Annotated in this window: 118 protein-coding genes, 4 tRNA genes and 1 pseudogene (1 of these 123 running past the window's edge); 55 read left to right on the forward strand and 68 right to left on the reverse strand. The window is 68.2% G+C overall.

Annotation, left to right across the window (positions count from 1 at the left end):
* On the forward strand, positions 1-837 hold the 3' portion of the coding sequence (locus tag HZS55_RS19825) for an NAD(P)/FAD-dependent oxidoreductase (protein ID WP_179909275.1). The gene continues 441 nt to the left of window position 1, outside the view; the window shows 837 of its 1,278 coding nt (coding positions 442-1,278); the start codon falls outside the window, past its left edge; its stop codon occupies positions 835-837.
* Between the two features lie 26 nt (positions 838-863).
* Here HZS55_RS19825 and HZS55_RS19830 read toward each other — a convergent pair whose 3' ends face one another.
* The 3 genes from HZS55_RS19830 to HZS55_RS19840 all read right to left on the reverse strand — a co-directional run bounded on the left by HZS55_RS19830 (position 864) and on the right by HZS55_RS19840 (position 2,859).
* Entirely contained in the window at positions 864-1,313 is a 450-nt protein-coding gene (locus tag HZS55_RS19830; RefSeq protein ID WP_179909276.1) for a CBS domain-containing protein, read from the reverse strand.
* A gap of 160 nt (positions 1,314-1,473) precedes the next feature.
* On the reverse strand, positions 1,474-2,175 hold the full coding sequence (locus HZS55_RS19835) for a metallophosphoesterase family protein (protein ID WP_179909277.1): 702 nt from the start codon (positions 2,173-2,175) through the stop codon (positions 1,474-1,476).
* Positions 2,176-2,238: 63 nt separating this feature from the next.
* Entirely contained in the window at positions 2,239-2,859 is a 621-nt protein-coding gene (locus HZS55_RS19840; protein ID WP_179909278.1) for a GNAT family N-acetyltransferase, read from the reverse strand.
* A 124-nt stretch (positions 2,860-2,983) separates the two neighbouring features.
* Here HZS55_RS19840 and HZS55_RS19845 point away from each other — a divergent pair, with 124 nt between their 5' ends.
* The 3 genes from HZS55_RS19845 to HZS55_RS19855 all read left to right on the forward strand — a co-directional run bounded on the left by HZS55_RS19845 (position 2,984) and on the right by HZS55_RS19855 (position 5,174).
* Entirely contained in the window at positions 2,984-3,775 is a 792-nt protein-coding gene (locus tag HZS55_RS19845; protein ID WP_179909279.1) for a DUF7839 domain-containing protein, read from the forward strand.
* Positions 3,775-3,933 (forward strand): hypothetical protein, encoded by a 159-nt coding sequence (locus tag HZS55_RS19850; protein WP_179909280.1) that lies wholly within the window; start codon positions 3,775-3,777, stop codon positions 3,931-3,933. The genes HZS55_RS19845 and HZS55_RS19850 overlap by 1 nt, the downstream gene beginning before the upstream one ends.
* 77 nt (positions 3,934-4,010) lie before the next feature.
* Positions 4,011-5,174 carry a thiolase family protein gene (locus HZS55_RS19855; RefSeq protein ID WP_179909281.1) on the forward strand — a complete coding sequence of 388 codons (1,164 nt, stop codon included), beginning with the start codon at positions 4,011-4,013 and terminating at the stop codon, positions 5,172-5,174.
* Here HZS55_RS19855 and HZS55_RS19860 read toward each other — a convergent pair.
* From HZS55_RS19860 to HZS55_RS19885, 6 genes are all read right to left on the reverse strand, one after another.
* Positions 5,111-5,398 carry a hypothetical protein gene (locus tag HZS55_RS19860; protein WP_179909282.1) on the reverse strand — a complete coding sequence of 96 codons (288 nt, stop codon included), beginning with the start codon at positions 5,396-5,398 and terminating at the stop codon, positions 5,111-5,113. The genes HZS55_RS19855 and HZS55_RS19860 overlap by 64 nt on opposite strands.
* A complete protein-coding gene (locus tag HZS55_RS19865; protein ID WP_179909283.1) occupies positions 5,383-5,700 on the reverse strand; it encodes an RPA12/RPB9/RPC11 RNA polymerase family protein in 318 nt (105 codons plus the stop codon). The genes HZS55_RS19860 and HZS55_RS19865 overlap by 16 nt, the downstream gene beginning before the upstream one ends.
* A gap of 242 nt (positions 5,701-5,942) precedes the next feature.
* The gene (locus tag HZS55_RS19870; protein ID WP_179909284.1) at positions 5,943-6,746 is read right to left on the reverse strand and encodes an ATPase; all 804 of its coding nucleotides are present in this window, start codon (positions 6,744-6,746) and stop codon (positions 5,943-5,945) included.
* A gap of 46 nt (positions 6,747-6,792) precedes the next feature.
* Positions 6,793-7,089 carry a DUF5827 family protein gene (locus tag HZS55_RS19875; protein ID WP_179909285.1) on the reverse strand — a complete coding sequence of 99 codons (297 nt, stop codon included), beginning with the start codon at positions 7,087-7,089 and terminating at the stop codon, positions 6,793-6,795.
* Between the two features lie 241 nt (positions 7,090-7,330).
* Positions 7,331-7,942, reverse strand: a complete 612-nt coding sequence (gene sod / locus HZS55_RS19880; RefSeq protein WP_179909286.1) for a superoxide dismutase — start codon at positions 7,940-7,942, stop codon at positions 7,331-7,333.
* Positions 7,943-8,130: 188 nt separating this feature from the next.
* Positions 8,131-9,567, reverse strand: a complete 1,437-nt coding sequence (locus tag HZS55_RS19885) for a cryptochrome/photolyase family protein (RefSeq protein WP_179909287.1) — start codon at positions 9,565-9,567, stop codon at positions 8,131-8,133.
* Positions 9,568-9,694: 127 nt separating this feature from the next.
* Here HZS55_RS19885 and HZS55_RS19890 point away from each other — a divergent pair, with 127 nt between their 5' ends.
* Positions 9,695-10,537 (forward strand): enoyl-CoA hydratase/isomerase family protein, encoded by an 843-nt coding sequence (locus tag HZS55_RS19890; protein WP_179909288.1) that lies wholly within the window; start codon positions 9,695-9,697, stop codon positions 10,535-10,537.
* A gap of 27 nt (positions 10,538-10,564) precedes the next feature.
* Here HZS55_RS19890 and HZS55_RS19895 read toward each other — a convergent pair whose 3' ends face one another.
* Complete coding sequence (locus HZS55_RS19895; protein WP_179909289.1) at positions 10,565-11,635, reverse strand: DMT family transporter; 1,071 nt, start codon at positions 11,633-11,635, stop codon at positions 10,565-10,567.
* Between the two features lie 237 nt (positions 11,636-11,872).
* On the opposite strand from HZS55_RS19895, the gene HZS55_RS19900 reads away from it, so the two are divergent.
* The 10 genes from HZS55_RS19900 (at position 11,873) to HZS55_RS19945 (ending at position 20,891) form a co-directional block, all read left to right on the forward strand.
* The gene (locus HZS55_RS19900; RefSeq protein WP_179909290.1) at positions 11,873-12,673 is read left to right on the forward strand and encodes a helix-turn-helix transcriptional regulator; all 801 of its coding nucleotides are present in this window, start codon (positions 11,873-11,875) and stop codon (positions 12,671-12,673) included.
* Positions 12,674-12,839: 166 nt separating this feature from the next.
* On the forward strand, positions 12,840-13,619 hold the full coding sequence (locus tag HZS55_RS19905) for a TMEM165/GDT1 family protein (protein ID WP_179909291.1): 780 nt from the start codon (positions 12,840-12,842) through the stop codon (positions 13,617-13,619).
* A gap of 74 nt (positions 13,620-13,693) precedes the next feature.
* Positions 13,694-14,620, forward strand: coding sequence for an HhH-GPD family protein (locus HZS55_RS19910; RefSeq protein WP_179909292.1), 927 nt, complete (start codon positions 13,694-13,696; stop codon positions 14,618-14,620).
* Positions 14,621-14,727: 107 nt separating this feature from the next.
* Positions 14,728-15,306 carry an NADPH-dependent FMN reductase gene (locus HZS55_RS19915; protein WP_179911931.1) on the forward strand — a complete coding sequence of 193 codons (579 nt, stop codon included), beginning with the start codon at positions 14,728-14,730 and terminating at the stop codon, positions 15,304-15,306.
* A gap of 87 nt (positions 15,307-15,393) precedes the next feature.
* Positions 15,394-16,866 (forward strand): ATP-binding protein, encoded by a 1,473-nt coding sequence (locus HZS55_RS19920; RefSeq protein WP_179909293.1) that lies wholly within the window; start codon positions 15,394-15,396, stop codon positions 16,864-16,866.
* 56 nt (positions 16,867-16,922) lie between these two features.
* A tRNA-Leu gene (locus tag HZS55_RS19925) sits at positions 16,923-17,006 on the forward strand.
* Between the two features lie 339 nt (positions 17,007-17,345).
* Positions 17,346-18,059 (forward strand): TIGR00266 family protein, encoded by a 714-nt coding sequence (locus HZS55_RS19930; RefSeq protein WP_179909294.1) that lies wholly within the window; start codon positions 17,346-17,348, stop codon positions 18,057-18,059.
* Between the two features lie 111 nt (positions 18,060-18,170).
* Positions 18,171-19,175, forward strand: a complete 1,005-nt coding sequence (locus tag HZS55_RS19935; protein ID WP_179909295.1) for a nicotinate-nucleotide--dimethylbenzimidazole phosphoribosyltransferase — start codon at positions 18,171-18,173, stop codon at positions 19,173-19,175.
* Positions 19,176-19,299: 124 nt separating this feature from the next.
* Positions 19,300-20,103, forward strand: a complete 804-nt coding sequence (dacZ, locus tag HZS55_RS19940) for a diadenylate cyclase DacZ (RefSeq protein ID WP_179909296.1) — start codon at positions 19,300-19,302, stop codon at positions 20,101-20,103.
* Positions 20,103-20,891 carry a mechanosensitive ion channel family protein gene (locus tag HZS55_RS19945; RefSeq protein WP_179909297.1) on the forward strand — a complete coding sequence of 263 codons (789 nt, stop codon included), beginning with the start codon at positions 20,103-20,105 and terminating at the stop codon, positions 20,889-20,891. The genes dacZ and HZS55_RS19945 overlap by 1 nt, the downstream gene beginning before the upstream one ends.
* A gap of 62 nt (positions 20,892-20,953) precedes the next feature.
* Here HZS55_RS19945 and HZS55_RS19950 read toward each other — a convergent pair whose 3' ends face one another.
* The gene (locus HZS55_RS19950) at positions 20,954-21,427 is read right to left on the reverse strand and encodes an acyltransferase (protein WP_179911932.1); all 474 of its coding nucleotides are present in this window, start codon (positions 21,425-21,427) and stop codon (positions 20,954-20,956) included.
* Positions 21,428-21,623: 196 nt separating this feature from the next.
* The gene (locus tag HZS55_RS19955; RefSeq protein WP_246308308.1) at positions 21,624-23,120 is read right to left on the reverse strand and encodes a DUF4397 domain-containing protein; all 1,497 of its coding nucleotides are present in this window, start codon (positions 23,118-23,120) and stop codon (positions 21,624-21,626) included.
* Positions 23,121-23,970: 850 nt separating this feature from the next.
* On the opposite strand from HZS55_RS19955, the gene HZS55_RS19960 reads away from it, so the two are divergent.
* Positions 23,971-24,168, forward strand: a complete 198-nt coding sequence (locus HZS55_RS19960; RefSeq protein ID WP_218927243.1) for a hypothetical protein — start codon at positions 23,971-23,973, stop codon at positions 24,166-24,168.
* A complete protein-coding gene (locus HZS55_RS19965; protein WP_179909299.1) occupies positions 24,165-24,509 on the forward strand; it encodes a hypothetical protein in 345 nt (114 codons plus the stop codon). The genes HZS55_RS19960 and HZS55_RS19965 overlap by 4 nt, the downstream gene beginning before the upstream one ends.
* A gap of 135 nt (positions 24,510-24,644) precedes the next feature.
* Here HZS55_RS19965 and HZS55_RS22460 read toward each other — a convergent pair whose 3' ends face one another.
* From HZS55_RS22460 to glmS, 10 genes and pseudogenes are all read right to left on the reverse strand, one after another.
* The gene (locus tag HZS55_RS22460) at positions 24,645-25,001 is read right to left on the reverse strand and encodes a hypothetical protein (protein ID WP_246308309.1); all 357 of its coding nucleotides are present in this window, start codon (positions 24,999-25,001) and stop codon (positions 24,645-24,647) included.
* A gap of 9 nt (positions 25,002-25,010) precedes the next feature.
* Positions 25,011-25,055, reverse strand: a pseudogene (locus HZS55_RS23070) (hypothetical protein); the annotation flags it as partial.
* Positions 25,055-25,336: a hypothetical protein gene (locus tag HZS55_RS22465; RefSeq protein ID WP_218927244.1), complete on the reverse strand. Its 282-nt coding sequence runs from the start codon at positions 25,334-25,336 to the stop codon at positions 25,055-25,057. The gene HZS55_RS22465 and the pseudogene HZS55_RS23070, both read right to left, overlap by 1 nt.
* Positions 25,308-25,760, reverse strand: coding sequence for a hypothetical protein (locus HZS55_RS19975; protein WP_179909300.1), 453 nt, complete (start codon positions 25,758-25,760; stop codon positions 25,308-25,310). The genes HZS55_RS22465 and HZS55_RS19975 overlap by 29 nt, the downstream gene beginning before the upstream one ends.
* A gap of 138 nt (positions 25,761-25,898) precedes the next feature.
* Positions 25,899-25,969 (reverse strand) — tRNA-Gly (locus HZS55_RS19980).
* Positions 25,970-26,095: 126 nt separating this feature from the next.
* The gene (citE, locus tag HZS55_RS19985) at positions 26,096-27,136 is read right to left on the reverse strand and encodes an L-malyl-CoA/beta-methylmalyl-CoA lyase (RefSeq protein WP_179909301.1); all 1,041 of its coding nucleotides are present in this window, start codon (positions 27,134-27,136) and stop codon (positions 26,096-26,098) included.
* Positions 27,133-28,266, reverse strand: a complete 1,134-nt coding sequence (gene mch / locus HZS55_RS19990) for a 2-methylfumaryl-CoA hydratase (protein WP_179909302.1) — start codon at positions 28,264-28,266, stop codon at positions 27,133-27,135. The genes citE and mch overlap by 4 nt, the downstream gene beginning before the upstream one ends.
* Positions 28,263-29,558, reverse strand: coding sequence for a methylaspartate ammonia-lyase (locus tag HZS55_RS19995; RefSeq protein ID WP_179909303.1), 1,296 nt, complete (start codon positions 29,556-29,558; stop codon positions 28,263-28,265). The genes mch and HZS55_RS19995 overlap by 4 nt, the downstream gene beginning before the upstream one ends.
* Positions 29,548-31,038 carry a methylaspartate mutase subunit E gene (locus HZS55_RS20000; protein ID WP_179909304.1) on the reverse strand — a complete coding sequence of 497 codons (1,491 nt, stop codon included), beginning with the start codon at positions 31,036-31,038 and terminating at the stop codon, positions 29,548-29,550. Before HZS55_RS20000 ends, HZS55_RS19995 begins: the two co-directional genes overlap by 11 nt.
* Positions 31,039-31,485 (reverse strand): methylaspartate mutase subunit S, encoded by a 447-nt coding sequence (gene glmS, locus HZS55_RS20005; RefSeq protein ID WP_179909305.1) that lies wholly within the window; start codon positions 31,483-31,485, stop codon positions 31,039-31,041.
* A gap of 154 nt (positions 31,486-31,639) precedes the next feature.
* On the opposite strand from glmS, the gene mct reads away from it, so the two are divergent.
* Positions 31,640-32,833: a succinyl-CoA:mesaconate CoA-transferase gene (gene mct, locus HZS55_RS20010; RefSeq protein ID WP_179909306.1), complete on the forward strand. Its 1,194-nt coding sequence runs from the start codon at positions 31,640-31,642 to the stop codon at positions 32,831-32,833.
* A 403-nt stretch (positions 32,834-33,236) separates the two neighbouring features.
* Here mct and HZS55_RS20015 read toward each other — a convergent pair whose 3' ends face one another.
* The 3 genes from HZS55_RS20015 to HZS55_RS20025 all read right to left on the reverse strand — a co-directional run bounded on the left by HZS55_RS20015 (position 33,237) and on the right by HZS55_RS20025 (position 35,710).
* Positions 33,237-33,899: a class I SAM-dependent methyltransferase gene (locus HZS55_RS20015; protein WP_179909307.1), complete on the reverse strand. Its 663-nt coding sequence runs from the start codon at positions 33,897-33,899 to the stop codon at positions 33,237-33,239.
* A 3-nt stretch (positions 33,900-33,902) separates the two neighbouring features.
* Positions 33,903-34,937, reverse strand: a complete 1,035-nt coding sequence (locus tag HZS55_RS20020) for a tyrosine--tRNA ligase (protein ID WP_179909308.1) — start codon at positions 34,935-34,937, stop codon at positions 33,903-33,905.
* A 137-nt stretch (positions 34,938-35,074) separates the two neighbouring features.
* Positions 35,075-35,710 (reverse strand): IS6 family transposase, encoded by a 636-nt coding sequence (locus HZS55_RS20025; RefSeq protein WP_179909309.1) that lies wholly within the window; start codon positions 35,708-35,710, stop codon positions 35,075-35,077.
* A 102-nt stretch (positions 35,711-35,812) separates the two neighbouring features.
* On the opposite strand from HZS55_RS20025, the gene HZS55_RS20030 reads away from it, so the two are divergent.
* Positions 35,813-37,267 carry an RAD55 family ATPase gene (locus tag HZS55_RS20030; protein WP_179909310.1) on the forward strand — a complete coding sequence of 485 codons (1,455 nt, stop codon included), beginning with the start codon at positions 35,813-35,815 and terminating at the stop codon, positions 37,265-37,267.
* Between the two features lie 21 nt (positions 37,268-37,288).
* Here the strand turns inward: HZS55_RS20030 and HZS55_RS20035 are convergent, their stop codons facing one another.
* Positions 37,289-37,546: an HAH_0734 family protein gene (locus HZS55_RS20035; RefSeq protein WP_179909311.1), complete on the reverse strand. Its 258-nt coding sequence runs from the start codon at positions 37,544-37,546 to the stop codon at positions 37,289-37,291.
* A gap of 199 nt (positions 37,547-37,745) precedes the next feature.
* Here HZS55_RS20035 and HZS55_RS20040 point away from each other — a divergent pair, with 199 nt between their 5' ends.
* From HZS55_RS20040 to HZS55_RS20070, 7 genes are all read left to right on the forward strand, one after another.
* A complete protein-coding gene (locus tag HZS55_RS20040; RefSeq protein ID WP_179911934.1) occupies positions 37,746-38,468 on the forward strand; it encodes a potassium channel family protein in 723 nt (240 codons plus the stop codon).
* Between the two features lie 139 nt (positions 38,469-38,607).
* Positions 38,608-38,892, forward strand: coding sequence for a 50S ribosomal protein L44e (locus HZS55_RS20045; RefSeq protein ID WP_006883878.1), 285 nt, complete (start codon positions 38,608-38,610; stop codon positions 38,890-38,892).
* Positions 38,893-38,894: 2 nt separating this feature from the next.
* Entirely contained in the window at positions 38,895-39,068 is a 174-nt protein-coding gene (locus HZS55_RS20050) for a 30S ribosomal protein S27e (RefSeq protein WP_179909312.1), read from the forward strand.
* Positions 39,068-39,868: a translation initiation factor IF-2 subunit alpha gene (locus HZS55_RS20055; protein ID WP_179909313.1), complete on the forward strand. Its 801-nt coding sequence runs from the start codon at positions 39,068-39,070 to the stop codon at positions 39,866-39,868. Before HZS55_RS20050 ends, HZS55_RS20055 begins: the two co-directional genes overlap by 1 nt.
* A gap of 41 nt (positions 39,869-39,909) precedes the next feature.
* Positions 39,910-40,092, forward strand: a complete 183-nt coding sequence (locus tag HZS55_RS20060; protein ID WP_179909314.1) for an RNA-protein complex protein Nop10 — start codon at positions 39,910-39,912, stop codon at positions 40,090-40,092.
* Between the two features lie 5 nt (positions 40,093-40,097).
* Positions 40,098-40,853 (forward strand): proteasome assembly chaperone family protein, encoded by a 756-nt coding sequence (locus HZS55_RS20065; RefSeq protein WP_179909315.1) that lies wholly within the window; start codon positions 40,098-40,100, stop codon positions 40,851-40,853.
* A 90-nt stretch (positions 40,854-40,943) separates the two neighbouring features.
* A complete protein-coding gene (locus tag HZS55_RS20070) occupies positions 40,944-41,549 on the forward strand; it encodes a J domain-containing protein (RefSeq protein WP_246308310.1) in 606 nt (201 codons plus the stop codon).
* A gap of 233 nt (positions 41,550-41,782) precedes the next feature.
* Here the strand turns inward: HZS55_RS20070 and dnaK are convergent, their stop codons facing one another.
* Positions 41,783-43,693, reverse strand: coding sequence for a molecular chaperone DnaK (dnaK, locus tag HZS55_RS20075; RefSeq protein ID WP_179909316.1), 1,911 nt, complete (start codon positions 43,691-43,693; stop codon positions 41,783-41,785).
* Positions 43,694-43,895: 202 nt separating this feature from the next.
* A complete protein-coding gene (locus HZS55_RS20080) occupies positions 43,896-44,603 on the reverse strand; it encodes a nucleotide exchange factor GrpE (RefSeq protein WP_179909317.1) in 708 nt (235 codons plus the stop codon).
* Positions 44,604-44,742: 139 nt separating this feature from the next.
* On the opposite strand from HZS55_RS20080, the gene HZS55_RS20085 reads away from it, so the two are divergent.
* Entirely contained in the window at positions 44,743-46,134 is a 1,392-nt protein-coding gene (locus HZS55_RS20085) for a DEAD/DEAH box helicase (protein ID WP_179909318.1), read from the forward strand.
* Positions 46,135-46,194: 60 nt separating this feature from the next.
* On the opposite strand, the gene HZS55_RS20090 is transcribed toward HZS55_RS20085, so the two are convergent.
* Positions 46,195-46,764, reverse strand: coding sequence for a hypothetical protein (locus HZS55_RS20090; protein WP_179909319.1), 570 nt, complete (start codon positions 46,762-46,764; stop codon positions 46,195-46,197).
* A gap of 113 nt (positions 46,765-46,877) precedes the next feature.
* On the opposite strand from HZS55_RS20090, the gene HZS55_RS20095 reads away from it, so the two are divergent.
* Positions 46,878-48,383, forward strand: coding sequence for a DUF790 family protein (locus HZS55_RS20095; protein ID WP_179909320.1), 1,506 nt, complete (start codon positions 46,878-46,880; stop codon positions 48,381-48,383).
* Positions 48,384-48,406: 23 nt separating this feature from the next.
* Here the strand turns inward: HZS55_RS20095 and HZS55_RS20100 are convergent, their stop codons facing one another.
* Complete coding sequence (locus tag HZS55_RS20100; protein ID WP_179909321.1) at positions 48,407-48,937, reverse strand: DUF7122 family protein; 531 nt, start codon at positions 48,935-48,937, stop codon at positions 48,407-48,409.
* Positions 48,934-49,872, reverse strand: coding sequence for an RsmB/NOP family class I SAM-dependent RNA methyltransferase (locus tag HZS55_RS20105; protein WP_179909322.1), 939 nt, complete (start codon positions 49,870-49,872; stop codon positions 48,934-48,936). Before HZS55_RS20105 ends, HZS55_RS20100 begins: the two co-directional genes overlap by 4 nt.
* Positions 49,873-50,001: 129 nt before the next feature.
* Here HZS55_RS20105 and HZS55_RS20110 point away from each other — a divergent pair, with 129 nt between their 5' ends.
* Complete coding sequence (locus HZS55_RS20110) at positions 50,002-50,739, forward strand: proteasome assembly chaperone family protein (RefSeq protein WP_179909323.1); 738 nt, start codon at positions 50,002-50,004, stop codon at positions 50,737-50,739.
* Positions 50,740-50,747: 8 nt separating this feature from the next.
* Positions 50,748-51,518, forward strand: a complete 771-nt coding sequence (locus tag HZS55_RS20115) for a LysE family translocator (protein WP_179909324.1) — start codon at positions 50,748-50,750, stop codon at positions 51,516-51,518.
* A gap of 39 nt (positions 51,519-51,557) precedes the next feature.
* Here the strand turns inward: HZS55_RS20115 and HZS55_RS20120 are convergent, their stop codons facing one another.
* A complete protein-coding gene (locus HZS55_RS20120) occupies positions 51,558-52,265 on the reverse strand; it encodes an HD domain-containing protein (RefSeq protein ID WP_179909325.1) in 708 nt (235 codons plus the stop codon).
* 334 nt (positions 52,266-52,599) lie between these two features.
* Here HZS55_RS20120 and HZS55_RS20125 point away from each other — a divergent pair, with 334 nt between their 5' ends.
* Positions 52,600-53,325, forward strand: a complete 726-nt coding sequence (locus HZS55_RS20125) for a GNAT family N-acetyltransferase (protein ID WP_179909326.1) — start codon at positions 52,600-52,602, stop codon at positions 53,323-53,325.
* An 87-nt stretch (positions 53,326-53,412) separates the two neighbouring features.
* Complete coding sequence (locus HZS55_RS20130; protein ID WP_179909327.1) at positions 53,413-54,450, forward strand: DNA-methyltransferase; 1,038 nt, start codon at positions 53,413-53,415, stop codon at positions 54,448-54,450.
* A 75-nt stretch (positions 54,451-54,525) separates the two neighbouring features.
* Here the strand turns inward: HZS55_RS20130 and HZS55_RS20135 are convergent.
* The 15 genes from HZS55_RS20135 to HZS55_RS20205 form a co-directional block, all read right to left on the reverse strand.
* Positions 54,526-54,631, reverse strand: a tRNA-Gln gene (locus tag HZS55_RS20135).
* Between the two features lie 34 nt (positions 54,632-54,665).
* The gene (locus tag HZS55_RS20140; RefSeq protein WP_179909328.1) at positions 54,666-55,427 is read right to left on the reverse strand and encodes an HNH endonuclease; all 762 of its coding nucleotides are present in this window, start codon (positions 55,425-55,427) and stop codon (positions 54,666-54,668) included.
* A 58-nt stretch (positions 55,428-55,485) separates the two neighbouring features.
* On the reverse strand, positions 55,486-55,917 hold the full coding sequence (locus HZS55_RS20145; RefSeq protein ID WP_179909329.1) for a metal-dependent transcriptional regulator: 432 nt from the start codon (positions 55,915-55,917) through the stop codon (positions 55,486-55,488).
* Between the two features lie 52 nt (positions 55,918-55,969).
* On the reverse strand, positions 55,970-56,452 hold the full coding sequence (locus HZS55_RS20150) for a ferritin-like domain-containing protein (RefSeq protein ID WP_179909330.1): 483 nt from the start codon (positions 56,450-56,452) through the stop codon (positions 55,970-55,972).
* A gap of 128 nt (positions 56,453-56,580) precedes the next feature.
* Positions 56,581-56,781 (reverse strand): hypothetical protein, encoded by a 201-nt coding sequence (locus HZS55_RS20155; protein ID WP_179909331.1) that lies wholly within the window; start codon positions 56,779-56,781, stop codon positions 56,581-56,583.
* A 166-nt stretch (positions 56,782-56,947) separates the two neighbouring features.
* Positions 56,948-58,828 (reverse strand): DUF7827 domain-containing protein, encoded by a 1,881-nt coding sequence (locus tag HZS55_RS20160; protein ID WP_179909332.1) that lies wholly within the window; start codon positions 58,826-58,828, stop codon positions 56,948-56,950.
* A 392-nt stretch (positions 58,829-59,220) separates the two neighbouring features.
* The gene (gene sufD, locus HZS55_RS20165; RefSeq protein ID WP_179909333.1) at positions 59,221-60,435 is read right to left on the reverse strand and encodes a Fe-S cluster assembly protein SufD; all 1,215 of its coding nucleotides are present in this window, start codon (positions 60,433-60,435) and stop codon (positions 59,221-59,223) included.
* A gap of 15 nt (positions 60,436-60,450) precedes the next feature.
* Complete coding sequence (sufB, locus tag HZS55_RS20170; protein ID WP_179909334.1) at positions 60,451-61,881, reverse strand: Fe-S cluster assembly protein SufB; 1,431 nt, start codon at positions 61,879-61,881, stop codon at positions 60,451-60,453.
* A gap of 45 nt (positions 61,882-61,926) precedes the next feature.
* Entirely contained in the window at positions 61,927-62,841 is a 915-nt protein-coding gene (locus HZS55_RS20175; RefSeq protein ID WP_179909335.1) for an ABC transporter ATP-binding protein, read from the reverse strand.
* 160 nt (positions 62,842-63,001) lie between these two features.
* A complete protein-coding gene (locus tag HZS55_RS20180; RefSeq protein ID WP_179909336.1) occupies positions 63,002-67,000 on the reverse strand; it encodes a DNA polymerase domain-containing protein in 3,999 nt (1,332 codons plus the stop codon).
* 129 nt (positions 67,001-67,129) lie between these two features.
* Positions 67,130-67,393 carry a DUF7553 family protein gene (locus HZS55_RS20185; RefSeq protein ID WP_179909337.1) on the reverse strand — a complete coding sequence of 88 codons (264 nt, stop codon included), beginning with the start codon at positions 67,391-67,393 and terminating at the stop codon, positions 67,130-67,132.
* 54 nt (positions 67,394-67,447) lie between these two features.
* Positions 67,448-67,756, reverse strand: a complete 309-nt coding sequence (locus tag HZS55_RS20190; protein ID WP_179909338.1) for a hypothetical protein — start codon at positions 67,754-67,756, stop codon at positions 67,448-67,450.
* A gap of 172 nt (positions 67,757-67,928) precedes the next feature.
* Entirely contained in the window at positions 67,929-68,567 is a 639-nt protein-coding gene (locus tag HZS55_RS20195; RefSeq protein WP_179909339.1) for an NAD(P)-dependent oxidoreductase, read from the reverse strand.
* A gap of 141 nt (positions 68,568-68,708) precedes the next feature.
* Positions 68,709-69,113 carry a universal stress protein gene (locus tag HZS55_RS20200; protein WP_179909340.1) on the reverse strand — a complete coding sequence of 135 codons (405 nt, stop codon included), beginning with the start codon at positions 69,111-69,113 and terminating at the stop codon, positions 68,709-68,711.
* 105 nt (positions 69,114-69,218) lie between these two features.
* On the reverse strand, positions 69,219-69,779 hold the full coding sequence (locus HZS55_RS20205) for an NAD(P)/FAD-dependent oxidoreductase (RefSeq protein WP_179909341.1): 561 nt from the start codon (positions 69,777-69,779) through the stop codon (positions 69,219-69,221).
* A gap of 193 nt (positions 69,780-69,972) precedes the next feature.
* On the opposite strand from HZS55_RS20205, the gene HZS55_RS20210 reads away from it, so the two are divergent.
* From HZS55_RS20210 to HZS55_RS20230, 5 genes are all read left to right on the forward strand, one after another.
* Complete coding sequence (locus tag HZS55_RS20210) at positions 69,973-70,602, forward strand: TetR/AcrR family transcriptional regulator (protein WP_179909342.1); 630 nt, start codon at positions 69,973-69,975, stop codon at positions 70,600-70,602.
* Positions 70,603-70,780: 178 nt separating this feature from the next.
* Positions 70,781-72,640 (forward strand): outer membrane protein assembly factor BamB family protein, encoded by a 1,860-nt coding sequence (locus HZS55_RS20215; RefSeq protein WP_179909343.1) that lies wholly within the window; start codon positions 70,781-70,783, stop codon positions 72,638-72,640.
* Complete coding sequence (locus HZS55_RS20220) at positions 72,637-72,960, forward strand: hypothetical protein (RefSeq protein ID WP_179909344.1); 324 nt, start codon at positions 72,637-72,639, stop codon at positions 72,958-72,960. The genes HZS55_RS20215 and HZS55_RS20220 overlap by 4 nt, the downstream gene beginning before the upstream one ends.
* Entirely contained in the window at positions 72,957-73,862 is a 906-nt protein-coding gene (locus tag HZS55_RS20225; RefSeq protein WP_179909345.1) for a hypothetical protein, read from the forward strand. Before HZS55_RS20220 ends, HZS55_RS20225 begins: the two co-directional genes overlap by 4 nt.
* A gap of 56 nt (positions 73,863-73,918) precedes the next feature.
* On the forward strand, positions 73,919-74,926 hold the full coding sequence (locus tag HZS55_RS20230; RefSeq protein WP_179909346.1) for an alpha/beta hydrolase: 1,008 nt from the start codon (positions 73,919-73,921) through the stop codon (positions 74,924-74,926).
* 9 nt (positions 74,927-74,935) lie between these two features.
* Here HZS55_RS20230 and HZS55_RS20235 read toward each other — a convergent pair whose 3' ends face one another.
* From HZS55_RS20235 to HZS55_RS20245, 3 genes are read right to left on the reverse strand one after another with little or no spacing between them, the layout of a single operon-like run.
* Positions 74,936-75,454, reverse strand: a complete 519-nt coding sequence (locus HZS55_RS20235; protein WP_179909347.1) for a stage II sporulation protein M — start codon at positions 75,452-75,454, stop codon at positions 74,936-74,938.
* A 2-nt stretch (positions 75,455-75,456) separates the two neighbouring features.
* Entirely contained in the window at positions 75,457-75,651 is a 195-nt protein-coding gene (locus HZS55_RS20240; protein WP_179909348.1) for a hypothetical protein, read from the reverse strand.
* A 12-nt stretch (positions 75,652-75,663) separates the two neighbouring features.
* Positions 75,664-75,957, reverse strand: coding sequence for a hypothetical protein (locus HZS55_RS20245; RefSeq protein WP_179909349.1), 294 nt, complete (start codon positions 75,955-75,957; stop codon positions 75,664-75,666).
* A gap of 151 nt (positions 75,958-76,108) precedes the next feature.
* On the opposite strand from HZS55_RS20245, the gene HZS55_RS20250 reads away from it, so the two are divergent.
* Positions 76,109-76,744 carry a Yip1 family protein gene (locus HZS55_RS20250; RefSeq protein WP_179909350.1) on the forward strand — a complete coding sequence of 212 codons (636 nt, stop codon included), beginning with the start codon at positions 76,109-76,111 and terminating at the stop codon, positions 76,742-76,744.
* 26 nt (positions 76,745-76,770) lie between these two features.
* On the opposite strand, the gene HZS55_RS20255 is transcribed toward HZS55_RS20250, so the two are convergent.
* The 3 genes from HZS55_RS20255 to HZS55_RS20265 all read right to left on the reverse strand — a co-directional run bounded on the left by HZS55_RS20255 (position 76,771) and on the right by HZS55_RS20265 (position 78,850).
* The gene (locus tag HZS55_RS20255; RefSeq protein ID WP_179909351.1) at positions 76,771-77,889 is read right to left on the reverse strand and encodes an NADH:flavin oxidoreductase/NADH oxidase; all 1,119 of its coding nucleotides are present in this window, start codon (positions 77,887-77,889) and stop codon (positions 76,771-76,773) included.
* A gap of 94 nt (positions 77,890-77,983) precedes the next feature.
* Entirely contained in the window at positions 77,984-78,514 is a 531-nt protein-coding gene (locus tag HZS55_RS20260; RefSeq protein ID WP_179909352.1) for a GNAT family N-acetyltransferase, read from the reverse strand.
* A 63-nt stretch (positions 78,515-78,577) separates the two neighbouring features.
* Positions 78,578-78,850 (reverse strand): DUF7571 family protein, encoded by a 273-nt coding sequence (locus HZS55_RS20265; protein WP_179909353.1) that lies wholly within the window; start codon positions 78,848-78,850, stop codon positions 78,578-78,580.
* Between the two features lie 142 nt (positions 78,851-78,992).
* Between HZS55_RS20265 and HZS55_RS20270 the strand changes: the two genes are divergently transcribed.
* On the forward strand, positions 78,993-79,649 hold the full coding sequence (locus HZS55_RS20270; protein ID WP_179909354.1) for an HAD family hydrolase: 657 nt from the start codon (positions 78,993-78,995) through the stop codon (positions 79,647-79,649).
* Positions 79,650-79,704: 55 nt separating this feature from the next.
* Here HZS55_RS20270 and cruF read toward each other — a convergent pair whose 3' ends face one another.
* The 3 genes from cruF to HZS55_RS20285 are packed head-to-tail and all read right to left on the reverse strand — an operon-like array spanning position 79,705 to position 83,077.
* On the reverse strand, positions 79,705-80,628 hold the full coding sequence (cruF, locus tag HZS55_RS20275) for a bisanhydrobacterioruberin hydratase (RefSeq protein ID WP_179909355.1): 924 nt from the start codon (positions 80,626-80,628) through the stop codon (positions 79,705-79,707).
* Positions 80,618-81,508, reverse strand: a complete 891-nt coding sequence (locus HZS55_RS20280; protein WP_179909356.1) for a prenyltransferase — start codon at positions 81,506-81,508, stop codon at positions 80,618-80,620. Before HZS55_RS20280 ends, cruF begins: the two co-directional genes overlap by 11 nt.
* A 15-nt stretch (positions 81,509-81,523) precedes the next feature.
* Positions 81,524-83,077, reverse strand: coding sequence for a phytoene desaturase family protein (locus HZS55_RS20285; RefSeq protein WP_179909357.1), 1,554 nt, complete (start codon positions 83,075-83,077; stop codon positions 81,524-81,526).
* Between the two features lie 127 nt (positions 83,078-83,204).
* Here HZS55_RS20285 and HZS55_RS20290 point away from each other — a divergent pair, with 127 nt between their 5' ends.
* Entirely contained in the window at positions 83,205-83,891 is a 687-nt protein-coding gene (locus HZS55_RS20290; RefSeq protein WP_179909358.1) for an SDR family NAD(P)-dependent oxidoreductase, read from the forward strand.
* Between the two features lie 97 nt (positions 83,892-83,988).
* Positions 83,989-84,867, forward strand: coding sequence for a ZIP family metal transporter (locus HZS55_RS20295; RefSeq protein ID WP_179909359.1), 879 nt, complete (start codon positions 83,989-83,991; stop codon positions 84,865-84,867).
* A 326-nt stretch (positions 84,868-85,193) separates the two neighbouring features.
* On the opposite strand, the gene HZS55_RS20300 is transcribed toward HZS55_RS20295, so the two are convergent.
* On the reverse strand, positions 85,194-85,652 hold the full coding sequence (locus HZS55_RS20300) for an SHOCT domain-containing protein (RefSeq protein WP_246308312.1): 459 nt from the start codon (positions 85,650-85,652) through the stop codon (positions 85,194-85,196).
* A 147-nt stretch (positions 85,653-85,799) separates the two neighbouring features.
* On the opposite strand from HZS55_RS20300, the gene HZS55_RS20305 reads away from it, so the two are divergent.
* Positions 85,800-86,060 carry a MarR family transcriptional regulator gene (locus tag HZS55_RS20305; protein ID WP_179909360.1) on the forward strand — a complete coding sequence of 87 codons (261 nt, stop codon included), beginning with the start codon at positions 85,800-85,802 and terminating at the stop codon, positions 86,058-86,060.
* 36 nt (positions 86,061-86,096) lie between these two features.
* Here HZS55_RS20305 and HZS55_RS20310 read toward each other — a convergent pair whose 3' ends face one another.
* The 5 genes from HZS55_RS20310 to HZS55_RS20330 form a co-directional block, all read right to left on the reverse strand.
* Positions 86,097-86,420 (reverse strand): transcription factor S, encoded by a 324-nt coding sequence (locus HZS55_RS20310; RefSeq protein ID WP_179909361.1) that lies wholly within the window; start codon positions 86,418-86,420, stop codon positions 86,097-86,099.
* 96 nt (positions 86,421-86,516) lie between these two features.
* A complete protein-coding gene (locus tag HZS55_RS20315; protein ID WP_179909362.1) occupies positions 86,517-87,197 on the reverse strand; it encodes a hypothetical protein in 681 nt (226 codons plus the stop codon).
* Positions 87,198-87,201: 4 nt separating this feature from the next.
* On the reverse strand, positions 87,202-88,131 hold the full coding sequence (locus HZS55_RS20320) for a hypothetical protein (protein WP_179909363.1): 930 nt from the start codon (positions 88,129-88,131) through the stop codon (positions 87,202-87,204).
* 123 nt (positions 88,132-88,254) lie between these two features.
* A complete protein-coding gene (locus HZS55_RS20325; RefSeq protein ID WP_179909364.1) occupies positions 88,255-89,097 on the reverse strand; it encodes an RAD55 family ATPase in 843 nt (280 codons plus the stop codon).
* Positions 89,098-89,180: 83 nt separating this feature from the next.
* On the reverse strand, positions 89,181-90,149 hold the full coding sequence (locus tag HZS55_RS20330) for a beta-ribofuranosylaminobenzene 5'-phosphate synthase family protein (RefSeq protein WP_179909365.1): 969 nt from the start codon (positions 90,147-90,149) through the stop codon (positions 89,181-89,183).
* A 220-nt stretch (positions 90,150-90,369) separates the two neighbouring features.
* On the opposite strand from HZS55_RS20330, the gene HZS55_RS20335 reads away from it, so the two are divergent.
* Positions 90,370-91,500 (forward strand): hypothetical protein, encoded by a 1,131-nt coding sequence (locus HZS55_RS20335; RefSeq protein ID WP_179909366.1) that lies wholly within the window; start codon positions 90,370-90,372, stop codon positions 91,498-91,500.
* 41 nt (positions 91,501-91,541) lie between these two features.
* Here the strand turns inward: HZS55_RS20335 and HZS55_RS20340 are convergent, their stop codons facing one another.
* Positions 91,542-92,540: a glutathione S-transferase family protein gene (locus tag HZS55_RS20340; RefSeq protein ID WP_179909367.1), complete on the reverse strand. Its 999-nt coding sequence runs from the start codon at positions 92,538-92,540 to the stop codon at positions 91,542-91,544.
* Between the two features lie 134 nt (positions 92,541-92,674).
* On the opposite strand from HZS55_RS20340, the gene HZS55_RS20345 reads away from it, so the two are divergent.
* From HZS55_RS20345 to HZS55_RS20355, 3 genes are all read left to right on the forward strand, one after another.
* Entirely contained in the window at positions 92,675-94,855 is a 2,181-nt protein-coding gene (locus HZS55_RS20345) for a restriction endonuclease (protein ID WP_179909368.1), read from the forward strand.
* Positions 94,856-94,981: 126 nt separating this feature from the next.
* Entirely contained in the window at positions 94,982-95,512 is a 531-nt protein-coding gene (locus tag HZS55_RS20350) for a 50S ribosomal protein L16 (protein WP_179909369.1), read from the forward strand.
* A 166-nt stretch (positions 95,513-95,678) separates the two neighbouring features.
* A complete protein-coding gene (locus HZS55_RS20355; protein WP_179909370.1) occupies positions 95,679-96,542 on the forward strand; it encodes an ATP-grasp domain-containing protein in 864 nt (287 codons plus the stop codon).
* Between the two features lie 6 nt (positions 96,543-96,548).
* Here HZS55_RS20355 and HZS55_RS20360 read toward each other — a convergent pair whose 3' ends face one another.
* Positions 96,549-97,055 (reverse strand): macro domain-containing protein, encoded by a 507-nt coding sequence (locus HZS55_RS20360; RefSeq protein WP_179909371.1) that lies wholly within the window; start codon positions 97,053-97,055, stop codon positions 96,549-96,551.
* A 101-nt stretch (positions 97,056-97,156) separates the two neighbouring features.
* Between HZS55_RS20360 and HZS55_RS20365 the strand changes: the two genes are divergently transcribed.
* The 8 genes from HZS55_RS20365 to HZS55_RS20400 all read left to right on the forward strand — a co-directional run bounded on the left by HZS55_RS20365 (position 97,157) and on the right by HZS55_RS20400 (position 103,582).
* Positions 97,157-97,231: transfer RNA gene (locus HZS55_RS20365), tRNA-Ile, on the forward strand.
* A gap of 172 nt (positions 97,232-97,403) precedes the next feature.
* On the forward strand, positions 97,404-97,640 hold the full coding sequence (locus HZS55_RS20370) for a hypothetical protein (RefSeq protein ID WP_179909372.1): 237 nt from the start codon (positions 97,404-97,406) through the stop codon (positions 97,638-97,640).
* Positions 97,637-97,837 (forward strand): sigma factor-like helix-turn-helix DNA-binding protein, encoded by a 201-nt coding sequence (locus tag HZS55_RS20375; protein WP_179909373.1) that lies wholly within the window; start codon positions 97,637-97,639, stop codon positions 97,835-97,837. Before HZS55_RS20370 ends, HZS55_RS20375 begins: the two co-directional genes overlap by 4 nt.
* 122 nt (positions 97,838-97,959) lie before the next feature.
* A complete protein-coding gene (locus HZS55_RS20380) occupies positions 97,960-98,703 on the forward strand; it encodes a deazapurine DNA modification protein DpdA family protein (RefSeq protein ID WP_179909374.1) in 744 nt (247 codons plus the stop codon).
* 132 nt (positions 98,704-98,835) lie between these two features.
* Positions 98,836-100,476 (forward strand): DUF7845 domain-containing protein, encoded by a 1,641-nt coding sequence (locus HZS55_RS20385; protein WP_179909375.1) that lies wholly within the window; start codon positions 98,836-98,838, stop codon positions 100,474-100,476.
* 314 nt (positions 100,477-100,790) lie between these two features.
* Complete coding sequence (locus HZS55_RS20390) at positions 100,791-101,384, forward strand: hypothetical protein (protein WP_179909376.1); 594 nt, start codon at positions 100,791-100,793, stop codon at positions 101,382-101,384.
* Positions 101,385-101,436: 52 nt separating this feature from the next.
* On the forward strand, positions 101,437-103,104 hold the full coding sequence (locus HZS55_RS20395) for an SMC family protein (protein ID WP_179909377.1): 1,668 nt from the start codon (positions 101,437-101,439) through the stop codon (positions 103,102-103,104).
* Position 103,105: 1 nt separating this feature from the next.
* Positions 103,106-103,582 (forward strand): hypothetical protein, encoded by a 477-nt coding sequence (locus tag HZS55_RS20400; protein WP_179909378.1) that lies wholly within the window; start codon positions 103,106-103,108, stop codon positions 103,580-103,582.
* 741 nt (positions 103,583-104,323) lie between these two features.
* Here the strand turns inward: HZS55_RS20400 and HZS55_RS20405 are convergent.
* Positions 104,324-104,599 carry an ArsR family transcriptional regulator gene (locus tag HZS55_RS20405; protein WP_179911937.1) on the reverse strand — a complete coding sequence of 92 codons (276 nt, stop codon included), beginning with the start codon at positions 104,597-104,599 and terminating at the stop codon, positions 104,324-104,326.
* Positions 104,600-105,237: 638 nt separating this feature from the next.
* Here HZS55_RS20405 and HZS55_RS20410 point away from each other — a divergent pair.
* The gene (locus tag HZS55_RS20410) at positions 105,238-106,215 is read left to right on the forward strand and encodes a tyrosine-type recombinase/integrase (protein WP_179911938.1); all 978 of its coding nucleotides are present in this window, start codon (positions 105,238-105,240) and stop codon (positions 106,213-106,215) included.
* Between the two features lie 258 nt (positions 106,216-106,473).
* Here the strand turns inward: HZS55_RS20410 and HZS55_RS20415 are convergent, their stop codons facing one another.
* The 3 genes from HZS55_RS20415 to gcvT all read right to left on the reverse strand — a co-directional run bounded on the left by HZS55_RS20415 (position 106,474) and on the right by gcvT (position 108,649).
* The gene (locus tag HZS55_RS20415) at positions 106,474-106,836 is read right to left on the reverse strand and encodes a hypothetical protein (protein WP_179909379.1); all 363 of its coding nucleotides are present in this window, start codon (positions 106,834-106,836) and stop codon (positions 106,474-106,476) included.
* Positions 106,837-107,174: 338 nt separating this feature from the next.
* Positions 107,175-107,558 carry a glycine cleavage system protein GcvH gene (gcvH, locus tag HZS55_RS20420; RefSeq protein ID WP_179909380.1) on the reverse strand — a complete coding sequence of 128 codons (384 nt, stop codon included), beginning with the start codon at positions 107,556-107,558 and terminating at the stop codon, positions 107,175-107,177.
* A complete protein-coding gene (gcvT, locus tag HZS55_RS20425; RefSeq protein ID WP_179909381.1) occupies positions 107,555-108,649 on the reverse strand; it encodes a glycine cleavage system aminomethyltransferase GcvT in 1,095 nt (364 codons plus the stop codon). The genes gcvH and gcvT overlap by 4 nt, the downstream gene beginning before the upstream one ends.
* Between the last annotated feature and the right edge of the window lie 272 nt (positions 108,650-108,921).

Raw genomic sequence — 108,921 nt, forward strand, 5'->3', positions numbered from 1 at the left:
GACGGGAAGGGGTTCTCCGAGCGGTTCGTCGAGAACTTCGCCGCGCCGTTCTACGGCGGTATCACCCTCGACCGCTCGCTGTCGACCGATGCCGGCGTCTTCCGCTACACCTTCTCGATGCTCTCGCGCGGGAACACCGCCGTCCCCGCCGACGGCATGGGCGCGATCTCCGACCAGCTCGCCGCCCGCGCTCGCGACGCCGGCGTGTCCGTCGAGACGGGCACCGAGGTCACCGCGGTCGAGGGAGCCGCCAGCGAAGGGGCCGCCGGCGGGGCGACCGTCGAGGCCGGCGGCGAAACCGTCGACGCCGACGCCGTCGTCGTCGCGACCGACCCGAAGCGAGCGCGGGAGTTGACCGGCGTCGGATCGATCCCGACAGACGCACGGGGCTGTGTCACCCAGTACTTCCGGACCCGCGAACACCGCTCGCTCGACACCGGGCATCGGCTCGTCCTCAACGCGGCCGACAGCTGTCCGAACACCGTCGCCCCGCTGTCGACCGTCGCGCCCGAGTACGCGCCGGACGGCCACGCCCTCCTGTCCGCGACGACGCTGGGCGTCCCCGACCGGTCCGACGAGGAACTGGCCACCGCCGTCCGCGACGCGCTGGTCACCTGGTACCCAGAACACCGATTCGACGACCTCGAACTGCTCGCGACCGACCGCATCGAGTTCGCCCAGTTCGACCAGCCGCCGGGCTTCCGCGAGGGCCTCCCCGCGGCCGACGCTCCGGATGGGTCGGTCTTCCTCGCCGGCGACTACACGCAGTGGTCGTCGATCCAGGGCGCGCTGGAGAGCGGCCAGGTCGCGGCCGACGCCGTCTCCGACGGTCTATGAGTCGCTGAACCCGGAGTCGACTCGACTCAGTCGCCCACCGTCACGCCGGTTCCGTTCGTCGCGCCGACGGACAGCGGTTCGTCCGCCCACTCCACGTCGACGTTGTGCCGCGAGCAGTACGGCGCCAGCGACGCGGCCGACACGAGTCCGCAGAACACGCCGTCCTCGACGACCGGCAGGTGCTTCACGCCGACGGTCCGCATTCGCTCGGCGGCCTCGAACACGGTCGCGTCCGGCGTGATCGTCGTCACCGACGCGGACATGATCGCCCGCACCGACGGCCGTTCGTCCGTCTCGGCGACCAGCGCGACGACGTCGCCCTCGGTGACGACGCCGACGACGGTCTCCGATTCGAGGACGACCAGCGCCGACACGTCGGGCGCCCGCAACCGCTCGGCGGCCTCGGTCACCGGCGTCTCGGGGTCGATCGTCCGCGCGGTCGAGGTCGTGACGGTCTCCACGGTCGTCTCGATCATCTGTGTCAATTGGTACCAAACAACGCTACTTAGTTCTCGTGGACATACGTCTTTGAGATCCTAGTATTGCTAGCACAAGTTCGTGATATATACAGCAGAAGGCCATAATTGATCGACTATGGCTCGTGAAATATAACGAATGCGGTCTAAGACGCTACCCTCACAGCATCCGTGAGAACTGGCCGAGCGGGGGGAAGGTGAGCGTCTCCTCGCTCTCGGAGTCGAAGACGACGGGTCGGTACTGCGAGATACCGGTGACGACGGGGGACAGCTCCGGCCGGGACGTGCCGAGGCGTCCGCCGACCGAGAGCCCCTCGACGAGGCGGTTGAACGACGGGAGGACGAGCACGTCCGAGCGGCGGTAGGCGCCGTCGCCGACGAGGAAGCAGGGACGTTTCCGCCCCTCGATCTCGATGGCCGGGTGGTCGTGGCCGACGACGTAGGCGTCGGCCGGAGTCTCGGGTTCCTCGTGGCCGTGGGTCACGACGACGGTCTCTTCGCCGTCCGTGTCGAGTTCGTACTCGTCGCGGAGCTCCCCCGAATAGGCGGCGTCGAGCATCGCGTCGTGGTTGCCCTCGACGACGACGAGACGCGCGCCCGCTTCCCTCACCGCCCGGACGACGCCCGACAGCGCCTCGTCGGCCGAATCCGGGACGTAGTCGAACGAGTGGAACACGTCGCCGGCGAGTACGACTTCGGCGGGCTCGAAGCGGTCGAGCAGCCCCGCCAGACGCTCGACGCAGTCGTCGCCGGCGCCGATGGGGAACTCGACCGTCGAGGCTTCGCCCTTCCCGAAGTGGGTGTCCGCGAGGACGAGCGTGCCGTCGATGTATGCGGCCCGGTCGCGGTACGTCGGGTCCATCGCTCGACTCTCGGCGCCCGGCCGGCAAATGCCTGACGCACCCCACCGGTCCGACCGGCGCCGCTACGCCGAGTCCGGCTCGGCCGTCGCCGCCCGGTACTCCGCGGCGGTGACGGTGAACCGATGCACGTCGGCGACCGTGCCGTCCATGTTCACCTCGAAGTTACGCAGCAGCCCCTCGCGGCGGCCGCCGTGGGCGTCCACGTACCGAGAGACCGCCTTCCGGGACTGCTCGTTGCCCTCGTGGACGCAGACGACGACGGCATCCAAGTCGAGGCGGTCGAAGGCCACGTCCATCAGCGCCGCCGCCCGCTCGCCGGAGTAACCGCGGCCCCAGAACGGCTTGCGGAGCCACGCGCCGAACGTCGCCGTCTTCGCGTCCCAGTCGACGGTGAGGCCGGTGAGACCCGCGAACTCTCCCGCGCCGTCCTCGCCGGGTCTCGGTCGGATCACGTACGTCGCACCCTCGCCGTTCTCGCGTTCTCCCGTGACCTGGTCGAGAAACTCCTCGGTCTCCTTCGGCGTCCGGTGAGGGTCCCAGGTGACGTGCTCGGTGATCTCGTCGACGTGCGGGGCGCTCTCACCGGTGTGTTCGTACAGCTCCAGCGGGTCGACCGACTCGGTCGTCGCCGGGTCGAGGACCAGCCGCTCGGTCTCGACGCGTTCGGGGAAGAGATCCGACATACTCCGACGGCGGCGGGCCAGCGGAAAAGCGCTTTCCCGAGTGTGGGAGTCGGTGACGGACTCGGCGGGCGAGGACCGGGCGCCGGCGGGGAGATTTATACCGGCGGGGTCCCCAGACGGGAGTATGGTCGACGTCCTCGCGAACAAGCGCGCGGCGACGCGGTTCCGCGTCCTCGTGGAGATCGCCGAGCGCCAGCCGGCGGTCAGCCAGGGGGAGATCGCCGAGGCCGTCGGCGTGACCAGCCAGGCGGTCAGCGAGTACATCCGCGACCTCGTCGAGGACGGCCTCGTCGAGAAACAGGGCCGCTCGCGCTATCGCGTCACCACCGAGGGCGTCGACTGGACGCTCCAGGCCGCCGCGGACGTGCGCCGGTTCGCCGAGCACGTCACCGACGACGTGCTGGGCTCCGTCCAGGAGGACGCCGCGATCGCGACCGACGCCATCGCCGAGGGCGACACCGTCTCCCTGTCGATGCGCGACGGGCTCCAGCACGCGTCTCCCGTCACCGCCGACGAGGCGACCGAGACGGCGGCCGCCACCGGCGTCGCCACCACCGACGCCAACGCCGGCGAGGTCGTCGGCGTCACCGGATTCGAGGGCGTCATCGACCTCGACCCCGGCGAGGTGCGCGTCCTCCAGGTCCCGTCGATCCGCTCGGGCCGTCCCGACGACGACCGCCTCGCCGATCTGGCCGACGCCTGCGAGGGCGCGGACCTCGTTGTCGCCTCCGGCGTCGAGGCCGTCGGCGCGCTCCGGTCGCTGGGCGTCGACCCCGCGACGTACTTCGCCGCCGGAGAAGTAGCCGCAGACGCCGCCTCGCGCGGCCTCTCGGTGGTCGTCGTCGCCATGGCCGACGGCGTCGGCCGCGTGACCGACGCCCTCCGCGACACCGGCGTCTCCTACGAGGTGAGATGATGACCGACGAACTTGACACAGCAGTCGAGGACTTTCTCGACAGGACCGACGCAGCGCTCTCCGAATACGACGACGGCTACGCCGACGCCGACGCGACGCTCCGCGTCGTCCGAAACCACCTCGCCGACCTGCGCGAGGCCGCCGAAGACGAGAACTAACGGGCGAGTCGGGCCCGACCGATCTTCACCGGGCCCCGGCACAACACGGATAACGGAGCCACGCGAACCGCTGCCACATGACAGACGTAGTGATAGTCGACGGCTCGCGGACGGCCCACGGCGCGATGCTCGGCTCGCTCTCGGACGTGCGCGCGCCGGACCTGGGCGCGACGGTACTGGAGGACCTGATCGACCGCTCGGGCGTCGAACCCGAGGATCTGGACTGGGTCGGTCTGGGCAACGCCGTCCAGGCGGGCGTCGGCCAGGTCCCCGCCCGGCAGGCGGTCACGCGGGCGGGGCTCCCCGAGGACACGCCGGCGACGACCGTCAACGAGGCGTCGGGGTCTGGACTGCGCGCCATCACCCTCGCCGCGGACCGCATCGCGGCCGGCCGAGCGGACATCGCCGTCGGCGGCGGCATGGAGTCGATGTCCAACGCCCCCTATCTCCTCCGCGACCTCCGCGAGGGTCGCCGCCACGGCGACACCGAACTCGTCGACTCGATGATCTTCGACGCGCTGTGGGACGTGGGCTACGACGCCCACATGGGCGAACTCACCGAGCGGCTGGCCGAGGCCCACGGCATCTCCCGGGAGCAACAGGACCGCTACGCCCTGCGGAGCAACCGTCACGCCGCCGAGTCGATCGAGGAGGGCCGCTTCGACGAGGAACTCGTCCCCGTCGAAGTCGACGACCGACTCGTCACGACCGACGAGGGGCCGCGGGCCGACACCTCGCTGGACCGACTCGGGGGACTCCCGGCGGCGTTTCGCGACGAGGGGACCATCACGCCCGGGAACGCGTCGAAACTCGCCGACGGCGCGGGCGGGGTCGTCCTCGCCAGCGCGGAGGCGGCCCGCGAGCACGGGCTCGGCCCGATGGTCCACGTCGAGGACTACGCCGTCGCCTACCGCGACCCCGCGGAGTTCTCGCAGGCCGTCGGCGACGCGATCGAGGGATTGCTCGACCGGAACGACCTGGCGGTCGACGACGTGGACCACTACGAGGTCAACGAGGCGTTCGCGGCCCAGACCGTCTACGTGCGCGACCGGCTGGCGATTCCGGAGGAACGGCTGAACCCCCTCGGCGGCGCGGTCGCGCTGGGTCACCCCATCGGCGCCAGCGGCGGGATACTGACGACGACGCTCGCTCACGCGATGGTTCGGGAGGACCACGACTACGGGGTGGTGGGGATGAGCGTCGGCGGCGGCGGCGCGGTGATGGCGTTGCTGTCACGGTAGCGGTTGCGTCGAAGGCCGCCGGCGGCGTCGCGAGTGAGCGTCGGCGGCGGCGGCGCGGTGATGGCGTTGCTGTCGCGATAGCGGTCGCGTCGAAGGCCGCCGGCGGCGTCGCGAGTGAGCGTCGGCGGCGGCGGCGCGGTGATGGCGTTGCTGTCGCGGTAGCGGTCGCGTCGAAGGCCGCCGGCGGCGGGGCTCGCGAGATGGGCCGTCAGGACTCGCGCCACTTGTGGCCGCAGTCGACGCAGGTGAACAGCCGAACCTCGTAGGAGCCGCCCGGCTTCGGCAGCATCTCGTAGTAGGCCCGGTCGCTGTCGCAGTCCTCGGCCGGACAGGGCTCCTGCATCGTCTCGGTGGAGCGCTGGGTCACGTCGGCCACGGCGGGTGCCCCGTCGTCTTGCTGTCCATCCTGAGTCGCCATCGCCGCTTCCGCTTGCGAGTCCCGCGGCGCCTCGTTCTCACAGGAGCGACACACCCACGTCTCGCCCTCCGTGTGCATCATCGAACCGCACTCGTCACAGAATCGCATATAAAGTAAGAGGACACGGCTGTCGGATATATGTGTTAACTTTCGATCCGTCGTGGGTCTCAGGTACCTGTTCGTACTGCCTGCACCGAGCTGTCGAAGAGGTAACGGGAGCTATAGTAGAATTTGAGAGCGTTTGCACGGTCGACCGCACGACTGCATGCGGTCATCCGAGCGATGTCTTTCAAATTCTACTGTATTTTCCGCGGTCGATCCGCACACGACACCGGAGGCGAGCCGGCGGGTCACTCGAAGGCGGCGGCGAGGACGGTGTCGTAGGCGTGTTCGTAGGCGTCGGCGACGGCCGCGGGGTCGCCGCGTTCGCCCTTCGACAGCGGCGGGAGTCGGGCATCGGCTTTCGGTTCGATCAGGTCGGTCACGTCGTCGACGCGCTCCTCCAGTTGGCCGGCGTCGGGGCCGCCGCTGGCGATTGCACACCCCTTCGCGTAGCGAGCGCCGTCGTAGACGCGGACCCGGCCCGGCTCGACCACGGCGACGGCGTCGGGGTCGATCTCCCGGAACGGACGGGCCACGTCGGCGTAGGACTCGACGACGGCGCGCTCGGTCGCCTCGATCTCTCCCAGCAGCGACCGCTGTTCGGCGAGATGGCGGTCGGTCATCTCCTCGTTGAACCCCTCGACCGAGGAGACGCGCGGCGCGTCGGCCAGTGGGAGCGACTCCAGGACCGACTCCGGGAGGTCGACCGTGCCGTTGACGACGAACGATTCGCCGACGCGGTCGACGAGGAACTCCCGGTCGTCTTTCCCCAGCAGGCCGGTCCCGCCGCCCGGGCTGGGTCGCCAGAGTCGGTGGACGGCGTTGACGTCCTCGGGCGTCACATCGGCGGGGCTGGCGGCGGCGAGCTTGCGAGCGTCCTTGCCGTAGAGACGGCCGTCGGCGGTCGCGTTCAGGAAGTCGTCGTGGTCGAACCAGTAGTCGTTGCCGGCGCGGGGCTTGAACCCCACGGCGCCGGTCCGGGCGACCAGTCCCACCGAGAAGGTGGTCTTGCCGGCGTCGACGCGCGACCCCCCGGCGACGAGCAGCCTCATCGGTCGCGCTCCCCCTCCCCCTCCCGGTCTCGTCCCCGACCGCGCGTCATTGCTCGGCGGTGCCGTCGGCGTCGACGCCCGGCGCGAGCCCGTAGTAGCCCGGTTCGCCGTCGGCCTCGGGTTCGGCGAAGACGAACTGCTCGCTGTGGCCCATCATCCACGGAATCGCCCAGTCCAGCAGGACGTTCTCCGTCTCGATGTCCAGCTCGGCCTCGGCGTCGAGCCCCTGCAACAGACGGCCGACCTCGTAGATGGTGTAGAGTTGGTCGGCGTCGAGGATCTCCGCCGGTTCGTGGAACTCCAGCGGTCGCAGGTCGTCGAAGTCGGCTTTCGGTTGTGGCATGGACTCGGGTACACCCGGTCGACGCCTAAAGCCCTCGAAACGGGGACGGCGGGTCTCGAGGTCGCTCCCGGCGGAGCGCGGCCCGGCGGCTGGTCGATGGAGCGCGGCCCGGCGGCTGGTCGATGGAGCGCGGCCCGGCGGCTGGTCGATGGAGCGCGGCCCGGCGGCTGGTCGATGGAGCGCGGCCCGGCGGCTGGCCGGTCGGGCGCGAAAAAAACGGTGATGGTGAACTGACTCGTCGTTACTCGAAGTGGCCGACTGCGGTCTCGTACTGGTCTGCGACCTCGTCCCAGTCGACGACCTCGAAGAAGGCGTCGATGAAGCTGCCGCGGTCCGGGCCGTAGTCGTAGTAGTACGAGTGCTCCCAGACGTCCAGAGCCATGATGGGGTGGGAACCCCACAGCGCGCCCTGGTCGTGCTTGTCGACGGCCACGTTGCGCAGCTGCTTGGCGACCGGGTCGTACACGAGCAGCGCCCAGCCGCCGGCGGCGCCGGCGGCGGCCTCGAACTCGCCCTTCCAGCCCTCGTAGGAGCCGAAGTCCTCCTCGATGCGGTCGCGGAGGTCACCCTCCGGCTCGCCGCCGCCGTTCGGGGACATGTTGTCCCAGAACAGCGTGTGCAGGTAGTGGCCGGAGCCGTTGTGGGTGACGTTGCCCAGCGCACCGGCCGAGGAACCGAAGTCGCCGGACTCGCGGTTGTCGGCGAGCGTCTCCTCGGCGGATTCGAGGCCGTTGACGTACCCCTGATGGTGGGTGTCGTGATGCCACGTGAGCACCTGCTCGCTCACGTGCGGTTCGAGCGCGTCGTAGTCGTACGGGAGCGGCGGAAGCTCGGGATCGGAATGTTCTGTCATAGATATCTCCTCCACTCTAGCGGTCGGCTGGATACCTGTTAAAGTTTGAGGAACTGGATGGGAGATCTTGTCACGCACGGTTGACACGGACGGAGCCTGACCCGCGGGACGCGGCCGAATCCGTCGACCCGCCGGGCGTCCGCGACCCCTCGGCGCTGAGAGAGGTCTCGGCGGTGCCGACCGCTCCGTCAGTCGTCGGCCCGCGATCGCTCGAACATGTCGATGGCCTGCTCGCGTCGGCGGCCGTGGTCGACGATCGGCGCGGGATACTCGGGCGCCAGCATCTCGCGGCGACCCTGGTCCAGTTCGTGCCACTCGTGGATCGCGTCGGCGGGCACGTCCGACAGTTCGGGGACGTACTCGCGGATGTACTCGGCGTCGGGGTCGTAACGCTCGCCCTGTGTCATCGGGTTGAACACGCGGAAATAGGGCTGGGCGTCCGTGCCGGTCGAGGCGGCCCACTGCCAGCCGCCGTTGTCGTTGGCGGTGTCGTGGTCGACCAGTTTCTCCCGGAACCAGTCGTAGCCCTCCCGCCAGTCGATCAGGAGATCCTTCGTCAGAAAGGAGGCGACGATCATCCGCACGCGGTTGTGCATGTAGGCTTCCCGCCGCAACTGGCGCATCCCCGCGTCGACGACGGGGTAGCCCGTCTCGCCGTCCTTCCATGCCCGGAGCGCCTCGGGGTCGCGGTTCCACTCGATGGGGCGCTCGTACTCTTTGAAGTTCTCCGTGACGACGCCCGGCTCGTTCCAGAGGACGTGGTGGTAGAACTCCCGCCAGGCGAGCTGTGACTCGAACTCCTCGGCGGAGTCGTAGTCGGCACCCGCGGCCGCGGATTTGGCCTCGCGGACCGCCTCGTGGACCTCGCGGACGCCGATAGTCCCGAACTTCAGGTGGGCCGAGAGCCGGGACGTACACTCGTCGGCGGGGTAGTCCCGGCGGTCGTCGTAGTCGTACACGTCGCCCTCGCAGAAGGCGTCGAGGAGGTCGCGAGCGACGTCGGTGCTCGCCGGGGGCACGTCGGCCTCGGGTTCGTCGAACCCCAGGTCGTCGAGGGTGGGGAGCGGGTCGCCGTGGTCGAGACCGCCCACGTCGAGGTCTGCGAGGTCCCCCTCCTCGGGCGCCGGGGCGGGGGCCTCTTTCTCCCGGTCGCGCCACTTCTTCCAGAAGTAGGTGAACACGGAGTACACCTCCCCCTGGTTGGTTCGGATCGAGCCGGGCTCGTGGAGCAGGGCGTCCTCGACGGAACGACGGGCCACGTCGACGTCGTCGAGCGCCTGCCGGACCGCGGCGTCGCGCTCGCGGCCCAGTCCGGAGACCTCGGCGCCCCAGGTGACGGCGTCGGCGTCGAACGCCTCGGCGACGGCGGGGACGACCTCGCGGGGGTCGCCGTGACGGACCACCAGGTCGCTCCCGCGCTCGCGATACCACGTCCGCAGCGAGTCGAGCGCGTCGAGCATGAACGCGACGCGGGGCGGCCCGGCGTGGGCGAGCACGTCGCGGTCGAAGACGAACAGCGGGACGACCGGTCCGTCGGCGGGCACGTCCGGCAGATCGCCCGCCGCGGCGGCCAGCCCCCGGTTGTCCGCCGTCCGGAGGTCCCGGCGGTGCCAGTGGACTCTCATACGGGGACGACGCCGGGCTCGTACCTCAAAGTACCCCCAAACGAGTGGGGGAGCGACGCCGTGGGAGAGGGACGGCGACTCCCGCGCGCCACGCACGCTTAACCGGGCGGCGGCCCACCGTGAGGCCATGGAACACGTCACGGTCGACGTGGCCGACGGCGTCGCGACAGTCACGCTCGACCACCCGGAGATGCGCAACGCGCTGACCAGCGGCGTCGCCACCGACCTCATCGACGCGATCGAGGCGGTCCCCGAGGAGGCCCGCTGCGTCGTCCTCGCCGGGAACGGCCCCACCTTCTGCGCCGGCGGCGACATCGACGCGATGGTCGACGGGCTGGAGGGCGAGCGAAGCGAGCCCTCCGAACGGTCGGGCGGGGAGCGGAGCGACCCGCGAGAGGGCGAGACGCCCGCCCACGAGCGGGTCGAACGCATCGTCGAGGAGACCGCGGGCGCGGTGCGGGCGGTCGCGACCTGCGACCTCCCGACGGTCGCGAAGATCCACGGGCCCGCCTACGGCGCCGGCGGCGCGCTCGCGATCGCCTGTGACCTCCTGCTGGCCAGCGAGTCGGCGTCGATCAGCTTCGGCTTCCGCCAGGTCGGCCTCAACGTCGATTCGGGCGCGTCGCACCTCCTCCCGCGGATCGTCGGCGACAACGTCGCGAAGGAACTGCTGTACACCGGCGAACTCATCGACGCCGACCGGGCGAAGGATGTGGGGCTGTTCAACCACGTCTACGCCGACGACGAGTTCGAGGGTCGCGTCGCGGGGATGGTCGACCGGATCGCCTCGGGTCCGACGGTCGCGCTGAAACAGTCGAAGCGGCTCGTCGAACAGGGGCCGACGAGTTCGCTCGATGAGGCCATCGAAAACGAGGCCGCCGCCCAGATCGTCTCCGCGTCGACGGGGGACCACGAGGAGGGCGTCCGCGCGTTCGTCGCGAGCCGCGAACCCGAGTTCGAGGGAGAGTGACGAGGGTGGGGCCGGCGAGGGGAGGGTTCAGTCGTCGGCGGGACAGCCCGGGCCATCGGGGTCGATCCGGCAGTCGCTCACCGGGTGGTCGGTCGCCGAGCGGTCGTCGGGCGCGTCGGTCCCGCCGTCGGTCGCGTAGGCGTCGTCGAGCGAGCGCAGGCTCTCGGAGGCCAGCAGGCGGCCGGGGAGGGTGTCCCGGAGTCCGGGCCGGGCGAACGACTCGCTCCCGATGACGGCGAAGCCGGCGAAGACGACGAGGAAGCCGGCGACGGCGAGCCCCGAGATCGTCTCGCCCAGCAGCGCCCAGCCGCCGAGGGTCGCGACGAGCGGGACGACGTAGAACGCGAGGTTCGCCCGGATCGCCCCGACGGAGTCGATGAGGCCGAAGTAGGCGATGTAGGCGAGCGCGCCGGCGAAGACGGCGACGTAGCCCAGCGCGAGCAGCGCCTCGGCGTTCCACGACACCGCGGCGACCGACTCGCCGGCTCCGAGACTCAGGGCGTGCGTGACCAGGGCGGCCAGCGGGAGGCCCCACGCGACCCGGACGGTGCTGTCGAGGTCGGCGTCGGCCCGGCGGATCAGGACCGATCCGAGCGCGCCGCACACCGCGCTGACGAGCAGTACCGCCTCGCCGAAGACGCCGCCCGAGAGCAGCGCCGCGGGGTCGGGGCTGGCGACCAGTCCGACGCCGAGGAGACCTAACGCCATGCCGACCGCGCCGCGCGCCGAGAGGCGTTCGTCGGCGAGCAGGACGGCGGCGAAGACGGGCGTCAGGATCGGGTTCAGGCTGGCGATGATGGCGCCGACGCCGCTGGTGACGTACTGCTGGCCGACGAACAGCAGGGCGTTCGTCAGCCCGATGGCGAACAGCCCGGTCGCGACGATGCCGCCGAGGTCGCCCCGCGTCCGCGGGACGAGCTGCTCGCGCGAACGGGTGAGCGCGACGAACGCGAACAGCGCGACCGCGGCCACGTCGAACCGGAGCGCGACGAACAGCAGCGGGGGGAAGTGAGCCAGTCCGGCCTTCGCCGCGACGAACGTCCCGCCGAAGAGGACGCTGGTCGCCAGGAACGCCGCGACGGTACGACGGCCGATCACGGCGCCACCTCCCGGTGCGACGGGTGATGCGTAGTAGAGATCATCGTACAATATCCAACGACTTGGACCCTTATAGCTCCGTTTAGAAATTCTTGAGCGGCGAGCAAGCGCCGCGCCCGTCGTCGCGATTGCACGCCGTGAAAGTCGGTCACGCCGTGCGGTCGGCCCGCGAGCGCGGCCGAAGGCGAGAAGCGGCCGGCCCGAAAACGGTTTAGCCCGACGGGCGCCACTCCCGATATGGACGCGGCGCTTGAAGACGTGGAGTTCCTGGCGCTCTCGGCCAATCGAGTGACGGTGTTGCAGTCGCTCGCGGCGGGGCCGCGGAGCCGCTCGGCCCTGGCCGAGGAGACCGGCGCCTCTCAGGCCACGCTGGGGCGTATCCTCGCGGACTTCGAGGAGCGCTCGTGGGCGCGCCGCACCGACGGTGGCTACGAGGCGACGGCGACGGGCCGGCTCGTCGCCGACGCGTTCTCCGACCTCCTGGACGCGCTGAAACTCGAGGTGGACCTCCGGGATATCGTGGCCTATCTGCCCACCGAGGAGCTGGGGTTCGACCTCGCTCGGCTGGCCGACGCCACGATAACCGTCCCGACGGAGACCCGGCCGAACGCGCCGGTCCAGCGGCTGATCGACCTGGAGCGCGACGCCGCGGAGGTCCGGGCCTTCTCCCACGCGTTCAACGAACAGACGCTCTCGCTGATGGCCGACCGGGCGACCGACGGGGCGGTCCGGTTCCGCGGCGTCTTCTCGCCGGACGTCGTCGAGGCGCTGGCGAGCGACGGCGCGCTCCGTCGCCACCTCCTCGCGCTCGTCGACGCCGAAACCGCTGCGGTCAGGGTCCGGTCGGCCGGCGTCCCGGTCGCGGGCACCCTCGTCGACGGCCGCGTCCACCTGCTGGTCCGAGACGACAGCGGCGTCCTCCGGGCCTCGATCGACACCGACGACGCCGCCGTCCGCGAGTGGGCCGACGACGCCTTCGACCGCTACTGGACGGAGGCGACGCCGCTCGACCGCGACGACGTGATCTCCCCGGAGTGAGACCGCCGGACGCGGACCCACCGGACGCCTCACCCTCCTGCGTCCCGGTACCGCGTTCGCCAGGCTTTTGATTTAGACGGGTCTAATTTGCGGATATGACGCGTCACGCGCGGTCCGTCCGGTGGGGCACCGCCGGGCCGGCGGTCGGGCCGGGGGTGGATACGCCGTGAGCGATTTTCTGGCGGTGATGTTCGCGGCGATGGTCGCACAGCTGGTCGTCCTGCCCGGCGAGAAGGTGCAGTTCATCATCGCGGGACTGGCGACGCGGTTCCGCCCGCTGACGGTCGTCGGCGCGGCGGGACTGGCCTTCGCCGGCTGGACGGCGCTGGAGATCTGGTTCGGTCAGGCGCTGAAGGGGGCGTTGCCGCCGGTGTACCTCGACGCGGTCTCGGGCGTGCTGTTCCTGCTGTTCGGCGTGTTGCTCCTCCGGTCGATCCCCGAGGGCGCACGCGTCCGGCCGGGCAGCGACGGTGAACCGTCCGCCGAGGAGGTCGCGGCGGCCGAGACCGACGGCGGGTACGCGGGCGTCGGCGGGAGCGGCGACCTCGACGTGTCGGTGCTGGGCCGGGACGTGCCCGACCGCTTCGGGAACTTCCTGCCGATCTTCGCGCTGATGGCGGTCGGCGAGTTCGGCGACAAGACCCAGCTGGTGACGATCAGCCTCGCCGTCCAGTACGGCGCCCACCCGGGTATCTGGGTCGGCGAGATGCTCGTCATCGTTCCCATCAGCCTCGCCAACGCCTACTTCTTCAGCACGTTCGCGGGCCGCTTCGACGCGGCGAAGGCCCACCTGTTCGGCGCGAGCGTGTTCTTCTTTTTCGGGATCGACACGTTCCTCGCGGTCTTCACCGGCTTCTCGGTCTGGGAGACGGTCGTCGGCGCGCTCGCGGGAGTTGTCCAGGGCGCCGTCGGCACCGTCGCCGTAGTCGCCCCGGCGCTGCCGTGAGCCGGTGACCGACGCCGGCCGACCGCCGACACCGATCGCCACCCACAAGCGGGTTCGGCCGATACCGACGGGCGATGAGTGACGCCGACGCGGCGGCGGGCGAGCAGTACCTCCCCGAGGACGCCGACGCCGTCCGCGACGCGCTGGTGGCGTGGTACGAGGCCGACCACCGCGACTTTCCCTGGCGCCGCACCGACGACCCCTACGAGATCCTCGTCTCGGAGGTGATGAGCCAGCAGACCCAGCTGAGTCGGGTCGTCACCGCCTGGGAGGCCTTCCTGGAGCGGTGGCCGACGACCGCCGAGCTCGCGGCGGCCGACCGCGCCGACGTGGTCGGGTTCTGGAGCGACCACAGCCTCGGCTACAACAACCGCGCGAAGTACCTCCACGAGGCCGCCGGCCAGGTCGAGGACGACTACGGCGGCGAGTTCCCCGACTCGCCCGACGAGCTCTCCGAGCTGATGGGCGTCGGACCCTACACCGCCAACGCCGTCGCGAGCTTCGCCTTCGACAACGGGAACGCGGTGGTCGACACGAACGTCAAGCGCGTCCTCTACCGCGCGTTCGATGTGCCCGACGACGACGCGGCCTTCGAGCGGGTGGCCGCCGAGTTGATGCCCGAGGGCGAGTCGCGCGTCTGGAACAACGCGATCATGGAACTGGGCGGGGTGGCCTGCGAGAAGTCGCCCGCCTGCGACGGGGCCGAGTGTCCCTGGCGCGAGTGGTGTCACGCCTACGGCACGGGCGACTTCACCGCACCCGACGTGCCGACCCAGCCCGACTTCGAGGGGAGCCGCCGGCAGATGCGTGGACGCGTCGTGAACGTCCTCGGCGAACACGGCGAACTCGAACTGGACAGACTCGGACCGCGCGTTCGCGTCGACTACGCGCCCGACGGCGAGTACGGTCGCGAGTGGCTCGCCGGCCTCCTCTCGGACCTGGACGACGACGGGCTGGTGGCGTTCGACCGCGAGGCGGGCGTCGCCAGTCTGGCGCGGTGATCGGGGGCGTCCGGGCGGGCGCTCGGTCGGCAGGTCGGTCTCGCGGCGAGCGACTCCGGACCGGCGCGACCGGCGTCATTTTCACCCGTCCCCTCGCAGACCGCCGTCTGCCGGACCAACCACACGTGGTCGCGCTCTGCGGGAGCCTTCGCGAGGAGAGCTACACGCGCAAGGCGCTCCGAATCGCGCTCGACGAGGCCGAGGACAGGGGTGCCAGCGTCGACCTGATCGACCTCCGCGAGCTGGATCTACCCCTGTTCGACGCGGACGACGACGCCGGCGACGCCGAGGAACTGCGCGAGCGGGTGGGGCGAGCGGACTCGGTCCTCCTCGGGACGCCCGTCTATCACGGCTCGTACTCGTCGGTCCTGAAGACCGCGCTGGACTACTGCGGGTTCGACGAGTTCGAGCACACGACCGTCGGGCTGCTGTGTGTCGCCGGTGGCTCCTTCCCGATCACCTCGCTGGACCACCTGCAGTCGGTCGCCCGCTCGCTCGACGCCTGGGTGGTCCCCCATCAGGTCGCGCTCCCGAAGGCCCGGTCGAAGTTCGAGGGCGCGGCGCTGCGCGAGGCGAGCGACGCCGAGCGTGTGCGAACGCTGGGCCAGCGCGTCGTCGAGTACGCGACCATCGAGCCGGACCCGCCCTGCCCGGAGAGCGCGGAGAACGTCGGTGCGACCCACTGAGCGCCGCCGGCACGACGCGACCCGACAGTATCGGGTTCGGCGACCAGGCCGATACATGTAAACGAGCGGGGGGCACACGGCTGGACAATGAGCGACGGCGCGGCGGTCCTGTGGGTCGACGAGCGGTCGGCGACCGGCGAGAGAACGGGCGCGACCGGGAGCGGCGGACCCGAACGGCTGGAACGGGCCGGCTACGCCGTCGTCCGGTCGACGCCCGGCTCTGTCGGCGACGCGCTCGCCGCCGAACGGGCACAGTGCGCGGTCTGCGACACCGGCGCGCTCTCGGCGGCCGAAGCGGTCGAAGCCGTCGAGACGGTCGTGGGGAGCGCACACGCCCTACCGGTCGTCGTGTTCGCGCGCGACGGGGACGAGTCGCTCGCCCATCGAACCGTCGCCGCCGGCGCCGACGAGTACGTGCCCGCGTCGTCGGGCCGCGGGCTCGTCGACGCCGTCGACCGCGCGGTCGAACGGGATCGGGCGAGCGAGCGCGACCGGGGAGCGAAGCGGCGGCTCGACGCGCTGTTCGCCGACACGCCGGACCCGGTCATCGAGTACGCGTTCGTCGACGGTCGGCCGGTCGTCGAGTCGGTCAACCGGGCGTTCATCGAGACGTTCGGCTACGACCGCGCGGTCGCCGTCGGCGAACCGCTCAACGACCTGGTCGTCCCCGAGGGCAAGCGCGACGAAGCCGCGTCGCTCGACGAGCGCGTCCACGCGGGCGAGCGCCTCCACGTCCAGATAGAGCGCGAGACCACCGACGGGAGCCGGGAGTTCCTCTTCCGGAACATCCCCGTCGAGTCCGGCGAGCGGGCGGTGGGCTACGCCGTCTACGTCGACATCACCGACCAGAAAGAGCGCGAGCGCCGGCTCCGCGAACAGAACGACCGGCTCGACGAGTTCGCCGGCGTCATCGGCCACGACCTGCGCAACCCGATGGGCGCCGTGAAACACCGCATCGAGATGGCCCGTCGAACCGGCGACGACCGCCACCTCGACGACGCCCTCTCCGCGCTCGACCGGATGGACGAACTGCTGCGCGACCTCCTCCGGACGGCCCGCCGGGGCGAGAAACTCGGCGAGACCGAGCCCGTCTCGCTCGCCGAAGTCGCCCGCACCGCCTGGGACCACATCGCTACCGGCGAGAGCTCGCTGGTCGTCGCCGAGGACGCCACTGTCGTCGCCGACCGCGGCCGGCTGACACAACTGCTCGAGAACCTGTTCATCAACGCGGTGGAACACGGTGCCACGAGCCCTGCTTCGCAAGCACTCGACGAGGGCAACGAGCGCGACGTCGCCAGCGACGAGCGCGGGGCGGTCGAAGTCAGGGTCGGCGTCGGCGGGGACGGTTGCGTCGTCGTCGAGGACGACGGACGAGGCATCCCCGCCGCGGACCGCGGAGAGGTGTTCGCGTCCGGGTTCTCGACGGCCACGGACGGCACCGGCTACGGGCTGGCGATCGTCCGGCAGGTCGCGCGCGCTCACGGCTGGGAGGCCGCGGTGACCGAGAGCGACGAGGGCGGCGCCCGCTTCGAGTTCCGCGGCGTCGAGTTCGCCGACTGACTCCCCGTCGAAGCAAACGACACCTTCTTGACGCCGTCGGCGATATCGACGGACGCGCGCGGGTAGCCAAGCCAGGAAACGGCGCAGCGCTTAGGACGCTGTCCTGTAGAGGTCCGCCGGTTCAAATCCGGTCCCGCGCATCGAGCGAGTGAGCGTAGCGAACGAGCGAGAGAGCAGGACCGATTTGAACCCCGGAAGGGACGCGCAGCGACCGTCGGGAGTGAGCATCTCTTCCTCCGGTTCAAATCCGGTCCCGCGCATTTTGCTGCGAGCAGTACGCGAACAGCAACATCGCCGGCGGATTCGAGCCCCATCAGTCGCGCACAGCGAGCGGAGCGAGCGAGCACGTCTGATTCCGGTTCAAATCCGGCCCCGTGCATCTCCGGCGCGGTCGCTCGAACGTCGCAACTGTCCTCAGCGAAGGGGCTCGAAAGCTGTAGGAAAGGTATAAATAATCGGTGAGCGACATCCCGGGTGAGATGCGCTACACGATCGACAAGCGACCCAGCTACGCGGTGCTGGAGCTGGAGCTGGCGGAAGGCGAGGAGATCGAGACGAAGCCGGGTGCGATGATGACCCAGTCGGCGGGCATCGAGAACGAGACGAGCATCGGCGGCGACGACGGCGTGATGGGGATGGCCAAGCGGGCGATGAGCGACGAGCGGGGGCTGATCGAGAACACCTACTACGCGACGGCCGACGACGCCGAGGTGACGCTGGTGCCCGACCACCCCGGTGATATCACGGCGATAAACGTGAGCGAGCGGGGGCCGATCCGGTCGCAGTCGGGGTCGCTACTGGCGTGGGAGCCGCTGGTCGAGCGCTCGACGGAGCTGAACAACACCTCGAACCTCTTCTCGTCGGGGGAGCTGACGGTGCTGGGCATCTCCGGGCAGGGGATGGCGTTCGTCTCCTCGTACGGGTCGATGTACGAGGTCGACGTCGAGCCCGGCGAGCCGCTGACCGTCGACGAGGACCACCTCGTCGCCTGGTCGGAGGGGCTGTCGATGAGCCGCCAGCGCGACGGCAGCATCAAGTCGACGATGCTCGGCGGCGAGGGCTACGTGACGGAGTTCTCCGGCGAGGGTCACGTCTGGCTCCAGACGCGCAACCCGCTGACGCTGATGGCCGGCGGGACGGCACACGAGGACGACGACGACGCGGGCGGGCCGAGCGTCGACGACTTCATCTGACCGGGCGAGCCCGCCGCCGTGCCGACGGAGTTAACACCTCGCCGTCGAACCCGTCGGTATGACCGAACCCGGAGACGCGCGGGAGACGCGGTCCGCGAGGGGGAACGGACTGTGCGCGTAGTGCTCGCGGTGGGGACGACCGAGACCGCGACGATCGACGGGATCAGCGCCGCAGGCGCCGACGCCGAGGCGATGGTACACACGCCGAGCGCCGACGCCGAGATAGTGGCGTACGGCGAGCCGATCCGGGCGCCGGTCGTGCCGGTGAGTCCGACGGGGACGCCGACGCCGGCGCTGGTGACCCGGGCGGTTCGGGACCTGGTGGAGTTCGACCTGACCGTCGTCGACGCCGGGCTGGCCGAGCCGACGGGCGCGCCGACGGTGACCGTCGGCGCGCGACCGGGCGGCGACGTTCGCGACGAAGACCCGGTCGCGACGGCCCACGGCGCCTTCGAGGCGGCGCGGCAGTTCGGGCGAGCGCTGCCCGACGACGCGATATATCTGGGCGAGTCGATCCCGGGCGGGACGACGACGGCGCTGGGCGTCCAGGCGGCGCTCGGCGAGCGCGGGGGTGCCGGAGCCGGCGTCTCCTCCTCGCTCCCGGAGAACCCGGTCGAGCGCAAGCGCGAGGTGGTCGCCGAGGGGCTGGCGGCGAGCGGTCTCGACGAGGGCGCGGCGGCGGGCGAGCCGAAGGTCGCGCTCCGACGGATGGGCGACCCGGTGCTCGCCGTGGCCGCGGGGACCGCGTTGGGCTGTCTGGAGACCGACACGGCCGTGACGCTGGCCGGCGGGACGCAACTGGCGACGGTCGCGGCGCTGTTGCGCCACGCCGGCGTCGACGGGACGCTGGAGCTGGCGACGACGAGTTTCGTGGCCGCGGACCCGTCGGTCGACCTGGACGCCGTCGCCGACTCGCTGGATCTGTCCGTGACGGTCACCGACCCCGCGTTCGACGAGGGCGACCACCCGGCGTTCGACGGGTACCTCGCCGGCGAGGCCAAGGAGGGGGTCGCGATGGGCGGCGCGCTCGCGCTGGCCCGCGCCGCCGGCGTCCCGATGGCCGACGTTCGCGACCGCGTGCTGGCGCGCTACCGGTCGCTCCCGGACCTGTCATAGTACTGCTGTTTCGAGCGGCTACGGAGAATCGCTGACTCTCGGCTCGGCCGCCACGCATGACGAGCGCGTGACGCGGGTCAGACGTGCCGAAACGCTTTTTCCTGTCGGATGAATTGATACGACAATGACCGGGCTCGACGAGTTTCTGGAGGGGTTAGTCGCCGACGCGGACGCGGTCTGTCTGTTCTCGCCGGGGAAGTCCCACTACGAGACGCTGGCCGGCGACGACGTGGTCGTCGTCGGGCCGGACAACGACGTGGAGGCCGACGCGTTCGTGAAGCTGCCGCTGGAGTTCGAGGATCTGCGTGACCAGATCCGCTTCGGCGTCGAGGGGGCCGTCGAACACGGGTACATCGACGAGGACGCCGACCTGGTGTGTCTCGCGAAGGTGTTCGGCGAGGACGCCGACACGGTCGCGCGGGTCCGCGCCGACGAGTTCGAGAAGTCGGGCGTCTACGGCCTCTTCGCCAACTCGCGGGCCGAGCCCTCCGTCATCCGGGACGTGCTGGAGGTGGCGGTCGAACTCGGCAAGAAGGGTCAGAAGGGCAAGCCGGTCGGCGCGCTGTTCGTCGTCGGCGACGCCGGGAAGGTGATGAACAAGTCCCGGCCGCTCAGCTACAACCCCTTCGAGAAGTCACACGTCCACGTCGGCGACCCGATCGTGAACGTGATGCTCAAGGAGTTCTCGCGGCTCGACGGCGCGTTCGTCATCTCCGACTCCGGGAAGATCGTCTCCGCCTACCGCTACCTCGAACCCTCCGCGGAGGGCGTCGACATCCCGAAGGGGCTGGGGGCGCGTCACATGGCTGCCGGCGCGATCACGCGGGACACGAACGCCATCGCGATCGTCCTGTCGGAGAGCGACGGGCTGGTCCGGGCGTTCAAGGCGGGTGAGCTGATCCTGGAGCTGGATCCGGAGGCGTACTGATGCAGATCGAGTGGCCCGACGTCATTCGGTCGGTGTTCTCCGAGCGCGGCGCGTTCGCCGCCTCGATCGCGGTCCTGTTCCTCGGCGTGTTCGGGAGCTACCTCGTCTGGCGCTGGACGCGGAAGTTCCTGCAGGGCGCCGGCGTCTCCGACGCCGTCGAGGGGACGCCCTTCGAGCGGACGGCCAGGAGTTTCGGCACGTCGACGGTCGGCATCGTCTCGACCATCGCGGCGGTCTTCGTCTACGTCCTCGCCATCGTCCTCGCCGTCAACGTCGCTCAACTGGGCGACACGGCCCTGTTCTGGAACACGCTGGTCGAGTTCCTCCCGAGCCTGTTCGTCGCCGCGTTCGCGCTGATCATCGGCCTCGTCGTCGGCGACAAAGCGAAACTCCACGTCAGCGAGCGCCTCCGGAGCGTCAAGCTGCCGGAGGTCAACGTCATCCCCGAACTCGTCAAGTACAGCCTCTTCTACGTCGCCATCCTCATCGCGCTCGGTCAGCTCGGCGTCGAGACGATGGCGCTGGTCGTCCTGCTGGGCGTCTACGCCTTCGCCATCGTCGTCATCGCACTCGTCGCCTTCTGGGACCTCCTCCAGTCGGGCGCCGCGGGCATCTACCTCCTGCTTCGGGAACCGTACAGCATCGGCGACCGCGTCCGCATCGACGACAACGAGGGGATCGTCCAGGAAGTCGATATGTTCACCACACGTATCGAGAGCGACGGCGAGGAGTACATCGTCCCCAACCAGAAGGTCTTCTCCAGCGGCATCGTCCGCATCCGGAACTGATCCGGCCGGACTCTCCCGCCGCTCACCACTGTCCGCTCCCGCTCGCCACTGTCCGCTCCCGTTCACCCCTCGTCCTGAACGGTCGCCGGGACGCCCGCGACGGTCGCCCCCGCCGGCACGTCCTCGGTGACCAGCGAGTTGGCGGCCACCTGTGCCCCCGCGCCGACTTCGACGCCCGGGAGGACGACGGCGCCGGCGCCGATCATGGCCCGCTCGCCGACGACGACCTCGCCGGTCCGGTACTCCTCCTGCAGGAACTCGTGGCAGAGGACGGTCGCGTCGTACCCGACGATCGCGTGGTCCTCGACGGTGATGAGATCCGGCCAGAACACGTCCGGCGTCGACTCCAGCCCCCACGCGACGCCCGTCCCGACCGTGACGCCGATGCGGCGCAACAGCCAGTTTTTCAGCCGCATGCTCGGGCACACCCGGCAGGCCAGGATGACGACGTAGTTGACCATCACCCGCAGCGGATGGCGAGCGTCGGTCCAGTGGAAGATGGAGTTGTACGGCCCCGCGGTCGCGTGACGAGTCACCCGGTCGTACCGCGGGTTCGAGCCGTTGTCGGCCGTCTCCGACTCGGCTCGGCCGCCGCGAGCGGCGTCACTGGCCGCCTCGTCGTCGCCGTCCGCCCGCGTGTCGTCGCTCACGCTCGGGCGTTCGTGCGCCGCTGTCTTGAATCTCGTCACATCGTTCGACGCCGCCCGAAAAAAGTAGTGCTCGCTCGCGGGTCTACGCGCCGGCTTCCGTCGCCGTGTCGGTCGCCGTTCCAGCGCCGGTGTCGGTCGCTGTCTCGGTTCCGGTATCCGTACCGGTGTCGGTTCCAGTATCAGTTGCTGTGTCGGTACCGGTGTCGGTCGCCGTGTCGGTACCGGTGTCGGTCGCCGTGTCGGTACCGGTGTCGGTCGCCGTGTCGGTACCGGTGTCGGTCGCCGTGTCGGTACCGGTGTCGGTCGCCGTGTCGGTACCGGTGTCGGTCGCCGTGTCGGTACCGGTGTCGGTCACAGTATCGGTACCGGTGTCGGTCGCCGTGTCGGTACCGGTGTCGGTCACAGTATCGGTACCGGTGTCGGTCGCCGTGTCGGTTTCGGTCGCCGTCCCGTCGTCCGTGGCGGTTTCCGTGTCGGTCTCCGTCTCGGTGTCGGTGGTCGTTTCGGTCCCCGTCTCGGTGTCGGTCGCCATCTCGGGGAGCGAGACGGTCATCGTCGCGTCCTCCACGGGGATGACGGTGAACGAAGCACCGGCGGGTGCGTCCTCGGGGTTCGCGTAGCCGGCCGCGAACACCGAGTAGGCGCTGCCGCCCTCGGCCGAGAGGTCGGTGGCGAAGAGCACGTCACCGGTCTCGTTCGAGCGGATCTGGACTCTGTAGTCTCCCGCCGGCACGTTCACGTAGTCCGTGGCGTTGCCGTACGTGAGGTTCTGCGCGAGGTAGGTCTCGTTGTCCTCCTGCTGGGCCGGCATCAGGTTGTCGACACCGACGGTATCGGTCGGCGTCGCGGTCGCACCTGCCTCGGTGGCCGTATCGGTCGCGCCGGCGACCGTCGAGGTGGGCGTCGCGCTCGGCGACCCCTGCGCGGTGGCCGTCTCCGTGGCCGTTCCGATGTCGGTCGCCGTCTCGGTGCCCGTCTCCGTGTCGGTGGCCGTGTCCGTCCCGTTGTCGGTCGCCGTCTCGGTGCCCGTCTCCGTGTCGGTGGCCGTCTCGGTGCCCGTCTCCGTGTCGGTGGCCGTGTCCGTCCCGTTGTCGGTCGCCGTCTCGGTCTCTTCCGTCGGGCCTTCGGTGACGACGACGTCGACCGCGGGTCCGTCCGGCGAGAGGTGGGCGATGCTGACGGCAGCGGACTCGTTGTCCGGCTCCCAGGCGTTGTCCTCGAAGATGACCGGCTCGAACTCGGTCGCGGACCCGCTGGAGAACTCGCCGCTAGCGGCGAGCGTCCCGACCGTTCGCGGTTCGAGGGTCAGGTTCCCCTCGAACAGGACGGTGCTGGGCTGATCCGCGACCGTGATGTTCGCGGTGTGGTTGCCGCTGTCCAGCGCCAGGTACCCGGTCACGTCACCGAACTCCGCGCCTTCGACGACGGTCTCGTTGTCGACCGACACGTCCACCGCGGGCGCGTCCGCGGAGAAGTGCCCGATCCGGAGGTACGACGTGTCCTGGGTCTGTGTCGCCGTGTCTTCGTCTTCCTGTGCCGCGAACGACGACGCCGCCCCGCCCGCCGCGAGCGCGCTCACGACGAGTGTCAGAGCGACGGCTCCGACTATCGCTTTCGTGTATCTATCGTAAGTCATGCGACTGAGGACAAGGCCGAGATACACTTTGTTATCCCCCGCCCACGAGTCCGCCGCGAGACGTAAGCTCGAGCAACCGCCGCCCGGTCACGGCTAGTCCGAACTTTGTGTTATCGGATACCGAACGCATCAGGTCGCCACAGACGACGCGAACGGGCGGTCCGCCAGTGGGCCCCGCTTACCGCCGGTAACAGCACGTTACTCGCGATAGTGACCCGGGTCCCGCTCCTCTCCCGGCGGTCGATCGACTCCGGTGACACTCGTATACGACGGCGGACAGAACTGCGAAAACCGGTATCCGAGTCGCGCGTCGAAGCTGCGCGACCCGGCCCGTCGACGGCTCGAACCGCGCCGTCGGTGGCACCGCTCGTCACTGCTTCGAGGGGGAGATGCGCCGGCCGGGATTGAACCGGACGAAGACGTTCCGGGCACGTGGCCTCACTCCGTTCGGCCATTCCGGGGCTGCGAATTCCAGGGTTCGAATCCCTCCGGCGAGTTCGCTCCTCGCGTCCGCTCGTCGCAGAACTGCGCCGGCCGGGATTTGAACCCGGGCCATGAGCTTGGAAGGCCCGAGGGTTCTACGCCCCGAAATGGACCATTTCAGCGGCCCATCTTACCGCTACCGCCTATTCCACTACCTAATGCTGCATAGTACTAAGAGTCACTTAAGTATACCGATGGGAACCCACCCAGACATTCTCTGGTAATCCTTCGAAAACACTAAACTCAACTCCCGATCCGGCGATACTCGGAGTACCGTGGTTTTATATATCTGGGATGTATTGAACTTGACATGGACTTATCCCCCCCCCCCCGACTTCTCGCTTTCCTGAAACATGAAATGGAGGAAATCAAGAACGACCCCGACCGCTCTCTCGAAGACCGTAACCATGCATCGAGCGTGCTTGGGAAAGTGAACGGGGAGATAGAATGGGAGAAGGAACAGAACCGGAACGAAGTTACGCCTGAAAACGAGCCAGTACCTCAGTGAACCGCCGACGATTTCTGTCCCGTTCTTCAAAAGTTGCTACCGTTGGAGCACTTACAGCCGTAGCTGGCTGTAGTAGTGGGAAGACTGTAACCCTCCGGATCTCCTTAGATGAAAAATGGAGTGCGGAAATGAGATCTGACGATGAAGATATACAGAAAGTAGAACGAGAAGGAGACGAGAAATGGACTTGGGAGAATCCGAATTGGGTCTGGGCAAAGGCATTTAAAGAAGAGGAAAGTGACTCCCTACTCAATCTAAATATAATGGTTGACGGGGAGATGGTTTCCTATGGAGAAATATCCCACACCAACGGTGTCGCGAGAGTCAGTTACTCGAAATAAAAAATCCCCCCACCGTTTCCGGTGAGGGGTAGCTTACATACTTTTCCTACTTATCTCCCGGTTCTGCTGAACACGCTTCATACAGCTCCGGATTTCTCTCTACATCTCGACGCATATCTCGTTCAGACTGCCAGTTCATGCACAAGGTGAGAAGAAACACTCGTCACACATCGAACAGTCGTCAGTTGGCTCAAGAGTGCCATCACAGTCGTCCTTCGGACAAGAAGCTCCATCGCCATCCTCGGCCACCTCAATGCCGAAGGACTCTGCCTCCGCGTCGGTCATATCTCCACGAAGGTAGATTTCCAACGCCGTTTCGCTCACCTCTTCCTCATCATCGAGGCCGTTGTCCATCCGAGTGGTGAGAACCTGTTCGTTTCGGGAACCGTCTCGATAGACAGTCAACCCCTTGATCGTCGCGCCGATTTCGTCGTCGGTGAGCGCAAGACGATAAGCGTCACCCACGTCCTCTCGGGTTGCATCATTCGGCATATTGACCGTCTTACTGATACCAGAATCACAGAACTCTTGAAACGCTCGCTGCATCAGACCATGCTGTCGAGACGAGAGATCCTGCGTCGTGACGAAATCTCCTTCAGTTCCTCCGGAATTGGGAGGTCGTCCACGCCGTCGAACTCGTTGTCTCGCATGAGCTGTTCGGATTGCTGTTTAATTTCATCGACGGGCAGGTCATTCTCTTCCAGGGCGGTGAGGAAGTAGTCGTCAAATTCAACCAGCACGTCGTCGCCCTGGATATCGTTACCGACGTTCTTGAAGTTCGCCACGTCGTAGACTGGCTCACACCCACCACTGGTGTTTCCAATCATCGAGGGGGCGGTTCTTCTCCCGGCGAAGGAATTTGAATAACCGACGAAGTGATTTCTCGATCGTGTAGATGTAACTGTCGCTATCGTCGCTGTATCGGACGAGCGTGTCGATCAGTTCGGTCGCGTGTTCTGGCGTAAGTTCTGTCGTGTAGCCGTCAGTTTCATTCCACAGCCAGAGGTAGGATTCGTCGACTTTGTAGTGCGTTGTCTTCGTTGTCGCTTCTGAGTAGCCTTCACGTCGTTTGGGAGTTTTTCCCTCGACCAACAGCCACTCGATGAAGTCTTCCTTGAGAGTGCGATAATCGCTGACCAGCATCTCGTTATATTCTTCGAGGTATTGGCGTGTGTTTTGCGCGATGGGGTTGACTGGCAGTTCAAGATCCCGCACTCCCGTTCCATTTTTCTCGTCTTTTTCGATATTCATCGTTGATCTTTGGACGGGTGTAAAACCGCATGATGGCGGGCGGTTTTGCGTTTAGTGTTACGCGCCGTTTACCCAATTTTTATTTTCACGGCTATTGAGTAGTGGAAAATGCGGCATGAGGGCGCGTAGCTCCCGATATGCGCCGGCCGGGATTTGAACCCGGGCCATGAGCTTGGAAGGCTCAGGTCCTACCACTAGACCACCGGCGCGCTTCGCTCCTCTCGCGTCCGAAGTTCGCGAACGGACCGCGTTCGCTCACACCGGCGCGCATCCGTTCGTTTCACACCGCGAATTAAGGGTGTTTCCTTTCGGCTCGAACCGGCCGCCGGCCCCGCTCACCCGAACCGGACGGTCACCGACCGCGCCCGTTCGAGCAACGGTTCGTCGTAGGCCTCCGCGGTCTGGGTCGGGTGGACTTCGTCGATGGCCCGGACCGTCTCGACGGTGTTGGCGAAGTTCCGGTAGGTCGCCTCGTCGACCATCTGCCCGTCGAGGACGACCGCACCGGTCCCCGCTTCCTTGGCCTCGTTGAACCCCTCGACCTTCTCGACGGCCGACCGGAGTTCCGCGGGCGCGGGCATGTGGACCCGGTTGGCCTGGGCGGTCTGCTTGGGGTGGAGCGACCACGAGCCGTCGAGGCCGATGCGCGCCTCCCGTTCGACCCGGTCGGCGTAACCCGGCGCGTTGTAGTAAGTGACGCCCGCTCGCTCGTCGAACAGCCGGTCGAACGGGCCGCCGACCGCGACGAGTCCGCCGGCCGACGCCTCGTTGGAGAGCCGTTCGAGCAGGCCGTCCCAGCGCGGGCGGTCGCCGCCCATCGCCCGGCCGCCGAGGTCCGCCGTGTAGTCGACGGGGCCGAAGACGAGCCCCGCGAGGCGGTCGCTCTCGCCGAGGCGGGCGATGGCGGGCAGGTCCGAGACGGCCGCGGCCGTCTCGACGATGACCGCGAGTTCGATACTGCCGTCGTCGAAGCCGTGCTCGCGCTCGGCCTCGGCGACGACGCCGGCCGCGGCCTCCACGTCCGAGAGACGGCCGACCTTCGGTACGACGACGCCGTCGAGGTGTTCGCCGACCGCGGCGACGAGCCGGTCGATCTGCTCGTGGCCGCGGTCGCGAAAGTCGGGGTCGTCGTGCGCCCACTCGACGCGGGGCCAGATCTCGCCGCCGAAATCGGGGGCCAGCTCGGGGAGCCGGGCGACGACGTTGTCGACGGCTTCGGCTTTCACGTCCGGGGCCGTCCCGTCCTCGATGTCGGGGACGAGCCAGTCGGGGGCCTCGAACCCCTCGGCGCGGAGGCCCGAGTCGAGGTACTTCGCCGAGTCCTCGCGCGGGACGGCGGCCGGTGCGGTCTGGAAGGTGCGTGCGAGTCGTGTCATGGGTGGGTGCTCCCGTCGGTCGCGGTCGGCGCGTCGGTGTCCTCGCGGTCGATCAGCGCGCGTCGAGTCCCGGAGTAGACGGGCCGCTCGTCGGCGGTGAACGCGACGTGTTCGAAGGTGACCGCGCCGGCTCGCGACGGCCCCTGCGAGCCGTCCGCGTCGAGGACGCGGGTGAAGCCGAAGACGGTGTCGCCGGCGGTCACGAAGTCGTGGAACCGCTCGTCGTCGAAGGCGAGTTCGCGGTAGGTGCGCTCGTCCGAGCGGGCGTGGCCCAGCGCGGTCGAGCGGGTCACGTCGCCGTAGGCCACGGGTTCGCCCGACGGCGAGTCCGACATCGCGGCCGCGTTGTGGTGCTGGCGGGCGGTGTTGAGCGTCGCGAGCGGCAGGGCGGCGACGGTCAACTCGTCCATCGTCCGCCCGCGCTCGTGGCGGTAGGCGACGGCGGCGTCGCGGTCGGCCGCCCGGTCGAGCGTCCGACGGAAGTCCTCGAAGGCGCCGCCCGTCGGCGTGACGAACGTCTCGGGCAACTCGGGACGCGAGGCGGCGTCGGCGAGGGCGGAATCGTCATCGTCGCGGTCTCCGTCCGTCGGCTCCGAGCGGCCGCCGTCGGTCGCCGCGGGCTGGCGCCGGGGGATCATGTTCGTCCGTTCGTAGGAGACGAGGGTGTCGCCGCCGTCGGCGTCGCACCCGCGGGTCTCCCAGGTGACGACGCCGTAGTCGGGCCGGGAACTCGACTCGCGGGTCGCCGTCACGGTCGACTTGACCCGGAGTTCGGTCCCGGGGGCGATCCCGTGTTCGTGGAAGCGCACGGAGTCGCGACCGAGGAAGTAGCCGCCCTTCTCGCTGCAGTCCTCGACGGAGGGGCCCATCACCGCGGCCAGCAGGTAGTCGGGGTGGATCGGCGGTTCGTCGAACCCGCGAGCGCGGGCGGCGTCGCTCCGCCAGTAGGCCGGATCGTGGTTGAGGGTCTGGCTCGTCCAGGCGTCGTTGCCGTGCCGGGTGAGTCGGAGCCCGGGAGCGTGTTCGATCACCTGTCCCTCGGCGAAGTCCTCGAAGTAGCGCCCCTTCTCGCGGGTGTCTGCGCGGTCCAGCGCCGCGGCGAACGTGTCGGGGTCGGTCCAGTCGGTCATCGGGTACCACCTCCCGAGCCGTCGGCGGCCACCTGTGGGTTCGCCCGCTCGCGACGGGCGAGCGTCCGGCGCATCTCGTTGGCGACGACCATGTACCCCTCGTCGAAGCCCATGCCGGGCTTGGCCAGCAGCTGGGCGGCGTCCGTCGCGAGCGCGACGTGGACGCAGGCACGCGCCGAGACGGCCGTCTCGTTGCAGGTGCCCCCGAGGTACGCCCGGGTGTCGGTCCCCTCGCAGGCGGTGACGGCGCGGGCGCTGCGCTGGACGCCGCCCAGGTCGGGCGTTTTGACCTGCACCACGTCCGCCGCGCCCTCGTCGACGAACGCGCGCACGTCGTCGAGCGTGTTGCACCACTCGTCGGCGACGACGTCGACCGCGACGCCCGCGTCGGCGAGGCCGTCGCGGAGTTCGGCCATCCGGCGGATCTGTGCGGCCCGGTCGCCGGCGTCCATCGGCCCCTCGACCTGGATCGGGTGGGGGTCGGCCGCGGCGGCGAGGTCGGCGAAGTACTCGACGACTTCGGCGCGGTCGTAGGGCGGGCCGAACAGCTCGCCGACCGTCCCGTACACGTCGACGTGGAAGCGCGGCTCGTAGCCCTCGGGGCCGAGGTCGGCGGCTCGCGAGCCGAGCCAGTCGAGGTAGTCGACCAGGCGCTCGCCGTCGCTCCCCAGTTTGGCCTCGCTGTTGAACAGGCCGTGGGGGAGCACCGGCACGCCCTTCAGGAGCATCTTCTCGGCGTTGCGCCGACGGGCGTCCCCGGACTGGCCGAAGACCGGGACCGGCTCGGTCGCCGGCGTCGTCCCGAGCGCGTCGGCGAGGACGCCCGTCGGCGTCGTCCGGCGGGCCCGCGCGGCGGCGAACAAAAGCGCCTGGGAGACGCCGTAGCGGACAGCAGTGTGGAGCCGGTCGTCGTCGCCTCGGTCGTCGTTCGACGGGAGCGACTCGACGACCGCGGCGTTGTCGGCGAACGCCCGCGGGTCCCGCCCTTCGAGCGCCTCGGCGACCGGCCCCTCGACGACCGGCCGAGACTCCTCGGCCCGGAAGAGCGGGTCGCGCCCGCCCGCACCGGAGTACTGGACGGCCGCACAGTCGCCGCGGACGGCGCTCCCGTCGGCGAGTTCGACCTCGACGAGCAGCGCCTCGCCGGCCTGCCGGACGGCGTCGAACCCCTCCGTGACCGGGTCGCCGGCGTAGGCGAACCCGTCCTCCGTCGCCCCGGCCTTGATGGCCCGCTGGTCGTCGACGTAGAAGCCCGAGACGCCGGGCGTCGCCCGGACGGACTCAATCCGCATCGCTCTCACCTCCCGCCGGACCGCCGGTGTCGCCCGGCGCGTCGGTCCCGTCGCCGGTCCCGGGCCGGCCGATCAGCTTCCCGTCGCTGATGGCGTCGACGTCGTCGGCGACCATCCGGAACGAGCGACTGCGCCCTTCGGTGCGGGCGCGCTCATCGAGGCGCGTCTCGTGGATCTCCCGGACGTCGTCTGGGACGGCGAGGTTCCCCCATTCGAGGACCCGGACGCGGCCGTCGTCGTCGCGGGCGGGCAGGACAGCGGCGGCCGCGCTGTCACTCGGGGCGAAGGGCACGTCGAGTTCGCCCGACTCGAAGGCCGCGACCGTGCCGCGGGCGGCGTCGCCGTCGCCGCGGGCGATGGCCGTCTCCACGAGCGAGCGGGCGGTCCGTTCGATCAGTTCGCGTTCGCGGTCGATGCCGTCGACGACGATGTCCTGTTCGACCATCATATCGATGAGCTGCCTGGTGGTGCGGAGGCCGCTGGCGTTGGCCTCGCGAGTCGGGACGCCCTGGAACTCCTGGGGGGACTTGGTGATGACCTTGTCCGGCCGGGCCAGCGCCGCGGTCGCGCCGCCGAGGCCGATGACGCCGCTGGCGCGGGCCTCGTCCGGCGGGAACCCGCCCATCCACTCGTGGAAGACGGTGGTGACGACGGTGTCGTCGGGGAGGTACGCCTCGCCGAGACCCCGGAGGGCGCGCAGCGCGGCCACGTCCTGGACGACGTTGCCGACCTGGCCGTAGCCCAGCGTGAGCGAGCGGACGCCCTGGGTCGTCGCGAGCAGGCCTTCGAGGATCATCACCGCGATGGCGATGGCCGGCGGGACGAGCGTGCCCGTCAGGGGGCCGAAGGGTTCGCGGTTGATCCGGACGCCGCGCTCGGTGTAGGCGCCACAGAGGCGGTCGACGAACTGCCAGTGTTCGATGGTCTCGGCGAGGTCGTGCTCCTTGGTGTAGGGGATGTTGTACGAGATGGGGCCGCCCTCGAAGCTCTCGAACCCGCCGGCGAGCGTGACGACGGCCAGCAGGCGCGCGTCGGGCGTCCCGTGGCGGACCTCGACCGGCGCGTCGACCGACCGGACGAGGTCCCGGCAGGCGTCGACGCCGTGGTTGACGGCGGGGAAGCCGTTGAGCGTGTCCTCGCCGGACTCGCGGGCGTCGTCGAGCCCCTGCTGGGCCTTCCCGTACTCGTTGTCGCGGGTGTACGAATCGATCGTGGTGGGAAGCAGGTCGGCGCCGCCCTCCGATTCGAGGTACCGGAGGAGGTCGACCTGGTCGTCGAGTCGCGGGACGCCGGCGCGGGGCTGGAGGAGCGGTCGGTCCGCCGATTCCAGCACGTCCGCGAAGCGCTTGGACGGGGGGAGCGAGTCGTGGAACTCGACGGCGGCCTCGAAGTCGGCGTCGGCGCCGGTTGGCCAGCGGTCGCGCAACTCGTCCGCCGTCTCCCGTAGCTGGTCGCCGGGAATACGTTCGTCTCGGACCATCTACGAGTCGACCCTGACCCGGTCGGTCGCGGTCTCCGTGACGGTCGTATCGAGGTCGCGTTCGAGCGCGGCGACGACGGCCGAGGGGTCGGTCTCGGCGTCGAAGACGCGGTCGAAGCCGAGCTCGCGGAAGTGCTCGGCGGTCTCCGACCAGTCGTCCTGGCCGACCGCGAGGTTGCCGCCGATGTAGGTGACCGCGTCGCAGTCGGCCTCGGCGAGGCGCTCGTGGAGCCCCCGACAGTCCTGCCTGGCGTGTCCGTAGAGCGAGGAGACCAGTACGGCCCCGGCGTCGTGGGCTTCGGCGGCCGAGACGAACTCGGCTCTGGAGGTCTGGACGCCCAGGTTCTCGACGTCGAACCCGGCCGCGGTCAGCGCCTGTTCGATGATCGTGATGCCCACGACGTGCGCGTCGGAGCCGATCACACCGAGGATGACTGTCTGCCCCATGTGAGTATCACCACCGACGGGCGCATCCGTCATAAACATAATGGTCTTTCATTATAGTCTTGGTACCCGTTGCCACAGGCCCGTAGCGCCCCGGGCCACAGTATATAATTATTTATCAGGCAAGTTTATGCCCGGTGAGTTCGACGGGGGAGGTATGAGCGCACTGTCGGACCTGCGCGTGATCGACCTGACCCAGGTCCTGGCGGGCCCGTACTGCACGATGCTGCTGGCGGACATGGGCGCGGACGTGGTGAAGGTCGAGCGGCCGGGCGGGGACCTCATCAGGTCGAACCCGCCGTTCGTCGACGACCCCGAGGACGAGGCCTACGGCGGCTACTTCCAGAGCGTCAACCGCAACAAGCGCTCGCTGGAGCTCGACCTCGGCGATCCCGAGGACCGCGCCGACTTCCGCTCGCTGGTCGAGACCGCGGACGTGGTCGTCGAGAACTACCGCGCGGGCACGATGGAGCGATTCGACCTCGGCTACGAGCGGCTCCGCGAGCACAATCCCGAACTGATCTACTCGTCGATCCGGGGGTTCGGCGACCCGCGTACGGGGGAGACCGACCGACAGGGCCAGCCCTCTTTCGACCTCGTCGCGCAGGCGCTCGGCGGCGTCATGGAGATCACCGGCCAGCCCGACGGCCCGCCGACGAAGGTCGGCCCGGGCGTCGGCGACCTGTTCACCGCGGTGCTCAACGCCGTCGGGATCCTCGCCGCGGTCCACCACCGCGACCGCACCGGCGAGGGCCAGTACGTCGACACCGCCATGTACGACGCCATGGTGTCGCTGTGCGAGCGCACCGTCTACCAGTACTCCTACACCGGCGACGCGCCCACCCGCCGCGGCAACGCCCACCCCACCCTGTTCCCCTACAACGCCTTCGCCACGACCGACGGCCACGTCGTGATCGCCGCCTTCTCGGACGGCCACTGGCGCGCGCTCTGCGAGTCGATGGACCGCCCCGATTTGGCCGCCGACTACTCGACCGCCGGCGAGCGGCTGGCCGACCGGGACGCCCTCCGCGCCGAGATCGCCGACTGGACGCGTTCGCTGACTGCCGAGGGAGTCGTCGCCGCGCTCGACGGCGCGGTCCCCGCCGCGCCCGTGCAGGACACCAGCGACATCTTCGACGATCCGCACGTCCGCGCCCGCGACATGCTCGCCGAGGTCGACCAGCCCGGCGCCGAGGAGTCGGTCACCGTCGCCGGCAACCCGATCAAGCTCTCGGCGACCCCCACTACCGTCGAGCGCCGCGCCCCCCTGCTCGACGAACACCGCGACGAACTGCTCGACGCCACCCCGCGCGCCCCCGACGAGGGCGAGCAGGCCAGCGGCGACGACTGACGGAGACCCGGCGTCGAATCACTGATTCGATTTTGGACTGCGGTGGCGCGCGCTGTCGAGCGTGCCCGCCTTTTGGCGGGCCGCTCGAAATAGTCGTGCGAGGGATGAGCACCGCACGCCGCAGGCGCGCGGAGCGCAATCGGCTGGGGAGGCTCGTGGCTGTCGGCGGTGCTGTGCGGGCTGTGCTGGCCTGGCGGATTGAAAGGGCGAGGCCCGCTCGCGTTCAGTTTAGTCGTCTGAGCGGGCACTATCCGCGCGGGCGGTGCGGAGAGCGCGGATATCCCGCTCAGCGACCGCGAGCGGGTCGAGGGCTTTCATCGCCCGTGGTCGAGTACGATTTCAGTTCCACCTAGCGATCAGACCGAGAACTCGCATCGACCATCACGAGAGTCACCGACAGAAACTACGACTCGGGTCGAACGACGCCGTAACAGTTCCCGCTCGAAATCTCGAACTCCACCAGATCCAGCCCGCTCTCCGCGATATCGGCCCGAAATTCGTCGGGGTCGTAGATGTGGTAGAACCGATCGACACTCTCCCCACCCGGTAGCGTCCACTCGACGGTGGTATCGAACCCCTCGCTCTCGTCGAAGCGGTCGTGTTCGGTCGACCAGACGCCGACGAGCGCCCGGCCCCCACTACTCAGAACCCGAGCGAGTTCGTCGAGACTCGCCACCCGCAGATCTCGCGACGGCAGATGCGGCAGGGTCGCGACGTACACGCCCAGATCCACGCAACCGCTCCGAACCGGCAACGAACTCGCGTCGGCCTGCGCGAGCCCGTAGTCGAACCCGCGCTCGGCCGAGCGCTCGCTGGCCGTCGCGACCATCTCCCGACTCAGGTCCGCGCCCAGCGCCCGCTCGCAGCGCTCTGCGAGCAACTCCGTGTGCCGGCCGTTGCCACACCCAACGTCGAGGGCCACGGCGCCCGACCGGCCGTCGAGAAACGCCTCGACCTCGGGCCAGGGGTACTCGCGGGTCTTCGAGAAGTGCTCGGCGATGCGGTCGTAGGTCGCGCGGACCGACCCCGTAGACGGGCCGTCACCGTCCGATTCGTCGTCGGTCACTGCTCAGTCGTACTTCTCGGGGTAGGCCTCGGCGAGCAGTTCCGGCCGGTCGTCCAGCCGCTCGCGGATGGGGGCGACGACCTCGGAGATGGCCTCGCCGGCGGCCGGCTTCAGGTCCGCCGGGTGGAGTTCGCCGGAGACGAAGTCCGCCTCCAGCGCCTCGTACGAGTCGTAGGTCAGGTCGCCGCCGTACTCCTCGGGGCGCTCGACGACGAAGTCCTCGTCGCGCTCGTCGAGGATGGGGAAGACGAGGTACTCCATGTACTCCAGGACGCCGTTGTCCTCGCGCTCGCCGGCGGGGCAGTACGCCTGTTCGATCTTCTCGACGACCTCGTCGTGGCCGTCGTTGAGGTTGACCTTCGAGGACTCGTCGGACGCGGACATCTTGCCGCCCGAGAGGCCCGAGAGGAGCGGGGCGAACATGCAGACGGGCGCCTCGCCGCCGTGGTCGGGGAGGATCTCACGCGAGAGCATGTAGATGCCGCGCTGGTCGATGCCGCCGTAGGCCACGTCGGCGTCCAGCGCGTCGACGTCCAGCGTCTGCATGAGCGGGTACAGCAGCCCGCCCAGCTTGGGCGAGTCGGACTCGCGGACGACCTCGCTGCCGGCGCGCTGGGCGCGGCTGAGCGTCGTCTCGGCGGCCATCCGGTACATCTCCAGCGTGTACTCCTCGCCGAGCTGGAAGTCGCTGCCGCGGGCGAAGTCGATCCGGTCGGCGTCGGCGCCGGCGGCGTCGATCATCGCCTCGATGGTCGCCTCGTAGTAGGCCGAGCGAGCCTCCAGCAGGTCGAAGGGGCTCTTATTGTCGTCGAGGTGGGCGTGGAGGTCGGCGATCAGGACGGTCACGTCCATGCCGGCGCCGAGGAAGTCGGCGAGCTTGCGCATCGTCGTGAAGTGGCCGATGTGCATCTCGCCGGTCGGCGCGTAGCCGATGTACACCGAGGGGTCGCCGTCGTCGAATAACTCCTCGAGTTCCGATTCCTCGACGACCTCCGCCGTGTTGCGGGTCGCGAGTTCGAGTCGCTCGGCCGTGTCCATACCGAGTCGTCGCCCCGGCCGACAGTAAAGCGTTTCTTTCGGGTGAGGACGGCTATCACCGCCTCGATACGTTTTTCCGATGCGCCCGCGCTCGCGGCGCTCGCCGGCTCCGTCACACACCCTACTACTCATCGTGTTCAGATAAGCTGATTCCATGCGAAGCTGAACGATCTGAGCCAATCGTCGGCTGTTTCTGCTTCGGCATTGCTAAAACAGTTTGAGAAACATACAGTTCGTCGTTTTACTTCTCTAAAGACACGTTCAACAGCGTTCCGATTTCCATGTTTTTCGTATCTGAAATCGAAGCCATGTCGGTGACACGCAGCTTCTAACGATTTGGAGCCATCGATGAGAAACACGGCGTCGTCAACATCGTGTTTCTCGCTGAGTTCGGCGAGAAATGAATGGGCGAGAACCTTCGTTGTAGTTGGTCTTAGCTTTGTATGCAGCAGTTTGTTCGTTTCCGGATCGACAGCAGCGTACAGCCAATACTGCTCGTCGTTGAGTCGGATCACGGTCTCGTCAACCGCGACGTGATCCGGTGAGTGTCCACCTTCGGGCTGTAAATCAGCCTTGTGAACCCAATTATGAATAGTTGAGCGAGCACGTTTGACACCGAATACCTCAAGAATAGAAACAGTATTCGAAAGTGAGAGTCCAGCCAGATGCAACTGAATACTCAGCTTCATCAACAGTCGTGGTGTCGCTTCTCGCTCCACAAAATCTAAGTCGAATTGGTCGAGATTACCGCCGAGGCTAGCGTTTTCGGGCATGAATCACTCAGAAAACGCTACGCCTCACCCTTCAAACCTTATCTGAACACCGCGCTACTACTCTGCCAAATTGATTTAACCGAAGAGCGACATCATTGAACGATGGGCCTCTCGACTGGGTGCCGACGGCTGGACGAACTGCTCGGTGGCGGCGTGCCGGACGAGCGGAGCCTGCTGGTCTCGGGACCGCCGGGGACCGGCAAGACGACGCTCGGCATGCAGTTCCTCCAGGCGGGACTCGACCGGGGCGAGGAGTGTCTGTTCGTCAGCACGGAACAGACGGTCGGCGAACTCGAAGATACCTTCGAACCGTACCCGTTCGACCTCGACGCCGACGGGCTGACCGTGATCACCGTCCACTGCGAACCGGGCGACACGATGGAGCGGGACGACGACCTGGTCGTGCGTACGCTGGAGGGCGGCGACCGCGCCGTCACCGAGTGGTTCGACCTCCCCTTTACCCGGGAGAACGTGGTTCACTATCTCTCGGAGTACGGCCCGAAAGACCGCATCCTCCTCGATAGCCTCTCGGGGCTGCGACCGATCGCCGCCGACGAGGTGTCCTTCTGGCGGTCGACCTACGACCTGATCCGGCTGTTTTCCGACACCTTCGACGCCACGTCGCTACTGACCGCCGAGGACAGCGACACCGGCGACAGCGTCGCCAGCGAGCTGCTCCGGTACGCGACCCACGGCGTGATCGAGCTGTCGTCGGTCGAGCGCGCGAACCAGCGCCACACCTTCCTGCGCGTCGAGAAGCTCCGCGGGCGCGACCACGACACCCGGCGCCACAAGCTCGTCCTCGGCGAGGCGGGCGCGACCGTCCAGCCGACCCAGCGGACCCCGCCGAGCGACCTCCTCGACCACGACCATCTCTCGACCGGGATCGACGCCCTCGACGAACTGCTCGGCGGCGGGCTCGTCCGCGGCGGCTTCACGCTGCTCTCCCACGACGGGACGACAAGCTACTACACGATCAACGCGCAGATGCTCGCCACCGCCGTCGAGACGGGGATGGCGCTGTCGGTCGCGATCCCCGCCGAAGTCTCGTTGTCGCAACTCGACCGCTACTGGACCGACACCGACTGGAGCGTCGGGGACCTGCTCGACGCCGACCGGCTGTTCGTCCTCGAACTCGTCGCCAGCGACGGCTACGACCACCGGAACGTCCTGCGGTACGACGAGTCGGCCGACCGGGGCTGGGAACAACTGATGGAGGTGTCCTACGACCGCAGCGGCGACCGCCCGCTGTTCGCGTTCATCGACACCGAACCGCTGCTCGAACAGATCGCCCCCGAGCGCGCCCGGGAGGTGCGCTACCGGGCGGCGGCCAGCCACACCGACGACGACGACGTGGTCGTCTACGCGGTCAATCCGGCGATCCAGAACCAGTCGCTCGTCGAGTTCTTCGCCGACACGAGCAGCCAGACGATCCGGATCGAACGGGAAGAAGACGGCATCGAGTGGCTCACTCTCCGCAAGTCGCCGACCGGCTCCCCCGGGACGAGCAAGGTCGTCGCCTACGACGAGGAGCCGCCGTACGTCGACCTGGTGTAGCCGAGGCGCGGAGAACTGACCTCAGGCGCTCGCCTTCTCGACGACGTCGACCGCTTCGGCGTCGACCGCCTCGGTGTCGAGGAAGTTGGGGATGTAGTCGCGCCGCTGGTAGGTGTCACGCTCGTCTTCGCTGCCGACGGTACACCACAGCTGGGGGCGGTCGGGACCGTGCCAGTCGCCCTGGCGCGCGACGCCGAAGACGACCAGCTCCTCGCCGTCGACCGAGATGACGGCGTCCTTCCGGATGCCCGGGTCCCCGTGGACGATGAGCTTCTTCATACCCGGCGGTTCGGCGGAGGCGTACTTAGTGACTTCGAAGCCAACCGCCCCAGCGGCCCGAGCGCGCCCGATCCGGGGCCGGTCCGGCGCCTCCAAGGCCATAGGGGGCGTCCAAGGGGCCATAATGTGTTAAGGGAGAACGTATATCACTGCACGCGAGAGCCACGGAATCGTGGCGAGCGAGTACGTCCGAGCGCTGATGAGTCGTCCGCTGGCGCGCCGGGTCGGTCGCCCGGTCGCCGCGTTCGCGGCGCTGGTGGTCGCCGGCGTGGTCGGGTTCGCCGCCCTCGCGGGCGTCGGCGCCGTCGAGGCGCTGTTCTGGCTACTCGACCCGACGAGCATCGAGATATTCATCGAGTCTCACGATGCGCCGGCGCGCTCGCTCCGGGCGTTCGCGATCGTCGTCGAGTCGGGCCTGATCCTCTCGGGACTGTGGATCGGCGAGACGGTCGTCTCGGCGACCTTCGGCGGACAGATAGGAACGGAGCTCAGACAGATGCAGGTCGAACGAACCATCGAGAACACGGAACGGCACGTCGTCGTCTGCGGGTACGGCACCTTCGGCAAGACGATCGCACGACAGCTACGCGACCGGGACCGATCGGTCGTCGTGGTCGAGACGGGCGACGGCCAGTACGAGCGCGCCCTCGACGACGGGCTGCTGGCGGTCCGGGGCGACGCCCGCCGCGAGGAACTGCTCGTCGAAGCCGGCGCCGAGCGGGCCGACGCCGTCGTCGGCGCCGTCGACGACGCGAACGTCAACATCCAGGTCGCCATCACCGCCGGCGAACTCGCACCCGACGCGCGGGTCGTCGTCCGCGCCGGCGACGAGATGTACGAGTCCGTCGCCCGACGCGCGGGCGCCGACGAGGTGATAATCCCCGAGGTCGTCAGCGGCGAACAGGTGACCACGACGCTGTGAACGGTCTCGACGACGGTCGTATCGTGCGCATCGGTCCCACACGGAGCCGGGCGCGAACCGGCGATCTCGGGCGATCGGCCGGTCCGAACCAAACGGGTTTTAAGCGGGGATGACCAAGCCGTCCGCAAGGTCGATATCTATGGAGATGCCACGCCGATTTAACACGTACTGTCCGCACTGCGACGAGCACAACGAACACGAGGTCGAGCGCGTTCGGAGCGGTCGCACCTCGGGGATGACGAAGGTCAACGGGCGCCAGGCCGAGCGGACGCGCTCGGGCTACGGGAACGCGGGCAAGTTCTCGAAGGTTCCCTCCGGCGGGAAGCCGACCCAGAAGACCGACCTCAAGTACCGCTGTTCCGACTGCGGCAAAGCCCACCTCCGCGAGGGATGGCGCGCCGGCAAACTGGACCTTCAGGACTAACGATGGCAGGAAACTTCTTCAGCGTCGCGTGTCCGGACTGTGAGAACGAACAGATCGTCTTCGGCAAGGCCGCGACCGAGGTCGCCTGCGAGGTCTGCGGGCACACCCTCGCCCGCCCGACCGGCGGCAAAGCGACCATCGAGGGTGAGGTACTCGAGACCGTCGAGGCACGATAATGAAATACAGCGGCTGGCCCGACCCCGGTGAACTCGTGGTCGGACGCGTCGACGAGATCGAGGACTTCGGCGTCTTCGTCGACCTCCAGGAGTACGAGGACAAGCGCGGCCTCTGTCACATCAGCGAGGTCGCCTCCGGCTGGATCAAGAACGTCCGCGACCACGTCTCCGAAGGACAGACGGTCGTCGCGAAGGTGCTCGACATCGACGAGGGGTCCCAGCAGATCGACCTCTCGATCAAGGACGTCAACGACCACCAGCGCAAGGACAAGATCCAGGAGTGGAAAAACGAGCAGAAGGCCGACAACTGGATGCTGCTGGCGTTCGGCGAGGACGTCGACGACGAGACCTACGCCGCCATCGCCAACGACCTGTTGGCCGCCTTCGGCTCGATGTACGAGGGCTTCGAGGAGGCCGCGATCCACGGCGAGGAAGCGCTCGAGGAGACCGACCTCGACGACGACGAGGTCGAGGCCATCGTCGAGACGGCCCGCGAGAACGTCTCGGTGCCCTACGTCAACGTCACCGGCTACGTCACGCTGGAGTGCGCCAGCGGCGACGGCGTCGACGTGGTCAAGGAGGCCCTGCAGGCCGCCGAGGGCAACGGCGAGATCCCCGAGGAAGTGGAGTTGGAGGTCACCTACGTCGGTTCGCCGGAGTACCGCATCCAGGTACGGGCGCCCGACTACAAGACCGCCGAGTCCCACCTCGAAGAGAGCGCCGACCGCGCCGTCGACGTCGTCGGCGGCCACGGCGGGTCGGGTCGCTACCACCGCGACCGCGAGGTCGAGGCGGAGTAACCGTCGCCGGTCGCCGCGTCGGCGACTCCCGGCCCCTTCCCATGAAATCCGACATTCTCGTCTGTTCGGCGTGGCGCTCGGCGCACGAGCGGCCGCGCTACACGCTCGAGGGGACCTGCCCCGACTGCGGCGCCGAGGCGGTCAACTCCGCGCCGGCGCCGTTCTCGCCGGAAGACAACTACGGGGAGTATCGACGCGCACTTAAGCAGCGGCGCCGCGACTAGGGCCCATGGACGAATTCGAACGCGAAGCGCTGGGGGACGTGGATCTCGACGACCCCGTACTGGTCGAGGGACTACCCGGCGTGGGCCACGTCGGCAAGCTCGCCGTCGAGCACCTCCTCGAAGAGATCGAGAGCGAGCTCGTCGAGCGCGTCCACTCGACGCACTTCCCGCCGCAGGTCAGCGTCGACGACGGTCGCACGGAGCTGGCCGGCGCCGAGTTCCACGCCGTCCGCCCCGAGGACGGCCGCGACATGCTCGTGCTCACCGGCGACCACCAGGCACAGGACAACACCGGCCACTACGGCCTGACCGAGACGTTCCTCGACGTCGCCGACGACCACGGCGTCTCCCGCGCGTTCGCCCTGGGCGGCGTCCCGACGGGCGAACTCATCGAGGAGTACTCCGTGCTGGGCGCCGCGACCACCGACGAGGTCGTCGACGACCTCGAAGACGTGGGCGTCGAGTTCCGCGAGGACGAGCCCGCGGGCGGTATCGTCGGCGTCAGCGGCCTCCTGCTCGGTCTGGGCGAGCGCCGAGGCTTCGAGGCGGCCTGTCTGATGGGCGAGACCAGCGGCTACCTCGTCGACCCCAAGAGCGCACAGGCCGTCCTCGAAGTGCTCCAGGAGGTCGTCGACTTCGAGGTCGACTACGCCTCCCTGGAGGAGCGAGCCGACGAGATGGAGGAGGTCGTCCGCAAGATCCAGGAGATGGACCAGGGGACGCCCGCGGCCTCCGACGAGGACCTGCGCTACATCGGCTGACCGCGACCGGCCTCACCCTCTTTGCCCGTTCGACACGGCCGCCGGTCCGCTGGCGAGACTTTGATAGTGGAGCGACGCCAACGCTCGCCCGTGGTACTCGACGCGCTGTTCGGGCTGCCCCACTGGTTGGTCGTCGGTCTCGCGCTCGGCGTCGCCAGCAGCGTCCTCGCGGCCTGCCTGTTCGTCGCCGCGAACCGACTCTATCCCTCCCGGCAGGCCCGTCGCCGGCGGAACGACGGCGAACACCGCCGCCGCGCGGAACTGCGCGAGTACCTCGACGCCATCGACGAGTCGTACGCCGAGAGCCACTTCGTCGAGGGTCAGCACGTCGCCTTCTATCTCCCCGAGCGAGACGTGGCGATCACCTTCGACGCCCAGGCGTACTACCGCATCGAGCGGTCGCCGACCGTCCCGGTGCTGGTCGAACACGAGATGCCCGGCGTCCACCTCGGCGACCGCCTCCCGTTCGACGTGCCCGAGGTGGAGTTCGGCCCCGACGAGGCCGACGAGGAGCGCGTCGACCCCGCCGTCGCCGCCTTCTCCGAACTGGGCGTCCCCACCTCGGCCAGCCTGGAGGAGGTCAAGGCCGCCTACCGGCAGAAGGTCAAGGAGGTCCACCCCGACCAGGGTGGCGACGAGGACGAGTTCAAGCGCGTCCGCGAGGCCTACACGACCGCGAAACAGCACGCCGGCTGAGCGCCGTCCGCCGACCGACCTCCCCGGCGGGGTTCGCCCGGACGCCACGGTCGCTGAAACCCCTGCAGTTGCGGTCTCGGCGGCTCTCCGAACGAGCGACCACGCGGCTATCGAGCGACGGGAGCGTCGTCGCGCCTCCTCGTCGAAGGGAAAAAGCTCGCTTCGCTCGCCGTTTCAGACGCCGATAGACTCCCCGCGGTCGCCCATCGAGCGGACGACTCGGACTCCTCGTTCTACTCCTCGTCGTCTTCGTCGACGTCTTCGAAGTCGGCGTCGACGTACTCCTCGCCTTGGCCGCCGGCACCGGCAGCGCCGCCCGCGCCGCCCGGACCGGCGCCGCCCATGCCACCGGCACCGGCCGCGCCCGCCGCGCCGCCCGCGCCGGCCGCACCCTCTGCGGCCTGGTCCTGATACATCTGCTTGCCGATCTCCTGCAGCGCCTCTGCGAGGGCTTCGGTCGCTTCCTTGTAGTCCTCGGTGTCGGCGTCCTCGTCCTCGAGGACTTCCTGTACCTCGTCGATCTCGGCCTCGATGTCCTCGACGAGTTCCTCGTCGACCTCCTCCTCGTTCTCCTCCAGCAGCGTCTCGGCGCGCTGGATCGTGCTCTCGGCCTCGTTGCGGGCCTCGATGCGCTCGCGGCGCTGCTCGTCCTCCTCGGCGTGCTCCTCGGCCTCCTGCTGCATCTCCTCGATCTGGTCGTCGGAGAGGCCGGCGCCGCCCTCGATGGTGATGTTCTCCTCGTTGCCCGACCCCTTGTCCTCCGCGGAGACGTTGACGATGCCGTTCTCGTCGATGTTGAACGACACCTCGATCTGCGGGGTGCCGGCGGGCGCCGGCGGGATACCCGAGAGCGCGAACTCACCGAGCAGTTCGTTCTCGTTGGCGATCTCGCGTTCGCCCTGGAAGACGCGGATCTGGACCTGCGTCTGGTTGTCCGCCGCAGTGGTGAAGATCTTCGACTCCTCGGTCGGAATGGTCGTGTTCTTCTCGATGAGCCGCTCGAACAGACCGCCCTTGACCTCGACGCCCAGCGACAGCGGCGTCACGTCGAGCAGGACGATGTCGTCCACGTCGCCGCTGAGGACGCCGCCCTGGATCGCCGCGCCCAGCGAGACCGCCTCGTCGGGGTTGACGTTCTTCTTGGGCTCCTGGCCGGTCATCTCCTCGACGCGCTCCTGGACCTGCGGCATCCGCGTGGAGCCGCCGACGAGGATGACCTCGTCGATGTCGCTCTGGCCGTAGCCGGCGTCTTCGAGCGCCTGCTCCGTCGGGCCGACCGTCCGCTCGATGAGGTCCTCGGTGAGCGACTCGAACTTCGCCCGAGTGAGCTTCTCCTCCAGATCGAGGGGCCCGTCGTCGGTCGTCGTGATGAACGGCAGGTCGATGCGGGTCTCCTTGCGGTTGGAGAGCTCGATCTTCGCCTCCTCGGCGGCCTCGGTGAGCCGCTGGAGCGCCTGGCGGTCCTCGCGCAGGTCGATGCCGTGCTCGTCGTGGAACTGCTCGGCGAGGTAGTCGATGATCGCGTGGTCCCAGTCGTCGCCACCGAGGTCGTTATCACCGTTGGTCGCGACGACCTCGTAGACGCCGCCGCCCAGATCGAGGATGGACACGTCGAAGGTGCCCCCGCCGAGGTCGTAGACGAGGACGGTCTGGTCGGACTCGTCGTCGAGGCCGTAGGCCATCGCGGCCGCGGTCGGCTCGTTGACGATGCGCTCGACCTCGAAGCCGGCGATCTCGCCGGCGTCCTTCGTCGCCTGGCGCTGGCGGTCGTTGAAATAGGCCGGGACGGTGATCACGGCCTTCTCGACGTCGTCGCCGAGGTACTCCTCGGCGTCCCGTTTGATCTTCTGGAGGATCATCGCCGAGACCTGCTCGGGCGTGTACTCCTCCCCTTCGAGTTCGACCGTGTAGTCGTCCTCGCCCATGTGACGCTTGATGGACTGGACGGTCTCGTCGGGGTTCTTGACGGCCTGGTTCTTCGCGGGCTTGCCGACGAGACGCTCGCCCTCGTCGAACGCGACGACCGAGGGTGTCGTCCGCTCGCCCTCCGAGTTGACGATGATCTCGGGGTCGCCCCCTTCCATGACCGCGAACGCACTGTTCGTGGTCCCGAGGTCGATTCCGAGAATCTTGTTGCTCGCCATCTTACCCGTCTATACCCGATTGTGCCGGTTAAAAGTTGCTAGACGCGACCGACGGGGACCCGCTACAGACGCCCGCAAACGGCCGATCTGTGGCCGACCCGGTGACGGCGACCGGTGCCTATAAATCCAACCGCAATACCAGTACAAGAGCGACGAACGATCAGCAGAGAGACAGGTGCGCGGCCCCTTCCGCTACTCGTCGCTACCCGTCGCTGACGGTGACCTGCGCCTCGCGGAGCACCTTGTCGGCCATGACGTAGCCGGGGCGGTGAACATCCGCGATGGCCCCCTCGGGCTGGTCGGAGTCGACGCGGACCAGGACTTCGTGGCGGTGCGGGTCCACGTCCTGACCGGGTTCAGGTTCGATCACGTCGACGTTCTCCTGATCGAGCACGTCGTCGAACGACCGCAGCGTCGACTCGACGCCGCCGCGGATGTCGGTGTCCTCGTCCTGTTCGAGCGCGCGCTTCAGGTTGTCGCGCACGTCGAGCAGGCGAGTGACCAGGTCCTCGGTGGCGCGCTCGCGCTCCTCCTCGCGCCGTTTCTCCATCCGCTTCTTGAAGTTCTGGAACTCCGCCTGTTTGCGCTTGAGCTTCTCCGCCAGGTCGTCGAGTTCCTCGTCGCGCGCGTCGAGTTGGTCCTCCAGACCGTCGACGCGGCTCCGCAGTGCCGCGAGTTCGTGGGCGACCGACTCGGGGTCGGACTCCGCGACGCGGTCGACCAGCTCCTCGTCGACGGTGACCTCGTCGTCGCCCGTCGCTTCGCTGCTGGCGTCGCCGTCGCCCGCCTCGTCGGGGTCGATGACCTCGTCGGGCTGCACGGGCTCGCCGCTCGCGTCCCCCTCCTGCTCGGTCGCGCCTGGCTGCTCCTCTGCGGCCTCAGCGGGGTCGGACGCGTCCTGCTCGCTCATACCCGTAGGCAGTCGCCGCGTCGACAAAAGGGTTGAGAATCCGACCGACGACGGGGGTCGCGAACGCCGAACGGCCGCCCCGACATCGGCCGACCACGCCCCGCACCGCTTAACTCCCGTCCCCCGATACCTCTCGGCAGTGACCGCCCGGCTCGTCTACGAGGAGGGAACCGTCCGGATCACCGGCAGCGACGCGCTCGACGACGTGCCGTTCGTCGAACGGGACGCCCGCTCGAAGACACGGCGGGCGCCCGGTCATCGCTACGTCGACCTCCGCGCTGCGCTGGACGAACGGGAGATCGCCTACGAGGACCGCGTGTTCGACCTCCCGACCCTCGACCTGAGCTCGACGTACGAACTCCGCGAGTACCAGCGCGAGGCGCTGGACGACTGGGAGGCCGCGGACCGCCGGGGCGTCCTCGCGAGCCACGCGAGTGAGGGCTCGCGACAGCTCGCCTGTCGCGGTGTGCTCGAACTCCCGACCGGGAGCGGGAAGACCGTCATCGGTATCGCGGCGATGGAATCCCTCGGAACGCCGACGCTCGTCGTCGTCCCCACTATCGACCTGCTCGAACAGTGGCGCCGGGAACTCGAACGGGAGTTCGACCGCGAGGTGGGACAGCTCGGCGGCGGCGAGCAACGGCTCGCCGACGTGACCGTCTCGACGTACGACTCGGCGTACCTCCGGGCGGACGAACTCGGCGACCGCTTCGGCCTCGTCGTCTTCGACGAGGTCCACCACCTCGGCGGCGAGGGGTACCGCGACATCGCCCGCCTGCTCGCCGCGCCCGCCCGCATGGGCCTCACGGCCACCTTCGAGCGCCCCGACGGCGCTCACGAGGCGGTCGAGGAACTCGTCGGCCCGCTCGTCCACCGCGTCGCCGTCGACGAACTCGCCGGCGAGCACCTCGCCGACTACGACATCAAGCGCCTGGAGGTCGACCTGACGCCCGAGGAGCGCGAGGTGTACGAGCGCCACCAGGAGACGTTCACCGACTACCTCGCGAGTTCGGGCATCCAGATGCGCAGCGGCAGCGACTACCAGGAACTCGTCAAGCGCTCGGGGAGCGACCCGCGCGCCAGGGACGCCCTGCTCGCCAAGCAGCGCGCCCGCGAGGTGATGATGAACGCCGACGAGAAGGTCGACCGGCTCGAAACCCTGCTCGACCGCCACCGCGACGACCGCGTCATCGTCTTCACCGCCCACACCGACCTCGTGTATCGCCTCTCCGAACGCTTCCTGATCCCGGCGATCACCCACGAGACGAGCGCGGACGAGCGCCGCGAGATTCTGGAGCGGTTCCGCTCGGGGGAGTACTCCCGGGTCGTGACGGCGAACGTCCTCGACGAGGGGGTCGACGTGCCCGACGCGAACGTCGCCGTCGTCCTCTCGGGCAGCGGGAGCGAGCGGGAGTTCACACAGCGCCTCGGCCGGATCTTGCGCCCGAAGGACGACGGTCAGCGTGCGCTACTCTACGAGATCGTCACCGAGGAGACGGCGGAAGAACGGGTGGCGCGGCGACGGCGGTGACCGACGACGGGCCGGCGGTGGGACTGCCAGCGGTGGGCGGGACGGACCGCCAGCGACCGCCTACTCGACCGAACCGGTCGACGTGTCGGTCGCCGTCGATCCCGAACCGGTCGGCGTGTCGGTCGACCCGGTGTCGGTCGCGAACGGGGTCGGCGAGTCCGTCGGTGTCGCCCCGTCGCCGGGATAGGGCGTAACCGTCCCTTCGGGGATCGGCGTCTCGGGCGGGCCGGGGTCGAACGAGACGGAGAATCCGGTCAGCTCGGCCTCCGGAACGGGGAAGCGGATCTCGAACTGCCCGCTCGCTTCGGACTGGAGGACGACGTGCCGAGCGGGAGTGAAGGTCCTGTCGCCGGCCTCGACGGTGACGGTCATCACCGCCTCGCGAGCGACGCCGGCGCGGTTCCGGACCGTCAGCTCGACCACCAGATCGCCGTCTTCGCCGGGCCGGAACGCCCGCTCGGGGACGACGAACGGCTGTCGATCCGGCGTCGGTTCGGGGTCGTCCGCGGGCGTGGCGATCCCCTCCGGCGGTTCGGGGGCTGTCGCCGGCACCTCCCGGTTGGCCGTACAGCCCGCGCCCGCCCCCGCCGCGAGGGCGGCCAGCCCGCGCAGGACCGTCCGTCGTTGCATACTGCTTCCCCGGGTGCGGTCCGGTAAGAATCTTCTCGTCACGAACGCCGCGCCCGCTCCCGACCCGGCGCACTCCCGTCGCGCTTATACCGGTCGCCGGCCGAGTCGCGGGTGTGCTGACGAAGGACCTGTTGCGCGTCTCGCGGGCCGGCGGCGGCTTCCACCCGCAGTTCGTCGGCGACGAGCGCCGCGACCTCGCGGCCCGCGTCCTCGGCGTCTACCAGGGACACGTCGACCACTCCCGCTCGGAACTCGACGACGCGCTGACCGACCTCGAACGCGAGGCCGACGACTTCAAGCTCGTCCGCGGGTTCGCCAAGCTCCTCGATCGGGAGGCCCGCTTCGAGGTCCGCGCACCGGTCGAACCGCGCCGCGCCCGCGAGGCCGCCTTCGCCGCGAGCGAGACCGTCGGCGTGGTCACCGCCGACGACCGCGAGCGAGCGCTCCGACGGGCCGCCGACCGCCTCGACGCCGACCCCGACGACGTGGCCGACGCGCTCTACGCCGACCTCGACGACCGGGAAGTCCTCGCGGAAATCGACCCGCGCTGGGACCCGGCCGAGCTGGTCGCCCAGTACAACCTCTCGCTGGCTCAAACGGCGATCTTCGACGCGACCGAGGTCCGGGTCCGCTCCAGCGACCCCAAGGCGCTCGTCTCGGCGGTCAAGCGCCTGCGACTCATGTACGAGGTCCGGACGACCGACGCCGGCCGCGAGGTGGTCGTCACCGGCCCGGACGCCCTCTTCCGCAGCACGCGCCGCTACGGCACCCGCTTCGCCCGCCTGCTGCGCACCGTCGCGAAGGCCGACGAGTGGCGCCTGACCGCCACCGTCGACGACCGCGGCACCGAGCGGGAGATGACCCTGACCGACGCGGACGTGTCTGTGCCGGGCGTCGAGCCCGTGACCGAGGTGAGCTACGACAGCGGCGTCGAGGCCGACTTCGCGACCCGCTTCGAGTCGCTGGGGCTGGACTGGGACCTCGTCCGGGAGCCCGAACCGCTGGAGGCCGGCGCCAGCGTCGCCATCCCAGACTTCGCCTTCGACTACCGCCACGCCGACTTCCGGGTGTTCTTCGAGATCATGGGCTTCTGGACGCCCGAGTACGTCGAGAAGAAGCTCTCGCAGTTGGACGCCATCGACGACGTGGAGCTGCTCGTCGCCGTCGACGAGAGCCTCGGCGCCGGCGAGGCCATCGAAGCCCGCGACCACCGGGCGATTCCCTACTCCGGGACGGTCCGCATCAAGGACGTGCGCGACGCCCTCCGGCGCTACGAGGACGAACTCGTCGCCGAGAGTGCCGCCGCGCTGCCCGACGAACTGGTCCCCGACGCCGACGTGGTGACCATCCAGTCGCTGGCCGCCGAACGCGGCGTCAGCGAGAGCGCCGTCGAAGGAAAGTCGTTCCCCGACCACGAGCGCGTCGGCCGGACGCTCGTTCGCCCGGCGGTGCTGGACGCCCTCGGCGACCGGATCGGGGCTGGGATGACGCTCGGCGACGCCGAGGCGGTCCTCGACGAGTACGGCATCGACGACGCCAGCGCGCTCCTCTCGGTGCTGGGCTATCGCGTCGAGTGGGAGGGGCTCGGTGGCGGGACCGTCCGCGAGCGCGAGGCGTAGCACGCGGCGGTGCCGTTCGGTCCCTACAGCTCCCGGCGACGACCCTTCGGGACCTGCGAGCGGAGTTCGCCGTGGACGTAGAGGCCGACGCCGACCGGTTCGGGCTCGCCCGCAACGTCGGTCGTGACGATCAGGTAGCCCCAGTCGCCGTCCCAGTCGAGTTCCTGGTCGTCGCCGGCGACGAACGCGGCGGCTTCCTCGCGGGAGAGGTGAACGACGCAGTCGTCGGCCGCGTCGCCGAACCGCTGGACCGCCTCCAGCGTCGGCTTCCAGTGTTCGCGACGGGTCCGCAGGAACGCGAGTCCCAGGCCCTCGATGGCGACCGGCGAGGCCACGTCGTCGGCGAACGCCCAGATCTTGCCCGAGCCGCGCTCCCAGAACGTGTGCCCGTCGAAAGCCTCGGGCGGAACGCCGAACCGCTCGGCCCACCAGTCGAGCACCTCCTCGCGGGTGGGGCGGCCCTCGACGACCCGCTCGTCGGCGGTCGCGGGGAGGCGGTCGAACCGCGTCCCGTCGTTGTCGCGAGTCGACCCGCTTTCGGGATCGTCGCTCATTCGGCGGTCACCTCCAGCTTCGCACAGAAGAAGCCGCCCGTGTCGTTGTGGTGGGGGTAGATGCGCTTGGCCCGTTCGACCGAGTCGTCGAAGCGCTCGCCCTGCCACTCGGTGACGCCGGGGGCCGATTCGAGCGGGAGGTCGAACTCCACGAGTTCGCAGGACTCCTCGGCCAGCGCGTGGTCGAGGACGGCCTCGTTCTCCTCGGGCGCGAACGTGCAGGTGGAGTAGACGACGGTCCCCCCCTCCCTCGTCGTCTGGATCGCGCGGCGGAGCACGCCCTTTTGGACGCCCGAGATGCCCTCGACGTGGTCGAGCTCCCAGTCGTCCAGCGCGTCGGGGTTCTTGCGGATGGTCCCCTCGCAGGAACACGGCACGTCCACCAAGGCCCGGTCGTAGGGCGCGCCCTCGGTGCCTTCGTCGGAATCCGGTCCGCGGAAGGGTTTGAGCGAGTGGTTCCGCGCGTCCTCGTGGGTGACGGCGACGTTCGTGGCGCCGGCGCGCTCGGCGTTCGACCGGAGCGCGGAGATCCGGCCGAGGTTGTTGTCGGTCGCGACCAGCAGGCCACGGTCGTCCATCAGCGCGGCGAGCTGGGTGGTCTTGCTCCCGGGCGCGGCGCAGGCGTCCCAGACCCGCTCGCCGGGCTCCGGATCGAGCACTTCGGCGGGGACCGCCGAAACCTCCTCCTGGCCGTGGATCCACCCGAGCACGTACGGCCAGTTGGTCCCCGGCTGGTCCTCCGGGAGCGCGAACAGCCCGTCGTGCCACCCGACGGGTTCGTGGGCGATATCGGACTCCTCGAGGGCGTCGCGAGCCCGTTCGACGGTCGTCTTCAGCGTGTTGACGCGGACGACCGACGGGAGCGGCCGCTCGCAGGCCGCGCGGAAGGCGTCGAAATCGTCCACGAGCGACTCGTAGCGCTCCAGTACGTCCATTGGCGCCCCTTTCGCTGTCGCCCGTGTTAACCCTCTCGGCTCGGGGGCGAAGGGCCGACGCCGCCGGCACCGATCGCCGCCCCGTCGTCCGCGCTCGGTTTTATGCCGCTGGCAGCCGGGGTAGCCGGTATGGCCCACGTCCAGGTACACCGCGAGGACATCGAGCTCGACGAGCCGACGCTGATCGAGGGGCTACCCGGCGTCGGCCTCGTCGGCAAGATCGCCGCGGACCACCTCGTCGACGCGCTCGACATGACCTACTACGCCTCCTGTCGCTGTGAGGGGTTGCCCGAGGTCGCCGTCTTCGGCGAGGACGACCCGACCTACGAGCCGCCGGTCCGGATATACGCCGACGAGGAGCGCGACCTCCTGGCGCTCCAGAGCGACGTGCCGGTCTCGCCGAGCGTCGCCGACGACTTCGCGGCCTGCCTGACGCGCTGGCTCGGCGAGCGCGACGCGACCGCGCTGTACGTCTCCGGGCTCCCCGCCGAGAAGGAGGGTGTCCCGAGCCTCTACGGCGTCGCGAACGGCGAGGCGACCCGCCTGCTGGACGAACACGGCATCGCGCCGCCCGGCGAGAGCGGCGTCATCAGCGGGCCGACCGGCGCGCTGCTGTACGAGGCCGACCGGACCGACCTCGACGCCCTCGGCCTCGTGGTGGAGGCGAACCGGAACTTCCCGGACCCCGAGGCCGCCCGGGTCGTCCTCCTCGACGGCGTCGGCCCCGTCGCCGGCGTCGACGTCGACACCGACCACCTCGTCGAACAGGCCGAGGAGATCAGTCAGGCCCGCGAGAACCTCGCCAAGCGGATGCAGGAGAGCGACGAGGAGAGTTCGAGAGCCCAGCCGTTGGGCATGTACCAGTAGCGACTCCGATGAGCGTCGCGACCGCCGCGGGCACCTTCGGCGTCGGCGTCGTCTTCGGCCTCGCGTTAGCGGCACCGCCGGGACCGATGAACGCCGTCATCGCCGAGGAGAGCGTCCTCCGCGGATGGCTGGCCGGCTTCACCGCCGGCCTGGGCGCGATGACCGCCGACTTCGTCTTCTTCGTCCTGTCGCTGGCGGGCGTCGTCGCCTTCCTCGAAGGCGCCGAGACCGTCCGCGCGGCGATGGTCGGCGCCGGCGGCCTGCTGATGCTGTACTTCGCCGTCGGCGCCGTGCGGGACGCGGGCGAGGCGCGAAGCGCCTCGGACAGTCGAGCGGACGGAGTCCGCGAGACGAGCGCGGACTTCCTCTCCGGGGACCCCGGCCCCGGCGACGAAGGCGCCACCGGCCCGGACGCCGATTCCCGCGGATTCACGAAGGCGTTCGTCCTCGCGCTGACCAACCCCTACCAGATCGTCTTCTGGCTGACCGTCGGCGTCGGCCTGCTCGAACCGGGGACCGTCGACGTGTTGTCGTATCTCCCGGCGGTCGGCGAGGAGCTCGCCGGCGCGCTCGTCGTGCGGACGGGGAACCCGGCGCTGCTGGCGGGGCTGTTCGGCGGCATCGCCGTCTGGATCACGGGCTTCCCGGCGGCGCTGGTGGGCGTCGGCCGCCGGGTCGACGCGTTCGCGCCCGCCGCCGCGGTCGCCTCGGCGCTGGTGTTGGCGGGGTTCGGCGTCACCTTCTGCTGGACGGCGGCGCGGACGCTGGCCGGCCTCTGAGGGGCAGTCGACCGCCCGGGTCGCTCGCCGTTCGCCGCGTCAGTCCGACCCGCCGGGTGGTTCGGGCGCTTCCTCGGGATCCACGTCGGCGACCTCGCCTTCGAGCCACTCCTTGAACCACTTGACGCGCTTGAGCCGGCGGTGACAGATGCTCTCGGCGGTGTCGCTGCGAACTCGCTCGCGGGCGTCGACGCCGCGTTCGAGGACGCGCCCGACCATCTCGGCGGCGTCGATGTGCGTTCGGGACTCGTAGCCCATCCGGAGCAACATCAGCGCCGTGCCGTTGGCGCCGACCTTGTCGAGCAGGTCCGCCTCGATGAGACACTGGGCCTCCAGCGAGAGGTCGGTCAGCTCGCCCTGATAGGAGTGGTCGCGGACGGCGGCGCAGACCTCGTCGACGAACGACGCGGGGTAGTCGCCGTGGGTGGTGAGGTACTCGCGGGCGACGCGGGCGCCCTCCTCGGCGTGGAGGTCCTGGTCGACCTCCAGCTTCGCGATGTCGTGGAACAGCGCGGCGACGCGGGTCACGTCGACGTTGGCGCCCTCGGCCTGGGCGATCTCCTCGGCGAGTTCGACCACGTTGAGGATGTGGTTGAACCGGTACTCCGCGGAGTGCCAGGGGTACCACCGCATGCGACCGCCGTCGTCCTCGCTCTCGACGCTGGCGGCCAGATAGTCGTGGACGAACGCCTCCATCTCCGCGAACGCCTCGGCGGAGACGGGCGACTCCCTAATTTCGACGCCCACGGAACCACCTCCGGCAGATACGTGCGTCAGTCATCTTACGAATAGAAAGGCGCGTTCGACTCTTAGGCGTTACGACACCCGTGGCCCGCCGGTTTCGACCCCGCTGAGCGCCCCGCGACGGCCCGCCTCCGACCGTCTGCGCCCGTTCCACGGCCGGCGAACGCGCGCGCCGTCGGTCGATCCGTCGTTCGGCGAACCGGAACGCGCCCGGACTCACTCGGCACCCTCCGTCGATCTCGACGCGCGTCCAGTGTCCGAGCCGACCGGTCCGCGAGTCGGAACCCGATCGGCGGTGTGGCGTGGTTTTATCGTGTTGCGTGCCAACGTGTGACGTATGAACGTGCGCACCGCGGAGCGGGGGGACCGACCGGCGATCAGGGACGTGGCGCGGCGGTCGCTGCAGGCGTCGTACTCGCTGAGTCCGGAGGCGATCACCGGCGCCGTCTCCGAGTGGTACGACGAGGCGGCGCTGGACGAGGCGACGAACGACGAGGAGCGACACCTGCTCGTCGCCGACCGGGAGGGCCAGGTCGTCGGGTTCGCCGAGAGCGAACTCGCCGGCGAGGACGCGACGCTGCTGTGGCTCCACGTCGACCCCGCCTATCGGGGCGAGGGGATCGGCACGGCCCTGTTCGAGGAGACCCGCGAGCGACTGACCGAGACCGGCGCCGACCGGATGGTCGGCCGCGTGCTCGCCGACAACGTCGACGGCAACGGATTCTACGAGGCCCAAGGCTTCGAGCAGGTCGACGAAGCCGACCTGGAGATCGCCGGCCACCACCACGTCGAGAAGGTGTGGGCGGAGTCCGGCGACGACGGCCTGCAGGCCATCAAGAGCGCCGAGGGCGCGACCGTCTACGTCGACGAGACCGACTGGGACGACGGCTCCGCCGGGAAGTTCTACACCGTCTACCGCGACGAGGCGAGAGAGGAACACTACGGCTACTTCTGCAGCAACTGCAACCGCCTCGCCAACGCCATGGACGCGATGGGCCGCATCGAGTGCGACGACTGCGGCAACGCCCGCAAACCGACTCGGTGGGACGCCGCGTATCTCTGAGCGGCCCCTGGGACTGAACTGACGGGGGCGTTCAGCGGTCGATGCAGGTCGGGAGACTCAAGGACCGCGGGCGGGAGGTGGGAGACGATGGAGACGAGTCATCGGGTCGTCGTCGACGACGCGCGCGACCTCGATACGCTGGCCGACGACAGCGTCGACCTGGTCGTGACCTCGCCGCCGTACCCGATGATCGAGATGTGGGACGAGACCTTCGGGGCGCTCGATCCGGCCGTCGCGGACGCGCTGGCGGACGGCGACGGCCAGCGGGCCTTCGAGCGGATGCACGGCGTCCTCGACGAGGTGTGGGCCGAACTGGAGCGGGTCCTCGTCGACGGGGGGATCGCCTGCGTCAACGTCGGCGACGCCACGCGGACCGTCGACGGGAGCTTCCGGGTCTACCCCAATCACGCCCGCGTGCTGGAAGGGTTCCGGTCGCTCGGGTTCGACCCGCTGCCGGACGTGCTCTGGCGCAAACCCACCAACAGCGCGGCGAAGTTCATGGGCTCGGGGATGGTGCCGCCCAACGCCTACGTCACGCTCGAACACGAGTACGTCCTCCTCTTCCGCAACGGCGGCGACTCGCGGTCGTTCGAGCCCGGCGCCGACCGGCGCTACGAGGCCGCCTACTTCTGGGAGGAGCGCAACCGCTGGTTCTCCGACGTGTGGACCGACGTGACCGGCGACCTCCAGGCGCTCGACCACGACGACCTGCGCGAGCGCTCCGCCGCGTTCCCCTTCGAGATCCCCTACCGCCTCGTCAACATGTACTCGGCCTACGGCGACACGGTGCTGGACCCCTTCTGGGGCACCGGCACCACCTCCCTCGCCGCCCTCGTCGCCGGCCGCGACTCCGTCGGCTACGAGCGCGAGTCCGCCTTCGCCGAGGTGTTCGACGACGCGGTGCGCGACGCCCCCGCGCTCTCCCGCTCGGTCGTCGCCGAACGCCTCGACCGCCACCGCGAGTTCGTCGCCGACGTTCGAGCCGAGGGCGACGAACTCGGCTACGACGCCGTCCACTACGACTTCCCCGTCCGGACCAAGCAGGAACGGGAGATCCGCTTCTACGAGGTCGAATCCGTCGAGTCGACCGACGAGGAGTATGTGGCGACGCACGAACCGGTCTGAGCGGCACGAACGCCACTGGAAGGGACTGGTCGCACCTGAGACGTCGAGTTCGGAAGAAATGTAATATTTCTGTCATAGTCCCGAACGGATTCGAACCGTTGTCAGTGGCTGTCTCCGGGGATCTGACGGGTTTCAGAGCCCCTCCAAAGGCCACTATGATTGGCCACTACACCACGGGACTTCACGAATTGCTATACGACGGTCGCATAATAGCGTTACTCTTGCGCGTCTCCGGGAGACGGGATCTCGATCGTTCCGCACTCGGCCTGTCGATGACACTCCGGGCAGAGTGATAGTAGATTGTCGAGCGTATGTGCGTCCTGTGGGTCGTCGAACGTCCGGAGCGGAACGATGTGGTGAACGTCCGGGTTCCGACCGATCTCGGCCGCAGTTTTCCGACAGTGTTGACATCGGTACTGATCTCGTCGACGGGCCTGGCGGCGAGCCGACCACCACTTTCCAGCATACGTTCGACTCCCCGTCAACCACTGGTGGTGGTCTTTCCCGGACCGCGTGTCCGACATCCAATCGGAGAGACAATCGAGCGAACAGAACCGACCGTGACCGTACTTTCGCGCCGAAGCTAAGACCACCATCTCCTCCCCACAGTACTCACACTCTCGCTCGACCCGTTCGATGTCGTGGACCTCGGCGTAGCTGTCGCCGAGGAACTCGTCGGCGTCGCGGACGCAGTCCGGGCAGTAGACGCCCTTCTTGTCCGAGGGGTAGTATTCGAACGTGTCGCCGCAGCGCCGGCACTCGGTCCGCTCGCGCGCATCTTGCCAGTTGCCGTTGTTCTCGCCCGCGTTCGGGTCGCAATCGTCGCAGTAGGACAACCGCGACTTCAGGTCGTAGAACGCCGCGCCACAGTCCACACACGTCCGGTTCGGGAGCGACTCGCCGTGGACTTTCGCGTGGTGCTGACGCTTTCCCGCCTCAGTCGCCAGCGACTTCCCGCAGGTCGGACACTCCGGCACGAAGTGAGGTGGCTGCGGTATCGGTCAAAAATGTCCGGACGCCCACCCACGGGCCCGTTCAGTCGTCGGCGGCGGCGGGCGCTTCGAGCAGGCCGCAGACGTCGTTTTCGGGGTCGAAGCAGTCGGGACAGGCGGGGTCGCGGTCGATGATGGTGTCCAGTCGCTCGGCGACGGTCTCGTCGATGACGCTCTCGAGCTGGCGGGCCTCGCCGCGGAACTCCTCGACTTCGAGGACCTCGACGAGAAAGCGCTCGATGATGCAGTAGTTCTGGAGCGCGTCGCGAGCGCGGACGATGCCCTCGTCGGAGAGGGAGACGCCCTTGTACTTCTCGTGTTCGGCCAGGCCGTTGTCCTCGAGCTTGCCGATCATCTCGTTGGCGCTGGCGGGGCTCACGTCGAGTCGGTCGGCCAGGTCGCCGGTCGACGCGGGGCCGTCCTCGATCTGCTGGATCAGGTAGATGGCTTTCAGGTACTGGTCGGCCGTGTTCACGGGAATCCCTCCGGGTGAGCGTGTGCTCGAAGCAGCTCTGCTGATTCGGTGTTCATCGTCGTTCCTCCATGAGCTCGGTCACTTCTTCGGCGCCTTCGGCCTCCTCCTCGCGGATGGCCGCGAGGGTGTCGAGCAGTCGGTCGCGGTCGATGCCGAACTGCACGTCGGAGGCCTCGATAGCCTCGATGAGGTCGTCGTAGAACTTGTAGGCGGTCTCCTCGTTGCAGAGCTGGTCGTAGAGGACGCCGTCGAAGTCCTCGTCGGACTCGTACTGCGCCTCGACCAGCGCCTCGATCTCCTCGTAGGCGACCGTGTCGGCGTCGAGTTCCTCGATCAGGTCCTCGAGGCGGTCACGGTGGTCCGCGGACTCCGCCGCGGCGTCGTCGAGCATCGCCCGCACGTCCTCGGTCAGGTCTGCCCCGCTGTCGCGGGCGTGTTTCGACGCCCGCGCTTCGACGACCTCCTCCAGGACGATACCGATCTGGAGCAGGCGGGCCAGCTGGTGGTCGGACCCGACGGGTACGGTGAGACTCACCGCGGCACCTCCCGGCAGTCGTCGCCCGTCACACGATTCATAGCCAGTGCTCGGGCAGGCGGGGACGTAAGTCCTTCCCTCGGCGCCGCCGTAGGACGCTCCCGGCGGGCTCGCCGGCCGGTACGGACTCACCGGTTGGACTGACCCTCGCGGTTCCGGGGCCCGTCGTCGCGACCGTCGTGGGTCCAGCGGAGCGCCAACACGTACAGCCCGACCACGACGACCCCGACCGCCACACCGAGGAGCGAGTCGGTCACGAGGTGAGGGTGGCCCGTGTGCAGCGGGACGACGGACGCGGCCACGACCGGGAGGAGGTGCAGTGGACGCATGCTCTGGTGTGTAGCACTCGGGAACGATACTTAAATGACGGGCGCGTTTTCGGCGGCTGGGAACGGGGCGAACGTCGCCGAGCGCCGCCCATACCGGGCCTTCAGTGCTCGCCGGAAGTGGTCCACGTCGGCGGCGCTCGTGGACCGGCGAACGGTCGCTCCCACACTACGAGCGCCGGCGGATCGCGAGTGTCCCCGAGGTCGTCAACAGGACGGCGACGACCGCAGTGGCAAAGCCGAAGCCGGGGCCGTCCGCCGCGGTCGTGTCGGGTCGCTCGCCCGTCACCGAAGGGTAGTCGCTCCCAGTCGGTCCGGTGGCCGTCGGGGAGCCGGACGGCGACGCGGTTGCGGTCGGTGTGTCGGTCGGAGCGGCCGTCGGCGTGGGCGTCGCGGTCGGCGTCACTGTCGCGGTCGGTGTTGGCGACGGGGTCGGTGTTGGCGACGGGGTCGGTGTTGGCGTCGCGGTCGGTGTTGGCGACGGGGTCGCCGTCGGTACGTTTTCGGCGGAGCCGTTGACCTTCGAGACGGCGAACGACCCGAGCGGCGGGCCCGCCGACGCGGTCTCACCAGCCGGTTCGACGGTGGTCCACTCCCGGACGACGCTCCCGCCGACGCGGTAGGCCGGGTCCGTCTCGGGCCCGTCGAAGCGGCCGTTGTCGTTGCCGTCGGGGTGGGCGACCGCGACGACGTGCGTCGGCTCCTCGACCGGTGCGACCGGCATCGCGATGTCGTCTGCACGGGCCGAGCCGACTCGCTCGAACTCGGTGGCGTTGGGTCCGGGGCGGTAGGCCACGACGAAGCCGCCGTCTTCGAGTTTCAGTTGCTCGACTCCGAGTCGGTCGACCCGTCCGGCGTCGGCCGGCGACGCGAGTTCCCACGTCGCGTTCGGCGCGTCGCCGACCTTCGCCGTGTAGGACGTGTTGCCGACCGTCACTTCGAACAGTCCCTGACCGGCGTTCGGAAGCGGGAGTTCTCGCTCGAACGGCTCCTCCGAGACATCGACCGTCCGACTGACGCGGTAGGTCGGGTCGGTGAGCGACTGGTAGCCGACGGTCAGCGACGACGACTCGCTCTCGCCTCGGATCACGACGGACCCGTCGGTCGGCCAGGAGACGATGTCGTCCACGCGCTGGTTGTACGAGTACGGGCCGAGCCGATCCACCGTCGGTCGCCGGTCGGGATCCGCATACCTGCCCCGGTCGAAGGTGAGGTATTCGTCGTAGTCGCCGAGCGGGCTCGGTGAATCGACGTCCACACCGAACTGTCCGGATCCGGTGTACCGGTCGGTCCTGTCGTGATCGACGAGGAGAGACAGCGTCCCGTTCCGGTAGTCCGAGAGCGCACGGACTCCGCCAGTCTGGACGCTCGCGTCGTACTCCAGCGCGTAACAGGGCCCCGATATCCCGAACGTGACAGGCGGCCCGCGGTCGTGGTGCTCGTGGACGCGACCGAGTCTCTCGGTGGCCGTCTCGCCGGGCTGAGCCGCGACGGCACCGAGGAAGCTCGGTGACTCTATCTCGAGCACGACCGTCTCGCCGAACCGAACGTCCGTGAAGTTGTAGTCCCCCCGGGCGTCCGAGAGCATCCCGAGTTCGCCGGCGGTCCGAACGGCGTCGAGCGTCCCCGCATCCATCAACTGGGGCGGCCCGGCCAGCGCAGTCACCGTCCCGAAGTCCGGCGCCGTGACGTTCAATCGCCGTTCGTCGAGGACGGTCCCGTCTCGCACCGTCTCGATCAGGTACGTCCCGTTCGTCATCGTCGCGTCCGTCTCGTCGGTGTGGAGTTCCAGGTCGTCGTCGCCAGTGACTCCGTACGTGCGAGGACCGACCGCAGTCCCGTTCGCGGCGGCGTACGTGTTGATCCGGAGTTCGATCCGTCCGTCCCCGTCGTCGTGGACGGTCGCTTCGACGGAGTGGTTCGTCCCCGTACCGACCGTGACAGTGCTGTCGTGGCCGTCGGGGACCGACAGGGAAACGTAGGCGATAGCGCCCAGCGGGACCGTTTCCTCCGGTGGCCCGTCTCCGCTCTGGTCCGCGGGGTGACTCACCGCTGTGGCTGCTGCTCCGCTCGTGGCCCCCGAAGCCGGACCAGCCCCGCCTCCGGACGATAGGTCGGCAGACGCCGACCGATCGATGCAGGTCTCCGCGACGGCCCCCCTGTCGCTCTCGCCGTCCGAAACCCCACCGACGGCAGCCGTCGCGATGGGGACCGAGACGGCGAGGACAGCGCAGACGACGGCAACCGCTGTGGCTGTCCGGATCCGAGCACCGTTACGGAGGAGTGACATACGAACGAGGTCTTATCGATCAGGTATCAGCTTTGTGGGCCGGTAAAGCGACTGGTGGTGCTTCGAAAGCGCGGAGAAATGCGACTTGCAGTGCGTTCGAGACGGGGAAAATCGGTCCAGTGCGGCGGGGAAAACGGAGAGAGGAGAGCGGGTTAGTTCCGAAGTCGCTCGGCGACGAGTTCTTCGAGGTCGTCGCGGAGTTCGTCGACGGCGACCTCTTCGAGGACCGGCACGAAGAAGCCCTCGACGAGCATGTTGGTCGCCTGCTCCTCACCGACGCCGCGGGAGTTCATGTAGAACAGCTCCTCGGCGTCGACCTGGCCGACCGTCGCGGAGTGACTGGCCTCGGTGTCGTGGTTGTTGATGATCAGCTTCGGCGAGGCGTCCGCCTCGCTGTCGTCGGAGAGCATCAGCGTGTTCTCGCGCTGGTAGGAACTCGTGTCCCAGGCGTCACGACCCACGTCTTGGACGCCCTCGTACACCGAGCGGGCCTCGTCGTCGAGGACGCCGCGGGTCACCAGATCGGCCGTGGTGTGCTCGTCCTCGTGCCAGACACGGGAGTTGATGTCGAAGTGCTGGTCCTCGTGGCCGAAGAACGCACCGACGATCTGACTCTCCGAGCCCTCGCCGAGCAGTCGCGTCTCGACGCTGGACTTGGTGAGTCGGGAACCGATGTTGCCCTCGATCCAGTCGACCGAGCCGTGTTTGTGGGCGTGGCCGCGCTTGACCGAGAAGTTGTAGGTGTCCTCGGCGAGGTTCTGCAGGGCGCCGTACTGGACGCTCGCGTTCTCGCCGGCGACGACTTCGACGATGCCCGAGTAGTACTGGTCGCCGTCGAGGTTCTCGCCGGTCGTCTGCCGTTCGAGAATGGTCGCGGAGGCCGACTCCTCGGCGATCACGAGCGTGTAGTTGAACAGCGAACGGCTGTTCATCCGGGTGCGGATCTTCACGTCTTCGGCGGCGACGCCCTCGGGGACGTAGACGACCGTCCCGGCGCTAAAGAGCGCCGTGGACAGGGCCGTCAGGAAGTCCCGCTGGGGGTCGACGACGCTCCCGAAGTGCTCCTCGATCAGATCGCCGTGCTCGGCGAGCGCCTCGTCCCACGAGAGCACGTCGGCGCCCTCGGCCTCGACGCGGTCTTTCTCCTGGGCGAACTCCAGCGGGTCGACCAGCGACTCGTAGTCCAGATCGACGAGGTTCGTCCAGTGGCGGGGGCCGGGCGTCGTGATGACGTCCGGCATCTCCAGGTCGTCCAGCGCCGCCAGCGCCTCTTTGCGGGTCTCGAGGAGCCACTCGGGCTCGTCGAGTTCGCCGCTGATCTGCTCTACCTGTGCCTCTGTGAGGTTCGCGTGTACCTGCGCACTCATAATAGACACCGGGGGTTACCCGAGCGAGCCCTCCATCTCCAGTTCGATGAGGCGGTTCATTTCGACCGCGTACTCGATAGGCAGTTCTTCCGTGAGCGGCTCGATGAAGCCGGCGACGATCATCTGCTTGGCGTCGTCGTCGTCCAGGCCGCGGCTCTGGAGGTAGAACACGTCCTCGTCGCCGATCTTGCCGACGGTCGCCTCGTGGGCGACGTCGACTTTGTTCTCCTGGATCTCCATGTACGGCATCGTGTCCGAGGTGGACTCGTTGTCGAACATGAGCGCGTCACACTCGACGGACGTGGAGGCGTTCTCCGCGCCGTCTGCGATGTGGACGAGGCCGCGGTAGTTCGTGCGGCCGCCGTCCTTGGAGATGGACTTGGACTCGATGGTCGACTTCGTGTCGGGCGCGTTGTGGTAGACCTTCGCGCCGGTGTCGATGTCCTGGCCCTCGCCGGCCATGGCGATGGTGATGTGGTTGTCCGTCGCTCCCGGCCCCTTGAGGATGGTGCTCGGGTACAGCATCGTCGCCTTCGAGCCCATCGAACCGGAGACCCACTCCATCGTGGCGTTCTCCTCGGCGATGGCGCGCTTGGTGTTGAGGTTGTAGGTGTTTTTCGACCAGTTCTGGACGGTCGAGTACTGCACGTGGGCGTTGTCCTTGACGAACACTTCGACGCCGCCACTGTGAAGGTTGAACGCCGAGTACTTCGGCGCCGAACAGCCCTCGATGTAGTGGACCTCGGAGTTCTCCTCGGCGACGATGAGCGTGTGCTCGAACTGGCCCATCCCCTCGGAGTTCATCCGGAAGTACGCCTGGACGGGCATGTCGACGCTCGTGTCCTCGGGGACGTAGACGAAGGAACCGCCCGACCAGATCGCGCCGTGGAGCGCGGCGAACTTGTTGTCGCTGGGCGGGACGGCCTTGGTCATGAAGTACTCCTTGACGATCTCTTCGTGTTCCTGGACGGCCTTGTCCATGTCACAGAAGATGACGCCCTGCTCCTCCCAGCGCTCCTGCATGTTCTGGTAGACGATTTCGGACTCGTACTGGGCGCCGACGCCCGAGAGGGCGTTCTTCTCTGCCTCCGGGATGCCGAGCTTGTCGAAGGTGTCCTGGATCTCCTCGGGGAGGTCCTCCCACTCTTCGGCGCCGCCGCGGGTCTCGATGTCCGGGCGGATGTACGGGACGATCTCCTCGATGTCGACCTCCGAGAGGTCGGGCTGACCCGGCCAGTCGGTCGGCATCGGCATCTCCTGGAACTGCTCCAGGGCGCGCAGGCGTCGCTCGAGCATCCACTCCGGTTCGTCCTTGTCCTCGGAGATCAGGCGGACGGTCTCCTCCGTGAGTCCCTTCTCGGCCTCGAAGGCCGAGTTCTCCTCCTTCTTGAACTCGAAGCGTGCTTCGGTGTCGGTGTCTTGTAGGTGGTCTTGGTCTGAGCTCATTGTTGTGTCGTAGGTTTGGTCTGTAGCCGTATTACGCTGTGCACGTCAGGCCGCCTCGTAGACTTCCTCGCGGACCCAGTCGTACCCCTCGTCCTCGAGGGTCTCGGCCAGCTCCGCGCCGCCGGATTTGGCGATCTCGCCGTCGATCATCACGTGGACGTGGTCGGGCTCGACGTAGTCGAGGATGCGCTGATAGTGGGTGATCTGCAGGATGCCCGCGCCCTGTTCGTCGCGCAGCGCGTTGATACCCTTGGACACGTCCTGCAGGCGGTCGATGTCCAGCCCGGAGTCGATCTCGTCGAGCACCGCGATCGAGGGCTCGAGGATCGCCGCCTGGAGCACCTCGTTCTGCTTCTTCTCGCCGCCGGAGAAGCCCGCGTTGAGATAGCGGTTCGCGAACTTCTCGTCCATGTCGAGTTGCTCCATCTTCTCCTGGAGGATCTCCTGGAACTCCGCGACGCCGACCTCGCCCTCGTCGGCGGGGCCTTCCATCGGAGAGGTCTCGTAGCCCTCGTCGTCGTCGTCGGCCTCGGCTTCCGCCTCCTCGTCGTCCTCGAACAGCTCCTCGCGCTCCTCGAGCTTGGCGTTGAGCGCCGTGCGGAGGAAGTTCACCATCGTGACGCCCTCGATCTCGGCGGGGTACTGGAACGCCAGGAAGATGCCCAGCGCCGCCCGCTCGTTCGGTTCGAGGTCGAGCAGGTCCCACGTCTGCAGATCCGCGGGGACTTCGATGTCCTCGAACTCGTCCTCCTCGATGTGCAGCAGCACGTCGCCGCCCGTGACCTCGTAGGTCGGGTGGCCCGCGATGATCTTCGCCAGTGTGGACTTGCCCGAGCCGTTGGGACCCATCAGCGCGTGGATCTCGCCCGACTCGACTTCCAGGTCCACACCCTCGAGGATCTGCTCGCCGCCGTCCTCTGCGACTTTCGCCTGTAGGTTGTCTATTTCGAGTACAGCCATGTGTTTCGGTCGTCCTAAAACACGGTACTGACGCTGATAATAGTTTCGAGTTTCCACGACCCTCTTTTGTGAATCGGAAACCGAATTTATGGTATAGGAAACCCCGGAGGAGCCACGAGCGGGCGACCCGGACGGTCCGCGCACTCGACGCAGGTCCGGCCTACATGAAGCTCTCTAAACCGGTCTGTTCCTGGCCGCTCTTGACCTCCTCCCAGGAGATGTCGAGCGCTTCGAGGATGCGCGCGATCGGCCCCTTGAGCGTCTTGTCGAGCATCTTGTCCCAGTCGACCTCGAAGGCGTCGGGCACCTGGTCGGCGTACTCGAAGCAGATCACGTCCGGGTCGCGCTTGAACTCGCCGTACAGCACGTCCTCGGCCGGATCGAGGTCCAGTTCTGCCTCGATCTCCCGGAAGAACTCGGGGTGGACTTTCTTCAGGTAGAGCCGCTTGGGTTTCGAGCCGCTGGCGAAGTTCGTGTCCAGAACGAGGTTGGCGTACTTCGCGCCCCGTACTTGGGCGGTGTCGGTGTCGTAGTTGTCGAGTTTCTTCCCGATGCCGCCCGGGATGCCGATGTCGTCGAGGCTGGCCTCGCCGTTCTGGAAGTCCTCGATGACGCCGTGAACGTAGTCTTTCACGTCCTCCAGGTCCTCGCCGTGGACGATCATCTCGATGACCTTCAGTTGTACCTCCTTCGTGATCGGCGCGATGTCCGAGCGCTGGTACTCGAAGCCCGTGATGTCGATGTCGTCGACGTCTTTGCCCTCCTTCCAGACGATGTGACCCGCGTAGCGCTTCTTCTTGCCCGCCTGGAAGAACCGTCGATAGAGCTTCTCGAACTCGATCTGGAAGCGGTGTTCGTCCGCGTTCAGGTTCTCGCGAGCGTAGGAGTCGTACGAATCGTTGATCCGCTCCTCGAGTTCGAAGGAGTTCTCGATTGCCTCGTCTTTCCCCGCGTCCTCACCGATCTCCAGCATCACCGAGTCGGTGTCACCGTAGATGACTTCGTAGCCGAAATCGTTGACCGACTGCTCGGTGTAGTTGATGACCTCCCGACCGGTCGCCGTCACCGCCGCCGCGCTGTCCTTGTCGTACAGGCGGAAGCGATCCCAGCCCGAGACGCCGTAGAGCGACTGGCCGACGAACTGGAACGTGCCGTTCCGGCCCGCCAGAAGGGTGTGATTGTCTTCGACCGTGACGCAGTAGACGCCGTCCTCGGCCTCGCTCCGGGAGCCGCTGCGGTGCATCCGGAGCGTGTTCTTCGACCCCTCGCTCACGTAGATGCGCCAGCTCCCGCTGTCCCTGTTGTAGTTCGCGGTGAGGCCGAGATGCGCACAGAGACGCAACACGTCGTCTCGCAGTCGTTCGCTCGACGTGGTGTACCGCCAGGAGTTCGTCCCGCGGTCGCCGTCGCCGTCGAGGAGCACGTCGAGGAAGCGTCGCTTCTGTTCGGTCGACGCCTCGAAGACGAACTCCGGGATGCGCTTCTCGAAACTGTTCTCGCCGCAGGTCTCCTCGAGGAACCGACCGAGCAGTCGGGAAGTGAACTGATAGGACTGGTCGTCGACGTAGTAGTCGAAGTCCATCCCGTCGAGCAGCGTCCCGATAGCTGCGTGGTCGCTCTCCGCTACAGCACCACTACCGGCATCACCGGCTCCACCGTCGGTCGCGACCGGCGCGTCCTGCGCGATCTTGACGGTCGTCGCCGAGCCGCGGAGTTTGTCGCCGAACTGCTTGTCTTCGGACGTGTAGACGTTCCCTTCGGTGATGTACCACGCGAGCAGTTCGAGGAAGTCGTCGCCGTCGTACGTCCGCGGGATCCACTTCCGATTGGCCTCGCCGTGGACGAAGCACTGCTCGGCGACACTGTCGATGTACTCCCGGTGTTCCTCGAACTCGTCGGCCGAGAAGACGTACCCCTCCTTCCCGACGTCGTTTTTCATCACTTTGTCGGGGTAGTAGCCAATTTCCGCTGCGAACGTGTGCCCGTGGACCTCCGGACGGACCCAGATCTCGTAGTCGTCGAGTAGCTCTGTCAGGTCGACTTGGTCGACCGTCGACCCGCCGGGCCCCTCCCAGTCGTGCGGCAGTTGATAGTTCGTCGTGCGGTCGAGGTCGCCCGCTTCGACGAACCGGTAGTCGTCTTCGTCCCACGAGATGCCGTTTTTCTCGTTTTTCCTGACGAGCATCCGGTGGTTCGGCGTCACCCGGAAGTCGATCTTGTCCGTCTGCACGTCGACGAGTTCGCCCTCGTAGTCCGGGTACGCCTGCGTCTCGACGACCGGCTTGACCTCCATCTGCATCGTCTCCGGGTCGAGCGAGTAAACCTCGTCACCCACGTCGAGGTCCCGGATCCCACGAACCCCTTCGGGCGTGAGCACGTCCGTATCCGGCGTGAAGCAGTTCATCACGACCTTGACCGAGGCCTGCTGGTTGTCGTATCGCTCGTATGCCTCCGAGCCGGGGTCGTGGTCGTTGCGAAGCTGCTTCTTCTCTTCGCGTTCTGTCAGGAGTTCGTCGATCATCTCCCGCATCATCCCGGCGGGCTCCTTGCGGAAGTGCTGGCCCGTGGGCGTCTCGTAGGTCTCGCCGTCGTAGGCCTCGGGGTCGTCGATCTTGGTCTCGGGCGAGGCGTTGGTCGTCCACATGCACATCGGGTACAGCGACTTCAGGTCGAGCACGCTCACGTTCTCGCGGACGCCCGTGATCGGTTCGAAGACGGCGCCGCCCTCGAACTCCTCGCCGGACTCGACGGTGCCCTTCGAGGGGAGCGCGAAGTCGCCGTAGGCCTTGTGCAGGACGTACATGTCGACGGCGTCGCCGGCGGTCGGCGCGTCTTCGAGCTTACAGCCGACGAAGGAAGCGACCTCCTCGAAGAAGGCGACGATGTCCTGCTTGCGGTCGAGTTCGACACAGAGCTCCACGTCGCGGAGGTTGTACTCCAGCAGTCGCTCGGGGTTGTCCTCCCAGAGGTCGCCGATGTCGCCGCTGTAGCGCTCCTTGCCCACGCCGAGTTCGACTTCGCCCACCGCGTCGAGGCGGTAGGACTCCAGCTCCGTGCGCTGGGTGCTCTTGTAGGCGCGCAGGAGGTCGAAGACGACGCGGCCCTTGATGTCCGGGCCGTTCCAGTCCGAGCGCCACACCTCGTCGACGCGCGAGAGGCGGTCGATGTCCAGATCGTAGTCGTGGCTCGGACTCTGGAGTTCCTCCATCCGATCGAGGAAGTACGGCGCGTCGAAGTCGTCGAAGTTCCACCCGCTGAACACGTCCGGGTCGGTCTCCTCGACGTAGTCGACGAACGCTTCGAGCATCGCCTCCTCCTCCTCGAAGACGCGCACGTCCGCGTCGATGTCGTCCTCGATGGGTTCGTAGGCCTCCAGCGCGGCGGGGCCGTCGACGCCGGCGGGCGACTGGTAGAGCCAGTTGACGTACTCGTCGCGGTAGGAGTCGTGGGAGGTGAGACAGACGATGGTCTCCTCGCCGTCCTCGGGGAACCCGTTGCGGTCGTCGACCTCGATGTCGAAGAAGTTGACTCGCGGCGTGGTGTTGGCCTCGACCGCCTCGACCTCCTGATGGGGGATGCGGATCGTGCCGTCGTCCTCGCGCCGCTCGGGGACGCGGACGCCGCTCTTGATGTCCTTGTCGATGAGCAGGCGGTTCGGGAAGAGGATGTCCGCCTCGTAGTGGTCGAACTCGTCGCGGACCTGCCCGACGTCGCGGGGCGTCCGGCCGATGATCTTCGCGAGGCGCTGGCCGCGGATGGACTCGAACGGTTCGCCCTCGGGGTCGGTCTCGCGGTAGTCGACGAGGCCGTCGTAGCTCGCGATGCGCTGGTCGTCGACGTTCTCGATGGGCGCGTAGAAGTACGGCTCGAAGTCGTACACTTCGACGTGTTCGAGTTCCGGGTCCTCGTCGTCGGCTTCGACCTCGCGGCGGCCGAAGACGTGGACGACGGGGAACTCGTCGTCGCCGCTGTACTCGACGGTGTAGTCCACCTGCGTGACGGTCAGCGTGACCGAACCCTGCGCGTCGGGGAAGCGGACCGAGTCGGCGTCGACGACGGTCGCGACTTCGTCGCCGGTGTCGTTCCCGGCGACGGCCTCGGCCTCGTCGGCGGGCCGCTGTTCGCCGGCCCCGAAGTCCCCGAACTCCGTTTGCTCCATGTTGGTCGGGCTTGGCGGGGCCCGACTAAAATAGTCGCGGTATCCGGGATCGACGGTCACGTGGCGCGCGTGCCCGTCACCGGTTCCCACCGCGCCTGCGGCGCGCGGTCGGCCGCCGAAGCGAGGGCCTTAGACGCCCTCGACGGTCTCGCGGAAGGCGACGACCGACTCGTGGGCCGACCGGACCTGCTCGGTCACGTCGGAGTCCTCGAGGTCGTTGAGCGCGTTCTCGATGCGGGCGAGCCGTCCGTGGTCGGGGTCGCGGTCGCGCGTTGCGAGGCTGTCGAGCTGGTCGGCGAGGCTTTCGAGGCGCTCGGCCGCGTCGCCGTCGCCGGTCGCGTCGGCCGCCGATTCGAGGGTGGCGCTCGCGTCAGCGAGGTTCTCGCGTGTCATAGTCGGGGCTTCTCGGCTCCCCCTCCTAATCCTTGCGGAGACCGTCTTCGGCGGTCAGCGCTCGTCGGCGGCCGCGCGGCGTCGATCGGACTCGGCGTGGAAGGCGAAGAAGCCGAGGAAGAACGTACAGAGCGCGACCGGGAGCCACATCGCGACGAAGACCTCCACGACGGGGCGGATCTGGTCCAGGCTCGCCTGCGGAACGCCGGGCACCGTCCCGTGGAGCGACCAGGCCAGCGACTGGAGCGCGCTCATCAGCCAGAACTCGCTCGTCCTGGCGAGTATCCAGACCGCGAGCGCGAGGAGCGTCGCGGCCTGCCAGAACTCCCAGTCGTCCGGCAACCAGCGGGGGATGGAGGGCATCGATAGGTGCCCACCGTTTCGCGCATCGAGGGAATCAGTCTTGTGGCCGCGAGACCGCGGTCGAAAACGGGGGGAGCCGGGACCGCACCGCGGGCGGCGCGGGACCGCCGTGCCAGCGGGACCCCGCGCCGGAGAACGGGAGCGTGTGGCCGCGGACGGACAGCCTCGTTCGTCAGTAGCCGACGCCGAGGTGCGCGTGGACGGCGTCGCCGTCTTCGAGTTCGTCGGCGACGGCGACGGCGTAGTCCTCGCAGGTGATGTAGGAGTCTCCCTCGTCGTCGACGACGAGTTCGCCCTCGGCGGTGCGGTAGTCGCCGGTGCGCTCGCCCGGCTCGATGATGCCCGGCGGGGCGAGATACGACCACTCGACGTCGTCGGCCTCGCGGACGACCTCGAAGGCGTCGATGTGGGCCTGGGCGAGCGGGACGAGCTCGTCCGGGAAGTCCTCGGTCTCGACGAACTGGGTGTCCTCGGCGACGTAGAGGCTGCCGGCGCCGCCGACCCACAGCAGGCGGTCGGTCCCGCTCTCGCGGAGCCCCGACAGGACCGCCTCGGCCATCGCGACGAGGATGTCCAGGTCGGCGTCCTCGGACGGGCCGAGCGCCGAGATCACGGCGTCGTGGTCGGCCGCGGCGTCGGCGACCGCGTCGGCGTCGGTCGCGTCGAGCGCGAGTGTCTCGAAGCCCTCGCGGTCGACGCCGTCGACCGCGCCGCTACGGGAGGTACCCGTCACCGCGTGGCCGCGGTCGAGGAGTTCGTCTGCGATACGCTGTCCGATCATGCCGCTCGCACCGAGTAGGAGTACGTTCATGGTGGTGTCTCCGTGACTTCCGTCACGCGTCACTCGGACCGAGGGACCCCACCCTCATAGGCGCTCGCGGACGTGCGAGTAATCGGGGGACGCGAGTGTAACCGGCCGATCTCGCCCGGCACCGAGCGCTCCCGGCGCGCCCTACGATTCGACCAGCGGGATACAGCGCACCGGCCGGTCGGTCCCGAGCAGGAGGTTCTGGCCGGTCGAGCCGAAGACGACCTTCCCGACCGGGGTCCGCTTGCGGATGCCGACGACGAACTCGTCGGCGTCGACCTCCTGCGCGAACGTCATCAGGTCCTCGACGGGTTCGTTGCCCCGGACGAACTGGTGGGTCTCGACGGTGACCGGCACGTCGACGAGGGCGTCGACGACGGCCTCGACGGCCGCCTCGCCGGCGCGCACGTCCTCGCCGCTGGTGTCGTCGCCGCCCTCCAGGGAGTTGACGACGTAGACCGTGTCCTCCGGTTCGACGACCCGCTCCAGGTACGCCGACAGCGCCTCGCTCGATTCGACCGTGTCCGTTCCGACCACGAGTTCGGTCATGGCGGTACGTTCACGGACGACAATTATAAATCCGGGCGGTCGAACGGGCGCGCTGACGGGCCAACGGACGGGCGGAAGGGCGACGAGCGGGGGGAAGGGGCCGACCTACAGGTCGGGCACGTCCGACGGCATGTCGAAGTCGTGGTAGTACTCGCCTTTCTCCGTCGAGAGGATGTCCAGCACGGCGGCGGCGCCGTCGCCGGCGGCGATGACGGCCTGCCACTTCTCGGCGCGGCCCATCGCGCCGGTGGCGTAGACGCCCTCGACGGAGGTTTCCATGTCGACGGTCACGTCGACGACGTCCTCGTCGGTGAACTCGCAGCCGAGGTCCTCGGCCAGCTCGCGGTCGCCGCCGGTCGCGAGCACGACGTAGTCGGCCGCGTACGCCTCGTCGTCGGTGTGGACGGCGAAGCCGTCACCGTCTTCCTCGACGGCCGTCACCTCGGCGTCTTCGAGGTCGGCGCCGCGGTCTTCGACCTGCCCCCGCGTGACTTCGAGGAACTCGTCGCCGCTGATGCTCCGGATCGCCGGGTAGTTGAACAGATGCGCCTTGTGCATCCACGACTCGTCGGTGTCGAAGACCACGGTCGACAGGTCGTTTTTCGCCGCGTACAGTCCTGCGCTCAGGCCGGCGGGGCCGCCGCCGACGACTGCTACGTCTACCATACTCTCACTTGAGGACCGCCGCGGGTTAGGTTTTACCATCCCGTAAAAGGCGGCAACGATGGCCGATACTCGGCTGTCGTCGTCGTCGTCGGGGTCGGAGGTCGGGGGTCGGGGGACGCCGGTCGCGTGGCCGTTCGAGCGAGCCGGTCGACCGTCGCGAACAGTATAAGTACCGGAGTGGTCGAGTTGTGGTATGAGCAGTTCCGACGAGTCGGTGTCGTCGAAGGACACGCGGGAGGTCATCATGGAGGCGACCTTCCGGGCGCTGAGCAAGCGCGGCTACGGCGACCTCCGGATGCGCGACATCGGCGAGGAGATGGACCTGACTCGGCAGGTCATCCACTACCACTTCGAGGGGAAGTACGACCTCCTGTCGTCGTTCCTGGAGTACGTCATCGAACAGTACGAGGGCGGCGTCGAGGTCGACGCCGACGCCGACCCGGTGACCGAACTGGACGCCCGGGTCGAGCAGTGCCTGTTCGGCCCGGAGTTCGAGGAGTTCTCCCACTGGGAGCGCATGAAGGTCTACCACGAGCTGTACGCCTACGCCCAGAACGACGAGCGCCACCGCGAGGTGTTCGACGAGCACTACGAGCGGATCAGAGGCAGCATCGTCGAGGTCGTCGAGGACGGCATCGAACAGGGCGTCTTCCGCGAGGTCGACGCCGACCTCGTCGGGCAACTGATCACCGACGTGATCCACGCCGCCCGCGGCCGCCGCATCTCGCTCGGCCACGAGGACGCCCCCGAACAGGCCCGCCGGGCCGTCGACGAGTACATCGTCGACTCGCTGCTGGTCGACGGAGCGGTCGGCCACGCCTGAGGGCGCGACGGTGTTCGGCGAGCGACCTGTGGGGGCGACCGTCCAGGCGGTGGTCTCTCGTGGTGTCGGCGCGGCCGCGGGTTCCCCGACCGCCGGGTGACGCACGGCCCACGGCCGCACTGGCCCGAGGACCGCCGTTTCGCCACGCTTAATCGATGGGCTAGACGAATAGGGTGACATGGCTGAAAGGTGGGACCCGAGTCGGCGTGACGTGCTCGCCACGGCGGTCGGCCTCGCGGGCGGTGTCGGCGCGAGCGGGGCGGCGACCGGGGCGGACACGGGACGCTCGTCAGAGACGCCTCGAGCGGTCGCGGGCGAACGGGCGACCGACAGCGCCGGGGACGGCCGCTGGCCGAGTCACCGGTACGACGGCGGGAACGCGGGACACAAGTCCGGCGTCGACCCGACGGTCGAGGACATCGAGGTCGGCTGGTCGGTCGGCGGCGAACGCGACCGGGTCGCCGGAGAGGGCGTCGCCATCGCGGACGGGACTGCCCACGTCGTCGACGACGACCGGACGCTCCGGGCGGTGGACCTCGAGACCGGCGAGGTGACGTGGCAGGCGGGTTTCGACGCCGACACCGTCAGCGTCCCGACGGTCACCGAGACGAAGGTACTCTGTTACGCCGACCGCCTCTGGGCGTTCGAGATCGGGACCGGCGCCGTCGAGTGGCGCGGCGAACCCGCCGGGGATCGCACGAACGGCTCGCCCGCGGTGGTCGGCGGCACCGTGGCGGTCCTCGCGTCGGCCACCGTCACGGCCTACGACCTCTCGACCGGTGAGCGCCAGTGGGACCGGACTATCGAGGGGTCGATGGGGCAATCTAACTTCATCGCCGCGGACGGCGACCGGTTCTACGCCGGCGTCGACCGCGACCCGTCGGACGACTACGAGGGCGAGTCCGTCGTCGCGCTCGACCCGTCGGACGGGTCGGTCGTTTGGTCCGGCGGCCCGACGAGCGAGCTCTTCGGTCCGATCGCCGCGGACGGGGCGGTGCTGTACGGGCTCGACGGCCAGGACGGCCCGTACTACAGCGGCGTCGACATCCTGTACTGTGTGGAGGCCGACTCGGGCGAACACCGGTGGGAACTGGAGGTCGACCACGACGTCGGCCTGTCGATTCCGGTGGTCGTCGACTCCCGGGTCGTCCTCGGCGTGGGCGACGAACTACACGCGGTCGGCCTGGAGAGCGGCATCACCCGGTGGGAACACGCGGCCAGCGTGAGCCCGTCGTTCGCGGCCGGCGACCTGCTGTTCTGCGGCGGGTTCGGGACCGGCCTCGACGTCCACTCGGCCGAGAACGGAGAGCGCGTGACCCAACTGGCGAGCGACCTGCACGTCTGGGGCGACGGCGGCGGGTACGCGGACGGGACGCTCGTCGTCCCGGCCGAGAGCGGGACCTACGCAATCGGCGAGTTCAACGACCCGCCGTCGGCGGCGTTCGACTACGAGCGGCCCGCCTACGCCGGCCGCGAGACCCAGTTCGACGGCACCTCCTCGTCGGACGGCGACGGCTCCGTCGAGCGCTACGAGTGGGACTTCGACGCCGACGGGGAGTTCGAAAAGACGGGCGAACGACCGACCCACGCCTTCGACCTGCCCGGCGAGTTCGAGGTGACGCTGCGGGTCACCGACGACTTCGGCGCCACCGACGTCACCACGGAGACGGTCGTCGTCGAGCGCGCTCCGACGGACACGCCCACCGACACACCGACGCGGACGCCGAACGACTCCCCGACGCCGACGGACTCGCCGACCCCGACCGAGGCGTCGGCCGGCGGCGCGACGGGGACGCCGGCCGCGGGCGGCGACGGCGCGGCGACGACACCGACGAGCGGCGGTGTCGTCGCGGGCGGCGGCACCGAGGCCGGTGGCGGCGCGAGCGGGTCGAACGCGATCTCGCCGTCCTCGGGCGGCGGCGGTCCCATCGGTGGGGACGCGCCGACGCGGCTCGCGGTGTTCGTCGCCGCGATCAGCGCCGCGCTCTCGACCGCGTACGTCGCGCTGCGGCGGCTGAACGACGGGGGAGAACGGTGACCGGCGCGCTCGCCGCGGTGAGTCCCGGCGACCTCCTCGCGGGGTACGGCCCGGCCCTGCTGTGGGCGGGGTTCGCGGCGCTGGCCGTCGGCGGCGGCCTGCTCGTCGTCGCGGCGCTGGAGGCCCGGGTCGGGCTCTCGGCGCTCCCCGCGGCCGGCGTCGGCGGCGCCGTCGGCCTCCTCGCCGTCGTCGCGCTGCTGGCCGTCCCGCTCGTCCGGACGGCGCTCGCGACCGCCGCGCTCGCCACGGCCGTCAGCCTCGTCGTCGTCCTCGGCGTGGTCGTCGCCGCGGAACTCGCCACGGTTCCGGTGTCGTCGTGACGGGAGTCGTCGTCGGCGCGGGAGCGATCGACCGCCCGCTCCAGATCGGCGTCCTCCTCGACTTCCCGCCGCTACTGGCGCCCGCCACCATCGGCGTCGGCATCCTCCTGCTGACGGTGTGGTTCGTCGCCGACCGGTTGCTCCCCGCGCTCGGCCTCGACGGCGGTCCGGCCTCCGAGACGGTGCTCGTCGCCACGCTCGTCGTCGGCCTGTTCACGACCGCGCTCGGGGCCGCCGCCACCACCGACGCGGTCTGGGCGGTCGCGCTGTTGCTCTTCCTCGTCGGCCGGGGCGTCGAGGGCGCCGTCTTCGTCCGCTTGCTCCGGAAACTGGCGGCGTACGCCCGCAAGGCGGCCCTTTGGCTCCTCGGCCTCCTCGACCGCGGCGGCGCCCGCGGTCGGTCGAGCGGGGGCGGGGCTCGGCGCGCCGCCCGGTCGTTCGCCGAGAAGCTCGTCAGGAAACTGCTCTACCGGCTGGTCGCGCTCGGGTTCCTCCTGGTCGCGGTCGGTGCAACGGTCGTCCTCGCGGCGACCGCCGTGGACTTCGGCGGCTACACGATACCGCAGGTGTACGCGCTGGTCGTCGGCACCTCGGCGCTGTTCGCGCTCGCCTGGAACATCCGGCCGGCGCTGGACCGCCTCGGCCCCCTGCCGTTCGGCGGCGTCATCTGCTGCGTGGTCGGCGCGGAGGTGTACAACTTCCCGACCGTCGGACTCGCGCCGACGGCCGTACAGAACGCCCTCGAAGCGGGCGACCGACTTATCGCGGTGTCGTTCCTCGACTTCGGGGACGTGCCGACCGAACTCGCCGTCGTGGTCGTCGGCATCGGCGCCTACGTCCTCGGCGCGGCGTTCGCGGCGATCGTCGTCGTCAAAAACGACCGGCGGACGGCCCGCCGGTAACCGCCGATCCGGGCGAGAGCGGTACGTTGTTGACGGGACGCCCCGTATCGGCGGGTATGGCGAGCGAGGGGCTCCTCCGACCCGAGACGGACGACGACGACGACGGACCGCGACTGGCGACCGACGAACCCCACCCGGACGTGCAGTCGGTGCTGCGCTCGCGGCGCTGGCTCCGGCCGGTCGCGCTGTCGACGCTGGGCGCCCGCGGCGCCCGCCTCCTGGCGAAACTCGGTCTGTGGCTCCAGGACGACGACCCGCCCGCGGTCGGTGACGTGACCGACCTGACGGTCCCCGGTCCCGACGGCGCGATCCCGGTCCGTCGGTACCGACCCGCCCGATCGGGACCGTACCCGACGGTCGTCTTCTACCACGGCGGCGGGTTCGTGCTCGGGGACCTGGAGAGCCACGACCACCTCTGTCGGCGGCTGACCGTCGAGAGCGGCTGCGAGGTCGTCGCGGTCGACTACCGCCTGGCGCCCGAATACCCGTTCCCCAAACCCGTCGAGGACGCCTACGCGGCGCTGGAGTGGGCGGCGGACGACCCGCCCGCCCTGGACGGTGACGGAGGGCTGGCGGTCGCCGGCGACAGCGCCGGCGGCAACCTCGCGGCCGTCGCCGCCCTGATGGCCGCCGAGCGCGGGGGGCCGGCCCTGGACTACCAGAGCCTGGTCTACCCCGCCGTGGGGACCCGCGAGGAGCAGGCCTCGATGCGGGAGTACGCGGGCTACGTCCTCACCGAGGACGACCTCCGCTGGTTCGACCGCTGCTACTACGGCGGGGAGATCCACCGGCGCAACCCCTACGCCGACCCCTCGCGGGCCTGCGACCTGTCGGGCGTCCCGCCGGCGACGGTCGTGACCGCGGGGTTCGACCCGCTGCGGGACGGCGGGATCGCATACGCCCGCCAGCTGGTCGGCGACGGCGTCTCGGTCCGCTTCCGGAACTACCCGGACATGGTCCACGGGTTCGTCGGGATGCTCTCCGAGAGCGAGGGCGTGGCCCGCGCGCACGAGGCCGTCGCGGATATCGGCGCGGACCTGCGGACGGCGCTGGACCGGGCGTGAAACCGCCGGTCAGACGGCCGCCGCGACCGCGGGGGTGACGGCGGACTCGACCCAGGCGGCAACGACGAGCAGGGCGAGCGCGAGCAGAAATCGCTCCAGGCTCTCGACGACGGCCGAGCGCCGCAGCAGCGTCTCCTGGGTGCCGGTCAGGTACTGGACCACCTCCGCGGGCAGTCCGAGCCCCGCCGCGCCGGCGAGCACGAACGCCGGTAACTCGAAGACTCCGTGGGGCGCCACCAGCATCACCGACCGAATGACCCGTTCGCTGGCGGCGACCGCGTAGCCGATGATAAATCCGTTGTAACAGAGCGTCACGGCCGTCGCCACGCCGAACGTGACGCTCCCGGCGTACAGTATCGCGGCCACCGTGGCGTTGCGCGAGAGGAAAAACCACGCGGACCGCTCGCCGACCGACGGAACGGGCACCGGCGTCGCCGTCCGCGAGAGAGCGCCACCCACGAGGAGTCCGAGGAAAAAGAGCGCAGCCGACGCCGCGAGCGGCCTGTCGAGACGTGCCGTCCTCGACACGGTCAGTCGGCCCGCCAGTAGATGGCGGCGCCCGCCGCGACGAGTCCGGCGACGACCACCGGGATCGACGCGACGGCGACCGTTCGCTCGACCGTGACGTAGTCGGACGCGACGTAGACGCCGGCGGTCGCTAGCGCGCCGGCCAGGATCGCGACGCTCGCGGCGTGTCGTTCGGTGCGTGCGTCTGTGTGACTCATTGCGGTGAGTCGTCAGGCACCCGCGGCGACTACCAGACCCGCGCCGCCGGTGACCGCACCGGCCAGCGCCAGGCCGCTCAGCGACGACGCGCTGATACCGGCGCCGACGACGGCACCGGTCCCGGCCGAAGCGCCGCCCGCGGCCGCGCCGCTATCGGTGACGTAGTACGCCGCGTGGAGGAGCCCATCGGTCACTCCCCCGAAGGCGACGGTCGCGACGACCCCGCCGATGGCCAGCGCGGTCAGAATCGCGACGAGTTTGTCCTCCGATACATCGAACTGCTTTGCGTTCACGTTCGCGTTCATACGGGGTATCACCCACTGACGTGTGTTTCACCCATCACAATAAAGTCATTGGTGTTGAATGTATTTTAAAAATACTATAGGTAGAGTGTGATTAAACGGCGATTACATGACATTCGTAAATACTTTATTTACGTCACTCGACCGGTCCGGTGTGATCCGAGGGCTCCTCAGTGACCCGGACGACTTCTTCGCTCGCCAGTCCGCGGACCCGAGCTTCGCGGCGCCGGTCGCCGTCGTGTTCGTCGCGGGCGTCGCGATCAACCTGAACACGGTGCTGGTGTTACCGGCGCTCGCGGAGTCGCTCTCGGGGCGGAGCGAGACGATCGCACGCGTCGTGACGCTCGTCGGGGCCGCGGGGGGAACGCTGGGGATCTTCGGACTGTGGTTCATCTACGCTGGGACGTTCCACACGATTTCGGTCTACTTCGACGGCGACGGCCGCTTCCGGACGCTCTTTCTCCTCACCGGGTGGGGCTTTCTCCCGCTGGTCCTGCAGGGAGTGTTCGGTGCGGCGATGTTCCAGTACACCCTTCAGCACGTGACCGTGCCCCAGGACCCCGCGCAGTTCGACTCGTTCGTCGGGGGGTTGAACGACCGACCGCCGCTGTTGGTCAGCTCCGCCACGCGGCTCGTCTTCCTGGCGTGGCAAGCGGTACTCTGGACGTTCGCCGTCAGTCACGGTCGTCGACTGAGCGTCCGAGAAGCGCTCGCCACCGTCGGTCCGGCGGTGTTCGTGACCCTGGCGGTCAACGTCCACAGCGTCGCCGGCGCAGTGCTCGCCGGGTGAGACGCCGGCGGCACTGCGGTCGAGTCTCAGAACCCGAACGCCCGGCGGTACTGGGGCGGCCCCGAGACCTCGTCGGTCGCGTCGAGTGCGTCGGCCGCCCGGAGCCCGAAGTACGGGTCACGGAGGAACTGCCGGCCGACGATGGCCAGGTCGGCGCGGTCGTTGGCGACGACCGCCTGGGCCTGCTCGGGCGTCGTGATCCCGCCGACCGTCCCGACGGCGATATCGCTCTCGGCCCCCCCGCAGACCGCCTCGGCCAGCGGAAGCTGGTAGTTCGGGCCGGTCTGCTCGGGCCACGAGCCCGGCGCGATGCCGCCGCTGGACACGTCGATCAGGTCCGCGCCGATCCCGGCGAGGCGGTCGGCCAGGCGCGCCGACTGCTCGGCGGTCCACGACTCGCGGTCGTCGAACCAGTCGGTGCCGGAGATCCGGACGAAGACGGGCTTGCCCTCGGGCCAGACCTCCCGCACCGCCTCGGTGACCTCCCGCGTGAGGCGGGTGCGGCCCTCGAAGTCGCCGCCGTAGTCGCCCTCGCGGTGGTTGGTCACCGGCGAGAGGAACTCGTGGAGCAGGTAGCCGTGGGCGGCGTGGACCTCGGCGACCTCGAAGCCGGCGTCCCGGGCGCGCTCGGCGGCCGTCCTGAACGAGTCGATCACCTGCTCGATGTCGCCCTGGTCCATCTCGCGGGTCGGCGGCGCGTCGACGCGCTCGCCGTCGTCGTCCTCGTAGGGCCACGGGGTCCCGCTCGGACCGACGACCTCCCAGCCGCCGTCGTCGGGGTACAGCGGCCGGCTGCCCTCCCACGGACGGCTCTTGGAGGCCTTGCGGCCGGCGTGGGCCAGCTGGATGCCCGGGACGGCGCCCTGTTCTTTCACGAATCGCGTCGTCCGGGCGAGCGCGTCGGCCTGGTCGTCGTTCCAGATACCGAGGTCTTCGGGCGTGATCCGGCCGCGCTTCTCGACGGCGGTCGCCTCGGCCATCACGAGGCCGGCGCCGCCCACCGCCCGCGAACCGAGGTGGACGTGGTGCCACTCGGTCGCGCGGCCGTCGCGGGCCTCACAGGAGTACTGGCACATCGGCGAGACCATCAGCCGGTTCGGTATCGTGGTGTCCCGGAGTTCGAGCGCGTCGAAGAGATCCGTCATCACCCGGCCTAGCGACTGCCTGTTCAAGTATCGTCCGCCCGCCGCGTCGCTTTCCGGTTTCTCGATCGGGGCTGTCGGCCCGTGGACGCCGCCGTTATCCCTCCCACTCCTCGCGCAGGACGGCGTACACGTCCCGATCGACGTACTCCCCGTCGACGAAGTCGTCGTCGCGCTTGGTGCCCTCGTGGACGAACCCCAGCTTCTCGGCGACCCGTTTCGAGGCCTCGTTGTCGGCGTGAACGGTGGCGGAGATCCGGTGCAGCCGAAGCTCCTCGAAGCCGTGGTCGAGGACCAGCCGTGCGGCCTCCGTCGCGTAGCCCTCGCTCTGGTGGTCGGGGTGGACCCAGTAGCCGAGGTTGGCCCACCCGCGGCGGTCGTCGATTGGCGCCAGCGACACGTCTCCGACCGGCTCGCCGTCGTCGCAGATCAGCAGCTCCACGGCGTCGTCGCCGGCCATCCGGTCGAACAGCTCCGACTCGTAGGCCTCGCCGCTGACCGGCGTGTCGGGGCCGGCGGTCCGGCGAACGCTCGGGTGGTGTGACCCCTCCTGATGGAAGTTCATGTCCTCCGCTTCGACGGTCCGCAGTTCGACCGTCTCGCCCTCGATGAAGACCGGTCCTGGCATGGCGCAACCGTCGCGGCCCGTCGACAAAAATTCGAGTGTCGGGACCGGCCTTCGGGGCCGCCGTCAGGTCGTCGATGGGGGCTCGGCGTGCCAGCCGGGGTCGCGGCCCGTCCGTTCGATACGGTCGGACCGGCACGCCGGGCAGAAGTCCGGTCTGGCGTCCGCGCTCCGGGGGACGTAGACCGCGCCGCCGCACTCCACGCACGCGTCGTCGGCGATCGTCACGCAGTCGCCACAGACGTTGAAGTCGTCGACTGTCAGCTCTCGCAGGGGTTCGAGTTGTTTGTCCAAGGTGTACTCGTCGATGACCGCCTGACAGTTTTGGCACGGTTTCATTGCGATACATACTCACACATGAGACAGTGTCACATAGTTCTACCGCCGTCGCGGTATTTCGCCGGTGGTCCGCCACAGGGGTCGTTCCCAGCGACGGATCTGCGGTCGCAAGCTCTTTAGCCGCGGGCGACGCAGAGGGACCATGACCTACGATACCGTCGTGTTCGACAACGACGGTGTCCTCGTCGGCCGAACGCGGTTCGACGTCCTCCAGGAAGCGACCGAGGAGACGTTCGCGCAGTTCGGTGTGTCCGACCCGGACCCCGACCACGTCGAGGACATGACGATCGGAGCGACCCCCGAACAGGTGAACAGCGTCTGCGATACCTACGGCTTCGAGCCGACGGAGTTCTGGCGCACCCGCGACAGCACGGTCTCGGGCGCACAGCAGGACGAGGCCCGGGCGGGACGGAAGACGCCCTACGGGGACATCGACACGCTGACGAACCTCGACGTCGCGACGGGGATCGTCAGTTCGAACCAGCAGGAGACGGTGGATTTCCTCCTCGACCACTTCGAGATCGGGCGGCACTTCGACACCGCCTACGGCCGCGAGGCGACCGTCGAGAGCCTCACGCTCCGGAAGCCGAACCCCCACTACATCGAGCGGGCGCTCGCTGACCTGGACGCCGAGTCGGCGCTGTTCGTCGGCGACAACGAGTCCGACATCGTCGCCGCCGAGAACGCCGGCATCGACTCGGCGTTCATCCGCCGGCCCCACCGGAGCGACTGGGACCTGAACGTCTGGCCCACCTGGGACATCGACTCGCTCGACCGCCTCCACGACATCTGCGGCTGACGGGTCGGCGGGACCGCCGGCCGGTGCCGCGTCGTCGTTGCAGGGTTCCGAGTGACTACGTCGCCCACCGCGGTCGCGTCGGCACGTCGAAGCGGTCGGTGACGACCAGACCGGCGGCGAACAGCCCCGCGAGCGCGACCGGGACCCAGTTGCCGAAGGCGGCGTTGACGCCGCCCCAGAGGATCACGAAGCTCACCATGTCGTCGAGCATGAACGGGCAGTCGTCCAGCCGCGCGAGCAGCGCCTCCCGGTCCAGCCCGAAGTCGAAGGCGCCGACGGCGACAGTCGCCGAGAGGACCCAGCCGGCGTAGTTGCTCCAGGGGACACCGTAGAAGGCGCCGCCGCCGTCGTACGCCCAGAAGCCCAGCGCGACCGCGCCCGGGTCGAGCACCAGGTCGATCCCGACCACCGTCGCGACGACGACCGGGAGCCGGACCCACGGCGAGCGCGCCAGGTCGCCCAACAGCAGGAGACAGAGCAGGTAGCTGTTGAGGACGAGCGGGAAGAAGAAGACGGGCAGGGCGAGCGGGACGCCGCCGAGCATCGGGCCCAGCGCGACGCCGTACTCGAAGGCGCCGTAGGGCCACCCCGTCGTGACGCCGACGAACTCGATACCGTAGGCGTAGGCCGCGAGCGCGACCAGCGCGAGCGTCGCCTTTCGGTCGACCAGCGGTGCGACCCCCGCCACGAGCGGCAGCCGCATCACGACGACGCCGACGAGGACGAGCCAGGGGTTGAACGCCAGCGCCTCGGGGAGCCAGGCGAGCCGGGTCGCGAGCGCCGCGGGGAGCGCCGCGACGGCGGGGGCGAACCAGCCCAGGGCGCTGGCGAGCAGGAGGACGGCGCCGGTGACGGGGAAGACGACCGCGATGGTGAAGCGATTGGTCCGGACCAGTCGATCCAGGCGGGCCTCGACGCGGTCGCGGTCGAGCGCCCCGGCGGTGGGCCAGCCGGCCGACTCGACCCAGTCAGGCGCCATCGACGATCACCCAGAGGCCGCCCATCGTCAGGAGCGTGCCGACGGCGGTGTTGAGGAGCGGGAACCACCAGTAGGCGCGGTCGACCGACACGTCGGTCAGCGCGACGGCGGCGGTGAACACGGGGTAGACGGCGAGCAGGCCGCCCCAGTAGGGGTGGACCAGCCAGAAGACCGCCGCGGCGGCCGCCCAGACGACCGCGCAGTAGGCGTAGGTCCACCGCTCGCCCAGCAGCGTCGCGGTCGTCTCGATGCCCGCGGCGCGGTCCGGTTCGATGTCCGGGACCGCCGAGAAGGTGTGCATCGCCATCGTCCACAGCCACGCGCCGGCGACCGCCAGCGCCGGCGGGAACGCGCCCGCGACGGTCGCGTACGCCACCACGCCCGGGAGGACGTACAGCCCGTTCGACAGCGAGTCGAGGACGGGCGTGGTCTTGAACCGGAACGGCGGCGCGCTGTACTGGACCGACAGGGCGAGGAAGGCCAGCATCGCGAGGACCGCCTCGGTCGGCAGGACCGGCAGTATCGCGACCCCGAGGACGCCGCTCGCCAGCACCGCGGCGACGACGGCGCGACTCCCCCGGTAGCGGACCTCCTTGTCCGCTTTCTTGGGGTTCTCCTCGTCGATGTCGGCGTCGAACACGTCGTTGACGCCGTAGAGGAAGACGTTCGCCGGGAGCAGGAAGTACGCGGCCAGCGCGACCGTCAGCGGCGTGAACAGCGCCGCAGTCGTGCGCGCGGCAAAGACGGTCCCGACCATCACCGGGCCGGCCAGGTACAGCCAGAACCGCGGCCGCGAGAGCCGGAGGAGATACCCGACGGTGGTGTCGGGGGGCGCGAGCGCGCCGAGGCGAGCGGTCAGCGAGGCCATCGCGTCGGGCATACTCGGTCGAGCGGCTTAGTTCACGTCCTCGACGAGCGCCTGTGCGGTGTGCTGGCCGCTGATGAGACACATCGGGACGCCGATTCCGGGCGTCGTGAACGAGCCGGTGAAGTACAGTCCGTCGACCGCATCCGAGCGGTTCGGCGGCCGCAGCAGTGCGGTCTGGGGAAGGGTGTGGGCCAGCCCCAGCGCCGTCCCAGCCGTCGCGTTGTAGCGGTCGACGAACTCGGAGACGCAGAACTCCTCCTCGAAGACGATGCGGTCCCGCAGATCCGTCCCGGTGTGCTCGGCCACGTCGTCGAGGATCTGTTCGCGGAACCGCTCGCGCTGGGCCGGCGAATCCTCCAGCCCGGGCGCGATGGGTACGAGGACGAACAGGTTGCTGTGGCCCTCGGGCGCGACGGTGTCGTCGGTCTTCGAGGGGACACAGAGGTAGTAGGCGGGTTCGTCGGGCCAGCCGGGCTCTTCGAATATCTGGTCGAAGTGGGGGTCCCAGTCGTCCGGGAGCACCAGCGTGTGGTGAGCGAGTTCGGGCACGTCGCCCTCGACGCCGAGATAGAGGAGGTATGCCGAGGGGGCGTAGGTGCGGTCGTCCCAGTAGTCGGCGTCGTACTGGCGTTCGTGCTCGGGCAGCAGCTCCTGCTCGGCGTGGGCGTAGTCGGCGTTGACGACCACGCGGTCCGGTCGGCGCTCTTCGCCCGCATCGTCGACGACGAGGAAGCCCCGCTTGCGGCGGGTGATCTCCTCGACTTCGACGCCGGTCTCGAAGCTCACTCCGAGTTCACGGCAGAGGTCGACGAACGCGTCGACGACGACGCCGATGCCGCCCGGGTGGTTCCCGTCCTCGTCGGCCTCGTTGGCCACGGGGTAGTACACGCCCATGTTGAAATCGACGTGACTCATCATGTTGTACAGCGCCGGCGTGTTGCGGGGCGAGCCGCCCAGGAACACCAGCGTGTACTGCATGATCTGCTTGAGCTTGGGGTTCTCGAAGTACCCGTCGACGTGGCTCTGCATCGACCGCAGGAGTGTGAGCCCCACGGGCGCGGCGCGCATCACGTCCAGGTCGACCCAGTCCCGGAGCGAGGAGCGGTCCTCGTAGACGAACTTGTCCATCGCCGTCTCGTAGTGGCGTTCGCTGGTCGCGAGGTACTCGTCGAAGGCTTCGCCCGCCCCCGGCTCGATCGACTCGAACAGCTCGCGGTTTTTCGCCCGGTCGGCGGCGATGTCGACCCGCTCGCCGTCGCCGGCACCCACCCCTTCGCCCTTGAAGAAGACCCGGTAGTGCGGGTCGAGCCGTTCGAGGTCGTAGTAGTTGCCCGGGGCCTTCCCGAAGTGGCCGAAGAAGCGCTCGAACACGTCGGGCATGAGGTACCACGAGGGACCCATGTCGAAGCGAAAGCCCTCGGCTTCGAGGCGGCTGGCGCGGCCGCCCAGCTGGTCGTTTTTCTCCACGAGCGTCACGTCCGCGCCGGCGTCGGCGAGGTACGCAGCCGTCGAGAGACCGCCGACGCCGCCGCCGACGACCGTTACCGACTCGCCGTCCGCCCGTCCCGATAGCCCTGCCATTACCCGCTTGTGGGTGCCCACGACTGAAAAAGGGGGTGCCCAACCGGTGCGGTCGGCGGGTCGCGCGCCGCTCGCCCGCCGTCGCCTCGTCGGGACGCTCATGACGGACCGGTCCCAACGGCGCGGTATGGACGGAGCGACGGTCGTCGTCACGGGCGGAACGCGGGGGATCGGCAGGGCGACGGTCGAGGCGGTCGCCGACGCGCGCGCACACGTCGTCACCTGTGCCCGCGACGCCGACGCGCTCGACGACCTCGCCGAACGGATCCGCGCGTCGGGCGGGACGATCACGACCCAGCGGGCCGACGTGCGCGACGAGTTCGACGCCGAGCGGCTACTGGAGACCGCGGCCCGCGAGGGCGGGGCCGTCGACGCCGTCGTCGCCAACGCCGGCGTCTACCACGGCGACGCCGGCGAGACGCCGATCGACCGCGAGTCCTACGCGGCGTTCGACGACACGATGCGGACGAACGCCCGCGGCGTCTTCGCGACGTTTCGCGAGGCCCGGCCCCACCTCGCCGACGACGCGCGCCTGCTCGCGCTCTCGGGCGGAATCGCGCGCGAAGCCCGCGCGGGCTTCGGCGCCTACGCCGTCTCGAAGGCCACAGTCGAGGCCGTCGTCCGCCAGTTCGCCGCCGACACCGAGTGGCCGGCGGCCGTCGTCGACCCCGGCGCCGTCGCCACCGACCTGACGGGCGGCCGCGGTACCGACCCCGAACGGGCCGCCGATCTGGTGGTCTGGGCCGCCCGCGACGCCGACCCCGACCGACTCGACGGGAGCGTCCTCGACCGCCGCGCCATGCGCGAGGCCTGATACCCGTCGACCCCCACCGCCCGCTCTCGGCCGCTCTCCGGCCCGTTCGTCTCCCGAGCGACAGCCTTATTAACATCAACTTCCGTGTTGCTAAACGATGGGTATTAACGAACCTTCTGATGTTAATAACGAGACGGGACGGCTCTCGCCGGTCGGCGGCGCGGGCGTCGCGCTACTGCTGGTGCTGTCGGTCGTGGCGGTCCTGGCCGAGACGTGGAAAGTGCTGATCGTGGGGTGGGTGGCGTTCGCGGCGATGGCCGCGGGGGCGTATCTCGGCGCGCGAGCGACGGAGACGGACCCCCAGCGGCTCGTGTGGGGCTACGGCCTGGCCAGCGGCGCGATGGTGACCAGCGCGGCGATGTTCCTGGTCCCGCAGGCCATCGGCATCGCCGGCAACGGCGGTATCGCGCCGCAGATCGGTGGTATCGGCATCGCCGCCGGGATCGTCGTCGGCTACAGCGGCCACGTCGTCGGCCACCGGCTCACCCACCGCGACCTCCCGATGGACGTGACGACCGCCCAGATCACCGCCCACGCGCTCTCGGCGGGCCTGATCATCGGTCTCGTCTACGGCTCGATGCCGACGCTCGGCCTGCTGCTCGGTCTCGCCATCGTCTCGCACAAGGGCCCCGCGGGCTACGCCGCCGCGCGGCGCCTGCGCCGCAGCGGCAAGCCGGTCTCGGCGCTGCTCCTCCCGGCCGCCGGCGTCGGCATCACCGCCGTCCCGACCGCGGCGCTCCCGGTCCCCGAGATCGCGACGCTCAACGCCGTCGTCTTCGGCTTCGCCGCGGGTATCTTCCTCCACATCGCCATGGACTTCCTCCCCGTCTGCGACGCCGGCTCCGAGATCGACGAAGTGTGCTCGCTCCACGAGGAGTCCCACGACCTCCTGGACCGACTGCGGATCCACGCCGTCGGCAGCACCGTCGTCGGCGCGGCGGTCGTCGTCGTCGCCTGGGTCGCGGTCTCGCCGTAGGTCTCGACGCCGGTGAACTCGAACCGCGCGCCCCCGGCCTCGAACACGCGCTCGCGGTCGGCCTCGGGGATCCCCGGGCCGTCGCGACCGTCTCGACGGCGAAGTCGCCTCGCCCGTCTCGGCGGCGGCCAGACCGCCGGACTCGGGGTCGTCGACGTAGAGGACTCGGATCGAGTCCGGTGACGACCGACTCGTCAACGTTCCAGCGAACAGACCGATTATAACGGTCTGGGAGTATCAGCCGGAAAAACGGCCTCCCCCGGCGCCGCGCGGCAGGAGAGACCCGGCGCCGCGCGGCAGGCGGGGTCCGGCGTCGGGCCACCGACTCACTCCCGCTCGCGCTCGCGTTGGCGGTCGGCCGACAGGTCGACGCCGGCCCCGGCGGACCCGGTCGGGTCGACCCCCTCGGGGACCTCGACGCCTTCCGTCTCCAGCAGGCGTTCGAGTCGGCGCTCGAACTCGACGTCGTCGATCTCGCCGGCCGCGTAGCGCTCCCGGAGCCGCTGGAGGGCGTCGTCCTCGCCGTCGCGTTCGTCGCCGCGAGGTGCGCCGGTCGTTCGGTCCCGCTCGCGTCGCTCGCCGAGGTGCTCCCGCAGGTCGACGTGCTCCGAGAGGATCCCCAGCACCGGCACGAGGAGGAACCACCCGACGATGGCGACGACGGCGGCCGCGTTCCCGCCGACGAAGATGGCCGCCAGGGCCGCGAGCGGGAGCGTCGCGACCGCGACGATCCCGACCAGCGCCTCCATGGGGTCGTCCGTCCCCCCGTTCGGTTCGTCGCTCATGTCCGACGATACCGCCCCGGGCGCCATAATTTCCGGGGACGACCGCGTCCGGTCGGCGGGCCCACGAACGGGTCCAGCCGCCGAACGAGCGCATCCGGTCACCGACCGAGCCGATAGCGATATGCTCTCGGCCGGCGTACAGACGTTATGCCAATCAGTATCGACCAGTTCGAACAGACGCCCGAGCAGCAGCTCCGCCCGCCCGCGGCCGGCTCCGAGAACGCCGACCGCGTGCTCGCCTACCTCACCGAGCGCCGCGAGGAAGCGTTCACGCCGGCGGAGATCTGCCAGGGTACCGGCGTCCCGCGCGGCAGCGTCGGCGTCGTCCTCGCGCGGCTCGAAGACCGGGGTCTGGTCCGCCACCGCGGCGCCTACTGGACCGTCAGCCCGAAAGCGACCGCGCGATAGCGGGCGGCCGCCCGCCGTCTGCGGGTCGATCCCGGATCAGTTGTACTCGCGCCAGCGGTGGCCACACTCCGTACACTTGAAGAATCGCGTCGGCGGCTCGTCGGCGGAGCCGGTCTGTTTGATCGTGTACCAGGCGACGCCGTTGCCGCAGTCCTCGCAGGTGACGCTCTTGTCTTTGGGTTTGCCCTCGAAGTTCGCGCCCTCCTCGGTCTCGACGACCTCCTCGCCGGATTGCTCGGCGGTGCTGACGAACCGGTCGGCCAGGTCGTCGTCCTTCCCGACGGTGGCGCCGCAGCTCTTGCAGACCATCTCGTCGCCGTCGGCGTGCATCATCGAACCGCAGTCGTCGCAGAACTGCATGGTACCACGCCCGTTGACCGCCCGGGCGTAAGTATACCTCGCTCTCCCACAGCCGCCGCAGGGTCGTCGTTCGGCAGCTCAGTTCGTCGCCGCCTGTCAGGCGTCCTCTTCGAGGTCCCGACGCTCCTCGACGACCGGGCAGTTGCTCACCTGGACGCGGTCGACGTCGACGAACGCCAGGATGTCGGTGCCCTCGTGGCCGCAGGTCACGTCCGGGGGGCGCGAGAAGTGCTCGCACCCCTCGCAGTAGCCGTGTTTCGACACCGTGACCACGTCGTCCTCCTCGCCCTCGGCGGGTGCGCCGTCGGCGTCCCCGTCGCTCGCGCCGGGCTCCGCGGTGAGCCGCTCCCACACCTCGTCGGGGTCGATCCCCTCGACGCCCGACCGCTCGAAGGCGCTCGCCGACGACTCGAAGGGGTCCTCGTCGGACACGGTCACGTCCGCGAGCGGGTCCTCGCTGCGCTCGTCGACCCGTTCCGCCTCGTCGGTGGCATCGACCCGTTCGCTCCCGCTTCGGTCGCCCATGTACTCGAAGGGGTCGGGGTCGACCGCGTCGGCCGTCCCGCCCGCGGGGTCGCGTTCGCCCGCGGACGTTCCGATGTCGTCTTCGCCGCCCGCCGGTCCGGCGTCGTCGCCGTCGGGGCCGTCGGGGCCGTCGCCGAGGGAGTCGAAGGGGTCGCCGTCGCGCTCGCGGTACTCGCCGAACGACTCGAAGGGGTCGCCGCGGCCGTCTTCGGCGCTCTCGTCGGAACCGTCGGTGTCGGGGTCGTCGCTCACGATATCAGCTCCCGTCGGCGGCGTCGGGGACGTTCGAACGGTCCGTCTCGTCCCCGGCTTCCAGCTTCCGCGCGACGGTCAGCTTCGGCTTGCCGAACAGCCCGCCCGGCAGCGCCACGTCGCTGACGGTCGCGTCGCAGTGGGGGCACTTGGGCTCGTGCAGCAGCGCGATGTCGACGGCCTGCGAGCAGTTCTCGCAGACCGCCCGGTCCACGTCGAGCTCCGCCGCGGTGGCCTTCAGCCGGTCGATGGCGTCGGTGCCCGTCGAGCGGGCCTGCTCGGCCTCGCGGAGGTCGCTGACCACCCAGGCCACCGTCCGCAGGCGCTCCTCGACCTCGTCGAGCCGGTCGGTCGCCCGCTCGATCTCGCTCACGCGGTCGTCGAGGGCGTCGACTCGCTCCTCGGCGGCGGCCGCGTCCGCGGTCGCCTCGTCGACTCGCGATTCGAGGGCCGAGAGCGACGACTCCAGGTCGTCGACGGCCGTCGAGAGCGTCGCGAGCTCGCCGAACTCCGGGTGGGTGTGGTCGGCCTCGGCCTTGCCGTCGGCCTCCCGTTTCACCTGAACGACCCGGTCGCGCACGTCCTGTATCTTGTCGGTGAACTCCGCCTCGACGCGGTCGATCTCGGCCGACAGGCCCTCCTCGACGGCGTCGAGGTCGCCGCCCCCGCCGTCGACGCGCTCGGCGACGGCGTCGGCGATGTCGGGCAGTCGCTCGGCGATCACGTCGCGTACTTCGTCCTCCACGTCGGTCCCCAGCGCGGCGGTCACGTCCTCGTCGCCGAACTCCTCGGCGGCGCGGTAGGACGCGAGTAACTGGACGACGACGGCCTCCCGGTCGACGTCGAGGTCGGCGGCCTTCCGGTCCAGCCAGGCCTCTACGTCCGCGGGCAGGGTCACGGACACGCCGGCGTCGTCCGACGACTCGCTCGCCATTAGTTCCTCTTGACGGGAGTAAGCAGTTAAGGGTTTGCCACCGGTTCTCGAAATTCGAACTGGCGGACCCGACCGATACCGCCCCTCGCGGCCGTTCTCCGGCGGATCGCGGACGGGATCCCGTCAGCGGATCTTGCGCACGTCGCTGATGTCGAAGCCGCCGTCGCCGACCTCCGTCTCGAACTGGACGATGTTCTCGTCGTCGATCCCCGAGAGGACGCCCCGGAACTGCTTGACGACGAGCGTGCGCGCGCGAGTGGAGCCGCCGCTGGCCCACTCGAACTCCAGGGTGCCGTCGACGCCGTCGACGAGCTGGCCGTACTCGGTCGACGAGACGGTCTCCTGGTTGAGGTGGACGAGGATGACGCCGTTCCAGCGGTCGGCACCCTTCTGGAGGCCCTTGACCAGAAAGGCGATGTCCGTCCAGTCGAGGTTCTGGTCGCGGCCGGCGGTGCTGACGAGGTCGCTGATCGAGTCGATGACGACTAGGTTGCCCGGGGCGTGTTCGCTCAGCCGGCTGCCGAGTTCGCCGAGGATGTCGTCCCGTTCCTGGCGCGCTCGCAGGTCGCGGATGTCGGCGGTCGCCTCGGCGTACCAGTCCCGGGGGACCGGGCTCTGGTGGAAGTACTGCTCGGAGAGGTCGTGGTAGCGGACCGCCTCCATACCGGCGTCGACGATGTCCGTCTCCATCGTGGTCCGCACCTCGCTCTCGAAGCACTCGCGGCTCTCGGTGAACGAGATGAAGTGAACCTCCCCGGGAGGGTTCGCGTTCGCGGCCAGGTCGCCGTAGTAGAGGTCGTGTAACTCCGAGTCGGTCTCGGCGAGGGCGTTCAACAGCGTGCTCGTCTGGAGGAACTCCCGCGACCCCGCGCCGCCCTCGCCCGCGACGAGGACGACGCTGCCCGTCGGCGCGCCGCCGCCGAGGGTCGTGTCGAGCTGGCGGACCCCGAAGGGTATCCGGTCCATGCGACCACCATTCTCTCCCGCCCGTTTACCTGTTGCGCCGCCATTCTCGCTCGCTGAAACGGTGGGTCGGCGCTTGGCAGGTGTCAGTCGTCCGCGACCGTCGCGCCCTCGTCGCGCGGGCGAGCGACGACGACGCGTCCCCCGTCCGCCGCGTCGGACAGCGCCGCCCGCGCCGCGTCGGCCACCTCCGGCGCGTAGTCGGCGTCGGTCAGCGCGTACACCGTGGGTCCCCACGAGGACTGGCCGGCGCCGGCGACCGCCGGGTGGTCCGAGAGAGCGTCGATGATCGCCCCCGCGGGCGGTCGGTAGACGCCGCCCTGTTCGTCGGCGTACCAGGCGCCGTTGAGCCGGCCGAGCCGGGCGATCGCGTCGCCGAACGCCGCCCGGTCGCCCGTCGCGGCCGCCGGGAGCAACCCCTGGGTGACAACCAGCGCGATCTCCTCGGCGATCCCCGGGTCGGCGCGCTCGACGACCGAGCGCATGCTCGCGTCCTCCTCGTCGCCGCTGCGGCCCGGGCCCGCCTCGGGGATCGCGAGGACGAACCGCCAGGAATCGGGCAGGTCGTGGCGCGCGACGACCGGCGGGACCGCCCACTCGCCCTCCGCGGGCGGCGCGGTGGTGAACCGCTCGGTCGGGTGGCCGCCGTCGACGACGAACCCGCCCGACTCGAAGGTCGCGACGCCGATGCCGCTGCGACCGCCGCGTCCCAGTGTCGGCGCGCACTCCCGCGGATCCACGTCGATGTCGTAGGCGCCGGCGACGGCGACGAGCGCGGCGAGCGCGAGCTGGGTCCCGCTGCCGAGGCCGGCGTGGCGGGGGAGTCGCTCGTCGACGCGGACGGTCGCCCCGGGCACGTCGAGGTGGTCGACGACGCGCTCGACGTAGGGCCGCGCCGCGTCGTCGTCGCAGTCGACGGCCTCGGCCCGTTCGGCGCGCAGGTCGAGTCGCGGTTCGGCGAGCGCGAGGCCGACGCCGCCGTAGAGGCGTTCGTGTGCCAGCGAGAGGTTCTGGAAGCCGACGTGGACGCGCCCGCCGACCGTGACTCTGGTCATGCCGTCACCGAAGTCGCCCCGCTCCTACGGCCTTTCGACAGCGGCCGTCGTCGCCGGAGCCCGGGACGGCCCCGCCGGATCCCGGCCGGCGCCGCCGCTGGCGCCCCGAGCGTCGCCGGTCTCCTCACGGCGTCTGGCTTCCGACGAATCGGCCGCGAACGGCCGTATCGGGTGGATAAGCCGTCATTTACAATCCGGTCGGGGCGGCGTAGACGAGGGCATGAGTGAACAGCGACCGCCCGGCGACCGCCGGGACGAGTCCGTTCGCGACGGCGGGAGGGAGTCGGCGCCGTCGGCGGTGGGGGGCGGCGACGACACCGACCCGGCGGTGGGGGGCGGCGACGACACCGACCCGGCGGTGACGGGGGCGGCGACCGCCGACCGCGACTCGCGGCCGACCGCCCGAGACCCGCCGTCCGGGATCGACGGCGGCGAGCGCGACGCCGCGGCCGGCGACGGGGCCGACGAGCGCGGGGCCGGCCCGCTCGCGACCGCCGTCGAGGACGCGACGACCGTCGAACCGTGGACGCCCGCCTCGCCGACGGGCCACGAGGCCGCGTCCGTCCGGCGGCACCTCCGGCGCGACGAGTCGCTACAGGCCGTCGACGCCGCCAGACTGCTCGGCGACGGCGGCGGCCGGGCGGCGGTCGGCCTCAGCGACGACCGCCTCCTCGCCGTCACCGACGACGGCCTCCTGAGCGTCGGGCTCGACCGGCTGGCGGCGGTCCGCAGCTCCGTCGACTCGACGCTGGGACTGCGCGGCCGCGACGCCCGCTTGCTCGGCGGCGTCGGCTATCTCTGTTCGGTGGTCGCGTTCCTCGGCGTCCTCGGGACGGCCGCCGAGCCGCTGACGCCGTCGCTCGCACTGGCCGCCGTCGGGGGCGCGCTCGCCGCCGACCACGTCCGCCGGGAGGGCGTCGCCCCGGACGGGCGGACGCTGACCGATCGACTCCGCCGCTTCGACCCGCTCGACACCCTCGCCGACGCGCTCGGCGGGCTCGAACGCCGCGTCCGCGGCAGCGCCGGCGACGACCCGCTGGGTCGCTGGGGCGCGGCCGCGCTCGCGGTCGGCCCGTTCGCGACGCTCGTCGCGCTGGAGGGGAGCGTCCTCCCGCCGCTGTTCGCGCTGGCGACGGTCGCGTGCTTCGGGCTGGTCGTCTACGCCGTGCGCAACGGCGACGAGTTCGACGGGACGGAAGTGGTCCGACGACGCCGCCGGACGGTCACCGCGACGTTCGACGACGGCAGCGCCCTCGCCCTTCGCACCCACCCCGAATCGCCGCTCGACCGCGAACTCGCGGCCCGCGTCGGCGAACTGTCGCGGCGTCCGGTCTCGGGCGAGGACGACTGACCGAGCCGCTCATCGGCGGGAGAGAGCGACCCTCGGGCGGGTCACGCGAGCGGCAGCAGTTCCGTGGGGAGACTGCCCGGCAGTTCGTCGCGGTCGTGTTCGGCGTCGAAGTGCAGGTCCGGCCCGCGGGCGACCAGCCGCTTGGGGTTGACGTCCGGGTGGGTCGTGTAGTAGTGCTCCTTGATGTGGTCCATGTTCACCGTCTCGGCGACGCCCGGCGTCTGGTAGAGGTCGCGCAGGTACGGCCAGAGGTTGTCGTACTCGTGGATCGCTCTGACGTTGCACTTGAAGTGGGTGTGGTACACCTCGTCGAAGCGGACCAGCGTCGTGAACATGCAGATGTCCGCCTCGGTCAGGCGGTCGCCGGCGAGGTAGCGCTGGTCGGCCAGCACCTCGTCGTAGTGGTCCAGGGCGTCGAACAGCTCGTCGACGGCCTCGTCGTAGGCCGCCTGCGAGCCGGCGAAGCCGGCCCGATACACGCCGTTGTTGATCGGGTCGTAGATGTCGTCGATGATCTCGTCGACCGTCTGGCGGTACCCCTCGGGATAGAGGTCCACGTCGCGCTCGGCCACGTCGTCGAACTCCGTGTCGAGCATCCGCAGGATCTCCTCGGACTCGTTGTTGACGATGGTCTCCGCTTTCCCGTCCCACAGGACCGGGACCGTCACGCGACAGGTCGCGTCCGGGTCCGCTTCCTGGTAGACCTCCCGGAGGTAGTCGCTCCCGTTGACCGTGTCTGGCGTACACCCCGCCTTCTCGGGGGTGAACTGCCAGCCACCGTCGTCGCGGTAGGGGTCGACGATATCGACCGAGATCGCGTCTTCGAGGCCCTTCAGCGACCGGATCAGCAGGGTCCGGTGAGCCCACGGGCAGGCGTAGGAGACGTAGAGGTGGTACCGACCGGCCTCGGGCTGAAAGCGCGCGTCGGGGTCGTCCGCGACGCGGTCGCGGAAGGTCGTCTCCCCGCGCTCGAACTCCCCGTCTTCGTTCGTGTATTCGTCGATGTCCGTCCGCCACTCGCCGTCGACGAGTTTGTTCATAGGCGTCCGTTGGGTCGCGAGCGGGAAAAGGTCCCCAGTGGCGCGCGGGTAACCGGACGGTCGTCCGGCGGACCGACGCAAGCGTTTAGTATCACCCTGTCGATGGCTACGCCAGTCACGCGCGGTGCGGGGGAATGAAACACGTCATCGAAGTCGAGAACGGGGACGCACAGGTGCTCACGGAGACGGGGAGCGGCGGCCTGATCGGTCGGGGGCTCCTGCACGACCGCCCGCTCGCCGAGTACGTCGAGCCGGCCGAGACCCCCAGGTTCGTCGTCCGGAACAGGAAACGGGGATTCGTCGTCGAAGAGGCGGACGGCGGAGCGAGCGACGAGCCGGTCGAGACCGGGCAGGTCGCGCCCGACGGCGACCACAGCGCGGCGGCGCTGGTGACGGACGGTCGGGTGCTGTTCGCCGTCGGCCGCGCCGACGGGGACCGCACGCGGTCGGTGCCGCTGGACGAGGTGGTCGACGCCCGCACGGAGGCGGGGTTGCGCAACGCGACGCTCGTCCTCGACACCGTCGCGGGGGCGCAGTACCGGTTCCCCTCGCGGGGCGACCTGGACGCGGTCAGGGAGTTCGTCGACGCCGCCGCGGGGGTCTGGTCGCGCGCTGAGCGCCACCTCGAAGCCGCCGAGGAGACGCTCGACCGCGTCGAGCGGGCCTTCGAGGCCGGTGACGTGGACGTGGTGCTGGCGGCGGTCGGCGACGTGCGCGCGACGCTCGACGCCGCTCGCGAGACGGCGGCGTCGCTGGACGGCGCCGCGGCGTCGGTGGACGACCGCATCGAGGCCTACCGCGAGCGGTTGCGCGCCTACGAGCGCCGCGCCTACGCCGAACAGGCCGAGCAGGCCCGCGAGCGCGGCCACACCCGCTGGGACGACGACGCCTACGAGACGGCCGCCGACCACTTCGAGCGGGCGGCCGACAGCTACGCGGCGGCGCTGTCGGTCGACGCCGACCGGCCGAGCGACGAGTCGATCGAGCGCCGGCGGACGAACCTCGACGCCGAGCGCGAGCGCCTGGCCGCCGCGCCGCTCGAACGCGCCGAGCAGGCGGTCGAAGTCGCCCGGTCGACCGACGACACCGAGGTCGCCGTCACGTGGTGGGTGCGGGCGCTGGAGCGGTACGAACGGCTCCGCGCGCTCGACTGGGGACGGGACGACCCCCGTTTCGACGGCGACCGCGAGGCGGTTCGCGAGCGACTCGCCACCGTCGCCGAGGCGCTGGTCGACGCGCGCTGTGAGCGCGCCCGACGGGCGCTCGACGCCGCCGACGGGGCGCCTCCCGCGGCGGCCGCGGCCGCCTGCGACCGCGCCGAGTCCTCGCTCGACGCCGCTCGGGCGGTCGCCCGCGAACGGGTCCCCGACGCGCTCGACGCCGTCGAGGACCTCGACGACCGACTCGCCGCCCGCCGACCCGATCCGTCCGCGACCGACCGCGACGATACCGACGACACCGACGCCGCGACCGTCGTCGTCCCGCCCGAAGCGGCCGACGGGGACGCGAGCGACGACGGCGAGGGCGAGACGGAGCCCCGTTCCGAGACGAGCGTCGAACCCGACGGCGACGCGGGGACCGACGGGACGGAGACCGACGACGGGGCCGGCTCGGCGGACAGCGAGTGGACGCTCGCCGACGACGGGACGGACGACGAGTGGCTGAGCGCCGAGCGAACGGCCACGTCGACCGCCGCCGACGGGTCCGCCGCCGAGGCGGTCGCGGACGCGGTCGCCGACGCGTCCGAGGCCGAAGTGGTCGCGGACGCCGCCGACGCGGCCGACGCCGTCCTCGGGAGCGGAACCGGCGATGGCGACCGGGCGGACGACGCGGACGGGAGGGACGCCGAAGACGACTCGAACGACGGCGAGACGAGTGACGAACGCGACGGCGGTGACGGGGTCGACACCGCGGACGGGTGGACGCCCGCGGCACTGGCGGGCCTCGATACCGACGGGTTCAGGCGGGTCGTCGCCGAGTGCTTCGGGGCGACCGGGTGGACGGTCGACGCGGTCGACGACGCGGTCGACCTCCGCGCGAGGGCCCCGGGTCCGGCGGACGTACGCGCGGGCGTCCTCGCCGTCCACGCGGACGCCGCGTCGACGGTCGACGGGTCGGCGGTCGAGCGCCTCGCTGGCGCGGTCGAGCGCGACGGCGACCTCGACGCGGCGGTGGTCGTCGCCGGCGCGACGCTCCCCCGGACAGCCCGCGAGCGCGCCGAGGACACCGGCGTAGCGGTGGTCACACCCGGTGCGCTGGTCGACGAACTCGACGGCCACGAGGTCTCGGTCCCCCGCGACGGAGCCGAGCGGTGAGCGACTGCGACGACACGGGGCGAGGCGGCCCCGACGAACCGAGGGCGGCGAGTGCGACGCGTTCGCACGAGGTCGAGCGGGTTCGAAGGCTTTATCCACCCGCTCGGACTCGTTTACGGCAAGACTATGTCGGACAAACCTGCCTCGATGTACCGGGACATCGACAAGCCCGCGTACACCCGACGGGAGTACATCACGGGTATTCCCGGTTCGAAGATCGCACAGCACCAGATGGGCGACAAGAACGCGGACGGCGACGACTACCCGGTCCAGATCAGCCTCGTCGTCGAGGAGTCGGTCCAGCTCCGCCACGGCTCGATGGAGGCCTCCCGGCTCTCGGCCAACCGCCACCTGATCAAGGAGTTCGGCGAGGGCAACTACAAGATGGTCCTCCGGAAGTTCCCCCATCAGGTCATCCGAGAGAACAAGCAGGCGACCGGTGCGGGTGCGGACCGCGTCTCCGACGGCATGCGCCAGGCGTTCGGCAAGATCGTCGGCACCGCCGCCCGCATCCAGGCCGGCGAGCGCCTCTTCACGGCCTACTGCGACGTCGACCAGGCCGAGGAAGTCAAGGAGGCCTACCGCCGCGCGTACAACAAGATCACTCCGCCCTGCCGCATCAAGGTCGAACGCGGCAATGAACTGCTGATCCGGTAACGCAGTCTTCCTCTCGGTTTCTTCCCGTCGCGAGTGACGAGTTCGAGCGGACTCGTCGGGCGTCGACCGGCGGCGCCCGCCGCCCTCGTCATTCGCGACCACGGGTCCCACACGCGCGACCGCTGGTAGCGGAGGGGCTAAGTGGGACTCGTCGCAACGGACGGGCATGCTCCGGCTGGCGGTCGCCACGAACGCCGAAACGTACGAGCGGATGGGCGGGCCGCTCGGCGACCGCGGCATCGACGTCGACCACGTCCGCACCCGCGAGCGGACGGTCCACCTGACCGACCCCCCGTGGGACGACTTCGACGCCGGGTTCGTCTTCCCGCCGCGCCTGATGGAGGGCGGCGTCGCCGACGCCGCGCTGGGCGTCCCCTGGGTCAACGACCGCGAGGCGATCCTCCGCTCGCGCAACAAAGCGGGCGTCGTCGCCCGTCTGGCCGCCGCCGACGTGCCCGTCCCCGAGACGGTCGTGGTCTCGAACCCCGTCGACGAGTCCGAGGTCGTCGCCGCCTTCGAGCGGCTGGACCCGCCGGTCGTCGTCAAGCCCAACTCCACGACCCGCGGCGTCGGTGTCGCGAAGGCGAGCGATCTGGACTCGCTGCTCGGCGTCGTCGACTACCTCGACCTCGTCCACGACTTCCGGGCCACCGGCGACAAGTCCTTCCTCCTCCAGGAGTACCTCCCCGGCGCGACCGACTACCGCGTGATGGTGCTCGACGGCGAGTACGTCGGCGCGGTCGAGCGACGGCTCCCCGACGACGCGCTCGCGGCGGGCCAGTGGAAGCACAACGTCCACCGCGGCGCCCAAGCGAGCCGCGTCGATCTCGACCCGGAACTCCGCGAGCTGGCCGAGCGGACCGCCGACGCGCTCGACATCCCCTTCCTCGGCGTCGACCTGCTCGTCACGGACGAGCGGCGGGTCGTCAACGAGACCAACGCCCGCCCCACCATCGACGACGCCGAGAAGTACGCCGACGGCTTCTGGGACGATCTGGCCGATCTGGTCCGTCGGACCGCCGACGAGTAGTCGATATCAGTCCCGACCGTCCGCGGCGACCCGCTCCAGCTCGGCGAACTCCTCGTCGGAGTAGGCGATCACCCGCACGTCCGAGAGCCCGTCCGCCTCGTAGCCGTCGATGGCTTCGCAGACGATCCGCGCTCCTTCGGCGAACGCGAAGCCGGCGGCGCCGGTACCGAGGACGGGAACGACGACCGACTCGCAGCCCAACTCGTCGGCGCGGGCGAGCGCGTTGCGCGTCGCGTCGGCGATCGACTGTTCGGTGGCGCGGCCGTCGCCGTAGTGGGGCATCGCGGCGGCGTGGATCACGTGGTCGGCGTCGAGCGCGTAGGCGTCGGTGACGGCCACGGCGCCCAGATCGACCGGTCCCTCGGCCATCGCGTCCTCGTTGATCGGCCCGCCCGCCGCGCGGCGGAGCGCGCCGGCGACGCCGCTGCCCATCCGCAGGCTCGTCCCCGCCGCGTTGACCAGCGCGTCGGCCGACTGGGCCGCGATGTCGCCCTGAACAGTGTCGAACTGCACGTCCGGAGCTCGGAGCGCGAACGGCTAAAAGGCGTCCCCGGGCCGTGGGGCGCGCGAACCCGGTAGGCTAAAGGGCTGGCACCCAAAATCGTGGGACGCGAGGGCCCGTATCTCAGTCTGGTTAGAGAGAGCGGCTCATAACCGCTTCGTCCTTGGTTCAAATCCGAGCGGGCCCACTCAACTTCTCGGCGTTCTGTGTCCGTACAGAATCGTCTCCTATAGCCGCTCGGGAGGTGATTTTCAGGCGCTAAGTGGAATCGAGAGCGGCCCGCTCAAATCGGAGTCCAACCAAGAGCTAACCGGCCACCTCTCACGTCCGGCGGTTACCGTAGCCGGAGGTGATGCGGCATGAGCCGCTCACACCCCGATGCGGATGGGAAAGACGTGCCCGAGACGGCCGTTCGGAACCGCTCGCAGTGGGCGGACACGCTCCACCGGCCGGACCCGGACAGTGACGAGCCAAAGCCGGCGTGCGTCGAGCCGGATTACCGAGAGGACGCGGACTTCACGGACGTTCCCGTCGCGGCATATCCGCACTACAAGCTCTGCGGGAACCCGGAGTGTTTCGGGAGTGAGTGGTGGTGACGTTCCAGTCGTCGCTGTTCCACTACGAAGAAGACCTATCGCCGCTCTCTGAAGCCGAGAGAGAGGTGTACGAGGCGGTTGAACAGGACGGTTACGGGATGCGCGAGTACGCCCGTAAGACCGGGCGTTCGCCCGGCACCGTCGGGAACCTGCTCCGCCGCGCTCGCCGCCGTCTCGACGGGGGTGAGCACGCGTGAGCGACGGGCGAGATCTTGCTTCGACCGAGCAAGAGTTCTGGGCCGGTGCGGCCAGTGGTTCCTCGCGGAAGATGCTGGCCCGGGCCCAGCGGTGGCTCGAAGGCCCCCGACCGTCGCGGATCATGGTCAACTACCAGACCATGCTGAACGGGCGGGACTCCCGCTGGCGGGACTACGACCTGTTCATCGACCCCGGCGCCTACTCGATGTTCGCCCCGCCCGAGAATGGCGGCCAGGGTCTCGCCGAGTACCCCGAATCGACGGAGTTGTACCTCCAGGCCATTGGGACGCTCCAGCCCGCGAAGTACGCCTGGCGGGATTACGTCTGCGAGGACGACGTACGGAAGTTCCACGATTGGAGTGTCCACGAACAGCAACAGCGGACTCTGGAAGCGCATATCGAGTGTGCGGAGCTACACGATATCCTCGATATCAGCGCCGAACCCGTTGCTGTGGTGCAGGGCTGGGAACCCGAGGATTACCAGCGACACGCGGAACTACTCCGTGATCACGATTTGGTGACTGAGCGGGTCGGCATCGGAACGATGTGCGGCCGGGACGACGTGGAAGTCTGCGAGGAGATCGTCGCTGCCGTCCGCGAGGTACTCCCCGACGTAGAGTTGCACGCGTTCGGATTGGACAAGCGGTGCTACGACAGCGAATTCATCATCGGCGAGATCACTTCGACGGACTCGTTGGCGTACTGCTACCGGTATCAGCGACCCGCCGGGTGGACTCGGTGGGAGTACATCTTCAAGCTCTATCTGGACCACCGTGCCGCCTGGGACGACGCGGTCGGAGGCACCGAGTACCAGTCTCGTGAGAACCGCGATCGCGGGCAGTCTTCACTGGAGGGGTTCGCGTGACCGGGTTCGTCCGAGCGTCCCGACTCTACGACGTAGAGGCGGGCGAGCGTGTCCGCTGGGACTGGAGCGGTCAGCAACCAATTGCCGAGAGTGAGCGCCGTGTCGAGCGCGCGGTAACGGAGGGTGCCGGGGATGCGGGCGGTTGATCCCTCTTGGCACGAGTACGCGGCGAACCTCCTGTTCGCGGAGGACGGTCTGGGGCCGTACTTCGCCGCGGACGCTCGGGTCAAAGACGGCGGGGGGAGCCAACACGCCCGCTTCGAGGTGGCCGGCGAGTCATGGGTCGTGAAGCTCTACTATCAAGATTCCGGCATCGTCCATCCCGGCCCATCTACGCCCACGGGGACGGAGTTCCGCCTGGATGAAATTCGGGAGTTCCGCCTACACGTCGCCCGAGACTCCGGCGAGGACCCGGTCGGCGAGCAGAGCTTCAACGCGCATCTCGCGCCGCGCTGGCAGGGGATGCAAGTCGAGAGCGACGACGGGCAACGCTTCGAGATGGACGTGCCCGACGAGATGGACGAGGGCGTGAACGTCCGCATCCAGGGGAGCAACATCAACGCGTTCCGATACTCCCGCCTGCTGAAGCGCGCCGCCGAAGCGGTCGGGATCTCGATGGGATACTTCGAGAACCCACTGGAGTTCAGCAACACCCAGGACGCCGAGCGGTACGTCCGGGTTCACACGGACGAGAGCGGCCCCGTCCACGCCCGCGACGGCCCGGTAGCGACGATGGGCCACTTGCTCGAAGACGACCGCACCGGATACCGCAAGATCGTGCAGAACGACGACGACGAACACGGGCGCAACCTCCCTGGCTACTATCACACGGTAACGCTCGGTCCTCAGCGCGTCCGAGAGGCGTTCCCCTCGCACGAGTTGCCCGTGGAGGTCAAGCACTACTACTCCCGCGAGGCGCTCGCTCGGGACCCAGACGATCCCCTGGCGCACCCGAAGGTCGGTGTGTCGTATCAGGTGAGTCGCTGGGACGATACGCTCGGCGCCGATGAGGAAGCGCTGGCACAGCTCGAACGCGAGTTAGACCGGGTACTCCATGCGGTACTTATCGACGCCGGTCTGGACGTAGCGCCCGACCACGGGAGCGGCCCGTTCGTCGAGGATGCGTACTTCGACGCAGAGGTGAGCGACGGCTTCGAGGAGCCGCCGACGCTGGACATGGCGCACATCCACCACGAACAGGAGAGCGTCGTGTTGAAGCACGTCAAGGACGGCCTCTCACCGGTCCAGTGGGAATCGCTGGAAGTCCTGGTTACCGACGGTGGTGAAGTGGCCCCGGCCGATATCGCGGAACAGAAGGACCGACACGTCGATAGCGTCCGCGACGCGCTCCGGAAGATGGACGAACTCGTGGAGCGCGAGTACGGGAGCGTGTCGCTCCGGTCGACCTACGTCGCCGAACTGGTTCACGACGCCGTACAGCGGGCGGAGGAAGCCCTGAGAGACGCCGCGTCGGCGACGGCGAAGGCCCTGGAAGCGGCCGAGCGGGGTTTGGACGAACGGACAAGCGCGCTGCTGGCGTTCTGCGACCGCTACGACATCGATTACCGGGACAAGGGCGACGCGCGGATGAAGATCCGCTTCGGCGAGTTGGACCCCGATGAGGACCCCTCGCCGGCGTTCCTGGCGAAGCAGGCCTTCTCGATGTGGACCGACGCGAAGCAAGACGCCGAGCGGTTTCGCTCTGCCGTGGTGAAGTGGACACGACCGGGCGGAGAGAACTGTCGGGTGGACGCCTGGCGGCTACTGGCGTAGCGGTCGGCCGCCCGCGGGCCGGGAAGGTCCCGGTTCGCGGGTAGTGGCGACGCTCTCGAAGTCTCTATTTTCCGGGTATTTTCGCCTGGTTTGCGGGGTGTAGGCCGGGGTGCTGGGGGAGATCGATGGCGTCGAGCCGGGGAGCGATGGGCTGTGGGCGATGGGCTGTAGCCACCGCCCGAACGGAAACCCGACCTGGGCGGTCGCGTTTCCACTTAGGGGTGTGGCTAAGGCCACATCATCAAAATACACCGCATACCTCTGAAACCCATATGGTTTTACAAGCACTTGATGCAATACATCCATCCTGAATTATGAATAGCCTTCAGTCTCTCAAAGAGCATTCTCCCGGAGTCCTGTTTTTATTGACATATAGCAGTATTATAGGATTCACAGAGTTTGCGTCTACCCCTCCGAAAATTCTACTGTTCGGCATTCTGTTGCCCGTGATATCTGTTGTCGGTATCTCAGAGGCAGTAACCAGTTACCTAATTAAAGAATTCTACGAGCCTGTTGGAGTGGAATCCTATCTTGAGGCTCTCGATATCGTTTCTGAAGACGAAGAAGCATTACAGGAGATCGACGACAGGGCTATCCTTGATCAACTGCCCCACGACTCAGAAGACGTAGTATCAGTCTCTGAGACAAATGTTGAGCTTTTCAATAAAGTTCCCGGCGAAGTTTACGATCCGATTGACAAACGGATCCGTGGTGAAGTTACAACGCTCATTTGTTGTCTATTGATTGGACTTTCTGCTCCTGTTGTTGGACACTTCTACTACAACCAAATTATCGCACTAGGGGGGATCCTACTGACTATTTTAGCGTTGGCAACAGCTTTACATTACTACAATGATCTAATAGAGATCATCCAGTACTCACCTAAACGGGTCAAACATGAGAATTAATTCGCTGTCAATCTATGACTTTGCTCGGGAAGAATTCACCTTCGGAGGGAGTGTGGAGATCCCCCAAACTGATGGGGAAGACTGGTTGATAAAAGGTGAAAATCAGAGTGGAAAAACGCTCACATTTAACGCAATCAGGTACGCAATTTTAGGCGATACAATAAGTCTGCAGACGGGGCACGGTAATTCTGTAGAATCAGAGTTAACTAATGGAACTAAGATTCATCGGAAGGAATCCGGCCTGTCAGTAAAAACAGAAAGTGAGGGAGAATTTGGGCCAGAGACCGGTGAAGAGGTTATATCGGGTGCGATTGGGAAGCGAAATCTAGTTGGCCTAAGCTTCATCCATTCTCATTTTGATCAACTACCTCTAGAAAAGCTAAATCGGCCGAAGAGGATTGAGGTCATTTTAAAATCAACGGACAAGGGGCTAGCTGAGGAAATTGAATCTGAGAAAAAAGAACTAGAGAGGATTGAATCGCAGATCGATGAAATGGAGAGCGACAGAACTGCATTGAGCAGCAAAATCTCAGACCGGAAATCTTTGATCACGGAGCTTGAGAGGCAAAAAGAAAATTGGGAAGAGGTATTGAGATTAGCCGAAAGAGACGATCTGAGGGCAATAAGCGAAACACTAAGAGAACATCCTGATTTAGAGCAGAAAATAAATGACTGCATCTCTAGGAGAAACAGTCTTCAAACCGACCTTCAGGAATTAAGGAACGAAAAATCAGTAGCGGAAGACAGAGATCGAGAAATAGATGAATTAATTCTAGATGCCATGGACGAATTCATTTGTCCAGTATGTGATGGAAGGGTGGGAAAAGGAAAATCGAAAAATAGACTGAGTAGTGGCTGTTGTCCATTCTGCAATCGTGAACGCGATCTAGAGAAAGTCCGCCAAGACCTCAAAGATGAACAGAATGTAACAGAGAAGGACTTAGACGAGATCAGTGAAGAGATCCAAGAATTGGAGGAAGAACTCGAAGGTACGACTGAAAAGATTGAATCGCTGAAGCAGGAACGAGAGGAGTTAGATGAAGTTAACAATAAAGTAATAGATGTTCTCCATGACTACGATCATGAGATAGATGAAATCATAGATATTGCGAGAGAGAGGGTGGCAAATATCGAATCAAAATTAGGTGAATATGGTGATATGGTGATCTCTTTAGAGGAAAGAAAAGCCGATAAAGTCGCTGAAATTGAGGAATTAGAATCATTGAAAAGGTCAAGTATGGAACAATTGCGCGAGTTGGAAGAGGAGTCTGCCGAGCGAAATATCGAAAACTTTCGGCAAAAGTGGCAGGATTATCACTCCAAGCTGGCTCCCGATCTTGCCCGTGAAATCAAAATTCGAAGAGAAGGGGGACAAAGAGGAGAAATCGCGCTTATCGATGATGGGGGTCGTAACAGACTATATGATCGGAGAGGTGACCTAAGTGATGCAGAAATTGTTCTCCTGAATATCTCGTTTGTCTGTACAATCCTCGATAAAGCTTCTAAGATTGGAGAAATCGATTGGGAGGTTTTGGTATTAGATGAACCCTTTGCACGCCTTGATCCTCAAGTAAAACAGAAATCTCTTGATTTCCTTGTAGAGACGCCTTTTCAGATAATTCTCACTTCCTCGGATCCGGAAGTCTGGAAAGAATTCCAGGCATCGGAGACTACGGAGCTAACTAGACAACAGCAATCAGAACTAAGCCAGTTCTCATAATATGTCCGAAGAAAGCCAAGATCCGTTAAATGAAGAAGAAGCACGAATTCACCCTAGGATTTTGCTTCTTGATGAATTTGGCGGCGAGATAATCAGCAAACAGAAGTATTTCAAATCTTTATACCACTATCGCGAAGAAGTTGATGATATCGGGATCGAGGAGTGGCCGTTCCAGCACAAATCGTTCGGACCGACAGAAGAAGGGTTGTCTAAGATATTAAAGACATATGATGATTGTGGGTTGGTAGTCGTAGAGAAAACAGATGAATACTATGTCTACAAGCAGACTGAGAAGGGATCAAGGTTTGCAGAGGGACTGCGCAGGGGACTTCGAATGCTAAGAAAAGACTACACAAAAGAGAGGGAGAAATCACTAGAGCTTGTTGCTAAACTTGATAAAGATCGTTCAGGGAGCGAAATAGCTGATGATATCGACATTCAAAAGAAGAAGTCTGAGCCTTTCGGTATTGATCAATAGAATTCTTGTATAATCGTATACTATTCTAATTACTGGTTTATAGGGTCTACCAATATCCCAGGACGAGAAGCATTCGCACGTCGCGCGCCTTATATATAGACTCCTCTGGCCACTTTCGAGCGCGGCCCATGGCGTGCGTCGCTCGCCATCGAGGCGAGCGGACGCGATGGGCTGTAAAGGGGAGGCGGTAGACGCCGACAGATAGACACTCGCTTGCGGTCTGGTGATTTTCTGTCGAACAGTGTCGATGAAAATTCGTCGTTCATCACTCTAATTGGGGTATAGTGTCGGCGGAATCGGTTAGAGTGGATACCTGCTGTCGGTGATTAATATAGGGGGGACGGTTTCCGTTTACATCTTTCCACCCCTCCGCTGTCTCTCGATTACTGGTTGCTCGATGGAAAGTAGATCTGCGGCTCCTAACTGACCTTCCTCGGCATACCGATTGATTCGCCATCGACAAGCCCTCTTAGTGGAGAGTTATACGGTTTCACACCTGAGAAGGCCACCCGAATCGGGGGTTCTGCGATGCGACCCCCAGCGGTCGCGCGTCGAGAGAAGCGTTTGACGCGATATGCACACGAACGAGATCGCGCCGTGTGCATATTCGAGCCTGAATCGACCACGAGGGAGGAGTATCGGCTACTGTAGACAATGGGCTGAGATGGGCTTTAAGAAAAAGTAGCTCTCCAGTTGCTCGCTCTGACCGGAAATGAGGTGTCGTGTGTACGAGATACGAACCTATTGTTCGTCCAGATATCGACCGAAATCGTCCACCTCGTCGTATTCATCGCGGTGTTGGAGTGCCAGTACGCCGCGCTCCGTGATCTCGTACAGTCCCGAGTTCTCTGCGGGACCGACCTTCTCGACCAGGCCGAAGTCTTCCAGCACCGGGAGTCGGTTATTGATGTTCTTCCGACTCTTGTCGGTGTGGTGTTCCAAGTTCGGTGCTACGTTCCGACCGTGTTCGTTCAGAGCTTCGAGGATCAGGAAGTCAGTAGGCTGTACGAGGCGCACGTTTTGGACCTTGTTGCACATCTCCATTGCCATCGGTAATCAGTCTACTTTAGTCCATTAGTAATTGCTTACAATAAGTGTGGATAGGAATTGCCAACGGTAATTACAAGTAGCTACTGCCTAAATCGTGCTGGCAGAGCGAGACACCCGCCGCTGGGGAAGTTGGTCAGAGTGAGGAGGGTGCCGCCAGCCGAGGAGGTTCCCCGCCGGCTGGGTGCCGCTCTTGCGAGCGAACACATGCACAGGGAACGCCCGCCACATCAAAAGTCAGGTGACGTACAGAATTGCCCGCGACCCGGTTTCACTTTCACCGCCGATATAGCGAAAATTCGGGGGACGGGTCTGGTTACCAACTACTTTCACTTTCACCACACGCGTCTGGATGAACTCTTTTACAAGGGCGACAGAACGTGCCGACTGGCTCGTGGTCGCCCGCCGCAGATGCCGAACCTGTCCAAAGTGCGGGCATCTGCGGTGTGCGTCCACGGTGCCCCCAACAGAGTGAGGTACACCATGCGATGGAATCAGCGGTACGACCGTAAGCCTGCGCATTGCGCCGAAAGTAATCAGTCTGATAGTCGGAGGTGGGCCGCGTGAGCAACGGTCTGGAGGCGATGGCTCCAGACGCCGCGCTCGATATGTATCTGGAAACGCGGCGCGGCGAAGCGTCCGATAACACGCTCCAGAGCCACAAGTATCGAATCGGCAAGTTCGTGGAGTGGTGCGAGGAGGAGAACATCACGAACCTGAACGACCTGAGCGGCCGGGATCTTCACACGTTCCGGGTGTGGCGGCGCGAGGAAGGGGATCTGAAGATGGTTACCCTCCGCGGGCAATTATCCACGCTCCGGTCGTTCCTCCGGTTCTGTGCGTCGGTGAACGCGGTGCCGGAGGGCCTTCGCTCGAAGGTGATGCTCCCAACCGTCAGCACCGACGAACAGGTGAGCGACACGTCCCTTGACGCCGCGAGGGCCGAGAACATCCTGGCCTATCTCGACCGGTATCAGTACGCATCCCGGCAACACGTCATCATACTCACGCTGTGGCACACGGGGATGCGAGTCGGTGCGCTTCGAGCGCTCGACTTGGACGACTGCCAGCTCGATACGCGCTCCCCTGGCATCGAGTTGGTTCACCGGCCAGAACAGGACACTCCGCTCAAGAACAAGGAGCGGGGTGAGCGGTGGGTCGCTCTTTCGGAGCGTATCGCTCGGGTGCTACAGGATTACATCGAGGGACCCCGTGAGGATGTGACCGACGACTACGGGCGCGAACCCTTGGTGACGACAAGCCACGGCCGCCCGACCACTTCCACCCTTCGGGACGCGATTTACTGCGTCACTCGCCCATGTGCGGTCGGCGAGGGGTGCCCGCACGACCGCGACCCGGACGACTGCGACGCTACCCACATCCACCGGGCGAGTACGTGCCCGTCAAGCCGGTCACCCCATGACGTTCGGAGCGGGGCGATTACCGCCCACCTCTTGGAGGACGTTCCGCACGAGATCGTGAGCGACCGGATGGACGTGAGCCGGAAGGTGCTGGACAAGCACTACGACCGGCGCACGAAACGCGAGAAGATGGAACAGCGACGCGACTACCTCCCAGACAACTGAAACAGACATGACCGCAAGCAAGGCTTACGTTTCGACTCGAATGCATCGACTAGCAAATACTAACGTCCCGAGCGGGCCCACTCTTCTGCGAGGAGCGGACGCGATGAGCGAAGAGTGGAGCGCACGGATTTGAAGTAGACCTGACGCGCACAGCGAAGCGAGCACGTCAGGGCGTGGTTCACAATCCGGGCGGGCCCACTCGAACTTAAGCGAACACGACCGCCCCTGATCGTTTGCGACCGCCACATCCCGGCGAGATCACTTGTACGATTCGCCGGGTGCCTCCGCGGCGGCGTCCTCCAGGCGGGCCCGGACCGCCCGCTCCGGATCGACGAGCGCCAGCGTATCCTCGTCCTCGTCGTAGGTCACGATGCCGGCCGCCTCCATCGGGGGAATGCGTTCCTCGACGAGTTCTGCACGGACCGTATCGAGGGTGATCGCGTCGATCGTCTCGCCGTCGCTGGCGGCCTTGAACCGGGCGGCCTCGTTGACCAGCAACACCATCCCGCGTTCGCCGTCCGACTGTTCGAGGAGCGTCCGGACGACCAACCGAGCGAGCGGGTGGTCCAGGCCGTCGTCGCGGTCCCGCGAGAGCCAGCCGTCTTCCTGCGATCCATCCATGCGGTGGGTGAGCGCTGCCCGGTAATAACGGTATCTCCCGAACCCCCTCGGAAGACGGACGGTCGCCTCGAACGCCACTTCGGGTCGCGCTTCACGGCGTCCGGTCGGCGTCGACCCGCCGAGCGGTGTGGGACAACCCGTCGACGCCGTGACCGACCGGTTTTAGTCGGGCGCTGGAGGCTCGCGAAGCCCCTTTTCCCGTCGCTCCCACCGTCGGCGATCGCTCACCTCGCGGATTCGGTATCGCGGAATAGAGTTTACGACACCGGTCTCGAACGATGGACACCCGCCGCTGTCGGGAGTGAGAGCGACCGTCGCTGGCGGTGAAAACGAGGGTTTCAGGCGATCTGGTCGCGGTACTCCTCGGCCGAAAGCAAGTCGTCGAGTTCGGACTCGTCGCTCAGTTGGACTTCGATCAGCCAGCCGTCGCCGTAGGGGTCCTCGTTGACGAGTTCGGGGCGGTCGGCCAGGTCGTCGTTGGCGGCGACGACGGTGCCCGAGACGGGGGCGTAGATGTCGGAGACGGCCTTGATCGACTCGACGACGCCGAAGTCCTCGCCGGCGGTGAGCGCGTCGCCCTCGTTCGGGAGGTCGACGAAGACCACGTCGCCGAGTTCGTCCTGAGCGAACTCGGAGATACCGATGCGCACACTGGTGTCGTCGACCCGTGCCCACTCGTGGGAGTCGAGATAGCGCAGGTCGTCGGGAACGTCGAAGCTCATCTATCGAGGAATGGGGTCGCGGTGGTACGTGCTTTCTTCGGTTCGCCCCGCACTTCGACGCGGACCGATTCGTCGAGGCCCACGCCGACGGGCAGGTACGCCAGGCCGATCCCACGGCCCAGCGTCGGACTCATCGTCCCGCTGGTGATCTCGCCGAGGCGCTCGCCGTCGGTCGACGCCACGGGATAGCCCGCCCGCGGGACCCCGCGGTCGACCAGTTCGATCCCCCGCAGCTTCTCGTCGACGCCCTCCACGTCGACCCCTTCCAGCGCGTCGCGACCGACGAACTCGCTGTCCAGGTCGACGGCGAAGCCGATGCCCGCCTCGTAGGGGTTGCGCGGGTTCTCCTCGGGGTCGAAGTCCTGCCCCGAGAGGAGAAATCCCATCTCCAGCCGGAGCGTGTCCCGTGCGCCGAGCCCGCAGGGCGGGCAGTCCAGCGCCGACCAGACCGTCTCGGCCTCGTCCCAGGGGTAGATCAGCTCGTAGCCGGGTTCGCCGGTGTAGCCGGTCCGGGAGACGAGCGTCTCGACGCCCGCCACGTCTCCGACCGTCGTCTCGAACCGACCCAGCTCGCCCAGATCGGCGTCCGTCTCGGCCGCGAGGAGCTCCCGGGCGTCGGGACCCTGGAGGGCGACCATCGCGAACGACTCCGTTCGGTTCTCCACGGTGGCGTCGAGCTCCCACGACTCGCGGTGGTCGACCCAGCGGTCGGCCATCTCGTCGTCGTGACCGGCGTTCGGAACCACCAGATAGTCGGCGTCGACCGACCACGCCTCGGGCGGGCGGTAGACGACGGTGTCGTCGAGCATCGCACCGCGGTCGTCGGTGACCGCGGCGTAGTTCGACTCGCCCGGGTCGAGGTCGGCCACGTCGTTGGTCACCAGCCGGTTCGTCAGTCGGCGGGCGTCGGGGCCGGAGACGGTCAGTTGGCTCATGTGCGACACGTCGAAGCGACCCACCGACTCGCGGACCGCCTCGTGTTCCGCCCGGATGGAGTCGAACTCGACGGGCATCTCCCACCCGCCGAACTCGGTCAGCGTCGCGCCGCTCGCCTCGTGAGCCGCCGTGAGCGGCGGCTGTCTGAGCGTCATACCCCGATTTCCGCCCGCCAGCGACGTAACGTTGTCGTCGCCCGCGTGCGCGCTCGCGAGCCACGGCTTCGCCCGCGCCACCCCCAGCGTCCGATGCCACCAACCGAATATCGCTATATCGAATACCGCCTCCGGCTTCGCACGCTCGCGACCGCGTCGCGGGGACCGGCTCGCAGCGGAGAGGCTCGCCCGGCCGTTTGCCGGTCGGTTTCGCACAGTTTCCGACCCGGAAACCGTGATCCCTTTTATATGTCCTATCGGGCTGTCGTGTC

Source organism: Halosimplex rubrum (genome assembly GCF_013415885.1).
GTDB lineage: Archaea > Halobacteriota > Halobacteria > Halobacteriales > Haloarculaceae > Halosimplex > Halosimplex rubrum.

Excerpts from the sequence above, each read along its gene's own strand:
- HZS55_RS19830 (WP_179909276.1), bottom strand. The coding sequence starts at position 1,313 with ATGATCGAGACGACCGTGGAGACCGTCACGACCTCGACCGCGCGGACG.
- HZS55_RS19835 (WP_179909277.1), bottom strand. The coding sequence starts at position 2,175 with ATGGACCCGACGTACCGCGACCGGGCCGCATACATCGACGGCACGCTC.
- HZS55_RS19840 (WP_179909278.1), bottom strand. The coding sequence starts at position 2,859 with ATGTCGGATCTCTTCCCCGAACGCGTCGAGACCGAGCGGCTGGTCCTC.
- HZS55_RS19845 (WP_179909279.1), top strand. The coding sequence starts at position 2,984 with ATGGTCGACGTCCTCGCGAACAAGCGCGCGGCGACGCGGTTCCGCGTC.
- HZS55_RS19850 (WP_179909280.1), top strand. The coding sequence starts at position 3,775 with ATGACCGACGAACTTGACACAGCAGTCGAGGACTTTCTCGACAGGACC.
- HZS55_RS19855 (WP_179909281.1), top strand. The coding sequence starts at position 4,011 with ATGACAGACGTAGTGATAGTCGACGGCTCGCGGACGGCCCACGGCGCG.
- HZS55_RS19865 (WP_179909283.1), bottom strand. The coding sequence starts at position 5,700 with ATGCGATTCTGTGACGAGTGCGGTTCGATGATGCACACGGAGGGCGAG.
- HZS55_RS19870 (WP_179909284.1), bottom strand. The coding sequence starts at position 6,746 with ATGAGGCTGCTCGTCGCCGGGGGGTCGCGCGTCGACGCCGGCAAGACC.
- HZS55_RS19875 (WP_179909285.1), bottom strand. The coding sequence starts at position 7,089 with ATGCCACAACCGAAAGCCGACTTCGACGACCTGCGACCGCTGGAGTTC.
- sod (WP_179909286.1), bottom strand. The coding sequence starts at position 7,942 with ATGACAGAACATTCCGATCCCGAGCTTCCGCCGCTCCCGTACGACTAC.
- HZS55_RS19885 (WP_179909287.1), bottom strand. The coding sequence starts at position 9,567 with ATGAGAGTCCACTGGCACCGCCGGGACCTCCGGACGGCGGACAACCGG.
- HZS55_RS19890 (WP_179909288.1), top strand. The coding sequence starts at position 9,695 with ATGGAACACGTCACGGTCGACGTGGCCGACGGCGTCGCGACAGTCACG.
- HZS55_RS19900 (WP_179909290.1), top strand. The coding sequence starts at position 11,873 with ATGGACGCGGCGCTTGAAGACGTGGAGTTCCTGGCGCTCTCGGCCAAT.
- HZS55_RS19910 (WP_179909292.1), top strand. The coding sequence starts at position 13,694 with ATGAGTGACGCCGACGCGGCGGCGGGCGAGCAGTACCTCCCCGAGGAC.
- HZS55_RS19920 (WP_179909293.1), top strand. The coding sequence starts at position 15,394 with ATGAGCGACGGCGCGGCGGTCCTGTGGGTCGACGAGCGGTCGGCGACC.
- HZS55_RS19930 (WP_179909294.1), top strand. The coding sequence starts at position 17,346 with ATGCGCTACACGATCGACAAGCGACCCAGCTACGCGGTGCTGGAGCTG.
- dacZ (WP_179909296.1), top strand. The coding sequence starts at position 19,300 with ATGACCGGGCTCGACGAGTTTCTGGAGGGGTTAGTCGCCGACGCGGAC.
- HZS55_RS19945 (WP_179909297.1), top strand. The coding sequence starts at position 20,103 with ATGCAGATCGAGTGGCCCGACGTCATTCGGTCGGTGTTCTCCGAGCGC.
- HZS55_RS19960 (WP_218927243.1), top strand. The coding sequence starts at position 23,971 with ATGGACTTATCCCCCCCCCCCCGACTTCTCGCTTTCCTGAAACATGAA.
- HZS55_RS22460 (WP_246308309.1), bottom strand. The coding sequence starts at position 25,001 with ATGCCGAATGATGCAACCCGAGAGGACGTGGGTGACGCTTATCGTCTT.
- HZS55_RS22465 (WP_218927244.1), bottom strand. The coding sequence starts at position 25,336 with ATGATTGGAAACACCAGTGGTGGGTGTGAGCCAGTCTACGACGTGGCG.
- HZS55_RS19975 (WP_179909300.1), bottom strand. The coding sequence starts at position 25,760 with ATGAATATCGAAAAAGACGAGAAAAATGGAACGGGAGTGCGGGATCTT.
- citE (WP_179909301.1), bottom strand. The coding sequence starts at position 27,136 with ATGACACGACTCGCACGCACCTTCCAGACCGCACCGGCCGCCGTCCCG.
- mch (WP_179909302.1), bottom strand. The coding sequence starts at position 28,266 with ATGACCGACTGGACCGACCCCGACACGTTCGCCGCGGCGCTGGACCGC.
- HZS55_RS19995 (WP_179909303.1), bottom strand. The coding sequence starts at position 29,558 with ATGCGGATTGAGTCCGTCCGGGCGACGCCCGGCGTCTCGGGCTTCTAC.
- HZS55_RS20000 (WP_179909304.1), bottom strand. The coding sequence starts at position 31,038 with ATGGTCCGAGACGAACGTATTCCCGGCGACCAGCTACGGGAGACGGCG.
- glmS (WP_179909305.1), bottom strand. The coding sequence starts at position 31,485 with ATGGGGCAGACAGTCATCCTCGGTGTGATCGGCTCCGACGCGCACGTC.
- mct (WP_179909306.1), top strand. The coding sequence starts at position 31,640 with ATGAGCGCACTGTCGGACCTGCGCGTGATCGACCTGACCCAGGTCCTG.
- HZS55_RS20020 (WP_179909308.1), bottom strand. The coding sequence starts at position 34,937 with ATGGACACGGCCGAGCGACTCGAACTCGCGACCCGCAACACGGCGGAG.
- HZS55_RS20025 (WP_179909309.1), bottom strand. The coding sequence starts at position 35,710 with ATGCCCGAAAACGCTAGCCTCGGCGGTAATCTCGACCAATTCGACTTA.
- HZS55_RS20030 (WP_179909310.1), top strand. The coding sequence starts at position 35,813 with ATGGGCCTCTCGACTGGGTGCCGACGGCTGGACGAACTGCTCGGTGGC.
- HZS55_RS20035 (WP_179909311.1), bottom strand. The coding sequence starts at position 37,546 with ATGAAGAAGCTCATCGTCCACGGGGACCCGGGCATCCGGAAGGACGCC.
- HZS55_RS20040 (WP_179911934.1), top strand. The coding sequence starts at position 37,746 with ATGAGTCGTCCGCTGGCGCGCCGGGTCGGTCGCCCGGTCGCCGCGTTC.
- HZS55_RS20045 (WP_006883878.1), top strand. The coding sequence starts at position 38,608 with ATGGAGATGCCACGCCGATTTAACACGTACTGTCCGCACTGCGACGAG.
- HZS55_RS20050 (WP_179909312.1), top strand. The coding sequence starts at position 38,895 with ATGGCAGGAAACTTCTTCAGCGTCGCGTGTCCGGACTGTGAGAACGAA.
- HZS55_RS20055 (WP_179909313.1), top strand. The coding sequence starts at position 39,068 with ATGAAATACAGCGGCTGGCCCGACCCCGGTGAACTCGTGGTCGGACGC.
- HZS55_RS20060 (WP_179909314.1), top strand. The coding sequence starts at position 39,910 with ATGAAATCCGACATTCTCGTCTGTTCGGCGTGGCGCTCGGCGCACGAG.
- HZS55_RS20065 (WP_179909315.1), top strand. The coding sequence starts at position 40,098 with ATGGACGAATTCGAACGCGAAGCGCTGGGGGACGTGGATCTCGACGAC.
- dnaK (WP_179909316.1), bottom strand. The coding sequence starts at position 43,693 with ATGGCGAGCAACAAGATTCTCGGAATCGACCTCGGGACCACGAACAGT.
- HZS55_RS20080 (WP_179909317.1), bottom strand. The coding sequence starts at position 44,603 with ATGAGCGAGCAGGACGCGTCCGACCCCGCTGAGGCCGCAGAGGAGCAG.
- HZS55_RS20090 (WP_179909319.1), bottom strand. The coding sequence starts at position 46,764 with ATGCAACGACGGACGGTCCTGCGCGGGCTGGCCGCCCTCGCGGCGGGG.
- HZS55_RS20100 (WP_179909321.1), bottom strand. The coding sequence starts at position 48,937 with ATGAGCGACGATCCCGAAAGCGGGTCGACTCGCGACAACGACGGGACG.
- HZS55_RS20105 (WP_179909322.1), bottom strand. The coding sequence starts at position 49,872 with ATGGACGTACTGGAGCGCTACGAGTCGCTCGTGGACGATTTCGACGCC.
- HZS55_RS20110 (WP_179909323.1), top strand. The coding sequence starts at position 50,002 with ATGGCCCACGTCCAGGTACACCGCGAGGACATCGAGCTCGACGAGCCG.
- HZS55_RS20115 (WP_179909324.1), top strand. The coding sequence starts at position 50,748 with ATGAGCGTCGCGACCGCCGCGGGCACCTTCGGCGTCGGCGTCGTCTTC.
- HZS55_RS20125 (WP_179909326.1), top strand. The coding sequence starts at position 52,600 with ATGAACGTGCGCACCGCGGAGCGGGGGGACCGACCGGCGATCAGGGAC.
- HZS55_RS20130 (WP_179909327.1), top strand. The coding sequence starts at position 53,413 with ATGGAGACGAGTCATCGGGTCGTCGTCGACGACGCGCGCGACCTCGAT.
- HZS55_RS20155 (WP_179909331.1), bottom strand. The coding sequence starts at position 56,781 with ATGCGTCCACTGCACCTCCTCCCGGTCGTGGCCGCGTCCGTCGTCCCG.
- sufD (WP_179909333.1), bottom strand. The coding sequence starts at position 60,435 with ATGAGTGCGCAGGTACACGCGAACCTCACAGAGGCACAGGTAGAGCAG.
- sufB (WP_179909334.1), bottom strand. The coding sequence starts at position 61,881 with ATGAGCTCAGACCAAGACCACCTACAAGACACCGACACCGAAGCACGC.
- HZS55_RS20175 (WP_179909335.1), bottom strand. The coding sequence starts at position 62,841 with ATGGCTGTACTCGAAATAGACAACCTACAGGCGAAAGTCGCAGAGGAC.
- HZS55_RS20180 (WP_179909336.1), bottom strand. The coding sequence starts at position 67,000 with ATGGAGCAAACGGAGTTCGGGGACTTCGGGGCCGGCGAACAGCGGCCC.
- HZS55_RS20185 (WP_179909337.1), bottom strand. The coding sequence starts at position 67,393 with ATGACACGCGAGAACCTCGCTGACGCGAGCGCCACCCTCGAATCGGCG.
- HZS55_RS20190 (WP_179909338.1), bottom strand. The coding sequence starts at position 67,756 with ATGCCCTCCATCCCCCGCTGGTTGCCGGACGACTGGGAGTTCTGGCAG.
- HZS55_RS20195 (WP_179909339.1), bottom strand. The coding sequence starts at position 68,567 with ATGAACGTACTCCTACTCGGTGCGAGCGGCATGATCGGACAGCGTATC.
- HZS55_RS20200 (WP_179909340.1), bottom strand. The coding sequence starts at position 69,113 with ATGACCGAACTCGTGGTCGGAACGGACACGGTCGAATCGAGCGAGGCG.
- HZS55_RS20205 (WP_179909341.1), bottom strand. The coding sequence starts at position 69,779 with ATGGTAGACGTAGCAGTCGTCGGCGGCGGCCCCGCCGGCCTGAGCGCA.
- HZS55_RS20210 (WP_179909342.1), top strand. The coding sequence starts at position 69,973 with ATGAGCAGTTCCGACGAGTCGGTGTCGTCGAAGGACACGCGGGAGGTC.
- HZS55_RS20215 (WP_179909343.1), top strand. The coding sequence starts at position 70,781 with ATGGCTGAAAGGTGGGACCCGAGTCGGCGTGACGTGCTCGCCACGGCG.
- HZS55_RS20230 (WP_179909346.1), top strand. The coding sequence starts at position 73,919 with ATGGCGAGCGAGGGGCTCCTCCGACCCGAGACGGACGACGACGACGAC.
- HZS55_RS20240 (WP_179909348.1), bottom strand. The coding sequence starts at position 75,651 with ATGAGTCACACAGACGCACGCACCGAACGACACGCCGCGAGCGTCGCG.
- HZS55_RS20245 (WP_179909349.1), bottom strand. The coding sequence starts at position 75,957 with ATGAACGCGAACGTGAACGCAAAGCAGTTCGATGTATCGGAGGACAAA.
- HZS55_RS20255 (WP_179909351.1), bottom strand. The coding sequence starts at position 77,889 with ATGACGGATCTCTTCGACGCGCTCGAACTCCGGGACACCACGATACCG.
- HZS55_RS20260 (WP_179909352.1), bottom strand. The coding sequence starts at position 78,514 with ATGCCAGGACCGGTCTTCATCGAGGGCGAGACGGTCGAACTGCGGACC.
- HZS55_RS20265 (WP_179909353.1), bottom strand. The coding sequence starts at position 78,850 with ATGAAACCGTGCCAAAACTGTCAGGCGGTCATCGACGAGTACACCTTG.
- HZS55_RS20270 (WP_179909354.1), top strand. The coding sequence starts at position 78,993 with ATGACCTACGATACCGTCGTGTTCGACAACGACGGTGTCCTCGTCGGC.
- cruF (WP_179909355.1), bottom strand. The coding sequence starts at position 80,628 with ATGGCGCCTGACTGGGTCGAGTCGGCCGGCTGGCCCACCGCCGGGGCG.
- HZS55_RS20280 (WP_179909356.1), bottom strand. The coding sequence starts at position 81,508 with ATGCCCGACGCGATGGCCTCGCTGACCGCTCGCCTCGGCGCGCTCGCG.
- HZS55_RS20285 (WP_179909357.1), bottom strand. The coding sequence starts at position 83,077 with ATGGCAGGGCTATCGGGACGGGCGGACGGCGAGTCGGTAACGGTCGTC.
- HZS55_RS20290 (WP_179909358.1), top strand. The coding sequence starts at position 83,205 with ATGGACGGAGCGACGGTCGTCGTCACGGGCGGAACGCGGGGGATCGGC.
- HZS55_RS20295 (WP_179909359.1), top strand. The coding sequence starts at position 83,989 with ATGGGTATTAACGAACCTTCTGATGTTAATAACGAGACGGGACGGCTC.
- HZS55_RS20300 (WP_246308312.1), bottom strand. The coding sequence starts at position 85,652 with ATGAGCGACGAACCGAACGGGGGGACGGACGACCCCATGGAGGCGCTG.
- HZS55_RS20305 (WP_179909360.1), top strand. The coding sequence starts at position 85,800 with ATGCCAATCAGTATCGACCAGTTCGAACAGACGCCCGAGCAGCAGCTC.
- HZS55_RS20310 (WP_179909361.1), bottom strand. The coding sequence starts at position 86,420 with ATGCAGTTCTGCGACGACTGCGGTTCGATGATGCACGCCGACGGCGAC.
- HZS55_RS20320 (WP_179909363.1), bottom strand. The coding sequence starts at position 88,131 with ATGGCGAGCGAGTCGTCGGACGACGCCGGCGTGTCCGTGACCCTGCCC.
- HZS55_RS20325 (WP_179909364.1), bottom strand. The coding sequence starts at position 89,097 with ATGGACCGGATACCCTTCGGGGTCCGCCAGCTCGACACGACCCTCGGC.
- HZS55_RS20330 (WP_179909365.1), bottom strand. The coding sequence starts at position 90,149 with ATGACCAGAGTCACGGTCGGCGGGCGCGTCCACGTCGGCTTCCAGAAC.
- HZS55_RS20335 (WP_179909366.1), top strand. The coding sequence starts at position 90,370 with ATGAGTGAACAGCGACCGCCCGGCGACCGCCGGGACGAGTCCGTTCGC.
- HZS55_RS20340 (WP_179909367.1), bottom strand. The coding sequence starts at position 92,540 with ATGAACAAACTCGTCGACGGCGAGTGGCGGACGGACATCGACGAATAC.
- HZS55_RS20345 (WP_179909368.1), top strand. The coding sequence starts at position 92,675 with ATGAAACACGTCATCGAAGTCGAGAACGGGGACGCACAGGTGCTCACG.
- HZS55_RS20350 (WP_179909369.1), top strand. The coding sequence starts at position 94,982 with ATGTCGGACAAACCTGCCTCGATGTACCGGGACATCGACAAGCCCGCG.
- HZS55_RS20355 (WP_179909370.1), top strand. The coding sequence starts at position 95,679 with ATGCTCCGGCTGGCGGTCGCCACGAACGCCGAAACGTACGAGCGGATG.
- HZS55_RS20370 (WP_179909372.1), top strand. The coding sequence starts at position 97,404 with ATGAGCCGCTCACACCCCGATGCGGATGGGAAAGACGTGCCCGAGACG.
- HZS55_RS20380 (WP_179909374.1), top strand. The coding sequence starts at position 97,960 with ATGGTCAACTACCAGACCATGCTGAACGGGCGGGACTCCCGCTGGCGG.
- HZS55_RS20385 (WP_179909375.1), top strand. The coding sequence starts at position 98,836 with ATGCGGGCGGTTGATCCCTCTTGGCACGAGTACGCGGCGAACCTCCTG.
- HZS55_RS20390 (WP_179909376.1), top strand. The coding sequence starts at position 100,791 with ATGAATAGCCTTCAGTCTCTCAAAGAGCATTCTCCCGGAGTCCTGTTT.
- HZS55_RS20400 (WP_179909378.1), top strand. The coding sequence starts at position 103,106 with ATGTCCGAAGAAAGCCAAGATCCGTTAAATGAAGAAGAAGCACGAATT.
- HZS55_RS20410 (WP_179911938.1), top strand. The coding sequence starts at position 105,238 with ATGTATCTGGAAACGCGGCGCGGCGAAGCGTCCGATAACACGCTCCAG.
- HZS55_RS20415 (WP_179909379.1), bottom strand. The coding sequence starts at position 106,836 with ATGGATGGATCGCAGGAAGACGGCTGGCTCTCGCGGGACCGCGACGAC.
- gcvH (WP_179909380.1), bottom strand. The coding sequence starts at position 107,558 with ATGAGCTTCGACGTTCCCGACGACCTGCGCTATCTCGACTCCCACGAG.
- gcvT (WP_179909381.1), bottom strand. The coding sequence starts at position 108,649 with ATGACGCTCAGACAGCCGCCGCTCACGGCGGCTCACGAGGCGAGCGGC.